This is a genomic window from Thermophilibacter sp. ET337 (genome assembly GCF_024733715.1).
Classification (GTDB): Bacteria; Actinomycetota; Coriobacteriia; order Coriobacteriales; family Atopobiaceae; genus Thermophilibacter.
In genome coordinates, this window is record NZ_JANRHO010000003.1 from 1 (window position 1) to 107,996 (window position 107,996).

Below are 107,996 nucleotides of genomic sequence, written 5' to 3' on the forward strand. Positions count from 1 at the left end.
CGGACGCCAGCGCGAGGAACTCTCTTCTTGTGCAGCCCATCGATCCTCCTTGCGAGCGGGCGCGGCGCATCTGTTCGCCGCCCGCGCCTCGTGGGATTGCTCAACGCAGCTAGTATTGTACGCGTACGCATACGCGCGCGGCGTTTCTCGCGCGGTAACCATCAATTGCCGACAGGGCTCGAAGGGACGGCCGCCATGCTCAGGTTTGGGCGCAGAGACGACGGGACGAGGCGGGAGCCGCCGCAGCCGCTGCCCGAGGACGCGCGCCGGCTGCGGCTGCGCTTCGTCGGGCAGGTGCAGGGCGTCGGCTTTCGCTGGACCTCGATGAGCGTGGCGCGCGGGCTCGGCCTCACCGGCTGGGTGAGAAACGAGTGCGACGGCTCGGTCAGCGCGGAGATCCAGGGCAGCGCGACCCACGTGGGAGCGTTCTTCTCGGGCATGCTCGAGGCGTATCGCCGCCACCCCATCAGCTACACCGTGGACCAGCGCGAGGACATCCCCCTGGTGGAGGGCGAGCGCGACTTCGAGGTGCGCTACTAGCGAGAAGGGCGACACGGGGGCGACGAGGCGCAGGCGGCCTTAGCGGAGCTTAGCGGAGAAAAACGTGCAGATAGCAAAGCAGGCCGGAGACACATGGCCTCCGACCTGCGAAAGTTCTGGTGGCGGGGAAGGGAGTCGAACCCCTGACACGGGGATTTTCAGTCCCCTGCTCTACCAACTGAGCTACCCAGCCATTTGGTGCGGGAATTACTATACCAAACTCGCCGTCGCTGTCAAAGACTTTTTTCTGGGAAGAGGAGGCGCGCGACCCTGCGCTGCCGAGGGGCCGTCACGTCCCGCTCGGAGATGTCGGCCGCGGGCCCGTCATCGTGAGCTGGCAGCCGCAGACATCGATTGCGTCGCCGTACGGGACCACGACGCGGCGGTCGATGGGGCGGCTGCGATACGTCGCCCGGACGGAGGAGCCGAGGTCACTCACCTCCATCCCGTCCGACGTGGGCACAAGGCGCAGGTGCCGGTCGGAGACGGGAGGCGCGCGGAGGATGACGTCGCACGACGCGCTCCCGCCAACGACCGCTCCCCCATCGCCCACCGGCGTCCACACCTCGAGCGCAGAGCCCCGCACGACGACGCCGACCTCATCTGCATGGCGCAGCGCCAAGGAGCGCTCCATCACCGACGGGAGCGGCACCTCCCTCGCGGCGCCCCGCGAGAAGTCGTAGAGGCACCCGTAGCAGACGTCCATGTCCGCGTAGAGCTCCGAGTCGCACCGTGGGCATCGCTTGACCTCGTATCTTCCCGAACCGTTACCCATGATCCCCCCTTCTAGAGAGTCCCGACGCCGTCCGCGCTGATCGAGCAGGCCCACAGATGCTCGCCCTCCTCGAGCCAGCCCCCTTCGCGGGCCGGCCTCTCCACGACGCACTGGGCGCGCGGGTGAGACGCGCCCCGCCCCGGCGAAAGTCCCCTCTTGACGAGAAGCACCTCCCCACGCTCCCCAATAAAGGCGACGTCAAGGGGGTATCGCATCCCAAAGGTGTGTATGGAGGAACACAGGGTCAGAAGCACCGCGGGGGCGTCCTCGTCCGTGCCGAGAAGACCCCTCAGCCTGTCTCTCCAGGCGGAGAGCACCTTGACCTCGAGAACCTCCCCCGGGCGCTCGTCAGAGCGCAGACGCGCCGCCACCATCTAGACCACCACCCCGGGCCGATAGCGGTCCACCACGAGCTGTCGCTCGTGGCGCAGGGCGAGCGGTGCGGCGTAGGTGATTCCCGGCATCCTGAGAAGGCGTGGCCACGGACGATAGGTGAGCGTGCAGGTATAGCGCGTGAGCAGGGGCGATATGACAAACGTCGTCCCCTCCCCGCCGCCCTCCACCGCGCTCGCGCTCACCTCGACCTCACAGGTTTCTTCCCGACCCAGCGCCTCGGAGAGGGCGGACTCCACCTCGTCGACATCCGCGACCTGGGTCTGCTCGCCTGCCGGAGCCACGCCGTGGGAGATGACCGCGTCGAGCGCGGCCTGGTCGAACGCGGCGCACGCCTCGATGAACCACATCAGGTTGAGCACGATGAGGGCGACCACGATGACCACGGGCGTCATCACCGCGAGCTCTACGGTCATCTGGCCCTCCTCCCCTCGCCGCGGGCGGGCGACGCGCGCGCTCATGCCGCTCCCCCGAGCTTCGAGAGGTCGATGGTGAGGGGGATGCCGATGCCCGTCCCCGGGATCGGGAGCTCGGCGACGGTGAACTCCTCCGTGCCCACCTCGTCGGCAAGCCATAGCCCCACCGACTGCGCGAAGTCGGTCGCCGAGCCCGAGTCCGGAAGCGTCGCCACGAGCTCGCGGACGGAGGAGACCTGGTCGAAGCCTCCCTGGTCGAGCACCTTCTGGGAGTTCACAAGGACGGGCTTTCGCAGCCGCAGGTCAACGGGCTCGAGGCCGGCGTCGCTCATGACCTGCTTGAGACGCCCCTTCAGCCAGGCGCCGACCGTCCCCCCGAGCACCCCGTCGAGGTTGTCGAGAAACTCGCCGCCCTTCTCGGCCACGCTCCCGTACGCCGAGCCGTACCCCAGAAGCAGGCTTCCCCAGAGGTCCATCACGCCATCCAGGGCCCCGCCAAGGGCGGAGTCGCTCGCCGAGATGGCGTCAAAGAAGCGCGAGAGCACGTTGTTCTCGGCAGTGGAAGGGTCCGGGGCGAGGACGGCTGCGGAGACGGCCGCCCCCTCGGGGAGCTCTGCGGACGAGAGGAACGCGGCGGTGAGCTCGGTCGGGACCACCCTCGAGGCATCGCGGGCGACGACGGCGACGCAGCCCCAGGCGCCCGGCGGGCACAGGGAGGGTCGCGCGACGCTCAACTGGTCGAGGGCCGTCGAGAAGGCCCCCTCGCCCTCCTCGGCTAGTCCCTTCAGGCGCTGCTCCAAGGCAACCTCCTCGTTTCTCGCGCGCTCGTGGTCCTCGGACGCCTCGACGATGATCCTCCAGTAGTACTCAAACCCGTTGTCGATGGGCGTCGAGGCGGCAGCGACCCTTCCGAGATCGCCGACGTCCATCCGGCACTCGTCGCAGCGGGCAACCGAGCCCGCGTCGACCTCGGCGACCGAGGCCAGCCCCGCGGAGGCCCCCGTTGCCCCGGGGCACAGCAGCGAGGAGTGCAGGGTCCTCCCGCCCTCCTCGGTCGTGCACGGCCAGCGAACGTCGGTGTAGAGGGTGGTCGAGCGGGTCTGGTCGGCATTTCTCGGCAGGCTCGGAAGGTCGATGGAGACGCTGCCGTCCGGAAGCTCCTGATACGACCCGCCCCTCACCTGCTCGAGCGCATACTCGTAGAAGGCCTCGCGACAGGCGGAGTCGGTGATCTCCTCGGCGGTCGAGCCTCCGACCTGCGCGGACGCCACGCGCGCCGCATAGTAGTTTCGGGCGCGGGCGAGCGGCGCGCCGAACGTCCACCCGGCAGACGTCGGGTAGCGGGGGTTGAGCGATCCCCCCAAGCCGGCGAGCGTGGACGCCCGCTCCCACAGACAGTACGGCGACGACCCGCAGTCGGCCTCCCAGCCGCGATCGAGCGCCTCCTGCGCCTGGTGGCGCGCCCGCTCCATCTCGTCCGAGACCTCGCCCATCTCGACCGAAAGCTCGGCGAGGCGCTCGTCGTCGACCTCCTTGCGCAGCCCGGAGAAGTCCGACCTGGACTCGGACGGAAACGGAAGCGCGCATCCCGCGTAGGACATCCCGCCCACGGAGTTGGCCTCGACGCAGCTCGCCGAGTTCGCGACGATCAGCAGCGGCAGCGTCGCCTCGAGGCGCTCGATTCCGTCCGCGGCGCTCCGCGCGAACTCCCCGCGCGCGTCGAGGATGCGGCTCCCCGCCTGAACGATCTGCGCCCCCGTGGCGGAAAGCCCCGGGACGCACGAGACGACCAGGCCCGCGCCCAGCACCACGACTCCCGTGAGCCCCAGGCTCAGGACGCACGCGTCGATCGCCTGGGTCACGGTCGAGAAGGCCGCGACCGCGTTCTGTCCCGCCATGGCGCAGGCGTCGGCCACGCGCTGGACCTCGGAGGAGCGCCCCGCCACCCACGTCGCCCCCGCGGAGGCGAAGACGAGCGACAGGCTCAGAACCAGGGCGACCGCGACGCCCACCGTCGTGAAGCCGTCCTCGTCGTCCCTGAACAGCGAGAGCACGGGCGCGCCCGCGACGCGCTCAGCCCCAGACCCCAATCCACTCCGCATAGTCTCCCCCAATCCAGTCCGCCCGCACCTCGCGAGTCACCTCTGCCTCCAGCTCGACCACGCCGCCCGCCGAGGTCCCCAGCGCCAGCACGACCGCGCCGAACAGCGGGAGCGGCCGCACGGAGCCCCCGACGGACGCCGTCACCCTCCCGTCGTCCCCCGGGCCCTCGACCTCGACCTCCCAGGCGCCCGGGCCTCCCTCGTGAAACACGGGCACGTTGGGGACGGCGGCAAGACGCCGAAGCGCGTAGGAGCGCAGGTCCCCCTCCGTCCCGAGCGACGTGGCGGCGAGACGAGTCAGCTCGGCTGCCGTCGACGCCATGACGGAGCGCGTGTACAGCACGCACGCCGGCTGCACGAGCAGCGCCAGCAGCGTCAGCACGACGGGCACGAGCAGGGCGGCCTCGACGCTCGCCTGGCCGCTCCCTCCCCGCGCCATGAGGCGCGTCAATACTCCAGGACGTCCTTGAGCAGCGACGTCATGCCGCCACCCGAGCTGTGGGACGCCGCGTCGACGGAAAGCTCGAGGAGCCTGCCGTCCCTCGCGGCGTGCCACAGCAGCGCGAGCGCCCCGACCATCGCGACAAAGGCCACGAGCAGCAGGAGGTACTCGAGCGTCGACTGCCCCGCGTCCCCCGCCGCGCCAGGCCTTCGTGGCCAAGCGATCAGAGCTCGACGTCGTCGACGTCCATGCGCCATGACGTGACCTCGCTTCCACCGCCGTCCCCCTCTCGTATGACACACAGCTCGACCCATCCTGCCCCCTGAATCACGCAGGCCCACGTCTTTCCGGACAAGTCGAGGTAGCCCGCCTGCGCGACGATGCAGTCGCCGCGCAGGCGAAACCCCTCGAGGACCTTCTCGCCCTCCTCGACGAGCGAAAGCTCGCTCTCGCGCCGCGTCTGCCGTGCGCCGTCGAGCAGGTCGAGGGCGACCTCAGAAGCCTCGTCCTCGCCCAGGGCGTCCAGGGACCCCTCCACGACCTCCTCGAGTTCGCGCGAGGTCTCTCGCCGCCCTCCCGCCCACAGCGCCGCCAGCGAGAGGGCCGCGCAGAGCACGAGAAGGACGGCGGCCGCGACGCCGCGGCCTCGCCCTACAGCGAGTTGATGCCGCTCGCGATGGCGTCCCACAGCTCCGCCACCTTGTCCCTGAACAGCAGGATGGCCGCGATGGCGATGACCACCAATACGCACGTGAGTGAGGGATAGCTAATCAACCGACAACAAAAAAGGGGCACCCCGAAGGGTGCCCCTGTGAATGACCGCGCTCGGCGGAAAGGAGATGAAAGCTCCGGGCGCGGAGCATCACCTAGAGAAGGTTGGCCAGCATGGCAGCGGCCTCGGCTCGGCTGCACGCCGAGTTGGGTAGCAGCCTGCCGTCGCTGCCGCCGATGACGCCCTGCTCGACTGCCCAGGCCATGGCGTCCTTGGCCCAGTCGGGAACCTCGGCCCAGTCCGGGTAGCCGGTCGGCTCGCCAGCGGGCGCGGGGTTGCCGCGCCAGTTGTGCAGCATGGTCGCGAACTCGCAGCGCGTTGCGGAGTCGTTCGGCCTGAAGTTCTCCTGCTCGGCAACGACGCCGTTGTCCACGGCCCAGCAGACCGCCGTGTAGTAGTAGGGCTCGGGCGCTACGTCCTTGAAAGGCTCAAGGTAGTCGGTGAGGTCGGCCCTCGCGGCGTTGGCGATGGTGCACACAGCCTGCCCTCGGGTGAGCGCGTCCGACGGACCGAAATGGCTCTCGTCGTATCCGCCCATGTAACCCTGCAGGACGCACTCCTCGACGGGCTTGATGTACCAGGCATCGGGGTCGAGGTCGCAGAAACGCTTGAGCGCGTCGGGCAGCGGGGTCGCGGGCTTCTCAGGCTCTGCGGGCTCGGTGCTGATGGCTCCGGTCATCACGTCGTACCAATACTGGGCGCGGGTGATGTAGGCGTCCTTCTGGCTGCCGTAGATCTGACCGGGGCAGCTCGTCGCGCTGAAGTATTTGTGCGGGAAGACGTTGACGAGCCACTGCGGACGGCCGAGGCCGTAGTACTTGCAGAGCGCGGCAACGAGATGCGCGCCGGTGTCGAGGCAGGTCTCCGTGATTGTGCCGTCGGCCATGTTGGCATGCTCGATTCCGAGGCTGCGCTGGTTCTGGTCGAATACGCCGCAGTGCCATGCGGTGTCGCGGTCCCAGACGAGCTGGCCCACTCGGCCGCTGGACTCAACCTGATAGTGCGCGGACGCCGCCCTGTCCTGCCACACGCTGTAGCAGCCCTCGCACGTTAGGTTGCCCGCATTGTAATGAACGACGATCTTATCGATGGACTTGCCTCCGCGACCCTCGCTGTAGTGCTTGTTGAGGATAAGGTTGACGTCTGCCTCGATGTTCTCGAAGTTCATTACTCCTCACCGTCCTTGTACGGCTTCTCGTAGCCGAGCGCGCGGATGGAATCGCCCACGCCCTCGGTGGTGGGATCGGTCACGACGCCCAGGATGACGAGCACCGCGAAGACGGCATTGACAACATCGAGCAGGCGGTTGCCAAGCTCGCCGAGGTCGATGGTGATGCCGAAGACTGCGGCCACCACCTGCACGAGCAGGAGCGCCGCCGGGATGAGGGTGAGCCAGAACTGCTTGTTCTTGATTCGTACCTGCCAGTTGATCATTGTTCGTCCTTCCTACTTGACGATTGCGTGATGGATTTCAGTGACGAGCCGGTTGGTGTCCTCCACCGTCTCGCCCATCTTTGCGGAGCCGCTGCGGCTGCCCTCAAGGAGCGCGTTGCTGCGCTCCTGCGTCGCACGCATGGCGTCGATGGACGTCTTCAGGCCCTCCATGGTCACGGCGTTCCTGCCGTCGATTTCGGCGCGCTCCTTGTTCATCTGAGCCTGCCGCTCCGATTCGGCGGCCTTGCGCTCCTCGCGCTTCTTCTCAAGCTCGATCTGCGCCTCTGCCTTCATCCGCTCGATGGACTGCTGCGCTTCGAGGTTCTTGCGCCACGTCGGCAGGATGAAGGCGCACAGCACGGCAACGACAGCGATTCCGACGCCCACGATGAAGAGCGCGAAGGGACCGTAAGGCTCCACCGCCTCCACAAAGGCCGCTCCGGTCTGGTCCATTAGGCGGCCTCCTCAGCAAGCTCCCAGTTGCCGGGAACCACGTCGTGGCTGTACGCGTTGTCGTTGACAAGCGAGCGGTAAATCGGGCCGTTCTCGTCCGGGTAGTGGCGCAGGTCTCCGGCGTCGGGAGCGTCGAACTCGCCCCTGGGCTGCGCCCAGACGATGATGCCGTCTGCGGCGAGCTTGATCTGGTAGAAGAGCGCGTCGAGGCCCGCCGAGCCGGGAGTCCACTGGGCCTGCGTGGTGATGTCCTGAGAGACGCGCCAGTAGGTGCCGTCCGTGTACTTGAAGACCTCGCCCTTCTTGTAGTCGTGGCCCTCCGGGACGTACTCGCCCGCGTACTTGAGCACAGGGGCGATGGCGCTGTCCTTTACGGTCGGCGCGATCATCGGCAGGGCGAGCGAGACGAAGCTCGCGATGGCGGGCTCGGTGCCTCCCTGCTGGGCAATTCCCTTGGCCTCGTCGGCGGTCTGCTTGGCCTCCGTCGCGGCGGCACCTGCCGCCTCGGCGGCCTGCGTCACCTCGCCAATCTTGGCCACGACCTGAGTGATGGTCTGCGCGACGTCGCCCGTGGCTGCGGCGCACCGCAGCGTGACCCGCTTGGTCTGGGCGTCCACGCTCGCGCACGTCTTGATAAAGTTCACGTACCGCTCGGCGAGGTCGCCGTCGTCGGTGGTTACGTCGATGGTGAGAGTGTCCATCGACAGCGCCTCGTCTGCCGTGCAGTCGAGCACGAGCATGAGCGCACCGTCGCCATCGACCCAGGTGTCGAGGCACGTGATGCCGTTCGCCTTCATGGCTTGGCCTCCTATTCAGTTGTGTTTTGGCTTGCTATGAGAACGTCTCGTCCACCAGCCAGGTGAGGTCTTCGTCTCCGCGATTCAGGTAGCCCTCCATGGCCGCGCGCACCGGCTCAAGGTCGATTCCCCTCTCGGGGCACCGCTCGGCGAGGGCCCTCACGTTCTTGGCGTGCTTCGCGCTGCGCCGCGACTGCTGCTTGCGCACGACCATGCGCACCGAACCGTCAGGCTGCTTCTCGTAGCGCATCTTGCAGAAGATGAACGGGTGCTCGATGCGGTTGATGTGCGTCTTGCGCGGGTTCGGCACGAGCCGCAGGCGCTTGGCCATGCGGCCGAACTCCTCCCTTGCCGCAATGGCGGCGTCACGGTCCTCGCAGAGCGCCACGCCGTCATCCATGTAGCGGTGGTAGCCCACGACGCCGGGAAGCGACTCCATGGCGCGGTCTATGGGCGTCGGGTAGGCACCCGCCAAGAGCTGCGACACGTGACTGCCAAGCTCAAGCCCTCCCTGCCATCCGGTCATGACGGCGATGAGCCAGCGCATGCGGTCATCGTCGGTGAGCTTGGCCACGAGCGCGTTGAGCAGCCTGCGGTCGATGCTGGCGAAGTAATCATGGAAGTCGAACTGGAAGACCCAGCCATCGACGGGACAACGCTCCGCGTGCTGCCTCACCCTGTCGTGGGCGTAGGCGAGGCCGCGCCCTACGATGCAGGCGCTGCTGTCCTCGGAGATGTAATCCTCCACGCGCTCGTAAAGGTAGTTGTCGCACAAGCACCGCTGCGCCACTCGGTCGCGGAAGTCCACGGGCAGGATGTCGCGCTGCTTGCCCCGCTCCATGATGGTGAACCGCCTCGGCTCCACCGGTCGGTACGTCCCGCTCATCAGCTCGTCGTGGAGCTGCTTGCACTGGGTCAGCGTGCGGTTCGTGAAGCCCTGCGGCTGCCGCTTCCATGTCACGTTCTTGTAGCAGATCTTGGCGGCGTCCATCAGGTTGAACAGGGAGAAGCAGGCGGCGTAGATGTCTTGGTTTTTATCCACGGTGCGGATGGGAAGCGCCCTCCTTCTATCTTTTAACAAAGCAGTCTTCGCCCTCTCGGGTTACTAGGTCAGGATTGCCGTCTGTCAAAAGACGGAATCAGGGGCAAACCCCGTTGGCGTTCGAGGCGTTGTTGTTGTTCAGGCTGCCGTCGGTGTTCACGTTGCGGAAGTTCGTGGACGAGTTGACGGAGCGCAGCCACCAGTTCGTGGCGGAACCACAACCCCCAGAACGGGCTTCAGCATCAGGACGCTCCCCCGCCAGCCTGCTTCTCCCGCATGGCATTGTACATCCGCTCGAACTCGGCGGCCCTTGCGGCCTCCTCCTTCGGCTGGACGACCTCCTTGTATTTCGCAGTGTCGTTCTTCTTCACGCCGCCGATGAGCGCCCGCTCGTTCGCGATCATCTCCGCGAACTCGGCGAAGACGTTCTCGTTCGGTGCCTTGGGGAGGGACTTCAGGGCACGCTGGACGTCGGCGTTCTGCACGTCGTGCACGCTCAGGCCGACCTCGGCAAGTTTCGCGTCAAGGCGTCGCAGCTCCTCGTCGTGAAGCTGCTGCGTCACCTCCCGCAGTATGTCGAGGTAGCTCTCCACGTGCTGCAGGTGTGCCTGCGCCTCGTTCAGGTGCGCGCGCCTCTGCTCGTACCCGGCGCGGTCGTTCACGTACATCTGGTTGGCGGCGTTCACGTGGAACACCACCTCCTGAGCGTGCTCGAACAGCGGGTTTCCGAGCTTGAAGGCGTACCTCTTGGGCAGCCCGTTGCTATAGCGGAACACCTTCGCCGCGAGCTTCCTTGCCGTGGCGATGTACTCCATCGTTGAGGTTTTTCGTTCGCTTTTCGGTACAGACATAGTTCACCTTGCCCCCCCCCCCCCAAGCCCAAGTATGGGCTTGGGGTACAGATTACTAGATGCAGAAGCAGGGGCAAACCCCGCCGGCGTTCGAGGCGTTGTGGCTGTACAGGCTGCCGTCGGTGCTCACGTCGCGGAAGTACGCGGACGAGAGGACGGAGCGCAGCCACCAGTACGCGGCGGAACCACCGTTCTTGCGAATGCGGTTGCTGTTGCTCGTGAAGATGCTGAACTTGGCACCCTCGGCGTTACCGCTCTCAAGGCCGACCTCTGTCCAGGACGGAATCCAGAGCTTGTCGCTTGTGGTGGCCGCACCATAGCCGCTCGTGTTCTTGTTCGACACGGACTTGATGACCGAGCGCAGCTCCGCAGGGAAGTTGTTGAGCATGGTCCCGTTGAGCCAGGAACGCATCTCGCAGCTCTCCCATCCGCCGGACGTCGTGTTGCTCGCGTTCATGCGGTGGGTTCCAACAAGGTCGTTACATACGAACAGGAAGCCAGCGCCCTTCATGTTGATGTCCGAGAGGGTGAAGCTGTGCGTGCCGTTCCCGGTGATGGCAACGCTGATCTTCTTGTTCTTGTAGGACGAGAACATCGTCGGGTGCTCCTTCGCGAGGGAGCCGAGCCTTCCGATGGTGAAGTAGCTCTCGGAAGAGAACGTGGACGCGTACTTCGTCGCGCAGTCCTGGGCAAAGGTGTCGTTACCCTTGAACAGGTTGAACAGGCCGTCGTTCTCAAGAATGCCGTCATTGCCGAAGAAGGACACGAGCGTCGTCACCGCGTTGGGCGTGTCCATGATGATGCCCATCGCCGTGCTGTTCCCCAAGAGGCTGTCCTTCGCGTCCTCGTCGTTGAGGATGAGCAGGAGCAGCTTCTCGGAGTTCGCCACCGTGCTCATCGCCGACGTGGAGTTCAGCACCGCCGTGAGCGCGGTCGTGTTCGCGATGAGGTCTGCGAGCGAGTTGATGCTCGTCGCACTGGTCTCCGCGAGCGTGCAGAGGCACTTCGCGAGCCACTTGTCGGACGCGGCGATTGCCGGGGCCGTGGACGAGCCCGCGATGATGGCGGCCACCGTGGTCTTGTTCGACACGATGTTCTCGATCGTGTCCTCGAAGACGAGGGGCAGCCAGTTCTCGATGGCGAGGTCCGTATAGCGCCCGTCGAGCAGGATGCCTCGCAGCTCCTCGCTGTTGGCGTCCGGCACCGCCGGGTCATGCCCGAGGATGAGGCACAGGGCACCCGCGTTCGAGCACAGCGCCTGCGCCTGCTCGGGCGTCCCCATGATCTCGCGAAGCCGGTGGACGCCCTTGCGGTAGTTGCCCTTCAGCAGGTACGCCCAGTTGATGAAGTCTGTTGTCGTTCCGGGTAGGCTCATTTATCCCCTCCAAACTCGATTGCCACGCACATGATTCGCGCGGAGTCTCCGGACGCGGAGCCCCCGCCGCTCAGCGAGCCGCCGGTGACGAGCGCGACCTGCTGCATGTTGCTGGCGCTCGTGGCCTTCGCCGTGTGCACCCAGTACTGCGCCGTGGTCAGGTTGAGCGCCGCCGAGGCGTTCTTGACGAGGCGGTACTGGAACTTGGTCGCGGTCACCTGCTGGACCTGAACCTCGTACTCGCCCTCCGCCGAGCAGATGACCTGCGGCGTTCCCTCGAAGGCGTCTGGGAACGTGAATGTGTTCCAGCCGCTCCCGGCGTTGGTGAAGCTGTATGTGCGGATGGTCAGGTCTTCCAGCTCGCCCGTGGAGCTGCCACCGCCGATGATCATGCCGACGAGCTTGTCCGGCGTGATGGTCTCGTCGGCGATGTTGTCTCCGGTCACCTCTCCTTCGAGCAGGTGACGGGCCGCCTTGATGAGCCCGATGAGATGCTGCACGCCTGTGTCGGTCAGTACCTTCGTGACGTCGATCTCCTCCGACGTCGGTGTCGTTGCGTTGGTTTCGTCGGGCAAGGCTGCCACCTCCTTACTCCTGGAACATTGCGTCGATCTCCTCGGTGGTCATGGCCACAGCCTCCTCAAGGTTGTCGAGCTTGGTCTTGTCAGCACTGCTCATGAGGCCGTTCTGGCTCTGCGTCGCCGGGGAGTAGGTGGTGTTGGTGTCCTGGCCGGGGATTCCGAGCGCGGTGATGTCGCCCTTGGTGACCTCCGTGGCGGCGGTCACGTGGCCCTGCGCGTCGGTGGCCACCTTGTAGAGACCGGCGGACTTGGCACCGGCTGCGGACGCAGGGTGCGTGTAGTTGTTCGCGCCGGTCGCGATGCCGTCGAGCTTCTGCTTGTCGCTCGCGCTCATGAAGCCGGATGCACTGTCGGTCGCGGCGTTGTGCGAGTGCGTGGACGGCGCGAAGGTGGACGGCTTGCCGGTGATGTCGTCCCACGCGACGGAAGCCTGAAGCATCCCGCCGAGGGCCTGCCATTCGGTGCCGTCCCACGCGTACTCGCCGCTGTCGGCGCTTACGTGCCACACGTCTCCGATCTTGTTGCCGGAGGACGGGAGCGCGGATACGTTCTCCTTCACGCCCTTCCAGGTGAGAACGCTCGCAATCGCCGTGTTGATGGCGGACTGCAGCTCGCTCTTCTTGGCGAACGTTGCGTCGTTCTGCGCGTCCTGCTTCGTCTTGAAGTACTCAAGGTTCTCGGGTGAAACGAACGGGATTGCCATGATCTTCCTCTCTGCTAGTCGAACATCGCGTCTATCTGTGACTGAGTCATGGCAACGTATTCGTCATCACCTGGCTCAGGAGTCACCCCCCCCCCCCACCACGTGTCAAGCTCCTGGTTCGTGATGGGGATGATCTTCTGGTCGATATAGGCCCCGAAAAGAGGCTCAAGGGTTCCGGAAACGGCGTCCTCGACGGCCTTGGCGGCGTCGTTCGCGCGCTGGGTCGCGGCCTCGGCGTCGGCCACGGCCGCATCTACCTTCTCGTCGCGCTCCTCCTCGTTGTCGAGGAAGGTGTCGTGGCACCACTGAAGCATCTCCTCGATTCGGCTGGCGTAAGCCTCGGCGATGCCGTCTCCGTCGGTCTGGGCGTTCGGCAGGATGACGATGGCGAAAGCCTGCGTCGTGGCGTGTGTGGTAGCCGTCACCGTCTCGCCGTCCATGAAGGCGAAGTAGGCAACGGAGCACGTACCGACCTCCTGCGCCGCCTGCGGGATTACCTCGTAGGTAACGACGTTCCCGCTCACCTGCGTGCACTTGTCCTCAAGCAGCGCGCCCTTCGGGTGCCGCATGGTGAAGTAGGGCGTCACGTCGGAGAGGTCGGCCTCCTCGCCGTGGTCGTAGATGTGGGCCTCGATTACCGTGGCCTTCTTCTCGCCCTGGCGGATGAAGACGACCTGCTGCTCCTCCGGCTCTTTGGCCAGGTCTAGATAGAGCTTGGTGTGCTGCACTTCCATTCGGCCGCCTCCTCTGCGTGCATCTCGATTTCCTGCGTTGTGATGACGGACCCGCCGCATGAAAGCTCGACGTATGCCGCCAGGAGCCTTCCGGGCACGGGGACGGCTGGCATGGTCCACGAGACCTCGCTGCCGTCCACCGTGCAGGCCGCCTCGCCGTGGCCGCCGCGCCACATCGCGCGGAAGGTCGCGGTCATGCCGGTGAGGTCTGCCGGGACGCCCTGGTCAACGATCTCTGCGCTCATTGCCACGCCGGACTCGCCGGAGCGGATGTAGACGGGACCGACGTCCGGCATTGACTTGTCGATGTCTAGGATCATTCGGCCACCACCAGCTCCTTCCCGTCGAGGTAGATCTTTCCGTCCACGACGGAAAGCACGGAGCCGCCGATTGACAGGGCTCCGGTCGTGAGCATCTGGTCGATGCTCGTGACCTTCTGCTCGGCCTCCTGCGCGGCCTGGGCGGCGTTGTTCGCCGCTATCTGCGCCTGCGTAAGCGCGGGCGTGACCGACGTGACCTGCGAGTAGATGCGCGTGAGCACGTCTGGCAGCAGCGATACGATGGTGCCGAACGTGGCGCTCTTGGTGTCGCCGGTCAGAACGTCGCGCTTCATCTCGCCGACGCGCGCCTCAAGGCGCAGCTCGGGGATGAACTCGCGGTCGATGGCCTGGATGACGTCACCCAGCTCGACGCCTCGGAGCTGCAGCGCCATTGCGTCGCTGACCTTGTACTGGACCGATGGAGCGGAGTGCTGCGCCATGTAGGCCCGCGTCGCGTCCTCAAGCTCGTCGGCGTCCTCGATGTTGGCGTCCTCGTACATGCCCACGCTGTGCTTGATGCCGCCGTTTCCGTCCGGCTGGCCCCAACGCTGCTTCTGCTCGTCGGTGCCCTCCACGAAGCACCAGAGGCGGTCCTTCACGCCGTCTGTCTCCGTGTCGAGCGTCTTTCCGTAGCCATAGCAGGCCGTGATGACGTCATCCTTCAGCACGCTCTTCTCGACGCCGCCGATGTCGCGGCCGTACTCGAAGCGCGCCCCTCGGGACTCGCCGCGCTGGTGCACGAGGCTGATTGCCCGCTTGGTGACGCCGCCGTGGGAGACGGTTATCTCGGGCCGGATCTCGCAGCCCCACGTCCCTGCGATCTCAAGCAGCGCCTTGTAGGTGTCCGTCTGGGACAGCGCGAGGTCGTGGCGGCCGAAGTCCTCGACCGTGCCGACCTCCCACGTGGTCTGCTCAAGGATGTGCGTCAGCGCCTCCTCGGCGGTGACGTTGGTCATGACGAATAGCCTGATGTGGTCGTAGCGCAGCCATTGGTGAACGCCCTCGCACTTGTAGCTCATCGTCTGCGAGCCCTCGTGCTCCTGGTCCTGCTCGTTGACCACGTGCTCGTGCCATGTCTCGTCGCGCCACAGGATGTGATCTCCCTTTGACAGCGCGACCGGGACGGTGATGTCCAGCTCGTCCGTGCTGTTGATCTCCTGCGAAAGCGTCGCCTCCGCGATGCCGGTGAGGTCTTGCTGGTAGCGCCCCCAGCGGTCGAAGACCATGAAGCGAAGCCGTCTCATAGCCACATCTCCCGCCACTCTACCTCGAACGGGTAGTCGCACTGCAGCGTGTGCACGCCAGGTGACCACTCGGCGTAATCGTCAAGGGCGTCGAGCATCACAGTGTCATCCCCGACCGTGCAGGCGTGCTGCAGGTTGTCGATGACAACGGGCTCGGTGACCGTCTCGTCCCCGAGCACCCTCATGGTCGCGCCGTCGTTCATGACGGTGAGGTTCGCCGTACCCGCCGTCACCTTGATGATCGGTGCCGTCGGGTAGGAGCCGCCGACGTTGACGCGCAGCGCGGACGTGCCGCCCTGGCTGGAACGACGTCTGACGGCTCCGTACCCGCGAGGGTCGGCGCAGTAGAAGTTGAGCGTGCCGGTTCCGTTCCAGGCGATGCGCTCTAGCTCCGTGGAGCCTTCGAGCACCGCGAGGTTGTACATGTCCGGCGCGTCTGGGAGGACGAGCTTGCACGGGGAGCGGCGGAGCAGGCGGCGCTGCAGCAGCCGCCTCGCCCGCTCGAAGCCCTCGCGCGTGCCAACCTCCTCGAAAGGGCGGTAGAGGCGCACATCGACCTCGATCTCTGCGGCCTCAAGCCGCACGCCGCCGAGGCGCGCCCCGTCGCCCGAAAGGTCATCGGACTTGACGTCCACGTCCGGCATGACGGGGCGGTGGATTCCGTCGATGCGCAGGATGTGGCCGAAGTCGTATCCGTCGTAGATCATTCCGCTCATGCGAGTCCCACCGCCCTCATCTTCCGTTCCTGGTTCCTGTTCATGTCCTTCTGCAGCGCGTCGAGGTCTCGGTCGTCGCGCACGTAGACGTTCCACGTGTCTCCGCCGTAGCTGTAGTAGCCGCCGCCCTCCGCGTACTCGCCCGCCCTCGTAGTGCCGAGGCCGTAGCTGTACCCGCCCGCAGGTGCGAGCGAAAGCGCGCTGGCGGCGTCTATCGCGCCGCTCGTGACGTCCTCCATGGCCTCTGCGGCCATGTAGCCCGTCTTCTCGATGCCGACCGCGAGACCGGCCGACATCATTGCGCCCACCTGGTCGCGCATGACCTTGGAGGGCGATGCCACCGCAGCCTCTGCGCGTGCCGCAGCGATTGCCGCGCGCACGACCGCAGCGGCGGCAGCGGCGATTTCGTTGATCTTGCTCTGGATGCCAGCCGCGATGCCCATGGCGAGCTGCTGGCCCGTGCCATAGAAGGCGTCGTAGAAGCTGGCCGCCGTCGCGTTGCCCTGCTCGGACACGGTTGCCACGCTGTCGGTGACTAGCGCCTGGTTGCTGAGCAGTCCCTGCCCCATGTTGGCCACGACGCCCTGCATGGCGGTAGCGGTCTGCTCAAGTACCTCGTCAGACGCGAAGGCGTTGGTCAGGGCCTGCCCGATGGACGTTGCGAAGGTCTCCGCCTGGTCGCCCTCGGCCACCATGGCCATGCTGTCCGTGAGCAGGCCGCCCATGGACTCGGCAAGCTGCTCCTTGCCCGCCTCGATTCCGGCGATGAGGCTGTTCACCACATCGTCACCGGGGCTGAGCGCCTGGAACTGCTCGATTGCCGACTGCTGGCCCTCGATGAGCGCGTCGTTGTAGAGCTGGATGTACTCGCCGATCTCATCCGAGGACTTCTCGGCCATGTCGGCGATTACCTGGCCCCACTGGTCGAAGCCGCCCTCGTAGACCGCCTTGCGAAAAGCCTCCGTGTCGATTCCCTCGGGAATCTTGTTGAAGACCTCAACGAGGTTGTCTGCGTAAGCCTGGGACTCGGCCATGTTGAGCCGGAGGTTCTGCTCCCACTCGTCCAGGCCGGTCTTGCCGTAGGCGGTCATCTGGTCGAAGCCGTTTGCGACGGTGCTGGTGAAGTCCTGCATGCCGCTAACGAAGTCCTCCATGGTGACGTCCATGCCTCGCAGGGAGCTTGCGAAGCTCTCCACGGACACGCCCGCCATCTGGAAGGCGTTGCTCAGGCCGCTGTCGCTGTAGATGGCCTCCTTGACGTCGAGGCAGGTCTCTCGGAAGTCGAGCAGCCAGTCCTTCGGGTCGGTCATATCGAAGCACTGCAGGCTGTTGATGTAGAGCGACCGCTGGTTAAGCTCCTGCTCCCTCTCCGCTCTGGCGAGGTCATCGAAGCTGTCCACCATGGCCTGAACCTGCTCGTCGGTCATGTCGGCCATCTGGGCGAGGGCGTCCTTGTAGTCGTCCCCGCCCTCCATGACGCGCTCCACGAAGTTCTTGGAGTAGCGCACGCCGGTCTTGTTGAAGAGCTTGCCCAGCGTGTCGGACCACGAGGTCGCGGCGTCCATGTCCGTGATGAGGTCGTCCTTCATCTTGTACAGGGACTGCCAGTGCTCCATGTCGCCCACGGAAGCCGTGAGCTTGTCCTGCATGGCGATGAACTCGTTCGCCTCGGAAAGCCACTCGTCGTAGCTCTCCTTCTCGGTGTCGCTGAGGTCGCCCTTGGCGATCTTCTTCTCCCAGTCTGCGCGCTCCTCGGCGATCTCCTGAATCTTGTCCTTGTAGCTGTCGAGGTTGTAGCCTGCGGCCTCAAGAACCTTCATGGAGTCGTAGACCTCGCCCGTCTCGGGCTTGGCGTAGCCGAGCGCCTTGATGTTTGGCATCAGCGCGCCCCAGATGACGTCCCCAAGCTCCGAAGAGACCTGCTGAAGCTCGTGGCTCCGCTCGCGGTATCCGGCGATCATCTTGTCGATGTACGCCTGCATCTCTGCGTCGGCGTCCTCCATGGCACCGGTGGCGGCGTCGCCCATGGAGCCCGCCGCGTCCGCCACGAGGCTCGTGCCGCTGGAAAGTCCGTCGCTGTAGCTGACGGCGGCGTGGTAGCCGTACTCCCATGCGGTGTCGGACACGTGCTGGCCGACCTCTCGGACGGCCTTGACGGGGGCGTCCGCCCCGTCCTCGATGCCCTCGGCGAAGCCCTCCATAAGCGCCTCGCCCGAGTACGTGGTGTAGCCTCGGCCGGACAGAGGGCCCTTCTTCGCGGGCGAGAAGGGGAAGTACGCGCGGATCTGCGACATCCCTGCGGAGACAGCCGCGACGGCCTGGGACATGCCCTGCTGGATGCCGCGCACGAAGCCCTGCATCATCGCGAGGCCGGAACTGTAGAGCGCGCCCGAAAGGCCGCTCAGGATGGATACGATCTGGCTGCGCAGCGTCGCGAAGAGCGCGACCGCCTGCGCGATGCCCTGCTGGATGGCGATGATGAACATCTGCATCGCGAGCACGGACTGCTGGCTCATCTCGCGTGTGAAGATGGCCATGGAGGACTGCACCACTGCCACCAGTGCGGCGAACTGCGCCGTGGTCATGGTCGTGAACATCGTCACCGAGGCGGTGGCGAGGGTCATGGCCGCCACGACCGCCGTGGATGCCGCCGTGAATCCCGTGGCCATGGCGGTCGCGGACACGACCGCCGCCGCGAACGAGACGGCGAGCGCGGCTGCGGCAGCCGCTGCCGTGGTGAACCCGGACGCCGCCTGTGCCGATGCCGACGCCGCCGCGATCAGCGACGGGGCTGCGGACGCCAGGGACGGCGCTGCGGATGCGGCGGCCATGGCCAGGGCGGTGAGCCCAGCGGCCGCCATCGGTGCGGCGGACGCCACCACAGTGATGCCGGTGCCGAGGAGCACCGTGCCTGCGGCTGCTGCCGTGACGCCGGTTGCGGCCGTCGATGCCGCAGTCGCGTAGGCGACGAGCGCCGGTGTGCCAGCGAGCAGGCCGACCGTTGCCGCAGCCGCTGCTGCGGCGAACGCCGCGATTCCTGCCGCCGCCGTGGGGGCGGACTCCGCGATGGTCGGGAGCGCCGCGCCCATTGCCGTGATGCCAGCGGCGGCGATCACGACGCCGGTTGCGAGCAGGATGACCGCAGCGGCGAGCACCGTCATGCCCGCACCGAGCAGCGTCACGCCTGCTGCCGCCACGGTGACCGCAGCGCCGAAGGCGATGATTCCTGCGGACGCCACGAGGACGCCAGCGCCGAGCACCGCGACGCCAGCACCTGCCACAAGAGCGCCAGCGCCGAGGAGCGCCATGCCTGCGGCGAGCGCGGTCATGGCCGCACCTGCGGACGCGCCTCCCGCCGTGATGGTCGGGAGCGTAGCGCCGAGCATGGCCACGCCAGCGGCGGCGATCATGATTGCCGCGCCGAAGAGCGTGACCGCTGCGGCCGCGACGGTGATTGCCGCCGCCGCAGCCACGACGCCGACGGACGCGGCCGTCATGCCCACGCCGAAGACGGTTGCCGCAGCACCTGCGGCCAGGAGGCCGGGAGACGCCACGAGCGCCGCCGCTCCGAGCGCGGCGAGACCGACCGCTGCCGTGGTGCCGAGCGATGCGATGATGGGTAGCTGCGCGCTCATGAGCGCCATGCCAGCGGCCGCGAGCGTGATGCCCGCGCCGATGACCACGACAGCCGCGCCGAGCACGAGGGCTGCTGCGCCAGCCGCCAGGAGACCGGCGGAAAGCACCAGCACCGCCGCGCCAGCCGCGATGGCACCGGGCGCGAAGGCGAGCATGCCCGCCCCGAGCGCCGCGATTCCGACCGCTGCGGACGCGCCGTAAGTGGCGATCATGGGGAGCTGCGTGGAAAGCAGCGTGATGCCAGCCGTGGCCAGCAGGATGCCAGCACCGACCATGAGCACCGCAGCGCCGAACGCCGCGATGCCGACAGCGCCAGCCGTGAGCGCGGGGCCCACGACGGAGGCACCCGCCGCGAGGCCGACGATTGCCGCCACGAGCGCGACCATGGCGACGGCGGCCATGGGGCCAGCCGCCGCGATCTGGATTGCGGCCTGGGCGAGCACGTACAGCCCCGCCGAGGCCGCGAGGACTCCCACGCCGACGAGCGCGATTGCGGCTCCGAGCGCGAGAATCTGCGGCGCGCTCATGCTCGCAGCGCCGCCGACCTGCCCGAGCGCGGTGGTGGCGGGGGCAGCGGCCGAGCCGATGCCGCCGAGCGCGGACTGGAAGGACGTGACGAATCCGACGATGCCCTGCACCACGCGGAAGCCGAGGAACGCCGCCACGAGCCCCGCTACGATTGGCGCGACCTCGGAGGCGTTATCCTTCAGCCACGCGCAGGCGTCGCCAATTCCCTCGACAATGGGCCTCGCCGCCTCAAGGGCGGCCTTCAGGGCGTCAGCCGCAGCGACTGCGGGGTCGGTGCCCTCGGGGATGCCGAGCAGCGAGCCGACTATGCCGCCCACAGCGCCGCCCACGTCGCTCGCTGCCTGAGCGAGCGTCCCGAAGATCTCGGATGCGGTCTGCACCGCGCCGTTGTCCTGAATCTGCCCGACGAAGGTCTGCACGGCACCTGCAGCGGCGTTGAAGCCGTCCGTAATGCCGGTCTTTATCGTGTTGATAACGCCGACGATGTTCTCGACGCCGACTCCCTCGATGATGGACGCGACGCCCTTGGTGACGGCGTTCGATGCGTTGGCCATCGCCGTGCTGATACCGGCTACGCCGTCCTCCGCCTGCTGCTGGAAGCTCGCGAAGCCCTCGCCACCAACGGTGTCCAGCTCGACAAGCTTGTTGAGGAACTGGTCCATCGTGATGTCGCCGTTCTTCATGGCCTCGTAGAGATCCTGCTGTCCGGCGGTCGCGCCGAGCAGGGACTTGGCCATCTGGTCCATCTGACCGGGCATGGCCGTGCAGATGGAGCGCCATTCCTCAAGCTCGAACTTGCCCTTGCTCACGGACTGGCTGAACTGCTCAAGCGCAGCGTTCTGTACCTCGATGGGCGCTCCGCCCGCGAGAACCGCGTCATTGAAGGCGAGCATGATGTCCGTGGCCTTGCCGACGTCCTGAACGGACGGGACGAGGCGCTGGACGCCGCTCGTCATGCTGTCGAGGGTCGTGGGCAGCCCGCTCAGACGGTCGCTCATCTTCTGGATGGCGGCCGAGGCGTCCTCGGAGCTGTATCCGAGGTTGGACATGACCTTCGGGAAGTTGCGCATGGTGTCCACGCGCGAGACGGCCTTGTCAACGGACGCGCTCACGACCTCGACTGCCTTGCCGAAGCCCTGGGCGAGTACGTTGCCGACGGCGATTGAGATGGCCGAGCACTTCGACTTGAAGCTGTCCAGGGCGCTCTCGCTGCCCTTGATGCCCTTGTCGAAATTGGAGCCGTCAAAGGTGGCCTTGGCTGAGAGTGTGTAGTCGGCCATCCCAACCACCTCCTGCTATTCAGTTGTTATTCGGTTGTCATCCGCTGCCGCTTCCCGTACTTGCTGGCAAACGCCTGCTTGAGCAGGTCGAACTCGCTCTTTGTGACGGGAGGCGCGGAGTGCTCGGGCTGCACCTTCTTCCACAGCTCAAGCAGCTTGCGGCCCTTCTTGCGAAGGACGTTGGCCACGGCCACCTCGGTCGCGTGCTGCATGATCTCGGAGTCGCGCACGGTGCGCGTCTCAAGCTCCTTGCGGACGAAGGAAAGCTGCACGGGCGTCAGCGAGCCGTACTGCTCGGGCGTCCATCCCAAGCGGGCCGCGAAGTACGCGTAGTCGATCTCTCGGCGGAACATCCCCGCCGCGTGCTCCCTCTCTGGGGAAAGCTGACCCGCCTTGAAGTACTCGTAGCGGGTCAGCTCCCGGAGGGCCTTTACGCGCTCTGGGTCTTGAAGAAAAAACCGCAGTCGCGGGTCAGCGCCTCGGTGACGGCGGTGAAGACGTCGAGGTAGCCGTTCTCCTCGATGAGCTTCTGACCCATCTCGCGGCCCTGCTGCGGCGAGACGTAGTTGCCGCCCTCGTGCTTGATGCCGTAGGCCACGAGGTCGCGCAGCTCGCCGAGCGAGAAAGAGCCGCCGTTCTGGGCGAAGGACGCCATGATGGGGCGGTGGCTCTGCTCGTACATGTCGATGCGGGCGAAGATGAACTTGATCTCGTACTTCTTGCCCTCAACCTCGAAAGTCCTGGTGTCTGCCATTGATGGTCTCCTTTCCATCGGTTAACTGACTTGGCGTGCGGGACTAGCCCTCCGAGTCGGTGGTCGTGATGGTGATGGTCGCGGCCGTGATCTCGGTGTCCTCGGCGGCCTCGCGCATCCAGCACGGGCCGGAACCGGTGAACTCGGCGCTGTAGGTGGTGTTGTCGTCGTTGGGTGCCTCAAGCTCGTCGGAGGTGATGATGGCGAGGCCCTTGCGGATGGGGATGTACTTGACGCCGTTGTCGATGGTCTGGCGCTCGTACATGCCGACGCACACATAGGTGCCGTCCTTGAGCGCCTTGATGATGGTCTTGCGGCCCTCGTCGTCGGCCATCCACAGGCCGTCGGTGCTGGCGCTCCAAGACTTGACGCCAGCGGTCACGACCTGCCAATCACCGGAACCGTCCTTGGTGGCGGTCTCGCTGTTCTCGGCCTCGACGGTCCACGTCAGGCCCTGCTGGCCAGCGAGGGCGAGCAGTTTGGTGCAGGTGGCGTCGAGGACGGCGAGGACGATCTTCTTGCCGTGCACGGCCTGGGCGGTCTGCGCGTCGAAGTCGCAGCCGGTGGTCAGGGTGCCGGAAACCTGGGGTTCAGCCATTGCCTTGTCCCTTCTATTCAGTTGTTCGGTTGGATTGCTACTTGCAAAGGAGGCCGTAGCAGACCTCGATGCGATAGCTGAGGATTGCGTGGCCCTCGCCCGACGGGTCGCGGGTCACGACGCGCAGCCCCATGAAGTCCTGCGTGTTGAGCAGGAAGGGCTTGGGCAGCTCAAGCTCGCTCTCCATGGCCTCCTCGACCTGCTTGACGAGGCGGTACACGGGAGCAGTGGAGAAAGGCTCCACGGGCTCTGAGATGCAGTGGATGAGGACGTTGAACACGTCGAGGCACATGGTCTTGGTGCGCGCGTCCTCTGTGGTCTCGATCTCCGCGCTGAAGAGCGGAGAGGGCTTGTCCTCCGGGAAGTCGTAGCAGGTGATGCCGGTGTGCTCCGTTATGTGGTCGATGAGGCACCCCAGCATCTCCCCGATGCTCATGCGTCGAATCATGTGCCAGCCCTCCTAAGCTCGCGCTTGAGCGCGCTGTGGAGCTTCGGCCCCTGCGCCGCAACGTTCGCGGCCAGGTAGTGCTGGCCTGGGACGTAGGACGCCTTGAGGCGCTTGCCGAGCTTCGGCACGAACTGGCCGACGTTCTGGCGGTGGCCGTATTCGACGTGCGGCGCGTACTCCTTGGTGTAGCCCACCTCGGATTCGCCTCCGTCTGGCGTGAAGCCAAGGGAGGCAACCAGCTCGCCGGAATCGACGGGCGTGCCGCCGCGCTTGCCACGGTTGTAGATCTGGCGCATGTTGTCCTGGACAACCTTGTCGAAGTCGGCCTGCGACAGCCTGCGCAGGGCGGCGGCGAGCTGCCTATCGCCCTGCAACGTAATCGTCCCAGCCATCCTTCGTGCACCTCCTCACGTTCACCGCGACCGTCGGTGCCTCGTGGGTCACGCTCTCGACGGAATAGAGGACGCCGCGAACCTTGATGGCCGCGACGCCCTCTAGAGGCTCCGGTTTCGATTTGGTCAGGAATGTGCGCTCGACCATGTTGAAGCGGTTGCCCTCGGTCTCGTCCAGGACTGGCATCCAGGGCGGCGTGCGCACCAGGATGTGGTTGCCCGTCTCCACTAGCTTGAAGACGGGGTTCCTCGTCTCGTCCGTGCCGGTCTGCTCCCGCTTGTAGGTGAGCGCGCGGTACCAGCGCATGGGCACCACCTCATCGGAAGAAGCGGATGCCGCTGCGCCCTCGGTTCATCGTCCGCTTCAGCGACGCAAGCTCCTCGTCGTACTCGCCGAGGATGTCATCGATGAAGCTGTTCGACACTGACCCGCCCTCCGCTGCCGATTCGGAGGTGCTTCCCTCGAAGCCCCGCAGGCGCAGCGCCTTCACGGCCGCATCGACCACGATGGAGCCGACCATGGCTGGCAGCTCGTCTGCGGTTTCCATGCGGATCGTGATTCGGTCGATGACCGTGCGCAGCATCTCCTCGATGGCGGCGTCGCTCGGAAGCTCCTCGCCGTCGAGGTAGCGCGTCTTGACGCGGGCGCTGAGCGCGCCGACGTCCATTAGCCCTCGCTGTCGTCGGCAGTGGTGACGGTCGCGATGACGTGGCCGTACGGGTTGGGCAGGACGGGGACGAAGAGGCCGCTCGCCTTGGTCCAGGTGGCCACAGGGTCGGGCGTGTCCCACGTGGTGACGGTCACGAACTGGCTCTGGCGCTTGCTGTCGAACGCGCCGCCCTGCTCGCGCTCCTCGGGCGTGACGCCCCAGAGGCCGGTGCCGAGAGTGCCGTCAGCGCCGGTGGCGGTGACCACGAAAGCCTCGTCGGGGAAGAAGTTGCGCTGCTCGACGTAGGGCTCGCCCTTCTCGTTGGTCTTCAGCACGCCGTACTTGTCGGTGTCGGTCACGATGGTGATGCCGAACTGGTCGAAGAAGAGGGCGTTGATCTGGGCCATGGTGGGCAGGATGCCGACGCCGCTTGTGCCGAAGATGGCCTTCTGGATGGTCTGGTTTGCCTTGATCTTCTGGACGATGGCCTTGGAGGTGATGGCGATGTTGGGCGTGGAGCCGTTCTTCTCAGCGGTGTCCACCCAGCCGTTGACGTCGCCCAGGACGTCGGCGGTGGCGTCGCTCCAATCGCCGGAGACGCGGTTCTCGTCGGGGACGTCGTAATCGACCACGAAGTCGAGGCCGTTCTCCTGGATGACCGCCTTGCCCTTGGCGATGGCATCGACCTTGGCCATCTCGGCGCGGGTCACGACCATCTCAGCCATGCGGGCGATGTCATCGAAGACGTAGTTGCGCGTGGAGTCCATGTCCATCGCCATGCCCTGGGTGAGCTTCGCAACGTTCTCGGTGAGGTTGATCTTCTCCTTGATCAGAAGCTCCTCGACGCTGACGCGCTCGAAGGGCACGCGGGACGCGATGTGCGCCTCGGTGTCGTAGGCGTGGACCATGGCCACCTGCGGCAGGTTGCCGTTGGCGCACAGGCGCGTGTACTCCTGCTTGATGTACTGGGTCTTGCGGTCGGGGAAATAGCGGCTGCCGGTGTAGTTGCGGGCGACCGCGAAGTTCTGGCTAAAGTCCAGAAGCTCCTTCTCGGTGATGAGGCCGGAGAGGGTGTTAGGCATTTTGCTCGCTCCTTTCTGTTAGACGAGGTGGAGGCCCTGCTTGGCGAAGGTCTCCTTCTGCGCAAGCGCCTCACTGGAAACGCGGTCGGCGCGGACGCGTCCGGCGACGACCACGGCCACGGGGTAGGCCGCGTCTGCGGTCATGTCGTAGTCCTCAAGGACGACGCCCTCGACCGGAGCCGTGCTCTTTGCGTAGTAGGTGACGTCGGGCTGGGGGCTGCTGTCCTCGGAGAGGGTGTACTCCCCGTCGGCAAGCTCGTACCAGCCCTTGGCGCTGGGGTTCTCGCTGCCGGGTTCCGCGACGGGCGTGTAGACGTCGCCGCCGCCGAAGAGCGTGCCCGCCTTGATGATGCCGTCGGTGTCGGCCATATCTGCGGTGGCCTGCTTCGTCTTGGTGACGAGGCCGACCTCGCTCTCAAGGATGTTCAGGCTCTCGCCGAACTGCTCGGAAGTGTAGAAAGGCATTATTCCTTCCCTCCGTTCTGGTTGGCTGTCTTTGTCTGGCTGTACTTCTGTGCGAATGCGGCACCGAAGCTGACCTCGTTGGGCTTCGGGTCGGCCTTGGGGATCTCGCGCTTGAGCTGACGCTGAACCGCCTCGTTGACCGCCTTGGGCCACAGCTCCTTGAGCTGGTCGATGGCCGCGCCGGTCTTGTCGGCGTCCGCGCTCACGAACATCGCGAGCAGGTCATCGCCGAGGTTGATGTCGGCGGCCGCAAGCTCGCGGCGCGCGATTGCGGTCTGCTGCGTGAGGTCGCGCTCCTGCTCAAGCGCCTCCTTCTCGGCGCGGAGCTTCTGGGCCTCGTACTTGGCGCGCTGAAGCTCGGTCATGTTCTCAAGCTTCTGGGCCTCGGTCTGCTTGCCAGCGGCCTCGTCCTCGATCTGCTTGCGAATCTCGCGCTCCATCTTTGCGCGCTCGCGTGCGAGGCGCTTCTGGATGATCTCGTCAAGGTCGTCATCCGTGTACTTGGCCTCGCCGGTCGCGGCGTCTCCGCCCTCGCCGGTAGTGCCTTCGCCCTCGCCGCCGTCACCAGCGAGTTCGGTTCCCTGCGGGTCGATGCCCGTGGGCTCGACGTCGTTGGGGTCGATTCCGAGCTGTGCCTTGGTCATCGGTGTCTCCTTCGCTTCCATAGGGTTTTTCGTGGCCCATGCCTGCACGAGCCGTAGCTTTTTACGTGGTCCACGCCTGCACGCTCCGTGGCTTTTAACGTCGTCAACGCTCGGACGGCATGAAAAAGGCCCCTTGCCGGGGCCGTCTCATTGCTTGGATATGCGCTTCTTCTTCCACTTGAAGTGCCGCTCGATGAGGTAGAGCGATATGTCCTGCACGACGTAGGCAAGCAGCTCCTCGCCGGGGCTCTCCTCGCCGAAGCTCTTCAGGTAGTGGCGCGCCACGTGCACCGCCTCATGGGCGAGCAGCGACGCGTCTACTGCGGCGTCGTAGTCTGTGCACGGGGTCATCCACACGAGGTAGATGGTCTCCTCGCTGCCGGGGACGCGGAGGAACGAGGTCGTGGCCTGCCTGCCGACGAGGCTCTTCCAGTCCTCCTCGTATTCCCTGCCCTCAAGCCTGCGAATGACCTTGCGCGCCTTCTTCTCGGAGTGCACGAGCCTTATCTCAAGCTCGGGAAGCGCGCCGCCGCCTATGACGTCGAACTTCATGCAATCACGTCCTCAAGGGTCAGAACTTCGCCCTCGTGCGTGATGATGGCCTCAAGCTGCTCCTCGTCAATCATGGCCGAGAAGCGGAACTCCTCCTTGCCGTTGTGCTCCACGATGATCGTGGGCACCTTGGTCACGGGGATGAGCGCGTTCGCCTGGGCGAAGCGCGCGTCGTAGCGCGCGTGCACCTCGATTGCGTCAGGGTAGCTCTCGATGAGCGGGTCGATGACTCGCTCCTTGTAGTCCCGGCAAGGCTGGCAGTTCGCGTTGCCGAGGTATACGAGATGTCGCAACTGGCACCTCCTTTCGGCATGAAAAAGGCCCCTTGCGGGGCCTGACTTGGTTATTCGTCCTCTTCCGTCGGATAGAGGCTGTCGAGAACTGCGAACGCTTCGTCCGGAGTTGACATCCTTGCGTCATCGCCGGATACGAGAATCACGAGCGGCGGTCCGGTGCACACGAACTCTCCGGGCGGGATGTCGGCGATTGTCGGCTCGTACACGTCGAACCCATTCCACTCTCCGGCATGCTCGCATCCGTCGTAGCCCTGCGACCTTGCGTACCTCTCGACCTCTCGCAGCGTCATCTCTCCACCCCCCTCATGATCTTGTTCGCGGTGTCGATGTCAATCTCCATATTATCGACCCGCAGCGCCTTCGGTGCACATGAGTATTTTCTCCCATGCCACGTCTCAGTATACTTCAGGCGCTCAAGATACTCTAGCAGGGCGTTTCTGGTCTCCGTGGTCTTCCTGCCTCGGACAGACCGTTCTCCGTAGATGAGCTTGCGACGCTCGATCTCCTCTGCGGTGTAGACCTTCGTCACGATGTCCTCGCCGCGATACGACCGGTCGCATTGGGGGTCGTACATCACGAGGGTTCCCGAGCTGTCCTTGGATATGCACACGATGTGGCCTATCCTGCTCCGGCCCTTCCAGTTGAACCGGATCTCGTATCGGTTTCCCTTCTCTATGACCTTCTCAAGCCACTTGTAGCACTGCTTCGCCGTCTTGACGGACGTGTCCTGCATGAACTCTGGGCGCTCTCCGGTCTCGGGGTTCTTCCATGCGATTCTCGCGTCGCGCGCAAGCTCGTCCATGCCGCCGTACCGGGACCGGACCTCGACGTCGTAGCCCCTGCGCCGCGCCTCGTACGTAACGACGCACGACTGGCAGTTCGTCTGCCACTCCCTTCCTTCCAGGAAGTGCGGATTCACCCTTCCGCTGTCCGCGTCATCGTGGCTCATCGGCGCTCCCGGATTGATTCCGGCTATCTCGGGCATGGACCTTCCGCGCTCGACCTTCGCGCTCTCCGGCGGCGTCGAGCCGTGACGCGAGGCGTACTCGGCCTCCCATTCCTCGTAGTCGGGAACCTCGATGGTGTAGCCACAGCGGCACCACGGGTGCATGGGCGGGAAGTTCACACCGGGCTCGCGCTCATCGAAGCGCGCCGGGTGCGCAAGCTGCTCGCGCTCAAGCGCCTTGCAGACCTCGCACGCCCTTGCGTCGGCGCACGCCAGCGCGTAGTACTCGTACTCGCTCTGGTGCACCTGCGCCTGCGCCTCGTTGGTGAGGAACGTGCCCTCGGTGAAGACGAGGCGGCGGATGTCGCGCTCGGACACTCCCTCGAACCGCTCCTTGAGCGCCTTGACTGTCTTCTCGTAGGAGTCGCCGCGCGCGACCATCTGCGCGAAGTCATCGTTAAGGTAGGCGGCAAGCTTCTCACGGTTGTTCCAGATCTTCTCGCTGTAGCTCTCGCCCTTGGACCATCGGCGTCCGACAGTCGCGGATACGAGCTGCGAGTCGATGCTGTAGAACTCCTTGCCGAAGCCCATCTCCTCGGCGGCCAGGTTGGCCGACCGCTGGGCGAGCTTCTTGAAGTGCTCGTCAAGCTCCTCCTGCTCGATGGCCCCGATCTCAAGCTGCTGCATGCGGATGGCGGTCTGGATGCCCTCAAGCCGGTTCAGCTTGTAGATAGACTCGCGCACCGGCATGAGGTCGGCGTACTGCGGGTACTTCTCCGCGAAGTCTTCCATGCGCTCCATGAGCAGCTTGCGGTCGGTGTCGGACAGGTCGTGCAGGAGGTCTCGGTAGCGGATGACGTTCTGCTCGCCGTACTGCTGGTAGTAGGCCGCTATCTCGCGCTCAAGCTGCCGCGCCTGCCTGTCGTAGACCTTGGCGAGGCGCTTGTTAAGGCGATCCTCGTCGGCCTCCATCTGCGCAAGCAGCTCCTTGCGGCGGCCTGCCCAGTAGTCGGCGTCCCTAGTCATCGGCCCCCGCGAGGATGGCGTCGATCAGCTCGGCCTTGGTGCTGCCCTTGGCCACGTGGATGCCGCTCTGCTCGGCGAGGTCGTAGAGCTGGGGGTTGGTCATCTTCTTCAGCGCGGCACGCTCGTCATCGTCGGCGGCGAGCTTCTCGGCCTCCTTCGGCTCCTCGACGGGCTTGCCCTCGTCGGCGGCCACGGCGCGTGCGCCTTCCGTCACGGTGAGGAAGCGGGCGTCGGCGTAGCCGTCGGCGAACTTCACCCAGCCGTGCTCGACGACCTCTGCGTCATAGTCGCCCGCCGAGATCTGGCGCACGACCTTCGCGCCGGGGACCGGCTCCTTGCGGACGTTGAGCTTCATGCCCTCCTTGTCAGGGCTGTACGTTGCCTTCATCTGTCTCCTCCGTTTCCGTCGTGGCCTGCTCGGGCAGGCGGTTGGTCGGGAAGCCCTCCACCACGGAGGACTGAACCCGCTGCTCCTTCTCATCTGCCATGCGCTCGATCTCCTTCTTGGGCTCGTCAACGCACGACAGCAGCCCGAGCAGCGTCTCCTGGGAGACGATGCCGGACAGTGACTGGACGACGCTCGCCTCGGCCTCGACGTCCTGCGGCATGTTGCGGTGCATCGTGATCTCCACCGCCTGCCAGTCATCGCCCTCGAAGGGCTTGTCGGGGTAGTTGGCGAGCAGGCGCAGGCGCTCCTGGATGCCGAGCACGAACTTGCGCTCCTTGTTACGGGCGAGGTTGTTCATCGGCATCATGCGCATCTTGAGCGCCGTGCCCGATGCCGTTGAGAAGGATTCGTCCGTGATGTCGGGCACCATGGAAAGCTTGAAGATGAGGTTTTCCAGGCGAGTGACGAGGTTTTCCTGCGCGGTGTCCGCGTCGGGCTTCTGCAGGAAGTAGACCTTCGGAGCGCCGCCGCCCTCGCCCGAGTCCCACAGGTTGATGAGCTTGTACTCGCGGAGGTCTGCCTTCCAGTCCTCATCGAGCTTCGTGCCCTCGACCACCATGTAGGCGTCGCTGAAGTACTCGACGTCGTTGGCCTTCTCGGAAAGCACGCGGTTGTAAGCCTCGATGAGGTTCAGAACGCCCTCATAGAGTCCGCGCCGCTCTCCGTTCTGCACGAACTGCACTGCGGGCACGTCCCCGAAGTAGTGGTCCTCCGCCTCGCCGATTTCGAGCGTGCCGCTGGCGCTGTCGAAGTGGTAGACCTTCGTGGCGTCCGAGAAGCTGCCGACGATGCGGCTCTCCTCGTCGTAGGCGTAGCGCACGAAGTAGATCTTGCGGTGAAGCACGGAGTCATCGAAGACCATGAACGACGTGAGCGGGCTCACCGCGACGCTTCGCGGCCTGCCCTCGTCATCCTGGTAGAACATCTCGTATGAGACCCCGAACTTGCTGCACATCTTGCTCAGCTCGGCGTCGGTGTCCTCCTGGTGGTTCCGCGCCATGTAGTCGGCGAGGTAGGCGTCCTTCGCGTCCTCCTCGTGCCTCACGTCCACGGGGACGCCGATGAAGTAGCCCTCGAAGGTCTCGGTGATGTCGTATGCCATGTCGGCCGCGAGGCGGTTGTCCGGCTTGTACGGCTCCTTCTTGGGACGCCCGAAGATCTCGTAGTGCGTCTCGTACGCCTCGCCGAGGTACCGCAGGCGCGGCAGGTGGTTCTCGCGATGGGCGTCGATTAGGCGCTGCAGGAGCGTAGCGTCCATCACCGTCCCGGCAGGGAGCGTGAAGTCGTCGCTTACGGGCTCCTGGCCGAGCTGGTCGTAGTAGAAGCTGTGGAACTCGTGGGTCATGTCACACCCCCTCCTTGAATCCCCTGATCTGCGGGCGCTGGCCGTACGCCCTTATCGCCGATGCCAGCGAGTCGGGCATGTCGTCGTGCTCCGCGTTCTCGTTGTAGTCGAGCACCTGGTTCACCGCCTCCGCGTCGAGCGGGTACGCATCGCAGTCGAGCAGGCGCAGGCCCGCCCACTCGGCGCGCAGGTAGGTGCTCACCTTGATGAACTTGTTCTGGTTCTCCGTGTAGCCACGGCACGGGTGGCCCATGCGGATGATTCGCTTGCGCAGGTAGCCCTTGTCGGCGTTCTTCTCGCAGAAGATCGTGCCGATGCGAAGCTCCTTGCACAGGCGCAGTATCTCGGGCAGGCAGTCATCGACGTGCCTCTCGGGCCACAGCCTGATGTAGGCGCGCCAGCCGTCCGGCGTCTTTGCGAGCGCCGTGAAGGCCGTGCCGTCCTTGCCGCCGTAGGCGGCGTCGATGTGGCCGATGCCGTCGTGCAGCTCGCGCGGGTCTCCGAAGTAGCGCGGCTCCTTGAACATTGCCTCCTCGTCGGCGATGTGCTTGAGCTTGTAGTTCGCGGCGAAGAGCGACACGCTCATGCTGCGCTCTATCTTGGCCAGCTCGTCGCGGTCGATGAGGCCCGTGCTGTAGCAGTCGTACTTGACGATGTTCGGCATGAGCGAGAAGGCATCGTCCTTGTGCCAGGGCGTGCCCGTGTTGAAGATGCGGCCGCCTCTGTTCTTGATGTTCTGCAGCTCCTGGTAGATGAGCTTGATTCTGTTGCGCTCGGCCGCGCTCACGCGGTCCTTGATGTTGATGATGTCGTCGGTGAAAACCCGGTCGGCGTGCTTGCCCGTGAGCGAGCCGCCGCAGCCGAGGCCGAGGAGCTGCGCCGCGCCGGAGACGCCAAGAACGAGGTTCGTGCTCACCTCGGTCGTGGTGTCCTTGGTGAGCGCGAGGTCGATGCCGTAGAGCGTCTGGCACATCGAGCGGAAGTAGGCGCTCTTGAGCACGTTGGACGTTGCGGCAAGCACCTCCGCGACGTCCGTGTCCGTCTTGCGCATGAAGATCGTGCGCTGCTCCGGGAACAGCAGGATGATGAGCGCCAGCGAGATAGCGATGCACGTGGTCTTGTAGGAGCCACGGTGCGCCTGCAGCGTCTCGTCATCGTCGCCGAAGACCATGGCTCGAATCCACGCGTCGTGCAACTCGGTCAGCTTGTCGTAGCCGAGCCTTCTAGCAATCTCTGTCGGGTGGAGGTAGATGAGGTCGATGAGGTCTTGGCGCTCATCGGCCATCTGCCTTCTCCTTGGCGGACGCGATCATCTGCTGGATGTCGCTGGCCGCAGCGGCCACCTCGCCGGACACCTCCACCTTGTCGGCGGGCTTCTCGCCTGCTGTGTCGCGCAGGAAGGTAAGCGCCACGACGTCGCCCTCGACGGCCTTCCTGGCCACGGCGAGCACCGCCTTCTGGCCAACGGTTAGGTTAGCCTCCAGCGTCTCGTCCATGGACAGCGCCTCGATGTCGGCGAGCTTTCCCTTACCCGCTGGCATGTCGAGCACGATTCGAGCCATCTCTCGCATGGCCTTGCGCTCCCTGCGCTTGGCAGCGGAAGCCTTGCCCGCCTTTCGCGCGCTCTCTCGTCGTTGCTTCGCCGTTCGGTCGCGCGTCGGCTTGATCAGGTTCTGCTCGTTCGCCACGTCGCTCACCTCCCCCTGTCCATCGGGCTGCCGTGGTTCTCGAAGCACCAGCGGAGGCCGCGCATGCGGCGCTCCTCGGCCACGAGCGCGGCGTTACCGCGCTTTGCCGTGCTGCGCTTCGGCTTGATGCCGAGGGCCTTGCAGAAGGCGCGGCCCACGACTGTGTGAGAGTGGGCGAGCGCGCTTGCCCTGATGTAGTCGAGCGTTACCATGCGCTCACCCCCTGAGTTGTCTAGATCGGCGCGGCGGGACTCGAACCCGCGACACTGCGGCTCTACCGACTGAGCTACGCGCCGGAATGGTCGGGACTGCGGGAGTCGAACCCGCACGGCTGTCGCCACCTGCTTCTGAGGCAGGCGCGTCTGCCAGTTCCGCCAAGTCCCGAATGGCTCGCACGCTTGGTCTCGAACCAAGAACCTCGCGGTTAACGGCCGCGCGCTCTACCGATTGAGCTACATGCGAATATGGCTCCCCCTCGTGGAATCGAACCACGGTCGCCGGAACCAGACTCCGGAGTTCTACCTCTGAACTAAGGGGAAGTGGCAGGCCATGAAGGTGTCGAGCCTCCGTCTGCGGTTTTGGAGACCGCCGCTCTGCCGTTGAGCTAATGGCCTGTGTGGCGGATGGGGAGGGATTCGCACCCCCAAGTGCTTTCGCACAGCCGGTTTTCGAGACCGGTGCCTTTGCTGCTCGGCCACCCATCCGGGGAGGCACCTGCGGGACTCGAACCCGCGACCTTCGGATTAGGAATCCGACGCTCTATCCGCTGAGCTACGATGCCTTCTGGCGGAGGATGCAGGATTTGCACCTGCGGGACGCGTTTGCGCCCTACGGGTTAGCAACCCGCCGCATTCGTCTGCTCTGCCAATCCTCCGTTGCGCCGCCATTGAAGGGCGGGGTTGCGTGTCTCCCGCCCGCGCATGACAGCTTGCGCAGTATCGAGCGCCTTCCCACGAGGCGCATGAAAAATGGCCACCGCGCGTTCGACGCGCAGCGGCCAAGTTCCACCGATATGAAAAAAGGACTTGCGGTGCCCTGCTGCCCCTCAAATCCCTCGTTTACACCATATCAGGAAAGTTTTTACCTTTTGTTACCTTGCGAGGTTCACACATCTTCCACACTTGAAGACGGGCCGTCCTCTCCGATGACGAGCGCCGATTCCGGCATGTCCTGGATGGGCACGAGCGCGAGTCCGTAGCCGCACACGCCCGCCATCTTGGCCATGGTGTCGCAGCGGGGGCTGCTACCTCTCGTTATGCCGTTGCTGACGTAGCTGTCGGGCTTTCCGAGGGCGCGCCCGATCTTGTACATCGGAACGCCAACCCTGTTCCCCGCCTCTTTCAGCGCCTCGTATGCCTCCATGCGACCTCCTTGCTCTCCGCCGCAGTATACACCTTATTGCGTTGCTTGCAGTTGTGTGCAATCCGTGTGCATGTCTACACCTAATTGTGTGTACACCTAATTGTGTGTAATCTGAGGTCATCAGCTTGGCGGCTAATAAGGAGGACACAATGAAGAACACCAGCTCGCATGTGCTTGACGAGGCTCAGGCGCTCCCCGTGTGGGAGTTCATGGCCGACGCAACGCCCGAGAAAATCGGGTACGTCATGGCCTGCTACATCGACAGCCTCATCCAGAAGGGCATGACCGCTGGCGATGCGGCATTCGAGGCCATGAACGTCACGATGGAGGCCATCGCGTCCGCCGCATCCGACGTTACCGGCGAAAGCCCGCTGAGGGCTGGCGCGCTGGCCATCCCCGACACGACCGGGGAGGTCCAGTACGACTTCGAGTACTGCTACAACGAGGACGGAGCTTGGCACACCGTGCTGTTCGAGGATCTTGACGATGCGCGCGACTTCGCCACGGCGGCGCTCTCGCGCAACGAGTCGAACGAGCGGTTCATGAGCTACGCGCGCAGAATCGTCCAGGTGGACACCTGCGACTTCTACGACCACTCGATTCCCCCGACGAAAGTCAGAGTCATCCAGAACCACGAGGACTTGTAGACGAGAGGGGCGGCAACCAGCCGCCCCTCTTCTTGCGTCAGCAGATCTCCCTGATGCTGCCGTCCGGCTCACCCTTCCTGAGCTTGCACACGTCGCAGTGCGTGCAATCGACCTGCACCATCACGCCGAGCCTCGTTCCGTCGAAGGTCGGCGAGATCTCGTTCACGGCGTAATCGAGGTCGAAGTTCCTGCAGTGCTCCGGGCAGCCGTCGAGCGACGTCTGAAGCATGACTTTCACCGCTACTCCTCCTCCCTGCTCAGCAGGATGAACGTAAGGTCGAGGCCCTTCTTCAGGTACTCGTAGACCGTCTTCTTGGCGCAATCCTCGTCGGCCGCCGCCTCCTTGGCGGAAAGTCCCTCGATGTACACCTTGCGCAGCGCCTTGCCCGCCTGCGGGTCGATGCGCTGCACCGCGCTCACGTAGCCCTCGACCTCCTTGAACTGCTCGCTGTAGCCGTCCGCAAGCTCGCCGATCTCATCGATGGCCGAGTCCATGCGCAGCATGGCGTTGAGCATCTTGTCGTGCTGCTCGCCCGAAAAGCTCATCGCGCCGATGCTCGCCGAGATGGACGTGCGCGCGGACTCCGCCCGCTCAAGGCACTCGATGGACGAGTCCATCCTGTCGGCCACCATGTGGAAGCTGCTCAGGAACCTATGCGCGATCTTCTGCTCGCGCGACAGCTTCAGCCTCACGGAACCACCTCCCGTCGAAAACGTATCCGCCGCCCACGTACGGCAGCTCCTTGCCAAGCTCCTCGAAAGCCGATACCGGCATGGACTTCCTTCCTGAATCGGCCTTGAAGCCGAGCCACTTTCTGATGGGCAGGAGGAACATCCGGTGCGCCCTTCGATACGTCTCCTTGTCGTAGAACTCCACCGCGAGCATCCCGTGACAACGCTCGCCTATGGCATCGAAGTCCGCCAGCGCCGCCTCCTGGTGCGGCTTGACGTTGCCGTAGTCGAGGCGTGGGCGGTTCGCCGCCTTGCACTCCACGAGATAGGAGTCCTCGCCGGTGACCACGAGGAAATCTGCGTCAGTCTCCTCGCCTATCATGTGTCCGCCGACGAAGCGCACGCTGTCAGGAATGCGGAGCACGTAGGCGTGCGGCTCCATGCACTCGCGGAACTTCTGCTCGAACCGCTTTCCCGCCTTGATTCCGCCGCTCATTTCTCCTCCTCCCATGGCCACTTGCCGGTGATTGCGCGGCTCAGGTAGTTGCACGCCTTGGCAAGGTCTTTCAGCGTCGATTCGTGCGGCTTGTCGCCCGCCCTGTCGAAGTACTTCAGGGCGGTCACTGCGGAGAACGCTCTGCACGGGTCGATTCCATGCTGAATGAGACCCTTCATCACGATCTCCTGCTTGTCGATGGTGTGCTTGCCCTTGTAGTGCTCAGGAGTCACGACGCCACCCCCTAACCCTGTCCTCTACGTAGATGCCGACGCCGAGGATCACGCACAGCGACAGGAGCGCCGGAAGGTAGATCGGGGCGAGCACGACGAACAGCGCGGACTTGACCCGCTCGGAAGCCCTACTCATCGGCACCAGCCTCCGCCTCGCGCAGCGGCTCGCCATCGACGTCCAGGAGCGGGCAGATGCCCTCCGGCGTGCGCAGGTATTCAGCACCCGTCTGGTGGTCAACGACCACGGTCACAGCCTCGAAGTTCGTCTTGTGCTCGGAGAATCTGTCCTGTCCGGTGGAAAGCTGATAGAACTCTGCGGACTTCGGCCACGTGCTGTACTTGGTCGTAGCGAAGTGGCTTCCTCCGTTCCACATCAGGCTGATGACCGCAAACGCTAGTTCAACGACGAGAACGCCTATTCCGAGTTTGATGCCGTCACGAACGCTCATTGGTCCACCCCCAAGCACTCGCAAGGTCGCGCGGCCCAGGGTCGGCACCGTCTTCCGGGTCAATCAGGTCGGCGAGGCGATTTGCAAGCGCCTTGACGCCGAACCACGGGTCTTTCTTGCCGCCAACGGCCTCACACAGAAGCTCGTACCATGCGGCGGTGCTCTCTGGGTGCTCCATCCTATCGACTCTCGACGACACCTCTAGGCTGCGCAGCCTCTCAACCGCCTCGCGCCTCTCGTCGTCGGTGGGCATCTACCTCACCCCCGTCGAGCCGTAGCCATCGGCTCCGCGCTCGCTGTCCGAAAGCTCGGCGCGCTCCACGACCTCGCAATGCTCGTAGGGCATGATGACGAGCTGGCAAACCCTGTCACCGGGCGCGACCTCGAAAGGCTTGTCCGTGGTGTTCCACAGCGGGCAAAGCACCTCGCCCCTGAATCCGCTGTCGATGACGCCGACGGCGTTGCGCATGGTGATGCCCCTGCTTCCGAGACCGCTACGCGGGAACTCAAGGCCGACGTAGCCCTCGGGGATCTCCACGCGCAGGCCGGTCCTCACCATGGCGCTCTTGCCTGCGGGGATCAGGTAGCCCTCCACGGCGCGGAGGTCGAGGCCAGCGTCGCCCTCGTGCGCGTACTCCGGAACGTACCCGGCGTCCTCGGTCATGCTCACGTTCAGAATCGTCATTGCTGTCTCCTATCCGTTAATCCACTCGTCAACCGTCTTGTGCGGGATTCCAAGCTGCTCGCAGATGCCGCGCTCGCATCGCGCGCCCTTGGACGTGAAGACTCCGGGAAGCTCCGCAACGCCCTCGTAGCGCGGCTCTCCCTTCCACAGCGAAAGCAGCTCGCGGATGCTCATGCGCATGGCCTGCCGCCAGGGCGTGCCTGCGGGGATCTTCTCGTGCGGTATGGTCGCCTTGTGACCCGCCGCCTTGAGCCTGTCCCGCGCCTCCTCGAAGGCGTCAACGTTGTCGTTCTCGTGGCCCGATACCGGGCCGATGATGTAGAGCCTCAAAGCCCTCTCCTTCCAATAAAGTTCGGGCATGCCTGCCTGTAGCAGCCAGTCGTTGCTCCGGTAGCGCCGCACTTGCCGCGCGGCTCCGGCTCGTACCCGTTCCAGATCTCGGAGCACTCGCGCTCGTACTCGAAGTCCCTGTCCCAGCGCCCGCACTCGAAGCAGTAGTGGCGGAACTGGTCGAACCTCGGCCTCTTGATGCGCCTCACCTCATGGCCTCCTTGTAGAGACGCCTCGCCTCGGCGGCGCTCACGCGCATCGCCCTGGCTATCTCTCCGTAGGTGCACCCCGACTTCTCGCGCATGCGCCAGACGTGGTGGGCGAGCTGTTCCCTCGTGTAGGTGCGCTCCGCGCCGCCGGTCTCTTTCTTCCTGGCCATGTCCGATGCCATGTAGCACTCATCGAAGAAGATGCAGCCCTTGCATTCGCTGATGTCCCACTCGGCTCCGAAGCACTGGGGCATGCCCTCGTATCCGCTCATCTCACGCCTCGTCCGACGCGTAGAGCGCGCGGTACCGCCGGTTGCCGACAATCTGGTCGATGGTCGTGTCCTTGCGGCTTGCCGCGTAGCCGAGGCAGATTCCCTCGTCTTTCGCTATCTGGCGGAGCTGCTTGACGGTCAGCTTTTGCAGGTCTGCGCGCATGGCGTCCCATCTGTCCTCGCTCACTGCTTCGCCCTCCTCTCAGCCTTCGAGATGGCGGAGCGCACCCTGGCGAGTTCCCTGGCAGCTTCCGCCGTCTCCCTGTCTGACCACCCGGCTCCCTCCCAGTTCATCCGCATAAGCTCCTCGTCCGTGACAAGCAGCAGGTTCTCTGGGTCGAAGTTGCGCCTGTTGCCGTCGCAGAAGATGACCTTGCACCCCTCGGGCACGGGCATGCCGTGGTGCTGCTCCCAGACGAGCCTCTGCTTGAGAACCCACTGGTCGTTATGCTTCTCGCGTCGGCACTGCGCGACGTGGACCTCGACGTAGCCGTCCACGGTCACGCGCTCCTCGCCGACCTCCCGCGTGTTGTGCGGGATGTTGCCCTTCTTGAAGCGCGTCGCCCTCGTGCGTTCGATGGCCTCCGCGCTCATCCACTCGCTCTGCGGGCGGCCCTTGGTCTCGGACTTGCGTCCCTTCTGGAAGCGTCCGCCGTGGGTGCCTGACTTGATGCCGAACCGTGTCTTGAAGTTGGCTATCTGTCCCTCTGTCAGCTCGATTCCGAACCTTGCAAGGAACTCGGCGCGGATCTCCGGCTCGGTGTGGCCGGGGATGAAGGAGCGCATGAACTCAAACATATCGGGTCGCTTCCGCCACTCGATGACCGTGGTTGTAGGAAGCGCGACCATCAGGCATCGCCCCCGCTGAACATCCTCGGTAGGCGGGCGTTGGCGTCCATGGCCTCGTCCTTCATCTTGAAAGCCTTGAGCGCGACGTTAGCGTTCGCGATGACCTGCGCGGAGACGTTGGCCACGGCCTTCGCGCGGTCGATCTCGTCCCTCAGCTCGTCGCCCTTGAGGTTCTTGTCGCTGAGCCTTTCGAGCTGGGCGAGCAGGTGAGTGTTCAGGTCGCTGCAGACTCCCTTCCCCATCACAGATTCCCCTCGCTGACGCGCCTCTGCAGGCTCTTGACCCTCTCGGCAATGTCCGGGCCGTCGGCGTCCAGCTCCATGACCGCGATCTTCAGGTCGGTGAGCTGCCGCCTGTCCTCTTGGGCACCGAGCGCGACGCGCAGCGCGTCGGCGATGGCCTCGTTCCGCTCCCACGACCTCTGCGAAGAGGGCTTGCCGATGTCCTGGTACTCGTAGGCCCACTTGGCGGCAAGCTCGTCGTAGTGGTCGATGAGCTTCTTGATCTTGTCCGTCAGGAGCGCCATCACTCATCACCCCCGTAGACGCGGCACTCGGTCACGTGCGTCTTGCGGTAGTCGCTCATGAGCAGCGCGAGAACGGCCTCGCTGCTCGTCATGTCAACCTCGTCGCTGTGCTCCGTGCAGAGACCGTTGCTGAGAGGGCAGACGTTGCAGTTCTCGTAGCCGAAGCACGCAACGCCGACATGGGTGCCTGTGCACGCCCGCTCACGCTCAGCAAGCGTCTCGGCGGCGCGCTCGGGCGTCCCGAAGAGCGCCTGCCAGACGGTCTCCGCAGGCTTGGCGTCATCGTCGTTCTCCCAGTCCCCGATGCCGCTCATCGCGTCCCACAGCTCGGGGGCAGCCTCGTTGATGAAGCTCGCTGCCTCGGTCGGCGTCATGCCGTAGCGGTCCTTCAGGAGGTCGTAGATACCCCATCCGCACGTGACGATCTTGTCGGCCAGGGCGTTGAGCGCCGTGGTGATTCCTGCCTTTATGACGTTCACTTCTCGTCCTTTCCGTTGAGGTCGCGCTCGACCTGGTTGATGAACTCCCGCGCCTCGCGGTCATCGAGCACCTTGATTGCGCGCTCCATGTAGTCGGCCCTATTGACGAACTCGGCGATGAGCATGGTGGCCTTGAGGTTGTTCTGCGGTCCCGGCTTGAACGTCGAGAAGAATGCGACGAACTTCTTCATGCACCCAAGCGCGGTGAGCGCGAGGTCTCGGTAGCTGACCTGCTCGTTCACAGCACGTCTCCGTTCCTGTCGATGTAGGGCATCACGTCGCGCGCGGCACCGAGATGTGCGCTTGCCGCCACGAAGTCGGGCTCGGGGACGCTCATGTCCCTCATCGCCTCGTCAAGCATCTTTCGGGTCTCCTCGATGCGGATGCGAACGACCCTTGCGACGTCCTTCTCGCTCGTCCTCTGCAGCTCGCTCATTTCGTCTCCCTTCCGGCCAGAGCAACCTGCTCGGCCAGTCTCTCGGTCTCCTCGATGCACTCCTCGTCGGTGCGGATGGGAACCATGCCAACCATGTCGCCCGCGTGGGCCATGTCGAATCCGACCCACCGCGAATCGTCTGAAAGCTCGTGAAGCTTCCCCAGGAACGTCACGCCTCCGTGGACGTTGATTAGCTCGTCAAGCTCTGATTCCTTCAGGAAGTGCCACGGGTGCTCTTCCGGCAGCATCACGTAGCCGCACGGACACCCGAACGCGCCGTGGCGCAGCGCGCAGCGCATGCCCATGAACCACCACTCACGCACGATCATCAGAGCCTCCCCTCTCGTTCCAGGCTTCCGCAGCCTGCTCGATGAACTTGGTGTCGCGGTCTCGCGTGTTCTGCGAGAAGCATTTGGTCGCGAGCCCGCACTTACGGCACGTCACGTAGGCGATGATTCCGTCTCGCGAATAGCTCTGGATGTTCACCACCATGCGTGCCTCGCCCTTGCAGATCGGGCATCCCTTGAGGTCGTAGTGCATCTAGACCGCCGCCTTCTTGGCAATGGCAATGGCGCGGCGGATGAACTCGTCCTTTTCGATGCCGTTCATGCGGTCATCGCCGTCGGCGACGCCCATGTCGAACCACAGCCGCTCCCAGCTATCGGGAAGCTTCGCAACGAGACGCTTGGCGGGAAGGAGTCGTGTGTCGCATTTGCTCTTGCAGAGAACTGCATCGGTGTCGTGGTCAATCCGCACGACCGTGACCCTCAAGTCGTAGTAGTCGGGATAGAAGACCTCGCACCCCTCAACGATGCGGAATCCGTCCCGCGTATAGACGGGCTTCTCGTGGACGAACCTCGACGCGGGCCCATAGATGCTCCCACCGTTGCGGCCTACGACTATGCTGTCGCCCTTGACCTCGGTGACAACGCCCTTTCCACCGTCTCCGAGGTTCCAAACCGTGTCGCCGACCTTGGTCTTTGTGCCGTCCGCATCGAGCGCCCACGGACGCCTCACCGCCTCGCCGTAGCGGTAGCGGCGCAGGCCCTTGCGGTGCGAAGAGTTGAAGTAGAAGCCCTTCTTGGTGAAGCAGATGCGCGTTACGCACCTGCAGTCCTCGGTTGCGTCTCCCAGGGCGACGGCCTTGCCGTCCTCGAACATGGGCCAGCTCATGCCCTCGGGGACGGTGCGCTCGCGGATTCCGCGCTGGAACTCGTTGACCTCGTTCTTAGTGATCTCCATTGCTACTCCTCGTACGGGCGCTTTACCTCGCGCCCGCTGTTGTCGATGTACCAAACCCAAGCCGGTGCCCCCGTGTACGGGTCGTGCCGGTAGTTGTAGTGCCAGAACTTGACCTCCATTGCCTCGCGCAGGGGAATCCACCTGGCGGCCCAGCACCTGTCCCACAGCGTGTGGTAGTCGATGCTCGGGTCGAACATCCCCATGAGGGCCGGAGGGCAGGCAGAAAGCCTCGGTGCCGCGTGCCTTCCGTAGAAGTGCTCAAGCTCCCTGGCTCGGTCGAACGCCTCGGCCCTGCCGAACGTCGCGTAGCACTGCTCGACCAATGGCCTGACGCGCCCCTCGTCGCATCCGCGCTCTTCGGTGAGCCATGCGATGCAGCCTTCGAGCGGGCTCTTCTCGACCTCACGCTCCTCCGGAAACAGGTCGAGCACCATCTGGCCATGAAGCACCTTGCCCATCCGGCTACCTCCAAGGCTCGAAGGTCGTTCCGGTGTTGCGGTCGTGGATGACCCACCTGCCGTAGGCGAAGAGTCCGGGGTCGTGCGGCTCGTACGTCTTGAGCAGGTCGCCGCTCCACCACGCCTCCTGGTAGTCGAGGAACCAGACCCACTCGGGCTGGTACCTCGCGCCGCCGTGGAAGAGGTTGTGGCATCCCGTCGTGCCGCTGCCGCACAGGGCGAAGAGCGCGGGCCTCAGCTCCCACTCGCCCTGCGGAGTGCGCAGCGTGAACAGGCCCTTTGAGACCGGCGGCACGTGGTGGACGTTCGTGGCCATCCGGCGGCACACGGCGCACGTCGCGCCATCGTCCATGCGGTGCGTCCTGACGCCCTTCCCTGCGTAGTGCGCGTGAAGGTGAGGCTTGCCGTAAAGCTCGGCAACCTGCAGCGAGAGGCCGCAGAGCTGGCCGCTGTCGGGGACGAAGCTCATTGCAGCCTCCTATCCCCGCCGTCGGTGGCCACCGTCTCGCAAATCCCGGCGAGGCGCGACCCGATGGCCTTGGCGGTCGATTCGTCGCACGCCGCCATGCGCGCCGCCAGCTCGCTGACGCGAAAGTTGCTCGTGATGACCGTGGGCAGCATCGCGCCGTCGCGGGCGTTGACGATCGAGTAGAGCCGGGAGACCGTCCACGCCGTCTGCTGCTCCTTGCCGAGGTCATCGAGGATGAGGAACGGCACCTTGGAGTACTTGGCCAGCACGTCGCTCTCGGCGAGGGGCGTGCCGTAGGTGCTCTGGACCTCGATGAGCAGGTCAACGGCGTTGACCATGCGGACGCGCTTGCCGTGGTAGACGAGGCGGCGAGCGATGGCGCTGGCGAGCGTGGTCTTGAGCGTGCCGTTGTCTCCCCACACGTAGAGCGACTGGCCGCCCTCGACCTTGGCCGCGAGATCCTTGGCCATGGGGTGCGAAGCCTTGTGGTAGCGCCTGGGCACGCCCGCCTGCTCAAGCTTGCGGTAGAAGGCATCCTGCTCGGCCTTGCGCTCGCGCTCGGCCTCGGCGGCCGCCTCCTTCTCGCGGGCCTTGACCGCCTCGGCACAGTCGCACTCGGCGTATCCGACGAACATCTTGCGCTTGGCCCCGTCCTTGGAGAACGGCATGTCGATGTAGCGGGCCTCAAGCTCCTTCCCGCAGAACTCGCAGGTCTTAGCGGTCGTACTGGGCATATGAACCTCCTCCCATGGGTTTGCAGTCGTTACGGCACCAGTTGCGCACTGTGGCCTTCCAGTCCTTCATCGGCGTCCTGCCAACGCGCCAGCCGTTTGCCGTGTAGTGGTCGATGAATCGCTCGGCGGAGAACCCGGAGAGGTCGAGCCTCTGCTTCGCGCAGTACTCGGAGGCGTAGGCGGCCACCTCTTCGAGGGCGGGGGCGCGGAATCGCGCCCGCTTCTCCCCTGCTTCCTCCTTCCTGATTCCTCTTCCTAATTCCTCTTCCTCTTCGCTTGGCGCTTTGCTTGCCGCGTCGCTTGCGCCGTTGCTTCCTGTTTTGCTTGCCGTTTTGCTTGCCTGTTTGCTTGGCGCTTTGCTTCCGCCGTTGCTTCCAGCTACGATTCGCGCCCTGCTCTTGGCGAGCACCGGCATGACGGACGTGATGACAGCCTCCTGGGCGTCGGTGCGCGGCTCCGGCTCGTCCCCGGTCGCCAGGTAGCGCACGATCATCCCAATGAGCTCGTCGCCCTCGCGCCGGTTGCGGAGCCTGAGCGGCCCCTCGATGAGTGAGTCGAGCACCTGCATGAGCAGTCCTTCCATCTGGGCCGCCCTAGAAGGGGATGTCCTCGTCGTACATGTCGGCAGCGGGCGGCTGCTGCATGGGCTGCTGGGGCATCTGAGGGGCGGGCTGCTGCACCACGGGCGCGGGCTGCGCGGGCATGGCCTGCGGCTGCTGAACGGGCTGCTGGTACGCCTGAGCGGGCTGCTGGTAGCCCTGCTGCGGGTAGGCTGGCTGCTGCGGGTAGGTCGGCTGCTGGTAAGCCTGCTGCGGCTGCTGCATGGGCTGCTGGTAGCCCTGCTGCTGGTTGCTGTGGAAGTTGACCTCGGATGCCGCGACCTCGATCTTGGAGCGGTTCTTGCCCGTCTCCTTGTCCTGCCACGAGCTGTAGGCGAGGCGGCCGTGGACAACGACGAAGGTTCCCTTGGTCATGTACTGGGCGATGCCCTGGGCGCGATTGCCGAACATCACGCAGTCGATGTAATCGGGGCGGTCCTCCCATTCGCCCGTCTGCTGGTTCTTGACGGAGCGGTTGCAGGCCACGCCGAAGCTGAGAACCGGCGTGCCGCTCTGGGTCATGCGAAGCTCGGCGTTGCGGGTGAGGTTTCCGCTGATGACAGCCGTGTTGACGTTACTCGCCATATCCTGTTCCTCCTGAGTTCCAAATCCTCTGAATCTCTGCGTCTACCATGCGGAGGCGCAGCTTGTGCACGTTGATTGCCTCCTGCGAGGTCTTGTAGAGGGCTTCCGCCGCGTCGCGCGCCTGCTTCAGGTCGGCGATGTGCTCCATGCCACGGCAGATGTCGCTCGTGACCGTCACTGGCGTCCCCTTGCGTCGCTCGGCCATGATCTCGACCCGCAGGGCCTTGCGGTACTCGGCCTCGTGCTCGGCGTACTGGAAGCCGCTCTTCCGGCACTCCTCCAAGTCCTCCTCAAGAAGGGCCTCAAGCTCGTCGCGCTTGGCGTAGAGGTCTTGGAGCGTGCCGACCATTACTGGACCACCCTGAACGTGCGGCAGCCGCAGGAGCAGGAGCACTGCTCCATCTGCTCGCGGTTCTGGAACTGCCACTGGGTGCCGCAGGCGGTGCAGGCGGCGATGAACGGGCCGCTCTGCGGGACGCTGTTGTCGTAGCCGTCGCTGTCCTTGGTGTCATCGATGGAGAAGAGGTTGCCCAGGGCGCGCTTCCCCGCGTAGCTCGACGCGGTTCCGGTGATCTGGCTCTCGTCCATGCCCTTCTTGTCCTCCGGCTCGCGCGCCCAGCCGGTTGCCGACACCTTGTCTCCGGTCTCGACGTCGGTGAGGCTGGCGGTGGTCTTCACGTAGACCCAGCCGTCATCGACCTTCACGATGTCATCGTCGCAGGTGAGCAGCAGGCCCTTCTGGTAGCAGAGCGGCTTGGCGGCCTCAAGGATGTCCTCCTTGCTGCGGTACTTGTACTTGCCGAAGGCGTTGTACTGGCCCTTCTCGACCTTCAGCGTCTGCTGGATCTCAAGAAGGCTTTCGAGGATTGCGTTAGCCATTGATTGCCCCCATTCCGTAGGTGCGCTGGCAGACCTCGGCGAGGGTGCCGCGCTTGAAGACGCCGGTCACGCCGACGAGGCCGCAGAGCTTGCCGACCGCCTGCATCTGCTCGGTGGTGGCGGAGTCGATGACCATGACGCACGGCACCGGAGCGTTCGCGGGCGTGGCCTTGGCGAGGCGCACGGCCTCAAGCACCTTCGACTGCAGGGCGGGCTCGAAGCTCTCAAGCTCGTTCGCAATCTGCCAGCCCATGCTCGGCTCGACCGTGACCTGGGCAGGTTGCGGCACGGGGATGGGGGTGGGCTGCACGGGAACGGGCGCGGCGACGGGCTGCGGGGCGCTGACGGCCTCTGCGGGCTGGTAGTCGCAGGGCTGCGGCTCGTCCTCCTGCTGGTAGGACGAAAGCTCGCTCTTCATGGCGTCGAGGCGCTTCTTGTCCTCCGCCAGCTTGTGCGCCCACGCGATGGCCTCGCCGAGGTCGAGCGACTGGAAGAAGCGAAGCTCGGCCTGCTCGCCGAAGTCGCCGAGATCCTGCGCCTTGAGCGCGTCCCAGTCCTTCGCGACCTTGCGGCAGCGGTCCTCAAGCTCCTTCTTGCAGTTCTCCACGTGCGGAGACTTGTTCAGCCACTTGGGGTCCGCGATGGCCTCGTAGGGAACGACGTCCGCGAGAAGCCCAGCGACCTCCTGGTAGTGCTCGCGCAGCGCGTTCTCCTTCTCGCGCTTGCGGGCCTCGTCGGCCTCCTTCTCGACCGCCTGGATTCGCGCGACGGCGCTCTTGATCTTGTCGCGGATGGCGTTGCTGCGGCCCTCGAAGGCGTTGAGCGGGCGCAGGTACTCGTTCTTCACGGCCTTTCGGCGCTCGTCAATCTGCTTGGCCAAGCCGTTCAGGTACTTGCGCGCATCGGCGCAGGCCCTGACGTCCTCGGCGCTGTCCGCCGACGGCTGCCAGCCCTCGTAGTCCTTGAGGATGGAATCGACGTGCGCCTCAAGGGCGTCGAAGTTGGCGCTGATCTGGCCGGGAAGCGTGTGGACGGAGAGGTCTTGCTCGTCCTCCTCGATGACCTCCGCATCGACCTCAAGCGGCTCCTCCTTCTCAAGGAGGGCGATGATGTCGGCCTTCTTCATGCCCTTGTAGACGTTGATCCCGCGCACCTTGGCCTCGGCCGTGAGCTGCGCGACGGTCATGCTCTTGTAGTCCATTAGCTCACCTCGATGTTCGGCTCGATCTCGGGCAGGTAGCTCACCGGCAGCAGGCCGTAGCAGTCGATGTCCGAGTCCCTGAATCTGATTGGGTCTTCCATGAGCGATGGGTCGTGGAGCACCAGATAGCGGCTGATTCCCGCCCACCACGTGTTGTTGAAGGTGTAGGGCTCGTCGCCGACCTCGATGCTCTGGTCAACGCAGAACGCCGCCACGCGGTCGCGCACGCGGCCCCTGCCGCCGGTGCGCTGCATCTCCTTGACAAAGCCGTAGATCTTGCGGAAGGCGGCCTCGTTGGCCTCCATCCAGCGGTGCACCTTCGTGGCCATCTCGCGGCCGCTCTCGATGTGCGCCGCGCTCATGGTGCGCTCCGTCGCGTACGGGCTTCTTATGGCCTTCATATGCCCGCCGCCTGCATCGCCGTCTCGACGGCCCCGTCCATGGTCGGGATGACCCAGAGCCAAAGCACGAGGAGGAAGATGAACGCCGAGATTGTGATTCCCAGGAACAGGCCCGCCTGGAAGTCGGTGCTCAGCTTCCGCCGCGCGTTATAATGCCTAGCAGGCACAGCGTGCCTGTACTGCGGGGTCTGCGCGGTCTTCTGGCGACCAACCATTTCGGGCCGCGCGACCCTCTTTTCGTTCGTGTGCATCCAGCACCATCCTTTCGATTCCCAGATCCCCGAGCCGTATCGGCTCTGCGGCAATGATTTCCACGTCGGTATTTCCGAGGTGAAGTAGCCGCGTGCCCGCCTCGAAGACAACTGGGTTAGAACTCGCATTCGTGGTCCTCATCCGTGAACTCCCCATCGGCGAGGCAGTACCCCTTTCCGCACCCGCACGGGCATTCCGTCCAGTCGTCGCAGTCTCGGCATTTGACGATTCGCGGAGGGTCGGGGTCAACCCAGTCCTTGTCATGCAGTCCGAAGCTCACCGTTCTCCTCCTTGTCGCTTTCGAGCAGGTAGTCGAGGGTCGCGAAAGGGAAGAACTTTGCCCTGATGGACTTCCCTTCATCGATGGTCATGGGAACCTTCTCGTTGAGCTTCAGATTCACGTTCTTGCTCGTCATGCCAAGCAGGTCTGCGACGTCCTGCTGCGTTACTCCTTCCCTCGTCATCTCCGCCTTCATGTTCTTGAGACTCATTGCTCACCTCCTACGGTATTCGCGACGGCAGAATTACCGTCTGCGGTAACTTGGTTGAAGATATACCGTGTGCGGTAATCTGTCAACACCACATTGGCAAGAATTACCATTCGGGGTAAAATCCGCATTAACCGGTTACTAGATTTAGGAGTGATCATGGAATCGTTGGAGGAGGCGATCCGTCGCCTTATCAAAGAGAACTACGGTGGGGTTCCCAATTTCGCCAAGCAGATAGGCGAGGCACCGACATCCATCTATGGCGCTCTGAGCCGTGGGATGGCAAATACCAGGACCGAGCTTACCGACAAGATCTACCGCGAGCTGAACATCGACTGGGAGACGGTCAAGCTCGATGACTACCACGGTCTGAAGCTGAAGAGCGAAACGAAGAGGGAGGCTTGGGTCAGCGTCCCCCTCTACGGGTCAATCGCCGCAGGAACGCCAATCGAGATGATGTCCGTTGAGAACACCTTCGTAGTCCCAGGCGAGCTGAGGAACAGGTATCCGGAGTCCTTCCTTTTGAAGGTTGTCGGCGAGTCTATGAACCGCGCGCTGCCAAACGGCTGCTATGCCCTCATCAACCCGACGAAGGAGACGGTTGACGGCAGAGCGTACGCTGTCTGCGTCAACGGCTACGATGCCACTATTAAGCGCGTGCGCACCCTGGCCAACGGTATCGAGCTGTACCCGGACAGCACCGACCCGACAATCAAGTCCATGGTCTTCGACTACGCCGACCCCAACTCCGAGACCGTCACGGTCATCGGCGAGGTCGTTTGGTACGTCGTTCCGTTCGACTACGAGATCTAGGAGGCTGCCGTGAAGCCCATCTCGTGGCACATAGGAAGAGCTCTCGGAAAGGTTCTCGGCGGGAAATCCGGGGGCTTCGAGCGACAGGAGCAGAAGGGCGGAGCGTCCGTCGAATGGCACAAGGTGGATACCATGCCGAAGGCCAGTGGACGCGCCGACTTCGGCGAGATCTGCGGAATCAATCTGACTGACTGCCCGTACTACATCGCGGGTGACCGGAAGATTCCAATGATCACCGGAAGCCTGCTCGCCAGGGTCATGGTCGATTGCGTCGCCCTGTCCTCGGTCGTTGAGGAGGCGCGGAGGGTCGAGCCGTGTATCCCCGCGAAGCTGGACGTGTGGTTCGATGACGTGAGATATGCGACCGCCGAGATTGCCAGCAAGACGAGGACCGGCAAGACGCCGAAGTACCCTCTCACCGTGAACCTCGACGTCTCGTCACCGAGATACGAGCCAGTTGACTACGCGGCGTGGATTCAGGCTTGCGTTGACGCCGGTGGCGAGCTTCAAAGGCCCGAGCAGGGAGACGATTCTCTGGTGGCCCACATCAAGTACCTTCCTGACGGAACGGTGGGATCTGCCGACGTCTATATGTGGAGCGGCGGTAGCGGGTACCACGTGGCGGCGGGAGGAGACGGCGAGCAACTGTTCCTCACGATGGTCGAGAGGAAGCTCCCGGAGGACAGCAACTTCATAGTGACCTACAGCGTCATACCGGGCGGGGTCGGCGGCGTCACCAAGAGCGAGCGCAGCGACAAGCTCGCCGGTCTCGGCATAGACGTCAGCCAGTTCACCGTCTCAAAGGTTTCTGACGACGCGGCATGGGTGATAGGGTCTTTCCTCCCAGAAATCGGAGTGGACCTTCTGAGCGCGAAAATCGACCTCGACTTCTCGAACCCGACGAAGAGCGGGAAGGCTCCGAAGAACGTTGCGGTGGCGACGTTCACAGCAAAACCGAAGAAGGGCGCTCCACTGTCCGGCTCTGTGAGAATCGACATCAAGTACCTGAAGGACGGCTCGATGAACATGGCCGACGTCGAGTTCGAGCGGAAGGGAATCACGCTCATCTTGGCCATAAGGAAGGCGGCGTCAGACTACGTGGTCACGTGGGTCTGCATGGAGACCGACGACATGCGGGGCGACCTGTTCTCCTCGCAGACGGAGGGCGTTGACGCGATGGAGGCGATAGCAACCGCGCTGAAGCGAATGAGATAAGAAGAAGGCCCCGCTCGAAAGCTTGGCGGCAGGTGAGCGGGGCCGGGGTCGTATTGGGCTTCATCGAAGCCCGCTACAGAGGTGATTCTACCATGGCAGGGTACTATCTGATGTACCTGCGCAAGTCTCGCGCAGACGCCGAGAAGGAACGTTACGGCAAGTACGAGACGCTTGCCGTGCACGAGGAGCAGCTTACGAAGCTCGCCCGCATGGAGCGCCTGCGGGTGGCCGAGGTGTACCGCGAGCTGGTGAGCGGCGAGACGATAGAGGCGCGCACAGAGTTCAAGAAGGTCATGGACCGCATATCAGACCCTGACTGCGAGGGCGTCATCGTCCACGCCATCGACCGACTGGGGCGCGGAGATCCGGTCGAGTACGGCTGGATACTTTCGAGCTTCCGATTCACGCACACGCTCATCGTCACGCCGGGGCGCACCTACGACCCGGATAACGCGAGCGACCTGCAGCAGCTCAAGCTGCAGATGTTCGTGTCGAACATCGAGTTCGACCACATCAGGGAGCGCCTTGTGAACGGCTCCTACGCGTCTGCCGATCGGGGCAACTACATCGGCAGCAAGCCACCATACGGTTACGACAAGGTTCCCGGAAAGTCCGCCATCGTGCCGAACGAGCGCGAGGCGGCCGTCGTGCGCACGATCTACTCGATGGCCGCGTCCGGCGAGAACAAGGGTGCGATAGCACGAAGCCTGACGGACTCGGGGATAGCGACGCGCCACGGCAAGGTGTGGTGCTCGTCGCGTGTCGGGACGATAATCTCCAACCCCGTGTACAAGGGCTACGTCCGCTACGGCTACCGCCGCCAGCGCGTGGTGAGCCGCGAGGGCATGAGGTTCGTGAAGCAGACCAAGGTGAGCGCCGATGGGGACTACATTCTCAAGAAGGGCGTCCACGAGCCGCTTGTGTCCGAGGAGGTCTGGCAGCGCGCCCAGCGCGCCTTCGAGGCATCGCCCGTCAAGCGTGACATGACCATGAAGAACCCGCTGTCCGGACTCATCGTGTGCGGCAAGTGCGGTCGCGCGCTCGTCCGCCAGGTGGTCACGAACAAGTACGGCAGCCGATACGAGCGCCTGCACCACGCCTACAACTCGGAGTGCCGGTGCAGGAGCGCAGACCTCGGCGACCTCGTGGAGAAGCTGAGCGAGGCACTTGCCCAGGCGGCAGAGGACATCGAGACCGGCGTGAAGAGCTGCGGCACCGACCCGCATGAGATCGAGGCGCTTGAGCGCGCCATGGCCGAGGAGGACCGCAAGCTCGACAAGCTGCTTGAGCTTTACTACGCCGAGGCCATCACGGTCGCGGAGTTCAAGCGGAGGCGCGACGAGTCCTCCGAGCTGTCCAGGAGGCTGCGCGAGCGGCACGACGAGCTTGCCGCCCGCGCCGTTGACCCCATGGAGATCGTCACGACCACGCGCGAGGCCATCCGCCTGCTCGCGAGCGATGACGTCAGCGCGGAGGCGAAGAACGACTTCCTGCGCCGCATCATCGAGCGCATAGACTACTGGCGCGAGGACAGGCGCGGAGGCCGCATCAGGCTGGTAGTTCATATGCGCGGCATGGGCTCTCCGCCTCCTCCCACACCGTCATGAGGTCGCGCTCCACTGCGCCGAGGACGTAGACCGCGAGCATGACGTCGCGCGCGTAGACCTCCGCGCAGTGCTCCTCTAGGATTTCGCGCACGTTCTGAACTGCGCAAACGGTTGATGCCAGAGTATCGGTGTTCATTCGCTATCCCTCACTCACCAGCACGCCGACGAGGATCGCGTACTCGGTCGTCCCCTGGCCCCTCCTGTCCGCGAGGACCTCCCTCGCCCTGGCCCTCCCCATCGTCACGATCTCAGCCATGCGTCTCTCCTCTCTTCCCACGGTCTCATGCGACCTCCTAACCAACCACCAGCGCCGAGCCCAGAAGCGGGCCCAGAATCGCCAGAAACATCGCCGGGACGATGAGCGTCCCCAGAGGGACGAGCATCTTGACCGGCACCTTCTCGATCTGCTCCTCGACCCTAGAGCGCTGCTCCTCGCGAACGGCATGGGCCTGCCGCTCGAGAGCGCCGGCGAGCGGGGCGCCAAACGAGAGCGCCTCGGCGACGACCGACGCAAAGCGCCGCAGCGCGCCGATCCCCAGCTCGTCCGCGAGGCGAGCGAGCGCGTCCTCTCGCGTCCTCGCCCCGATGCGCCAGCTGAGCATCGCCTCCCCAAAGGCCTCCGAGAGCGCGTTTTTGTACTGCTCGCAGTACAGCTCGAGGGACGAGTCAAAGGAGAGCCCCGCCGAAAGCCCCAGCGTCACGATGTCGAGAAGAACCGGCAGCTCAGAGAGGCACGCCTCCCTGCGCTGCGATCGTGCCTCCGCCTCGCGAGCCCTGCGCACGACGGGAAGGTCCAGCGCCAGGTCCGCGAGCCGGGAGATCCGCGTCATCCCGAGCGACTCCCGACGCAGGTGCAGCGGACCTCCGAGCGCGAGATAGCACGACAGCGCCGTCAGCGCCGCGACGCAAAGCGTCAGCGCAAGTCCCTCGGGCCCCATCACATCACCCCCCGAATGAGCCTTCTGATCAGCAGCAGTGCCGCTCCGTCAAGCACCATGGCCAGAAGGACGCACCCGGCGCCTGAGGGCGTGAACAGGCCCTGCTGGAAGTCGGGGGACACGAGGGAGAGCACCCCGACCATCACCACCGGAAGCAGGCACACGATCCTGACCGAGAGCCTGACCTGCGCCGTCTTGACCACGAGCATGCGCTCGAACTCCCCTTGGCGCTCGGCGAGGCGCGCGGAGCGAAGCAGCAGGTCCCTCAGGGGACTTCCCGTCCGATGCGAGATGACGAGCGCAGCCGCGAGCAGGCGCGCGCCGGGGACGTCGAGCTCCTCCGCAAGGCTCGCGACGGCCTCCTCCGTCGCCACTCCGCACCTCAGACGCAAGGACATGCGCGCGAACACGCCCGAGGCGGGCCCACGCTCGTGCGACCCCACGTAATCCACCGCCTGGGAGAGCGTCTGCCCCGACCCCATGGCAACGGCGAGCGTCCGATAGATCCCCGGCATCTCGGCGAGCACCTCCCGACGCATGCGCTGCCGGCGCGCGGCATCCCGGGCAACCACGAGCGCGCACAGGGCGCAGGCGACGACGGGAAACGCCAGCGGCGTGAGAAACAGCACGGATGACGCCGCGGAGGCCAGCCCAATGCCCATGAGAAGGGCGGCGAGGGCCTCCGCCCCACCCAGGCCAAGCGAGGCGAGAAACCCCTGCGCCTGAGCCTCGCGCGCCATGCGGCGGCCAAGCTCCGTCCCGAGCAGCGCCGCGACGGGCCTCGTCCCCGCCACTCGACGGACGACGCGAGACGCCCGGCGCGAGACGAGAAACGCCAAGCGGCCCCCTGAGCGCAGGACGTCACCCGTCCCGGTGGCCAGCAGCACGGAGAGCCCGGCGAAGGCAGCCAGGCCAACGCTCATCGGAAGCAGGACCTCCATCGCCGCACCTCCCCCTCCTCCAGCACGCCGTCCAAGACCGCCGAGGCGACGAACCCCGGCTCGTGGCCCATCGACCACGTACCCTCCGACGCGTCGAACGTGACGCACTCGTCGAGCACCGCCTCCCCTCCCACGCCACGGGAGACCTCGGAGAGCGACGTCACCACGCGCCGGCCGCCCGCGAGACGCCTCGTCACCACGACGAGGTCGATCGCCGTCGCGATCTGCTCCTCGATGAGATCCGTGGGCAGGTCCATGCCAAAGCGCGCCATGAGGATGAGCCGCAGGACCGCCTCCTCCGCGCTGCCCGCGTGCAGGGTCGTCAGCGACCCGTCATGCCCCGTGTTGAGCGCGTTGAGCATGTCGATGCACTCCCCGCCGCGCACCTCGCCGACCACGATCCGGTCCGGGCGCATCCTCAGGGCGTTCTTCACGAGGTCCCTGATCGTGACCTCGCCTGAGCCCTCGATCGAGGTCCCGCGCGCCTCGAGGCGCACGACGTTGGGATGGGCGTCAAAGCGCAGCTCCGCTGAGTCCTCGATCGTGACGATCCGCTCGCCGAGGGGAATCTCGCACGAGAGGGCGTTGAGCAGGGTCGTCTTTCCGGACCCCGTGCCTCCCGCGACCGCAATCGAGCGCCGGGCGCGAACCGCCCAGGAGAGCAGCGTCGCGAACCAGCGGGGAATGGACCCGAGCTCGACGAGCCGCTCGAGGGACCAGGCTCGCGCCGAGAACTTCCGTATCGTGACCGCCGGCCCGTCGATGGCGATGGGCGCCGCCACGGCGTTCACACGGTCGCCGTTGGCGAGACGTGCGCTCACGAGCGGGCTCGACCTGTCGAGACGCCGCCCAAGCGGGGCGAGGATGCGGTCCATGACGATCATGATCTGCTCGGGGGAGTCAAAGACCGTCTCGGCGGGGTGCAGCTCTCCCCCGCGCTCGTAGAAGAGCGCCTTGCACCCGTTGATCATCACCTCGGTAATCTCCTCGTCCTCCAACAGCCGCTGGATGGGGCCGAGGCCGCACACCTCGTCAAGAACCTGCGAGACGAGCGTCGAGCGCTCGTTGGGGAGCAGCCCCTCGAATCCCTGGGTGTTGAGGATGGTCTCGAGGGCAACCGCAAGCTCGTCGCGAACCTGGCCGGAGCGCTCGCTCGAGAGCATCCCGGCGATCACGGAGAGCCCCACGCGCTCGACCAGCGCCGCCTTGAGCCGCTCCCGCGTTTCCCTCAGGTCGGCGGGTCCCCGCTCCTCGGGGCCTCGCTGCGCCTCGATCTCCCGGACCCGCTCGAGAACAGACATCTACCTCGCCTCCCTTCGCAATCCAAACAGCCCCCGATGCCATCGGGGCTCGCCTCCGGCCGCCCTTCTCGCCCCCTCCGCGTCCGGGAGTCGCCCGAGCTCCGCGAGCATCTGCGCGAGCGCCGACGCCACCGAGTCGGAAAACGGCGAGCCCGACTCCGCCAGGTCGATCGCCCGGCCGGACGCGAGAAGGTCCTCGGTCTCGAGCCCGCCCTCAAAGGTGCGGAACACCCGTGCGGTCTCGAGCCCCACCTCCGCTCGCCCGGTCGAGAGGTCCGCGTGCTCGCGCGGGTTCGCCCGATTCTCGATCCGGACGATCCTGGTGCGCGCGACGCCGAGGCGCACCGCCAGCCCGCTCGTCCTCGCCAGCGCCGCCGTTGCCCCCGGCCCGCCGTCCGAGACGATCACGAGACGGTCTGCGAGCTGCGCCGCCTGGGCCACGGCATCGGTGAAGGTCGGAGAGGTGTCCACGAGCAGGAGGTCGCACGAGGTCGCAAGCGCCGAGAGAAGCTCCCCCGCCCTCGCCGCAGCGAGCTCGGACGTCTCTGGTCGGTCGCAGGGGCCCACGACGCTCAGGCCGGGATGCGCAGTGACCCTCATGCCCTCTGCCACCTCGGGCGAGATCGAGCCGACCGCGGAAAGCCGAGAGAGGTTGCTGCCCCCGGAAAGACCGAAGCAGGAAAAGAGGTTCCCGCAGGCGAGATCGAGATCGACGGCGCAGACGTCCAGCCCCCACAGCGCCGCGTGGGCCGCGGCCGTCGCCACGATCGACGTCTTCCCGACGCCCCCGCGCCCCGAGCACATGACCACCAGCGGGGCGCGCGGCCCCGCCACATCGATGGCCACGGGACGGGGCGGGGGCGCAGGGACGACCGGGCTGACCGGGCGACCCCCATCGCCGGTCCCGATTGCCGCGTCAAGGTCGATGACGAGGTCGATGCCCGCCCGCGCGGCGCGGGAGCGCAGGGAGCCCGTGACGCCCCGCTCCGCCAGGGCAACGGTCCGCGCGCCCCCGTCGCTCACGATGGCGGCCGCGAGATTCACGGGAGAGACGCCGTCTGCCGACGGGCCCACGAGGGCGCAGAGCTCACCCGGCACCGCCTCGGCGATCGCCCCGCGCAGCGCATCGGCCGACCCCACGAGCTCGAGAGACGCCCCCGGGTCGACGCCGAGCAGCGCGACGCGCAGGGCGGCGCGGTCGCGCTCCGCGCACAAGGCCACCCACTCGCTCATGAGCTCCCCTCCTCATCCGTCGTCTCCTCGGGCATGACCGACGTGGGCGCGATGCCCGAGCCCTCCGCGAGCCCCTCCGCATCATCTGCGGGAAGGGCGAGCCGCAGGCTTCCGTCCGCGCTCGACGAGAGGACGCTCGCCACCGCCTCGGGCGTCACCGCCACCGTGACGCTGCCCTGAGACCCGATCCCCGTCTGCTCTCCCAGCGCGCGCAGCACCACCAGATCAGCGCTCACCAGTCCCACGCCCGTGTCGCTCACCCGATAGGCGACGAGCGTCGTTCCCTCCGTCGCGGACGGGGGAAGCCCCAGGCTCTCGGTGACCGGAAGGGACAGCGCGACGCGGCCGGACGGGACCTCGATGGCGTCCTCGTCGTCGCGGAAGTTGAGGTCCGTAAGAGGCGCGCCCGCGGCGGCGGGAATCGTCACCTCGGCACCCATGACCTCGTCAAGGCCAACCACCGCCCCCTCGGGCGCAAGGTCGGCGAGCCAGTCGCGCTCCGTGACGTTTCTGCCGTCCACGACCTCGCCCGCCTCGAGCCCCTCGGGGGCAACCACGAGGCTCACGACCTCGCCGCCGTAGCGCTCGAGGGCCTCGGCCCTCACGCGGTCGGCCTCCTCCTGGACGTGCTGGCCGTACAGCGCGCAGAGCATCATGGCGAGAACCGCGCACGAACCTGAGATCGCCAACCTGAAGCGACGCGTCATCGAACAGACCCCCTTCCTCGCGCCTGCGCCGCAAGCGCGGTGCGTGAGGGGATTCTCCGCCCACCGGAGCCGGGGGACGGCAAGCTCGCGAGAAACCTCGACACGACGCCGACGGGGAGCTGACCGCACGCTGACATAACGGCCGTTCGGGCCGCTCAGCAACTTGACATAAGTGAATGAGCGTGAAACATTCGACGTTTCACGCTGAGGAGAACCTGTGAATCCGCAGGTAATCCGATTCTATATTTTATATGACCACATCAGGGTCGAGAGAAAGGGCGCTTTCGCGCATCTCCGCCGCCAAAGAGACGTAGCACTCGAGCCGACGGGACGAGAAGCGCCCCTCCCGCTCGCCGGCGCGCACGCCGCATCCCGGCTCATGCGTGTGGGTGCAGTCCCTGAAGCGGCACTCGCGCGCCGCCTCGGCAATCTCCGGGAAGACCTTCGCGAGGCCGCGCTCGTGGCCGACGATCGGAAGGCTCCGAAGCCCCGGCTCGTCGACGATGACCCCGCCTCCCGGCAGCGAGACCATGCGCCGGGCCACCGTCGTGTGCCGGCCGGCGTCATCGCTCGCCCGCACCGCGCCCGTCTCGAGCACGTCGCGTCCGAGAAGGGCGTTGAGCAGCGTGGACTTGCCCGCCCCCGACTCGCCCAGCACGATCGCCACCGTCCCACGCGGCACGAGCTCCCTCACGGCGTCCGTGCCCCAGGGCACGTCGAGCCGGGCCGCGCAGACGCCCACCCGACGAGCCTGCGCCCCGTCCGCCGTCGAGGAGGTGAGCGCGATCCCGCATCCCTCCCCCAGGACGTCGCGCACCGCCGCCACGTCCTTCTCGAGCGTCTCGTCCGAGGCGCGGTCGGCCTTGGTGAGCACCACCGCGACGTCCGACCCGCAGTCGCGCGCGATGACCGCCGAGCGGGCGATGCGGTCGCACGACACCGGTCGCTCGCCGAGCTGCTGGACCACGAGCACAAGGCCGACGTTGGCCGCGAGCGTCTGACGCTCTCCGCGGGCGCCCCCGCGCCAGCGGGCGATGTCGCTCTCGCGCGGGAGGATCTCCTCGATGAGGCCCATGTCGTGCCCGTGAGGCCTGCGGGCGCACACCCAGTCGCCCACCGCCGCGCGGGAGTCCGCGCGGCCGCACAGGCCGTCCTTGGTGAGCCGCGTCGAGAACTCCGCCCGGAAGGTGGCGTCCGCCGCGAGCACGGCGGGATAGCCGCGGTCGAGGCGCACGACGCAGCCCATGACCAGCTCGTCCTTATCGGCACCTGCCTCGACCGCCCGCTCGCAGGCCCCGACATACGCCACGCGCTGGCCCTCGCTCGACGAGAGCTCGTCAAAGGAGGGCAGCTCCGTCAGCGTGGAGAGCGCAGGAAGGCTCCCCTGAGTCCCGTCGGCGCTCCGCACGCGCCTTTTCTTGGATGATCGCTTGGCCACGACACCCTTTCCGTTGCGTCTTTTGTCTCCGCAAGTATAGCCGTGGTGCATGGCCGCATCGGGGATTGTTGCCAGTGCGTCACGCTCCGGCGCAGGCGGTCGCCGCCCGTCATACTCAGGCATGTCACGTCGCCGCAGGAACGGAGCCCCCATGATCGGCACCATCGGACTTTTGCTCGCCGTCGTCGCAATCGTGCTGCTCGTCTGGCGCGGCTGGCACATGGCCATCGTCTCGGTTGCGGCGTCGCTGATCGTCATCCTCGCGAACGGCATAGATCCGCTCGAGAGCATCAACGTGAGCTATCTGGGCGACATGTCCGCCTTCGTGGGCAGCTGGTTTCTCCTCTTTGCCCTGGGCTCTATCTTTGGGCGCATCATGGGGGACTCCGGGGCCTCGGCGGGCATAGCGGCAAGCATGCTGCGCCTCGTGGGCGAGCGCCACGCGCTGCTCGTCATCATGGTCACGGGCCTCGTGCTCTCCTATGGCGGCATCAGCGCCTTCATCATCGCGTTTTCGGTCTACCCCATCGCGGCCGAGCTCTTCGAGCGCGCGGACATCCCCAAGAAGCTTATCGTCGCCGCGATCATGGTCTGTCCCGCCACGCTCGGCATGGTCATGATGCCGGGCATCCCCTCCACGCAAAACCTCATCCCCGCGAGCTTCCTCGGAACCGACGCCTACGCCGGGGCGCTTCTCGGCGTCATCTGCTCCGCGGTGATGTTCGCCGCGTCCTACGCCTACCTGCAGTGGGAGATCGGGCGCTGTCGGGCGCGCGGGGAGCACTTCGCGCCGAGCCCCGGGGAGACGCTCTCCCGCCCGGACGACGCCGACACCCCGCCGACCTGGGCGTGCTTTGCCCCCATCGTCCTTCTCGTCATCTTGGTGTTTGCTCTGCAGACCGCCGGCATGGGAGCCACGGACGCGGTGGTCGTCTCGATGACGGCGGCGGTCCTTGCCGCGTGTGCGCTCTTCCGCCGGCGCGTCCCCGGCATGAGGCGCGCCGTCGGGGAGGCGTGCGCGAGCGGCCTGGGGTCGCTCGTCTCCGTGGCGGCCATCATGGGCTTTGGTGGGGTGGTCGTGGACTCCCCCGCCTACCAGGGCATCGTCGCGGCGCTCATGTCCACGAGCCTGAGCCCGCTGTGGCAGGGCTTCATCACGATCTTTGCCATCGCCGGCATCACGGGCTCGGCCATCGGGGCGCTCAACATCTACCTTGGCAGCATGGCGCAGACGCTGCTAGCGACCGGGCTCGACCCCGCGATGATGCACCGCGTCCTCTGCATGGCATCCGTGGGCCCCGCCACGCTTCTGCCCCACACCTCGGCCATGGTCGCCGCCAACCAGGCCGCCCACACCGAGGTGAGGGACACGTACCGCTACGTGCTGGTCTCCTGCGCGTTGCTGCCGATCGCCGTGTCGCTTCTGGGCATGGCCCTCGGCCTCGTTGGCGTGGTGTAGGGCGGCTCTCCGTTCTTGTCCTCCCCAGAGGACAAGAACGGAGAGCCGCCTCAACCCCTAACGTGCAGCTTCACCGCGCCGTGCGACACGGGCACGCCAAAGAGGGCCCGCTCGAGCCCAACGCCGCACCGCGTGGCCTTGAGCAGCCGCTGATACAGCTCGGCGACCTGCTCCGCCGGGGCCGGGCCTCCCGGCTGGCGGGGGATCTCGTCCTCGAAGAGCGCCACGGCCCCCATGAGCTCCGCGTGGTCTGACATCTGGTCTAGCTTGATGGTGTTTATCGTCCAGTCCATGTGCTCGAGCGCCTCCTTGCGGCGCAGGTCCTTCTCGGGATCGAGGTGAAACTCGAGGCTGTCATACTCCGCCCCGCGCCGCACGGCCGGCCAGGCGATGTCGATCGAGCAGCTCCTCGTGCCCGTCACCGCCGCCGCGGCGTCGTCGAGCGGAACCACGTAGTTGAGCTCCGGCCGCACGAAGGCGAGCCCCCGGTGGCGCCCGGGCAAAAAGAGCTCTCCCGTCAGCACCGTCTCCATCGGGGAGCGCGCGGCGTCGCACACCCAGCGCAGCGCCTCGCGCGCCCGGCTGAGCCCGTAGAGCCCCGAGAGCGCGTCCACGACCTCACCGATCTTCTCGACGGACGTGAGCGGCGGACGCTCGTAGTAACCTGAGACCATCTCGGAGAAGTGGGAGTAGCGCCCGCACAGCTCACAGCCAAGGACGACGGCACCCACCAGCGAGAAGCCCCGCGCCATCTGCACGAAGCAAAGCTCCGGACCGGCCGCATAGACGTCCGGCGCGAGCTCCAGCAGCAGCCCCTCCGGCATGACCGGCAGTCCAACGTTATGCGTTTCGAAGGCCTCGGACTGGATGGCGCGCACTCCCTTGGCGGCAAGAACGTGGACCGGAACGCGACGAATGCCAAACTCACTCAGGTCGAGACGACGAAGCTCCCGGGAGTCTGTCGAGATGAGTCCCATGTCCAGAGCCTCGCTTACGCGAGGATAGGCCCTCACCTGCGGCGGAACGGCACGCAAGAGCTCCAGGGCGGAGTTGTGAGAGATGACTACCGGCATACGACCCCCTTCGCTCGCAAGCGATGGGGGTCGCCGTGCCAGACACTCTACCACAGCCCGATCATGAGACATTGAGTCGACCTTAGGCCGAAGACGGAAAGAATTACCTACTTCAAAACCAGTAGGTAACGGGCCCATAATCGGAGAAGAACCCCTTTTGAATGCAGTTACCTACTGGTTTTGAAGTAGGCAACCGATCAGCCCAGAACAGCCGCGCCGAGAAGGGCATCGAGCCGCGAAAAAACGGGGGCGGGGCCAAAGCCCCGTCCCCGTGGACGCACGTATGTCGAGAAGGACCGCTAGTCCTGGTTCTTCTCGATGGAGCGCATGACGGCCTTGTAGACCTCCATGATCGGGATGATCAGGAAGGCCAGGCCGAGGGCGGCGGCGAGCGCCTCCATCGGCAGCTCCATGAAGCCGAACATCTCGGCCAGGAACGGGACCTCGACCACGATGACAGTGAGGATGAGGGCCAGGATCGCGGCGCCCCACAGCCACTTGTTCTGCTTCTTCATGGAGAACAGCGACGCGCGGCGGCTGCGCATGTTGAAGCAATGGAAGATCTCGACCATCGAGAGGGTGATGAACGCCATGGTGACGCCCTCCTCGTCGGCGGTGCCCGCGATCATGTCGGCGATGTTGATGTAGCCCATGTCGAGGTAGACGCCCACGAAGAACGAGGCCAGGACCAGGATGGTGATGACGATGCCCTGGAAGAGGATGTCGACGCCCATGCCGCCCGCGAAGACGCCGTCAGAGGCCTTGCGCGGCTTGCGCTTCATGATGTCGCCCTCGGCCTCCTCCATGCCGAGCGCCAGCGCCGGGAAGCAGTCCGTGATGAGGTTGATCCAGAGCAGCTGGACCGGCTGGAAGATCGTGAAGCCCACGAGCGTGGCCACAAAGACCGAGAGCACCTCGGCGATGTTGGCGGAGAGCAGGAACTGGATGACCTTGCGGATGTTGTCGTAGATCCTGCGGCCCTCCTCCACCGCGTTGATGATGGTGGCGAAGTTGTCGTCGGCAAGGACCATGTCGGCCACGTTCTTGGTGACGTCGGTGCCGGTGATGCCCATGCCCACGCCGATGTCGGCGCGCTTGATGGACGGGGCGTCGTTCACGCCGTCGCCGGTCATGGCCACGATCTTGTCGCGGCTCTTCCAGGCGTCGACGATGCGGGCCTTGTGCTCGGGCTGGACGCGGGCGTAGACGCTGTACTCGGTGACCTTCTCCTTGAAGTCCTCGTCGGAGATCTTGTCGAGCTGGGCGCCCGTGATGGCCTCGGAGGCATCCTTGCAGATGCCGAGGTTCTTGGCGATGGCCACGGCGGTGTCGATGTGGTCGCCGGTGATCATGACCGGGCGGATGCCGGCCTCCTTGGCCTCGGCGATGGCCGGGGCGACCTCAGGACGCTCGGGGTCGATCATGCCGGAGAGGCCTACGAAGACGAGGTCGTGCTCGAGCGCCTCGGGGCTGCAGTCGGCGGGCAGCGCCTTGTGCATGCGCACGGCGGAGGCGAGCACGCGCAGCGCCTGGTTGGCCATGTCCTTGTTGGCGGTCATGATCTTCTCGCGGCGGGCGTCGGTCAGGGTCTCGACGGTGCCGTCGGCGTTCATGACCTGGGTGCAGCGGCCGAGCACCACGTCGGGGCCGCCCTTGGTGTACTGCTCGAAGGTGCCCTCGGGGGTCTTCACCACGACGGACATCATCTTGCGGCCGGAGTCAAACGGGGCCTCGCCCACGCGCTCGTAGCGATCGGCGTTGCCGCTCTCGTAGAAGCCGAGCTTGGCGGCATCGTTGACCAGGGCGCACTCGGTGGGCTCGCCCACGGCCTCGCCCTTCTCGGCGTCCCACTTGGCGTCGGAGCACAGGGCCATGGCGCGCACGTGCAGCTCGTCGGGACCCTCGACCTCGTGCTTGGTGACGGTCATCTTGTTCTGCGTGAGGGTGCCCGTCTTGTCCGAGCAGATGATCTGGGTGCAGCCGAGCGTCTCGACGGCGGTCATCTTGCGGATGATGGCCTGGCGCTTGGACATCTTGGTGACGCCCATGGAGAGCACGATCGTGACCACGGCCACGAGGCCCTCGGGGATGGCGGCGACGGCGAGCGACACGGCGACCATGAAGGTGTCGAGGATCATCTCGGGGTTGGAGCCGAGCTCGCCGCCGTGGCGGATGAGGTCGACGGCGAAGATGATCACGCAGATCGCGAGCACCAGCTTGGTGAGGATGCCGGAGAGCTCGTTGAGCTTGACCTGGAGCGGCGTGAGCTCCTTCTTGGCGGTGGTGAGGGCGTCGGCGATCTTGCCCATCTCGGTCTTCATGCCGGTTGCGGCGACGACGGCGCGGCCGCGGCCGTAGACCACGGTGGAGCCCATGTAGCACATGTTCTTGCGGTCGCCCAGGGGCACGTCGTCAGTGCCGGCGTCGAGCGTGATCGGCTCGACGTGCTTCTCCACGGGCACGGACTCGCCGGTGAGGGCGGCCTCCTCGATCTTCATCGAGGCGCTCTCCAGGACGCGGCAGTCCGCGGGCACGGAGTCGCCGGCCTCGAGAAGGACGATGTCGCCGGGCACGAGGTCGGCGGAGGGCAGGTGGGTCAGCTTGCCGTCGCGGATGACCTTGGACTGGGCCGCGCTCATCTGCTGCAGGGCCTCGAGGGCCTGCTCGGACTTTGCCTCCTGGACCACGCCGAGCACGGAGTTGATGATGACGACGGCCATGATGATGATGACGTCGGCCCACTCGGACTCGCCCTGGATGGTGCCGGTGATCGCCGAGATGGCGGCCGCCACGATGAGCATGATGACCATCGGGTCGGCCATCTGCTCGAAGAAGCGCTTCCAGAGCGGGGTCTTCTCCTCCTTCTCGAGCTCGTTGGGCCCGTATTGGGCCAGGCGAGAAGAAGCCTCGCCCGAGCTGAGACCGCTCTCCTCGTCAGAGGACAGCTCGCTCAGCACCTCGTCGGTAGGTACCAAGTACTCCTTCATTCAGTTCCCCTCCTGGGAAATAGGCGCCCGGCAGATTGATGCCCGATCATAATTCCCCAGGAAGGGGCAAGGGCCCATCAAGGCTGCCATGCCGGACGCATGGATAAAAACACGAGGGCTATTCTACCCGACGCTGGGCTTACATTTCATTGTCCCTTTGACCAGTTGAGCGGTTTTGGTGAACGTCTATCGATGTCGCCGCGACCATGCGACGTCGCCGACCTCGCCGCGCCCGTCTCGGCGTACCCTGAGACCGATTTCAAAATCAAGCTGGAATCGGCGGGCGATCACTTACGCCACCCTTGCGTGCGCTAAACTTGGGGCCGATAGACTATCGCCGCGCGTGCGCCTTACGCACACAGAAGGGACTTCTTACGATGAACATTCTTTTCTACGGAACCGCCAGCTACGACAGGGCTTCGTTCACCAAGGAGCTGACCGACTACCCCGAGATCAAGATCGACTTCACCGAGACCAACCTCACGCCCATGACCGCCGCCCTCGCCCGCGGCTACGATGCGGTCTGCGCCTTCGTCAACGCCGACTGCGGCGCCATGACGCTCGAGATCCTTGCCGGGTTTGGCGTGAAGCTGCTGCTCATGCGCTGCGCCGGCTTCGACGCCGTCAACGTGGCCGTGGCCAAGGACCTGGGCATCAAGGTCACGCGCGTCCCCGCCTACTCCCCCGAGGCCATCGCCGAGCACGCCATGGCCCTCGCGCTGGCGGCCAACCGCCGCATCTGCAAGGGCTACATCCGCGTCCGCGAGAACGACTTCTCGCTCGACGGCCTAGTGGGCAACACCCTGCACGGCAAGACCGCCGGCATCATCGGCACCGGCCGCATCGGCGCCGCCCTCTGCCGCATCTGCAAGGGCTTTGGCATGAAGGTCCTGGGCTCGGACCTCTATCCCAACCAGGGGCTCGTGGACGAGGGCGTCGTCGACGAGTACGTGGACTACGACGAGCTCTACCGCCGCTCCGACCTCATCTCGCTGCACGCCTTCCTCAACGACGAGAGCCGTCACATGATCAACGACGAGTCCATCGCCAAGATGAAGGACGGCGTGATCTTTGTGAACACCGGCCGCGGCGGGCTCGTGGACACGCAGGCCCTCATCCGCGGCATCCTCTCCGGCAAGATCGGCGCCGCGGGCATCGACGTCTACGACGAGGAGGGCCCCAACGTCTACCAGAACCGCGCCGGCCAGGTCATCGACTCCATCACCGCGCGCCTCTGCTCCTTCCCCAACGTCGTCATGACGAGCCACCAGGCCTTCTTCACCCACGAGGCCCTCGGTGAGATCGCCCGCGTCACCCTCGACAACGCCAAGGCCTTCGCCAACGGCACTGACTTTGTTGACCGCAGCGTCGTCTGCTAACACGGCAGCGACGCGGTAAGAATCGCCTCTCGAAGAAAGGGCACAGATGGCATTCAACAAGAAGAAGACCAAGATCGTCTGCACGATGGGTCCCGCCGTCGAGGACGAGGAGGTGCTGCGTCAGCTCATCCTGCACGGCATGAACGTCGCGCGCTTCAACTTCTCCCATGGTAGCCACGAGTACCACCGCAAGAACATCGAGCGGGTCCGCGCCCTCTCCCGCGAGCTCGCCATCCCCGTTGCCATCATGCTCGACACCAAGGGCCCCGAGGTCCGCACCGGGCTTCTCGAGGGCGGCAAGAAGGTCACCCTCGAGACCGGCGGCACCTGCGTCATCACCACCGACGACGACGTCGTGGGCACCGCCGAGCGCTTCTCGCTCGACTACAAGAACCTCCCGAACGAGGTCGAGGAGGGCACGGTCATCCTCATCGACGACGGCCTCATCGGCCTCGAGGTCGTGAGCGTCGAGGGCAACGACATCACCTGCAAGATCAACAACGGCGGCGAGCTCGGCGAGCGCAAGGGCGTCAACTTCCCCAACCTCAACATCAACCTCCCCTCCGTCACGCCGCAGGACCGCGCGGACATCATGTTTGGCTGCGAGCTCGGCATCGACGCCATCGCCGCCTCCTTCATCCGCGACGGCGAGGCCGTTCAGGAGATCCGCAAGATCTGCATCGAGATGGGCACCCCCAACGTCCTCATCTTCCCCAAGATCGAGAGCGCCCTGGGCGTCAAGAACTTCGACGAGATCCTGCACGCGGCCGACGGCTGCATGGTCGCCCGCGGCGACCTCGGCGTCGAGGTTCCCGCCGCGCAGGTCCCGCACATCCAGAAGACCATCATCCGCAAGTGCAACGAGCACTACAAGCCCGTCATCACCGCCACGCAGATGCTCGACTCCATGCAGCGCAACCCGCGCCCCACGCGCGCCGAGATCACCGACGTCGCCAACGCCGTCTACGACGGCACCGACTGCGTCATGCTCTCCGGCGAGACCGCTGCCGGCAAGTACCCGATCGAGGCCGTCAAGACCATGTCCGACATCTGCAAGGAGACCGAGAAGTACCTGCCCGAGCGCAAGGAGTACCACGAGCGCGGCGGCATGCGCAACGTGAGCGGCGCGACCGGCTTCGCGGCGCTCGAGATGGCCGACCGCGTGGGCGCCAAGTGCATCCTCGCCCCCACCAACTCCGGCCGCTCCGCGCGCCTCATCTCGACCTTCCGCCCGCGGGTGCCGCTGTTCGCCACCTCCCCCAACGAGCAGACCATCCGTCGCACCTGCTTCTACTGGGGCGTCTACGCGTACCGCACCACCGAGCAGGGGTCACTCTCCAGCACGCTCTACAACGCGCTGACCACCGCCAAGCTCAACAACCTCGTCGACACCGGCGACATCGTGGTCATCACCGCCGGCGACCCGCAGACCTCGCCGCGCATGGGCGACTACACCACCTCCACCAACATGGCGATGGTAGCCCAGGTGCAGTAGGCGGGCCATTTCTCCCGCAACGGCTGAGGCCCCGGGAAGTTCCCTCCAGGCGTGCTCTTCGAGAAACGCCTTTCGGGAACTTCCCGGGGCCTCTTGCTGTCGACGAGTCCCTTACCGCAGGGTTTGGTTGGGACGCCCCCTACCGCTCGCAGCGCCAGTAGTAGGCAGAGTAGGGCTTGAGCTCGGAGCCGCCGCCGAAGTCGTGCTCCTCGCCGGTGATGAGGTCGACCGCGCGGCCGCATTGGGCGTCGAAGTGCACCGTCGCCGGCTCGCCGCTCGCGTTGATTGCCACGATCACGCGCTCGTAGGTCCCGTGCTCGCCGCCTGCGTAGGTACGCTGGAACACCAGCTGCTGGGGCTGGCACTGGAGCTGCGCGTAGTCGCCCCAGACAAGGGCCGTCGAGTCCTCGCGGGCGCGCGCAATCGCCGCGACCCAGTCAGTGAGCGCGCCCCACTCGGGCGCGTCGAGCGCCGGTCGTAGCTCGTGGTCGCCGGGAAGCTGCTCGCCCTCGATCCCCCACTCGGAGCCGTAGTAGACGGCCGGCACGCCGCTCATCGCAAAGAGCAGGCCGTAGAGCGGGACCAGCTGGTTCTTGTCGGTGAGCTTGGTGGCGATGCGCGGCACGTCGTGGTTGTCCACGAAGTCGAGCATGTGGCGGCCGGTGTAGAGGTCCCACGGCTGGCTGCCGCTCTGGCGCTCCAGCGCGTAGGCGATCTCGTGCATGTTGGCGGCGTTCATCGACGACCAGAGGCCCTTGTAGGCCTCGTAGTTGGTGACCGAGTCGCAGAGGTCGTCGCCCATCCACTGGTTGTAGTCGCCGAACATGGTCTCGCCCACCAGCGGGAACTTCTCGCCGCGCTCGCTGCCGATCTGGTTGGCGAGGTTGCGCAGGAAGCGCAGGAACCCCTGGTCAAGGCAGTAGGCCACGTCCAGGCGCAGGCCGTCGATATCAAACTCGCGCACCCAGCCGCGGATGACGTCCGCCAGGTAGTCGTTGAGCTCGCCGTTCCAGTGGTTGAGCTTCACGAGGTTCTGGGCACCCTCCCAGCAGCTGTAGGAGAGACCGTCGTTGAAGCAGTTGTTGCCGTTGAAGTCGATCTCGAACCAGCCGGCATAGGGGCTCTCGCCGCGGCGGGCGAGCACGTCCTGGAACGCCCAGAAGCCGCGCCCCACGTGGTTGAACACGCCGTCCAGCAGAACCTTGATGCCGGCATCGTGACAGGCGTCCACCACGCGGCGCAGGTCCTCGCCCGTGCCCAGGCGGCAGTCGACCTTGGTGTAGTCGCGCGTGTCATAGCCGTGCGCATCGGACTCGAAGACGGGGTTGAGCAGCAGGCACGTGACGCCGAGCCGGGCCATGTGGTCGATCCAGCCGTTGTCAATAAGCTGCAGGATGCGGTGCTCGAGAACGCCGTCGTTCTCATGCGGGGCGCCGGTGAGGCCCAGCGGATACACCTGATAGACAAAGGACGGCTCGTACCAGCTCATGCGGGAGCTCCTCTCAAAGACAGTGGACCTCCAACATTCTAGCCGCCTCCCGCTCGCCTATTTTTGCGGTGGGTCAGCGGCAGACGGCCGCGTGGCAGGGTATGTACACCGCCTCTTACGGGTATGTACACCCGCCGGTTTTGGGTTGGTTGCAAACGCGCAGGTAGATAAGCTGGCGAGAAGAACGGGCGGCTCGGAGGGGTGTACATACCCTCAGGCGGGGGTGCACACACCCTCGCGCTGCGGCCGCGAAGGACGCGCGACAGGAAAAGGGCGGCCCCAGCGGGACCGCCCTCGGGAAAGGGGACGCCGGAAGCGAGCGTCAGCGCTCGTAGACGGTGCGGCCGCCCACGATCGTGCGGACCACGTCGTAGGCATCGTCCATGAGCACGAGGTCGGCGCGGGCGCCCACGGCAATACGGCCGCGGTCGGCCCAGCCGAAGAGGCGCGCGGGGTTCTCGGAAAGCGGCTTGGCGGCCAGCTCAACCGGAGCCCCCGTGAACTTCATGAAGTTGCGCAGCGCGGTGGCCTGCGTGAGCGTGGAGCCGGCGCGCACGCCCGTGGTGGCGAGCTTGGCGTCGCCGTCCTCCACCACGACGTCGTTGACGCCGAGCTTGTAGTTGCCGTCGGGCAGGCCCGCGGCCATGATGGAGTCCGTGATGCCCAAGATCTTGTCCCAGCCCTTGACTTTGACGTAGAGGCGCACCGTGCCCGGGACGAGGTGACGGCCGTCGCAGATCGTCTCCGCGTAGAGGTCGCTCTCGAGCGCCACGCCAAAGATCGCGGGCTCGTGCTGGTGGAAGAGGCGCATCGCGTTGCCCACGTGCGTGGCGGACTTGGCGCCCGCGTTCACGCACGCCCAGGAGAGGTCGTAGCCAGCGCCGCTGTGGCCGATGGCGGAGGTGATGCCCAGGGCCTCGAGCTGCGGGATGAGCTCGGGCACGCCGGGGACCTCAGGCGCGAGCGTGGTATAGAGGATGTGCCCGCCCGCGGCCTCCTGGTACCGGCGGAACAGGTCGACCGAGGCCTCGTGCATGAGCAGGTGCTCGGGCATGGCGCCCTTGTACTCGCTCGAGAGGCACGGCCCCTCCAGGTGGATGCCGAGAAGCGCGGCGCCGTCGTAGGGGCCGCCCTCGATGACCTGGCGCGCCTGCTCGATGCACCAGAGCGTCTGCTCCGGCGTGTCCGTGAGGATGGAGCAGAGCCAGCCCGTGGTGCCCTGGGAGGCGAAGAAGCGACCGATGGTGCGCAGGCCCTCGACGTCGGCGGCGTTCACGTCGAAGCCGGCGGCGCCGTGGGTGTGCACGTCGATGAAGCCGGGCAGGGCGAGAAGCCCGCTCGCGTCGATGACCGGCAGGCCCTTCTCGTTGTCATAGGCCGAGGAGAGGCCCGTGACGACGCCGTCCTCGACGGTGACGTTCAGGCGCGCGAGCTCGCCCTTGGACAGGACGCGCGCACCCGTGATGTAGCAGCTGGAAAGCATGGGGCGCCTCCCTAGTAGGCCTGCTGGCGGGCGACGTCGTTGACGTAAATCTTGGCGTCGGGATGGCTCTGGAGCAGCGTCGCCGGGAAGGCGGCGGTGGGCTCGCCGTAGGCCGCGCGGCGCACGACGCCGCGGTGCCAGTCGCGGAAGACGCCGAGGCGCACCTTGCGGGCGCCCAGGATCTCGCGCATGCCGATGGTCACGCAGCGGTGCGGCATGTCCTCGAGGGCGCCGCCGAGGTCGCCCACGCAGTTGGTGGCACGGGTCTCGGGGTGGATGTCGAGGGTGCGGGTCTCGAGCGCGGCGAACTCCTCGCAGGTGAGCTCGGGCTGCGGCTCGTTGAAGGCGAGGTGCCCCGTGATGCCGATGCCGCCGAAGGCGATGTCCACGCCGCCGAGCTCGTCGATCACGCGACCGATGTGGCCAAGATCGTGCGGGTCGGGGAAGACGCGCTGCTCCTCGGGCATCACGAGCTCGGGGTCGATCTTGTCGTAGACGTTTTTGGCCATGAAGCCGCGGAAGGAGAGCGGGTCGTCGGCGCTGATCCACTCGTCGTTGTCGTCCAGATACTCGTCCATGTTGATGAACCAGCAGTCCTTGAGGGAGATGCGCTGGTCGTTGACCATCTTCACGAAGTAGGGATAGTGGCCGACGGGGCCCACCGGGCAGATGAACACGGTCTTCTCGCCACGGGCGTTGTGCTCGCGGATGGTGCTCACCATCTCAAGGGCGAGGTCGAAGAAGACCTCGGCGGAGTCACCGGCGCAGACGAGCGGCACGCGGGCGCCCTGGCCCAGGTCCTCGGCCGAGATGTGATAGTACTCCATGCTTGCTCCTTGTCTCGCATAAGAGAGGCGGCCTCCCCGCGCGGATGGGGAGGGTCACCCTGCTGCGGAGAGGCCGTCTTTTCGGGGGCGTCGAGCGCCCTCAGAAAACTGCTGTGCGCGCGAGCGCTACTTGAGGGTCGTCTCGTAGAGCTCGTCGGACTCGGTGATGACGTCGGTCAGGACGTAGTCCTCGACGGGCACCTCGGCCTCGATCTGGCCGCCGTCCAGGAAGACCTTCTGCTGGGCCTCGTAGTAGCCGACGATCGTGTCGGTGTTGCCGATGGCGTCGACGGCGCCCTGCCAGTCGCCCTCGCCCGTGGACTGAAGGAGCGTGTCCTCGGGAACGCCGAGCTCGGAGGCAAGCAGCTTGGCCACGGCGTCGATGTTCTCGGCGCGATAGACCTTGCCCTTGTCCAGAGCGGCGCCAAAGCGCACGAGGACGTCGTGGTTGGCCTCGGCGTACTCGGGCAGGACGACGTAGGAGCCGGGGAAGGCGACCTCGTCGGAGTAGTCGGTGTTGGTGCCGAGGACGAGGTAGTCGTCGCCGAGCTGCTGCTCGAGGGTGACGGTGTTGGGCGACCAGGTGGCGGCGGCGTCGATCTGGCCGGCGATGAGGGCCGTCGTCATGCCGGAGACGTCCATCTCAACGGTGTTGATGTCGTCGACGGTGAGGCCGGCGTCCTGGAGGACGTACTGGAGGATGATCTCGGAGGAGGTGCCGGAGGCGACGCCCACCGTCTTGCCGGCGAGGTCGGCGCCGGTCTCGATGCCGTGGGACTTGTTGGCGACGACGCAGTCGGCCTGGGAGAGCTGGTCGAAGGCGAAGATCTTGGCCTGGCCCTGGATGCACAGGGAGTGCGCGCCGTGGCCGATCTGGGAGATGTCCACGGAGCCGGACTGCATGGCCGTGATCTCGGCGGGGCCGGCCTGGAACTGCTCGGTCTCGACGGTGATGCCGACCTCCTCGAAGTAGCCCTGGTCGATGGCCGAGAAGAGCGTGGCGGCGGAGCCCAGGTTGGGCATGAAGGCCACGTGGACGGTGACGGGCTCGTACTCGGTGCCGGCCGGCTCCTCGTCGGCGGTGTCGTCGGCGGTGTCGTCAGTCTCGGGCTCCTGGGTGCCGTTGTCGCAGCCGGCGAGCATCATGCCGGAGCCCACGACGCCGGCGGCGCCGGCGACCTTGAGGAAGGAGCGGCGGCTGAGCTGGTTCATGTCGATCTTCTTCATATCGTTTCCTTTCTCGTGGAGGCGAGTTCTTCTCGCTTCCCTCCCATTTCGGGGACTGGGCCCCGCGTAAAGCCAAAACGAGGTCGGACCTACTTGCGGACGGAGAGGTACTCCTGGTAGACCTGGCTCCAGATGTGGTTCTTGAGCTCGAGGAAACGCGGGCTCATCTTGGTCTCCTGCGTGCGGGGATACGGGATGTCGATGTCCACGATCTCCTTCACGCGGCCCGGGCGCGCATACATGATGATGACGCGCTGGGCGAGGATGATGGCCTCCTCGACGTCGTGGGTGATGAAGAAGCAGGTCTTCTGCTCCTTCTCCCAGGTCTCGAGCAGCTCGGACTGGAGCTGGGTGCGCGTCTGGGCGTCAAGGGCGCCGAACGGCTCGTCCATGAGAAGGACCTTGGGGTTGACCGCGTAGGCGCGGGCGATGGCCACGCGCTGCTTCATGCCGCCCGAGAGCTCCTTGGGGTAGGACTGCACGAAGTCCTGCAGCTCGACGAGCTTGATGTACTTGAGCGCGATCTCCTCGGCCTCCTTGTCGGACTTGCCCTGGAGCTTGAGGCCAAACTTGACGTTCTCGAGGACCGTGAGCCACGGGAAGAGGGCGTACTGCTGGAAGACGATGCCGCGGTCGGGGCCGGGGCCGGTGACCTCCTGGCCGTCAACGAGGACGCGACCCTCCGTGGGCTCCTCGAGGCCGCCGATGATGTTCAGGAGCGTGGACTTGCCGCAGCCGGACGGCCCGACGACGCACACGAACTCGTTCTCGTGGATGTCGAAGTTGGCGCCGTTGAGGGCGACCACCTCGCCCTTGCGGGTGTTGAACTTCTTGACCACGTTCTCGATGTGGACCTTTACTGCTGAATCGTTTCCTGCCATCCCGTGAACCTCCTCTCAAGGAATCGGACGATCTTCTCGAAGCAGATGCCGATGATGCCGAGCATGATGATGCCGAGCAGCACGACGTCCATCTGGTAGTAGCCGCTCGCCTGCTGGATCATCATGCCGATGCCCTTGTCGCCACCGACGATCTCGGAGGCCATGAGCGTGGTGAGCGAGGTGGAGAGGCCCAGGCGCGCCGCGACGAGGATGAAGGGCGTCGAGGCGGGGATGGTGACCTTGAAGAAGATGTCCTTCTGGGTGGCGCCGAGCACGCGCGCCGCCTTGATGAGCGTGACGTCCACGCCCTTGACGCCCTGATAGATGGTGATGACCATGACCAGGAACGCCGCGATGAAGATGACCGTGATCTTGGAGGTCTGACCGATGCCGAGGGCGGCGATGATCAGGAAGACGTAGGCCAGCGGAGGGATGTTGCGGATGAACTGGATCCAGGGCTCGACGACGTGACGGAACGGGTCGTACCACGCCATCAGGAAGGCGACCGGGATCGACACCACGAAGGCGATGCCGAAGCCCGTGAGAACACGGGATACGGAGGCCCAGACGTGCTCCCAGAGCAGGCCGCTCTGAGCGCGCTCGATGAAGGCGTTGAGGACCTTCTCGGGTGACGCGAAGACCGCCGGCCACGTGCCGGAGGCGGCGAGCCACAGGGCTATCGCCAGCGCCAGGGAGATCAGTGCCCAAGCCCAGCTTGGCACCTTACTCCAGATGGGTACTTTCTTCTCTTTCAATGACGGCCTCCTTCTCTTTATCCCGCCGTGCCCCTCCCCGAAAGGACGCTTGGAGGCGCGACGAGTGCATCCGACGAACGCGTGCGACGTACAAGGATCAGACCAAAGAGCGCGTGGTCGAGAAGAACGAGCTGACTATCCCACTCAACCGTTTCTCCACTCAAACGATTAAGTTACTGACATGTAACCACAGCCCTTGGGGATTTCATAGAGTAAAGTTTCGGTAAGGGCCGCTGGGGGCCGATTTGATACCGTTCAGCACTTGTTAACCAGTTGAACTCGATAAACGGTCGATTTTGACCCGTGAGCGCGATTCTCCAAGTTCTTCTCAATATGTGGCCTGTGTCATGGTAAACAGGTACTATCTCACTTAATCGAAAAAGTGAGTCTAGGAGGATAGGAGGCGGAAATGCGGAAACGGACCACGCTCAAGGATGTGGCGCAGGAAGCCGGGGTCACCGCCGCGACCGTCTCCTACGTCATCAACAACACGCCCGGCCAGTCCATCCGGCCGGAGACGCGCCGACGGGTGCTCCAGGCGGTGCGGCGGCTCAACTACATGCCCAACGCGCACGCCCGCACGCTTAGAAACCGCACCGTCCCCTGCGTGGGCGTGGTCCTGCGCAGAAACCTCTCGGTCCCGCGCTTCAGCCAGATGGCCTTTGGCATACAGACGCGCCTCGAGGAGGAGGGCTACAACGTCTTGCTCCTCGGCAACCGGGCCGACGCCCTCGGGCACGCGGACTATGCGAGCGCCTACCTCGCCGGGCGCGTGGGCGGCATCATCTTCATCGGCATCGAGAACGAGGGGCCCGACCCCGAGAGCCTCAAGATTCTCTCCGACGAGTCGGCGCCGCTCGTGGTCTTTGACTGCCAGCAGCAGGCGGACACCTACAGCACCGTGGACCTCGACTACCGCGGCGGGGCGCGCCTGATCACCTCGCGCATCCTGGAGCGCGGCTGCCGACGCGTCCTCTACCTGAGACCACAGGTCGACACTGCCCAGGAGCGCCTTCGCGAGCAGGGCGTTCGCGACATCTGCGAGGCGTCCGGCGCCGAGCTGCTCGTACGCGAGGCACCCATCGACCTGCACAACATCGACGTCTGGGACGAGCGCTACACCGTTGGCAGCACCGAGGACGGGATCAAGCTGAGCGAGGAGCTCATCGAGACGGCTCGCGACCTGCTCACGGAGGCCGAGGACGGTGACGCGATCATCACGAGCTGGGCAACGTGGACGCACTTCTTCCGCAAGATCGCCCCGGAGCGCAACCTCATCTACGCGGAGCTCGCCAACAACGGCGAGAACTGGCTCGCCGCCAACTTCTACACGCGCCTGCCCAACTACGAGACCGGCATCGCCTGTGCCGAGGAGGTCCTCTCGCTCATGCGCGGGGGCGCCCCCTCGGCGCGCATCATCAAGCTCACCAACGTCATCGAGCCCAAGCTCGAGCCCCGCCGGCACTAAGCGGGCGGGGCTCGGCCCCGTCTGTCGGACATCGCAAGGCACGACCGAACGACCAAGGAACGCAAGGGAAAGCGCCCGGGAGGCCGGGCCACGAACAAGGAGATGGTCACATGGCACTCGTACCGCTCAAGCCCGTCCTGGACGCCGCGCGCAAGGGGGGCTACGCCCAGGGCGCGTTCAACGTCAACGCCGTCTGCCAGGCCAAGGCAGTCATCGAGGTCCACGAGATGCTGAGGAGCGCCGCCATCCTGCAGGGCGCAGACCTCGCCAACGCCTTCATGGGCGGGCGCGCCGACTTTGCCAACGGCACGGTCGAGGACAAGATCGTGGGCGCCAAGAACATCGGCGACGCCGTGAAGAAGTACGGCGAGAAGAGCCCCATCCCGGTGGTCCTGCACCTCGACCACGGCCGCGACATGGAGAGCGTCAAGGCGGCCATCGCCGGCGGCTACACCTCCGTCATGATCGACGGCTCGTCGCTGCCGCTCGAGGAGAACATGGAGCTCACGCGCGAGGTCGTCAAGTACGCCCACCCGCGCGGCGTCTCCGTCGAGGGCGAGCTCGGCGTGCTGGCCGGCGTGGAGGACCACGTCTTCGCCGCGTCGAGCACCTACACCAACCCGCTCACGGCCGTCGAGTTCGTGCGCAACACCAAGGTCGACGCCCTCGCCATCAGCTACGGCACCATGCACGGCCCCTCCAAGGGCAAAGACGTCAAGCTCCGCCGCGAGATCCCCATCGCCATCCGCGAGTGCCTCTCCCACGAGGGGCTCGACTGCGCTCTCGTGAGCCACGGCTCCTCCACCGTGCCGGGCTACATCGTGCGCGAGATCAACGCCCTCGGCGGCAACATCCAAAACGCCTACGGCATCAGCCTCTCCGAGCTCAAGGCCGCCATCCCCGCCGGCATCAACAAGATCAACGTCGACACCGACATCCGCCTCGCCGTCACCCGCAACATGCGCGAGCTCTTCGCCACGCGCCCGGAGCTCCAGGAGAGCCCGTCGATCGGCGGCGTCTGGCAGCTGCTCAAGGAGCACCCCGAGAACCCCGACCCGCGCGCGTTCCTCCCGCCCGTGTACGACACCGTCATGTACGGCGTGGTCGCCGATGACGACCGCGCGGCGCTCGTCGCCGCCATCGAGGCCGGCGTGAAGGAGGCCGTGGCCACCCTCATCGTCGAGTTTGGCAGCTACGGTCACTACCCCGACGTCGAGCTCGCCACGCTCGACGAGATGGCCGAGCGCTACGAGAAGGCGGGGATCTAGCCATGGAGGCAGACGGCCTGCTCGTCGTCCACGGCGGCGGCCCGACCGCCGTCATCAACGCCTCGCTCTACGGCGCCGTCGACGAGGCCCTGAACACGCCTGGCGTGGGACGGGTCCTCGGCGCCCTGGGCGGCGTGGGCGGCATCACCGACGGCAACCTCGTCGACTTTGGCCAGGTGTCGCGCGACAAACTCGACCTGCTGCCCTTCTCGCCCTCCTCGGCCATCGGCACGAGCAGAAAGCCCCTCGAGGACGAGGACTACCGCGAGCTCGCGCACGCGCTCGACCGCCAGGGCATCCGGTGGCTTCTGTGCACCGGCGGCAACGGCACGATGGACACCTGCGGCAAGATCTGGCGCGCCTGCCACGAGGGGGGCGTGCCCATCGACGTCGTGGGCATCCCCAAGACCATGGACAACGACATCGCCGTGACCGACCATGCCCCCGGCTTCGCGAGCGCGGCGCGCTACATGGCGGCCACCACCTCGGCCATCTGCTGCGACGTGCGCGGCCTGCCCATCCACATCGTCATCGTCGAGGCCATGGGCCGAAACGCCGGCTGGGTGAGCGCCTCGAGCTGCTTCGCGGACGAGTCCGGCACCGGCGGCCCCGATCTCATCTACCTTCCCGAGCGCGCGTTCGACGAGCGCGCCTTCCTCGACGACGCCCAGCGTCTGATCGACGAGAAGGGCTCGGGCGTCGTTGTGGTGAGCGAAGGTCTGCACGCCGCTGACGGAACGCCGGTGGCGCCTCCCCTCATGACCGTGGGGCGCGCCACCTACTTTGGCGACGTCTCGGCACACCTCGCCAAGCTCGTCATCTCCGAGCTCGGCTACAAGGCGCGCTCTGAGAAGCCCGGCCTCATCGGCCGCGCGTCGATCGCCTGGCAGAGCCCCGTGGACCGCGAGGAGGCCATCGGCTGCGGCCGCGAGGCGACCCGCGCCGTGCTCGAGGGCGACTCCGGCAAGATGGTGGGCATCGAGCGCCTCTCGAACGAGCCCTACGAGTCCCGTCTCATCCGCATCCCCATCGAGCAGGTCATGCTCGATGAGCGCACCATGCCGGACGAGTACATCAACGAGCGCGGCAACGGCGTGACCGATGCCTTCCGCAGATGGTGCCGGCCGCTTCTGGGGCCGGAGCTGCCGCGCTTCGCGAGCTTCGTGTGACGCGAGGGAGCGCCGCGACCGCCAGACCATCAGATTGGAGCCTTCATGAAGCACATCTTCCTCAACCTCAAGCGCTTTGACATCACGCCCGAGCTCGGCGGCGTCAACCGCCTCGCCGAGCCCGCCCGCTGGGGCGAGACCGTCGCCTCCTCCATCAAGGACGTGGCGAAGAAGTACGGCGAGGTCGCGGAGTTCGCCGCGTTTCTCCCCGAGGCGCACCTCGTGGGCGCCTGCGCCGGCGCCGAGGGCAGCCCGCTCGGGATCGGCTGCCAGGGCGTGCACGTGGCAGACACCGCCCCCGGCGGCAACTTCGGCGCCTTCACCACGCTGCGCACCGGCAACTCCGTCGCCCAGCTCGGCTGCACGTGGGCCCTCGTCGGCCACTGCGAGGAGCGCATGAACCTCCGCGCCATCCTCGGTGAGGTCGGGGCCGCCCCGGCCGACGTCGAGGCGGCCGTGAGCCGCATCCTCTCCCGCGAGGTCCGCGCCGCGCAGGCGGCCGGCCTCAAGGTCCTCTTCTGCATGGGCGAGCGCGAGGAGGAGGTCGACGACTGGGAGGCCGTCCTCACCGCCCAGGTGACCCAGGGCCTCGAGGGGGCCGACCTCTCCGGCGTCCGCATCGCCTACGAGCCCGTCTGGAGCATCGGCCCCGGCAAGACCCCTGCCGACGCCCCCTACATCACCAAAGTCGCGCGTCTCATCAAGAGCGTCGTGCCCGGCGTCGACGTGGTCTACGGCGGCGGCCTCAAGGCCGACAACGCCGAGATGCTCGCCGGCATCCCCGAGATCGACGGCGGTCTTATCGCCCTCACGCGCTTCACCGGCGAGATCGGCTTCTACCCGGAGGAGTACGCCCAGATCGTCGACCTGTACCTGAACGCGTAGAACGCACCGCGTCGCACAACGAGAAAGGAAACGTCATGCATCTTGATTTCGAGTGGGGCACCGGCATGATGGGCGCCGAGCTCCCCGACACCACCGACGTCTTTGTCACCGGCGAGACCGTCAAGGACCCCGAGTGCCTGCCGCAGGACTGGGACAGCCTCTACAACGCCACGCTCGAGAGCATCCGCAACCCCATCGGCATGGAGCCGCTCGCCGACCTCGCCCACCCCGGCGCTAAGGTCGTCATCGTCATCCCCGACATCGTGAAGGGCGGCACGCAGCCCACCTCGCACCGCAAGGTCGCCATCCGCGCCTGCCTCGACGAGCTCTTCGCCAACGGCGTCTCCCACGACGACGTGCTGCTGCTCTTCTCCAACGGCCTGCACCCCCGCACCTCCACCGCCGAGGCCAAGCTCATCCTGGGAGAGGACCTCTACAACGAGTTCGAGGGCACCGGCCAGATCACAAGCCACGACTCCGAGGACTACGACCATCTCGTCGACCTCGGCTTCACGCCGCAGGGCGACCACGTGATCATGAACAAGTACGTCTATGACGCCGACATCGCCATCCTCATCGGCCACACGCAGGGCAACCCCTACGGCGGCTACTCGGGAGGCTACAAGCACTGCGCGACCGGCATCACCCACTGGCGCTCGATCAGCGCCCACCACGTGCCGCGCGTCATGAGCCGACCGGACTTCGTCCCCGTCTCCACCTCCTCCCTGATGCGCGACAAGTTCGACCAGCAGGGCATGTTCATGGAAGAGAAGATGGGCAAGAAGTTCTTCTGCTGCGACGCGGTGCTCGACACCTGGAGCCGCCAGATCGCGATCTTCTCGGGCTATGCCGCCGAGATGCAGCCCGTCTCCTGGGCGCTCGCCGACAAGCGCACCTACGTGCACTGGGCCGAGAAGAAGTACGACATCGTGGTCATGGGCATGCCCACCAACTTCCACTACGGCGACGGCATGGGCACCAACCCCATCCAGATGATGCAGGCCGTCTCCGCCCAGGTCATCCGCCACAAGCGCATCCTCTCCGACCACTGCGTCTTTGTCATCGCCAGCTACTGCAACGGCTGGTTCCACGACGAGCGCTGGCCGTACCTGCGCGAGCAGTGGGAGCTCTGGCAGTCCGACAAGATGAACACCCTCGACGAGATGATCAAGTACGGCGAGTACTTCGCCACCAACGAGGAGTACATCCGCAAGTACCGCTTTGCCAACGCCTTCCACCCGTTCCACGGCTTCAGCATGATGACCTGCGGCAACCTTGCCGAGAAGTACCTCAGTGCCACCTACATCGTGGGCGCGCAGAAGCCCGGCATCGCCCGCACCATGGGCCTCAAGACCCGCCCGACCTTCGAGGAGGCCATCGCGGACGCCACGCGCAAGTACACCGACGGCAACCCCAACATCCTCGCGCTGCCGCACGCCTACAACCGCGCCGTGCCGCACCTGTGCATGAAGGACCCGTCCCAGAACAGCCACTTCCGCGACGACGCCCCCGCGCACCCCTGCGGCTGCTAGCGTCCTGAGATGCTGGGGCTCAACGAGACATACCTGGGTGCCCGGGTGACCTCCGAGGAGGTCGCCCGGGCCTCGGCCGCGTGCGCCGAGGTGCTCGCGCGCTGCCAGGCCGGTGAGGAGCGTCACGCGGACTCCCTCGGCTGGCTCCACGTGGACGACTGGGCCTCCGACGAGAAGATCGCGCAGATCGAAGCCCTCGCGGCACGCCTGCGCGAGCGTGCGGACACCTTCGTCCTCATCGGCGTGGGCGGCTCCAACAACGCCGCCCGGGCCGCGCTCGCCGCCCTCGGCGCGCGCGACGGCTCGATTGACGGCACTCATCGCGTCGTCTATGCCGGCAACACGCTCTCGGCCTTCGAGCTGCGGCGCGTCCTCGAGGACCTGGAGGGCCATGAGGTCGTCATCGACTGCGTGGCCAAGAACTTCGAGACACTCGAGCCCGGGTCGTCCTTCCGGCTGCTGCGCCAGTGGCTCGTCTCGCGATACGGCGAGAAGGACGCAGCGTCGCGCATCGTCTGCTGCGGCACGCCGGGATCGCACCTCGAGGACCTCTGTCGCGAGCACGGCTACGCGTTCACGACCTTCCCCGAGCCCGTGGGCGGCCGCTACACCGCGCTCACCGAGGTGCACCTGCTGCCGCTGGCCTTTGCCGGCGTGAACGTCCGCGCCTTGGTGGCCGGAGGGCGCGCCGAGGAGGCGCTGCTGCGCGATGCTGCGGCAGACCCCGCGGACAACCCCGCCTGGCGCTACGCGCTTGCGCGACGCCTTGCCTGGGACACAGGGCTGCGCGTCGAGCTCCTGAGCTTCTTCGAGCCGCGCTTCCGCTGGTTCTCCAAGTGGTACGAGCAGCTCTTTGGCGAGAGCGAGGGCAAGGATGGGCGCGGCCTGTTCCCGGCCTCGGCCGAGTACTCCGAGGAGCTTCACAGTCTGGGGCAGTACGTCCAGGACGGAACGACGCAGATCATGGAGACCTTCCTCGACGTGCTCGAGCCCGGAGACGAGGACTCGCTCGTCCTCGGCGGGCAGGACATCGACGACCGCTTTGGCTACCTCGACGGCGCCGACTTCTGGGACGTCAACAAGGCGAGCTTCTCCGCCTCGCGCGCGGCGCACGCCCAGACGCTGCCCTGCCCCACCATCGAGCTCGACCGCCTCGACGAGGAACACCTGGGTCGCCTGTTCTACTTCTTCATGTTCTCGTGCTATCTCTCCGCCGAGCTCCTCGGCGTGAACCCCTTTGACCAGCCCGGCGTCGAGGCGTACAAGCGCCTCATGTTCCAGACGCTCGGCAGGTAGCGGGACCTTCGGCAGTCCCCCCCTCCCTGGCCGGCCAGATTCCTACCCCCGAGTCTGGCCGGCCTCCGCTGATTTGACAATCGCGTCAGGTTATATTGTCAAGTTGTCAATCGCGTCAGGTTATATTGTCAAGCTTGGCCGTCCCTCTGCCGATAGGGACAGGCGTGCTGATTGGGGACGGGTTATTTCGTGCAGACCGTTTGGGACAGGTTTCCCATGAACCCTGTCCCAAACGGTCTGCACGAAATAACCCGTCCCCAATCAGCAGGGACTGTCCCCAATTAACAGAGGGCCTTGAGGCCGGAGACGATGGTGTCGTGCGCCTCCTTGCGCGCGGTCTCGAAGAACTCCGCGGAGAGCAGCTGGTAGATGGGCTCTCCCGTCACGTGCTCGGCACGGTTCTGCTCCACGATGTCGCGAGCGACCTCCACCGCGGCGAGCACGTCCTTCTCGGCGATCGAGTACATGGGGAAGTCGACACACTGAGCGACCAGCGCGTCGTCGACGTGCGGGACCATCGAGATGTCGAGGGTGCGCCCAAAGAGGGCGAAGTCCGCCTGCTTGCCCACGCGCGCCCGCTCCCCCGGCTTCACGCCAACGGAGGCCAGATAGGCCCGGGTGTGCGCGTTGTAGACGTGGTCAGCGACGAGGTGTGCCCACGCGCCGCGCACAAGATCGCTCACGTGATCTTGGCGCTCCACGTAGAAGCGCCAGAAGTCATCGTAGCGCGGCAGGGGGATGTGCTCGCGCAGCGCGAGGTGCGTGAGCTTGTAGTCGATCCGAAAGCTGGGGCTGGGCACCATGTAGCCCACGTAGACGTCCGGCACGAAGTTGCCAAAGAGAAAGGCGTTGACGTCGGCCACGCCCAAGGCATCGGCCCCCTCTTCGCGAAGAAGCCGCTCGACGTGCGCGATATGTATGTTCCAGCTTGGCATGGGAGTATCCTAACACGACAGATGCGGCCGGGCACCCGAGGGCGCCCGGCCGCGACTTGGCTCCATGGCCCAAAGCTCCGGCAAAGGCTAGGAACGGACCTCGCCGCCGGTGGACTTGCAGACCTTGGTCACGAGCTTCTCGTGGGCCTTCTCGACCTCCTCGGAGGTGAGGGTGCGGTCGGCCGCGCGATACGTGAGCGAGAAGGCCATGGACTTCTTGCCCGGGCCCACGCGCTTCTCGTCACGATAGACGTCAAAGAGGCGCACGTCGGAGAGGAGCTTGCCTCCGGCGGAGGTGATGCGCTGCATGAGGGTCTCGCAGGTCACGGACTCGTCGACCACGATGGCCAGGTCCACGTCCACGCCGGGAAGCGTGGGGATGTCCTGGTAGGGGCGCTGGTCCACGGCGAGGCGAAGCAGCGCCTCCTGGGAAAGCTCGAAGGCAACGACCGGCATCTCGATGCCCATGGCCGCAAGACCGCGCGGGTGGACGTTGCCGACCCAGCCCACGATCTGTCCGCCACCGGCCACGACCTCGGCGGCGCGGCCGGGCTGCAGCCAGGGGTACTTCTCGGCGTCGGCGACCTTGAAGCGCACCTTGCTCACGCGCAGGGCGTCGAGGAGCTCCTCGACCACGCCCTTGGCGTCGAAGAAGTCATAGTCGGCGAAGCGCTGGTTCCAGGCGTCGTCGGCACGCTTGCCCGCCATCACGCCGCAGACGTAGCTCGGCTCGTCCGGCAGGCTCTTGTGCTCGTGGCCAAAGAAGACGCGGCCGATCTCGTAGAGCGCCACGTTGGAGACGCCGTGATCGAGGTTGTAGGCCACCGAGCGCAGCAGGCCCGGAAGCATGTCGCGGCGCATCTCGGACTGCTCGGCCACGAGGGGGCGGATGATCTTCACGGGCACGCCGCGGCCGGTCTCGGGGATGCCCAGGCGAGAGAGGTCGTCAGGTGCGGCGAAGCAGTACGTGGAGGTCTCGGAGAGGCCACAGGCGCGCAGGACCTGGCCGATCTTGCGGACGCGACGCTGCTCGGGGGTGAGGCCGCCGGCGTGGTTTCTGGCGGAGGGGATGGTGGGCTCGATGTCGCCCTCGCCCCAGAGGCGCACGACCTCCTCGATGAGGTCGACCTCACGGGTGAGGTCGGGACGGTTGGTGGGCGCGGTCACGGCGAGCGCGTCATCGCCGGACGCCTCCACCGCGCAGCCCAGGCGACGCAGGCGGGAGACCATGAAGTCCTCGGGGATGTCCGCCCCGCCGATCAGGCGCGCACGGCTCGGGCGCAGCGTGATCTGGGCGGGGGCGTCGTCGGCCTCGCCCGGATAGACGTCGACGATGCCGGGGCAGACCTCGGCGCCGCAGCACTCCTCGAAGAGGGCCGCCGCGATCTGGGCGACGTTGGCGCAGTTGGAGCCATCGACCTTGCGCTCGTAGCGGATGGAGGCCTCGCTCATGAGGTCGAGGTTGCGGGAGGTGCGAGAGGTGTGCCCGGCCGAGAAGTTCGCGCTCTCGAGAAGGACGTCGGTGGTGGCCTCGGTGATCTCGGAGTCGAGGCCGCCCATGACGCCGGCGAGGGCGATCGGGGTCACGCCGTCGTCGGTGATCAGGCACATGTCGGGCGTGAGGGCGCGCTCCTGGCCGTCAAGCGTCACGAGCTTCTCGCCGTCGCGCGCGGCGCGCACGACGATGTGGCGGCGGCCGTCACGCTCGGTAAGCGTCCCCAGGTCAAAGGCGTGAAGCGGCTGGCCGGTGAGGTACATCACGTAGTTGGTCACGTCCACGACGTTGTTGATCGAGCGTCCGCCCGCGGCGGCGACGCGCTGCGCGAGCCACTCCGGCGAGGGGCCAATCTTGACGTTGCGGACCACGCGCGCGGTGTAGCGCGGGCAGAGTTCGGGGTCGTCAATCGTCACGTCGACGAGCTCGGCGGCGTCCGGACCCTGCTCGGCCTTGACGGCGGGCAGCTCGATGTGGGTGTCCTCGTCGAGCATCGCGGCGACCTCGACGGCCATGCCGGTCATGGAGAGGCAGTCGGGGCGGTTGGGCGTGATCTCGCAGTCGATCACGGTATCGGACATGCCGAGGTAGTCGGTGAAGTCCATGCCCACCGGCGCGTCCTCGGGAAGGATCATGATGCCCTCATGGTCGTCGCCCAGACCGAGCTCGCGGGCCGAGCAGTTCATGCCGCAGGACTCGACGCCGCGCAGCTTGCTCTTCTTGATCTTGAAGTCACCGGGCAGCACCGCGCCGATCATGGCGCACACGATGTGGTCGCCCTCGTTGAAGTTCTGGGCGCCGCAGACGATCTGCAGCGGGACGGGGTTGCCGTTCTCGTCCACGTTCTTGTCGCCCACCGAGACCTGGCAGAGCCACATGTGATCGGAGTCGGGGTGGGGCTTCTTGCTCACGACCTGGGCCGTGACCACGTGATCGAGGTTGGCGCCGACCTTCTCCACGGCCTCGACCTCGGTGCCGGTGCGGGTGAACTCGGCCACGAGCTCGGCGGGGTCCGCCGGCACGTCGACCATGCTCTTGAGCCACTCATATGAGACGCGCATTTCTCTTCTCCTTTTCGCGCGATCAGTACAAATCTACCGAGAAGTACCTTGGGTTCCGGATTGGAATAACCTCCCAAGTCCGGCCTGAGGGTTTCACTGGTGCCCGAGATTGGCGCGAAAGCCGAGGCCGCACGCCTGACGTGCGGCGGCCGAAGGCTTGAGCGCCAAGATCGGGCGCCAGGGGAAGCCTCAGAACTGCGAGAGGAAGCGCATGTCGCCGGTCATGAGCATGCGCAGGTCGGGCAGGTCGTAGCGCAGGCATGCGATGCGCTCGACGCCCATGCCAAAGGCAAATCCGGTGTACTTCTCGGAGTCGATGCCGCAGTACTCGAGGACGTTGGGGTCGACCATGCCGGCGCCCAGGATCTCGAGCCAGCCGGTGCCCTTGCAGAAGCGGCAGCCCCTGCCGCCGCAGACGCCGCAGGAGACGTCGACCTCGCAGGAGGGCTCGGTGAAGGGGAAGAAGTGCGGGCGATAGCGCGTAGCGCGGTCCTCGCCAAAGACCTGACGCAGGAAGTAGTCCATGGTGCCCTTGAAGTCGCCGAAGGTGATGCCCTCATCGACGACGAGACCCTCGATCTGGGTGAACTGCGGCAGGTGGTTGGCGTCGGCCGTGTCGGGGCGGAAGACCGTGCCCGGGCAGATCATGTAGATGGGCGGCTTCTGACGCTCCATCACGTGCACCTGGACGCCGGAGGTCTGGGTGCGCAGGAGCACGTCCGACTCGCCCTGGACGTTGGTCTCCTCGGCGTGCAGCATGGTGCCCGGCGCATTGTCCACCACGTAGAAGGTGTCCTTGGCCGAACGGCTGGGGTGGTCCTCGGGGGCGTTGAGCGCGGTGAAGTTATACCAGGTGCTCTCCACGTAGGGGCCGTCCTCGACGGTGTAGCCCAGACCGCAGAAGATGTCCTCGACCTCCTCGCGGATCTGGGAGATGAGGTGCTGGGTGCCGTGGGAGAGGCGACGGCCCGGCAGCGTGACGTCACAGGCATCAGCCGCCATCTTGCGCTCCATGAGCTCGCGGCCGAGCTCCTCCCTTCGGGCCTTGAGCGCGGCCTCGACGTTGCCGCGCACGGTGTTGGCGAGCTGGCCCATCGCGGGGCGCTCCTCCGGGGCGACCTTGCCCATCGAGCGCATGATCTGCGTGAGGGAGCCCTTCTTGCCCAGCACGCTCACGCGCAGGGCCTCGAGGGCCTCCATGCTCTCGGCGGCGGCGAGGCCCTCCGCCACCTGTGCCTCAATCGCCTTGAGGTCGTCGGACATCGACATAGCTTCTCGTCCCTTCTCTACTAAAAAACCGCCCTTACGGCAGCCGTGCTGCTGCCCAAGGACGGAATGATCCGCGGTACCACCTCGGTTGGCGCGCGGGTTTTCTCTCCCGAGCGCCCTCTCGTTTGCGCCCCGTGCCGTGGGGCTCCCGGCTTCCCTACTGACGATGAGAAGGGGCCGTCCCCTCTCGTCATGTTCAGGTCGCGGCTGGTGGAGTGAACTCCGGGCCTCTGCCTTGGAGGGGGCTCTCAGCCGGTGACCCCCATCTCTTGTCCGCTGGCAACGCGACGCCCAGACCTCTCCGTCATCGCCTAGCGTCACATGGTAGCACACATCTCTGCGCGCAGCGCGTCGAGCCAGGCGATGTAGGTGTTGGGATAGTGGTTCGCGAGCAGGTGGACGACGTCGATCTGGACGACCGCCCCGGCCAGCTCGACGAGTCCCGCGGGCGAGACGAGCTCGTCGAAGCTCTCCGCGCGCTCGCCGATGCTCTCCGCGAAGCGCTCCACCACCGCGCGGTCGCCCGCCTCCGCGGGGCTCTCGGTCCCCATGGACGCGAGGTAGGACTGCCCCATCGCCCCCTCGAGCTCCGAGAAGGACGCGTCGCCCTCGCCGGGCAGCCACACGTCGCGACCGTAGCGCTCGTAGCCCCAGCTTGCCAGCGGCAGCTCCGGCACAAGGTCTGACGGATTGAGCACGTTGAAGATGTTGTCGTAGGCCGCCTCGCGCGCGTCATCCGACGAGGTGCAGTTGGGCGTCGCAAAGGTATAGGCTCGAACGTCTTTTGCCGTGGCGAGAGCGCCCACCGTGTCAGCGTAGCTCGCGAGCAGGTTGGCCACCGCGCCGCCCCGGCTGTGACCGCAGAAGAGATAGGTGCGCTCGACGCCCGGGTCGCTCTTGGCCGCGCGCTCCTCGAGGTCCGCCACGATCTCCTCTGCGGCGAGCGTGAACCCCAGGTGGTCGGGGTCGCCCTCGGCGCTCTCGATCTTGATGTTGGAGAGCCACTCGGATCCGTAGGAGCCACGCACCACGACCATGCAGAGCTGCTTCTCGGCGCCCGTCTCGGACGAGCGGACGCGCTTGGTCGCCAGGGTGTAGGCCACCACGTCCGTGCCGTCGAGCATGCCCAGCACCTCGTCGAGCACCTCGCTGCGGTAGCGGTAGGAGGCCGTGCACACCTCGTCGAAGCCCAGCTCCGCAAAGGCTTGCTCGGCGTAGGCGGGCGCGGTCGAACCCTGCTGATAGTAGGAGCTCTCGGCGTTGGCGACGGCCGAGAGCACGGCACAGGTGTGCGCGAGCTCGGGATTGTAGGCGGTGGCGTCCTGGAAGAACCAGTCATCGTCCCAGGCAACCTCGGAGCTCACGCGGTGCCCCTCGGCCGAGAAGAGCGCGGCGTACTCGATCCGCGTCGTGAAGGCTCCCGTGCGGCGCTGGGCCTCGACGGCAGGCGCCGTGACGGCGTTGACGCCCGTGACGCGCTCGAGCCGGCGCGCGTGCAGCACGGCGGCGCCCGCAAGCGTGGCGCTGTCAAGCAGGGCAACGGTCACGAGCAGCACCAGCAGCAGGCTGCGCCTCCTGCGCCCTCTTGATCTGGGTCTGTCGACGCGTGGCCGCATGGTCACCTCCGTCCGGGCCTTATAGCGATGATACCCGGGCAGCGGGCGTCGCCGGACGAGACGAGCCAACGTGACGAAAGCGTTAGGCAGGCGGAAGGGCGGTCCTTCTCGCCCGTGCCGCTACGCCAGCGCGAACTTCCAGATGTTATACGCGTTGATGAGGATGATCAGCACCATGAGACCCATGAAGAGCTTGTCCACGGTCTTGTCGTCGATCTTGGCGTTGACCTTGCGGCCCACGATGCCGCCCAGGATGCCGCAGACCACCATCGCGGCGAGCAGCAGCAGGTCCACGCCCACGTAGCCCCCGGTGACGATGGAGCTCGCAGTACTCGTGGCCTGCGAGAACAAGATGATGTAGAGCGAACTCGAGGCCGCACGCTTGGTGGCCATGGTGAAGAAGTAGAAGAGCACCACGAGGTTGATCGGGCCGCCGCCGATGCCGAGGAACGACGAGCACACGCCCAGCGCAAAGCCGATAGCCAGGCACGCCGCGGCGGACGTAACGTTAAGGGTGGGGATCTTCTCCTTGTAGATGGTATAGACGAGCGTCCCCAGCGTGATGAGCAGAAGGAGCCCCGCCTGGACCGCGCCGGCGGTGTTGGGGTTGGGGAAGAGCCCTGCCACGATGGAGAAGAGCTCCTTGCCGGCAAGGCCGCCCACCGCGGCGCCGATCGCAAGCGGGGTGTCGGTCTTGGGGTCGATCGTGGAGGTGCCCGAGAGCTTGGCCTTGAGGACGGAGTAGAGCGTCATCGAGAGGACCGTGCAGCCCGAGAGGAAGTTGATCGTGGCCACGTCCGCCACGCCCGTGGCGTCGAGCACCGGCTTGATGATGATGCCGCCGCCGATGCCGCAGATGGCGCCCACCGTGCAGGCAAAGAAGCTGACGAGAAGAACGAGCACTTGCATGGTTGACGACCTTTCTTCCTCATGGGTCACTGGCCCTGCGCGGGGGCAGTGACGGCTGCCCGGACGGCCTGTAGCGGCGGACGGCCCCGGTTGTCGTCCTCCCTAGAGGATAGCAACCGGGGCCCGCGAGCGACAAGAACGCGCGATCGCCGCCTAGTACTCAGCCAGGCGCTCCTTGAACTGGTCGAGCAGGCGCTGGTTGAACTCCGGGCCGCCGTCCACGTTGGCGCTCATAAAGAGCGGCGGCTGCACGCCGCGCTCGAGCAGGATGTCGAGCGACTCCATGACGGCGCAGTCCAGCAGCAGGCAGCCCGTATAGAGCGAGGTGCCGCCCACCTTGGTGGGGATGCCCTCGATCGAAAGCGCCGCGTCGCCGAAGGAGGACTTGTTGTCCAGGACCACGTCGGCGCACTGATAGAGGAGCTTGCCGGACTTGGCGCGCGAGGTGCCCGCACGCGAGACCTCGAGCGCCGTCACGGCGATGACGGGCACGCCCGCCTCCTGCGCGTGCTGGGCGAGCTCGATGGGCAGCGGGTTGCGACCGGAGTTGGAGATCACCACGAGGCAGTCCTCGGGACGCAGGTCGAGCTTGAGCCAGAACTGGTCGCCCACGCCGTCGATCATCTCGTAGATGCCCCAGGCAGGCTCGCGGACCACCTTGGTCTGGATGTAGCCGCCCGCGCGCCCGCAGATCTCGAGCGCGTTGGCGTGGCTGTGTCCGGAGCCGAAGGCGCGGATGATGCCGCCGCGCTCGATGGTGTTGGCAAAGATGGTCGCGGCCTGGTGCAGGGCCTCCTCCTGACCGTCGAGGACGGTGTCAAGACGCCGCAGGACCTCGGCTTTGAAGCGCGCCGCGGAATCGCCCATCGTCACCCTCCCCTACTTGACCTCGACGCCGTCCACAAAGGTGGCGGCGAGGGTCATGTCGGCGTTGAAGATCGTGAGGTCGGCGTCACGGCCGGGCTTGATGAAGCCAAAGCGCTCCTCAATGTGAGCGGAACGGGCGGCAACCTCGGAGGCCATGCGGATGGCCTGCTCGGCGGTCACGATCTGCCAATCCACCATGTTCTTGACGCCCTCGGCGAGCGTGAGCACCGAGCCCGCGATCGAGCCCGTGGTCCCGTCCTCGTTGAGGAGGTAGCACAGGCCGCCCTTCATGACCACGGGCAGGCCGCCGGACATATACTCGCCCTCGGGCATGCCGCCACAGCCCAGGCAATCGGTGATCAGGACCGTGTGGTCCCAGCCCTTGGCGTCGACGAGCGCCTTGACGGCGCCGGGGACGACGTGACGGCCGTCGCAGATGATCTCGGCATAGGTGCCGTTGGTGGTCATCGCGGCGCCCACGACGCCCGGGTCGCGGTGATGCAGGCCGCGCTGGCCGTTGTAGGTGTGCACGAAGCAGCTTGCGCCGGCGTTGACAGCGGCGAGGGCCTCGTCGTAGGTGGCGTCGGAGTGGCCGATGGAGGTAACGACGTCGCGCTCGTCGAGGGCGGCGCAGTACTCGCACGCGCCGTCCTTCTCGGCGGCAAGCGCGCTCTTCACGATGCGGCCGCCGGCCTTCTCCTGCCACAGGTCAAAGGTCTCGACGCTCGGGTCGATGAGGTAGACCGGGTTCTGGGCGCCCACGTGCTTCATCGTGAAGAAGGGGCCCTCGAGGTAGATGCCGCCGATGCGCGCGCCCACGAAGTCCTCGCCACGGGACTCGTCGGCCTCGGCGATGGCGGCGCAGGAGTCGGCGATCTGGTCGACGGACTCGGTGAAGGTCGTGGGCAGCCAGCAGGTGGTGCCGCGACGGGCGAGCTCGACGCTCGAGGCGTTGATTCCGGCGGCCTCGCGGTCGGTGGTGGCGTGGTTATAGAAGCCGTGGATGTGCGTGTCCACGAGGCCCGGGCCCACGATGCAGCCCGTGAAGTCACGAATCTCGCAGTCGGGGGCGTCGGCGGACCACATACCGAACTTCCCGTCGGTCACGGTGAGGTAGCCGCCCCGCATCGTGGTTCCCGGAAGCACGAAGCGGTCGGCCTTGATGGCAAAGGTGTCCATGTCTGCTCCTTACGACAATTGTTTGCGGAGACGCCCGCCCGCAGGGTCATGCAGGCGGGCGCCGAATGTGCCTATGACGAGCTCGGAGAGCCTGTGCGACCTTACGCCTCGAACTCGTGGATCGTGACGCCCTTGACGACGCGGTTGACGGTGCCGGTGGGGCTCGGCGTGTCGGGGGTGTTGCCCACGCGCACGGAGTTGAGCAGCGAGACCGTCTGCGCGACCATCACGAACGGCAGCGCGAGGTAGGCCTCGGGCAGCGCGTCGTAGCCGTCGAAGGTGAACGACTCGCCCTCGAAGGCCGGCGCCACGTCCTGCTGGACGGCGATGGTCTTCTGCGCGATCTGGTCGCCGTTGATCTCGTTCAGGATGTCGAGGTCATACTGGCGGGTGTAGGCGTCGTTGTTCATGAAGACAAAGACGAGGGTCTTGTCGTCCACGAAGGACTTGGGCCCGTGACGGTAGCCCATCGAGCTGTCCCAGGAGGTGGCCACGAGGCCGTGGGCAAGCTCGAGGATCTTGAGCTGGCTCTCCTGGGCGAGGCCCACGAAGGAGCCGGAGCCCAGGTAGGTCACGCGGTTGAAGTCGCCGGCGAGGAAGGCCGCGACCTCGCCCTCGCGCGCGACGACGGCCTCGCCCATCTTGGCGGCCTGCTCGACCCAGGCGCGCTTCTGCTCGAGGGAGGCCGCGTCAAAGACGAGCGTGGTGAGCAGCGTCATGCAGCTGTAGGAGCCGGTCATGGCAAAGCCCTTGTCGTTGGCGCGCGGGATGAGCAGCGTCAGGGCGTCGGGGTCGTCCGCAGACTCGACGGCGAGCTTGCCCTCCGGGGCGCAGGTGATGTTGAGGAACTTGACGTTTCTCACGAACTTCTTGGCCACCTGCACGGCGGCGAGGGACTCGGGGCTGTTGCCGGAGCGCGCGAAGGAGACGAGCAGCGTGGGCTCGTCCGGGTTCAGGAAGTCGCGCGGCGCGGAGACGATGTCGGTCGTGGCGACGGGCTTGAAGTCATAGAGCGAGACGTCGCCGGCGTGACGCAGGTACGGGCCCACGGTGTCGCCCACGTAGTCGGAGGTGCCGGCGCCGGTGAAGACGACGGAGAGACGCCCCTCGCCCATGGCGCGGGCGCTGGCGAGAAACGCCTCGATGGCGTCGAGGTTGTCCTCGTAGATCTTGAGGGTGTCGACCCAGAGCTCGGGCTGCTGGGCGATCTCTGCCGTGGTGATGTCGGCGCCCAGGGCCTTAAGCTCCTTCACGCTCTTCTCAAACATTGGCGGTTCCTTTCTGTTGATGATACGAAGGGATGATACGAAGGGACTGTCCCTTCGTATCATTACATGCGCTGGTGCAGGACCTTGTACTTGAACTGGTCCGCGCGCGCGACAGACAACGTGTACTCGATGATCTCGTTGGCGATGTTGTAGGTGGTGCGGGCGAGCTCGAGCACGGGGGCGTTCTCGGGGATGTCGAGCAGGTGCGCCTCGGCGGGACGCGCCACGCTCGCAAAGAACTCCTCCTCGGCCACGCGGATCTTCTCGTGATAGACGTTCTCGATGATCTCGTAGAGCGGCATGGAGTCGAGCAGCGGCCGCTTGAGGGTCAGGAACCTGCGCACGGGCAGGAAGCTGCGCTCCACCATCATGGGGATGCCGTCCGCCGAGCGCAGCCTCTTGAGCTTGAAGAGGCGGTCGCCCAGGCGCACGCCCATGTGCTGCGCGAGGTTCTTGTCGGCGTCGATCTCGGAGAACTCCAGGATCGTGGTATGGGGCTCGCGCCCCATCGCGCGCATCTGGTCGGTGAAGCTGTAGGACTGCATGAGGTTGGTGACCTGCGCGGACTGGTCCGCGACAAAGGTCCCGCGCCCGTGCTTGCGCACGACCATGCCCAGGCGCTCGAGCTCCTGCAGGGCCAGGCGGACCGTGGTGCGCGAGAGACCGTAGCGCTCGGAGAGCTCCCGCTCGGAGGGCATGAGGTCCCCCGGCCGGTACTCCTGCTCGATCTTCTCGGTGAGGATATCAACCAGCTGGTCATACAGCGGCTGCTTGCTCGCGCGCGCCACAGCGCCTCCCTTCCGCGTCCCGTTCCGCCGGCACCTGCCGCGGGGCCGCCGCTACCTACTCGTCCTCGTCGTCATCGTCCGCGCCGGCGGAGAGCTCCATGTGGCAGACGCCCTCCTTGCCGACCTCCACGGCCTCGGCCACGAGGTCCGCGATCGCGGAGTCCGGGGTGCGCGCCATCACGATGTCGATCAGCATGGGGAGGTTGGTGCCGGCGACCACCTGGATGTTGTCCTGCTCGGCGGTGATCATCATGGACTGGTTGAACGGGGTGCCGCCCATGAGGTCGCAGAAGATGAGGACGCCGTCGGTCTTCTCGCGCAGGTCCTTGACCGCAGCACGGAGGGTGTCGCCGTAGGTACCGGCCTCCTCCTCGACAAACGGGACGATCTCAAAGGCCTCCTGCGGGCCCGCGATCATGTCGAGCGCGCTCTTGAGGCCGGTCGAGAAGTGCCCGTGCCCGGTAAGGATGAATCCGATCATTGTGTCCTCCTTCGTGTCGAGGGCGGGGTGCCCTTGAACTCCTTATACGTACGGCAACGCGGCCTATGCGACCGCCTGCTGGTTCGTGTTCGTCTTGGTGAGCTCCTCGAAGCGGCGCTTGTACTGCTTCGCGTGCGTCTTGTCGCCCTTGTTGGCGTACTGCTTCCACAGCAGGAAGCAGAGCTTGCCCTGGAGGGCCGGGTTCTTCTCCTTCTTGAGCATCTGCTCCATCTGGTCGATGTAGCCGAACTTCTTTGAGAAGACGATGTCGTAGGTGAGCTGGCAGTCGGCAACGACGGCCTGGTCGGCCGCCTTGCTTGCCCTGAGCTGGGCGAGAAGCTCCTTGCAGCGGTCCTTGTTGCCCAGCTGGGTGAAGTAGTTGAACGCGACGGCGAGGGTCTGGGCCTGGCGCTTGGCCGAGTTTCTCATGCGGACGAGAAGCTCGATCATGCGGATGGCCATCTCCTCGTCGTCCATGGCCTGGTAGCACAGGAAGCGCAGGTAGTACTGGCGGTAGGTGGTCAGCGTCACGCGCGCGGGGGTGCTGTCGAGCGACTCGATGGCCTCCTTGTAGTGGCCCGTCTCGAAGAAGCCCTCGTACTTGGCCTCGTAGTAGCGACGGAAGCCCTCCTTGAACAGGAAGTAGGCGACGACGAGGATGATGAATGCGATGACGCCAGGATGCACGAAATTGCCTTTCTAGAGAGAACGGGCGCGCATCTCGGGAGATAGGGCGGGAACCCAGAGGTCCCGAGCCGTGAGATGCGCGCCCGCTCGAACCGAGCATTCGAGGCCCGCGGCGCCCGGAGGACCGGGCACCGCGGGGCCAGGAGAAGCCTTAGCCCTTCGCGACGAGGTTGAGGGCGCCAAAGACGATGCCGATGACCAGGACGATGAAGATCGCCTTGGTGGAGGTCATGCCCTTGCGGCCGAGCAGCCAGTACACGAAGCCGACGAGCGCGGCGGGAACGAGCTTGGGGCAGATGTTGTTCAGGATGTCCTGAACGTTCAGCGGAACGCCACCGATGTTCGGGTTGATCGTGAGGACGATGCCCACGTTGGTGGAGACAAGCGCGCCGACCATGAAGACGCCCATGACGGTGGCGGCGTCGGTGATCGCGTTGAGCTTGTCAGACATGGTGGTGACGAGCTTCATGCCCTGATCGTAAGCGATGTAGGTCTGCTTGCAGCGGAACCAGTCGACCACGACGCAGGAGGCAATCCAGATGAAGATGCCGAGCGGGTTGCCCTCCATGGCCATGTTGGCGGCCAGGGCGCCGAAGATCGTCGGAAGCAGCGAGCCAAAGATGGAGTCGCCGATGGAGGCGAGCGGGCCCATCAGGCCGGTCTTGAGGGAGGCGACGGTCTCGAGACCCTCGGTGCCCTCGGTCTCCTCGATGGCGAGGTCGATGCCCGTGATGATCGTGTTGAGGAAGTTGGAGGTGTTGAAGAACGGCGAGCACTGGGTGCGGCAGGCGGTCTTCAGGGCCTCGGTGTTGTCCCCATAGATCTTGCGGAGCTGCGGAAGGATGATCCACAGGTATCCGGAGTGCTGCATACGCTCGTAGTTCCAGCCAGCCTGGAAGCCAACGAGGTTGCGAATGTTGATCTGGCGAAGGTCAGCCTTAGTGAGCTTGTAGCCAGTGGTCTGTCCGACATTAGAGCTCATCGTCGTCATCTCCCTCCGCACCAGCAGAGACAGCCGCGACGGCGCCGGTCTGGTGCTGCTGGTAGTAGATGTAGGCAAGAGCGAAGCCGATGAGAGCAACGGTCAGCATCGACAGACCCTTGAAGCTGCCACCGTTGATGGCGGTCTCGGTAGCACCAGCGACCGTGGCGACGTCGCCGCCGATGGTCTGGATGCTCGAGAAGGCGGTGCCGAGGAGGGCAGCGATCACGAAGCCAAGGATGAGGTAGGCAACGTGCTTCTTGACGGGCAGGTAGCGAAGCAGGATGGCGAAGCCGACGGCCGGCAGCATGCCACCAGCGACGGTGAGGCCGGTGCCGAGCCAGGCGAGGTCGCCGTTGAGGGCGCCGGTGATGGCGTCAACCAGACCCTGGCCGAAGGCGAGGGCGAGGAAGACCGGGATCATACGGGAGAGGCACCAAGAGACAGCACCCATCCAGTAGTGAACGTTGTAGGCGCCCCAGTTCATCTTCTCGACGTCAGCGTCGCAGGCGTGACCCCAGAAGGTGTTGGCCATACGACCGAGGATGTCGGTGTAGACGAGGATCGCGGCCACGGGCACGCCGAGGGCGGCGAGGGCCTGCTCCGGGTCCATGCCGGAGCTCACGGCGAAGGCCGTGGCGATCAGGGTGCCGGAGTTGGCGTCGATGCGGGAAGCGCCGCCGAAAGTGCCAACACCGAGGATGGTGAGCTGCATGCTACCACCGATGAAAAGACCAGTTGCCATGTCGCCCATCACGAGGCCCGTGAAGAAGCCAGAGAACACGGCGGAGCCGGCGCTGGAGTACCAGTGCAGCTCGTCCATGATCTGGAAGCCCGCGTAGAGCGTGAGCAGAAGAATCTGCCACCACTGAATCATGGTTCTTTTCCTCCTTCTAACAACTCGAACGTTTCGTACGTTTCACGCTATATCGCTGCGGTGCATCTCCCCTCACCGCGTAGCGCCTTGCTGGGCCGGAGCCTAGGGCTTGAAGGTCTCCGGGCTGTTCTGCGGGGTGAGCTGGATGACCATGGGAACGCCCATGGCGGCGAGCTCGTTCAGGGCGTCGACGTCGTCCTGGCCGCAGTTGATGTTGCGGTTGTAGGTCTTGACGATGTTCATCGAGGTGATGTTGCCGAGGATGATCTCGTCGAACTTCACGCCGGCCTTGGCGAGCTTGACGTAGACCTCGGGCTTCTTGACGACGATGAACAGACGCTGGGCGTCATACTTGCCGGCGAGGATGTTGGCCGCGGCCTTCTCGACGGGCAGGACGGAGAGCTTGCAGGTGGCCGGGGTGGCCATGCGCAGGACCTGCTTCTGGGTGGCATCCTCGGCCACCTGGTCATCGACGACCATGAAGCGGCTGACCTGGCGGGCGTTGGCCCAGAGGTTGCCGACCTGGCCGTGGATGAGGCGGAAGTCAACACGTGCTCCAACGATCATGCTACTCAACTCCTTCTTTCTCGAGATGGTTGATGAGGGGCGTCGAACGTAGGGAGATGGCGTCGCTCACGTGACCCTCGGTCTCAAACAGCACGAGCTCGTTGACGCCGGCGCGCGTGATGCCGTGAGGGACATAGAGGGTGGCGATGGGACCGATCTCCCAGTACCTGCCCACGTTGACCCCGTTGACAAACGCGACGCCCTTACCAAAGCCCGTAGTGTCTATATAGGTGTCTGCCGGCTCGTCGAGCGTGAACTCGAAGCGCGAGAAGGACGGCGTCCCCTCGGCCCAGCCGGCGGTGTAGTCAATCCCAGAGACGTCCTCGAGCGGCAGGCGGAAGGCCTCCCAATTGAGGACGAAGTGCAGGTCGACGCAGACGCCCGTGCGGATGCCCTTGCGCTGGGTGTCCGCCAGGAACTTGTGGCCGTAGTTCACGCGGCCCATGTTCTCCACGAGGACGTCAAGCTGGTTCTTCTCGGCAGGAAGGGCGTAGCGGATGTCCTCGCCGATGTGCTCCTGGTACTGGGTGGCCACGAGCTCGCCGTTGACGTAGACCTGCGCGCGGTCGCGGCCGTCCACCACGCGGATGCGCTCGGGCTCGGTCGTGTCGCGCTCGATCTGCGTGCGGTAGAGGACGTAGCCGTAGGACTGGCCCATGTCCTCCATCGTCTGCGGGTAGAGCGAGCGGACGGGCTCGGGGTCGAGGCAGCCGAGGTTCTCGAAGAGACCGGTGCGCGCCTTGAGCTCGATCTTCTCGGCCGGGACGTTTACCGCGGACTTGATCAGCGGCTCTGCGGTCCAGTTGTCCGGGAAGAGGTCGCGCACGACGTCGCGCAGCTTGTACCACTTCTCGGTGGGGTTGCCCTCCTCGTTCAGAGGGGCGTCGTAGTCGTAGGAGGTGACCTGGTGAAGGTCGTGGGTGTGGCGGGCGGAGCAGCCGTTCATGAAGCCAAAGTTGGTGCCGCCGTGGAACATGTACAGGTTGATGGACCCGCCGAGCTCCAGAAGCTCGCGCACGGAGTCAGCCAGGTCCTGGGCGTCGCGCGTGATGACGTTCTCGCCCCAGCGGTTGAACCAGCCGTCCCAGAACTCCATGCACATAAGCGGCCAACTCTTGCCGTGCTCCTCGTGGAAGGCCTTGAGGTTGGCAAAGTTCTCGGCCGCGCGAGAGCCAAAGTTGCCGGTGACGAAGACGTCGTCGTCGATGAGCGTGCCTGCGCGCAGGCATCCGCGCCACGGACCGTCGGAGGTGCACAGGGGGACGTCTACCCCGCGGTCGAGCATGAGGTCGCGGATGCCGCGCAGGTACTCCTTGTCCTCGCAGTAGGAGCCGTACTCGTTCTCCACCTGCATCATGAGGATGTTGCCACCGCGCGTAACCTGACGCTCGACCAAAATGGGCATGAGCGCGTCATAGTAGGCAGCGACGCGGGCGAGGAACTTGGGGTCGCGCGAGCGCGGACGCAGGGCGCGGTCTGCGAGCAGCCAGGCGGGCAGGCCTCCCCACTCCCACTCGGCGCAGATGAACGGCGACGGGCGGACGATGATCCACAGGCCCAGCTCGGTCGCCTCGTCGAGGAAGCGGGCCAGGTCGCAGATGCCCTCGAAGTCGAACTCGCCGGGACGCGGCTCGTGGAGGTTCCACGGCACGTAGGTCTCGACGGTGTTGAAGCCCATCGCCTTGAGGTTGTAGAGGGAGTGGCGCCAGCCCGACGGGTGAACGCGGAAGTAGTGAATCGAGCCAGAGAGAATCGTGAAGGGCTTGCCGTCGAGCAGGAACTGGTCCTTGATCTCGAAAGTGTGCATCTCACTCCTCACGTCCGGACCGCTGGTTAATCGTTAAAGCGTCGTTTCGCGCGTCATCGATCGCTGGTCGCGCATGGTAGCCACTATACACGTTCTCGACATGTTTGTCGTGAAATTATGAAGAGACGTGTGAACGGTCGGTTTTGTCCCGTGAGTGGAGTTTTCTGTTTTCGCAGGTCAGAAGTGGTATTAGTCACCACTTTTCGAATAAACACCAGCTAGTTGATAGAAAGAACTGGTAGTAACAACTGTATCAGTAATACCAGTGGTACTTATTTCGGCAGACCACTCGTCTCGCCCCCGGACGGCGCCGTGCGCCACGCCCGCCCAGAAAGATATGATGGGACAGACGCCTCCGGGGTATCTGTCAGATGGGACAGACACCTCCGGGATATCTGTCACATACCGCTGGCAAAGGAGCCGCCATGATCTCCACCGTCACGCTCAACACCTCCATCGACAAGGCCTACCAGCTTGCTTGCCCGCTCGTGGACGGCACGGTGATGCGCGTGCAGACCTGCATCGACAACGCCGGCGGCAAAGGGCTGAACGCCGCCCGCGCGGTCGCGACCTGCGGCGAGAAGATCGTGGCCACGGGATTTGTGGGCGGCAACAACGGCCGGCTTCTCTGCGAGCTTCTGGACGCCGACGGCATCGAGCACGACTTCGTGCACGTGGCGGCCGAGACGCGCTGCTGCGTGAACGTGCTCGAGCCAAACAGCCGCTCGACGGAGTTCCTGGAGCCCGGCCGCGCCGTGAGCGCGAACGAGGTGTCTGCCGTGCGCACGAAGGTCGCCGAGGTGGCGGCACGCGCCGACGTGGTGACCTTCAACGGCTCCGTGCCGGCGGGCTGCAGCGACGACATCTACCGCGAGCTGGTGGAGGTCGTGCGCGCGGCGGGCAAGCCGGCGATCCTGGACACCTCGGGCAAGCTGCTCGTGGGCAGCCTGGCCGCCCGTCCCGCGATGATCAAGCCCAACACCGACGAGATCCAGGCGATCCTGGGCCGCAAGCCGGAGTCCATCGACGAGATCTACGCCGCAGCGCGCGAGGTGCACGAGACCTACGGCATCGAGAAGGTCGTGGTGTCGCTGGGCGGCAACGGATCGGTCATGGCCTGCTCCGAGGGCGTCTTCCGCGGGCGCGCGCCGCGGATCGAGGTGGTCAACCCCGTGGGCTCGGGCGACACGATGGTCGGCGCCTTCGCCGTCGCCATGGCGCGCGGCATGGCAGTTGAGGACCAGCTCGCGTTTGCGATGGCCTGCGCGAGCGCCAACTGCCTCACGCCCTCGACCGGCCACTTCGACATGGCCGTGGCCGACGAGCTGCGCACCGACACGAGCGTCGAGAAGGTCGCGTAGCCTCCGAACCTGGCGGCGCCCCGGCCCTCCCCTGTGCCCAGACAGTCCTCGCCGCAAAGAGCGCGGCTGCGGAACTGCGCCAGAGGAAGGCCGGGGCGCCTTCTGCAACAGGGTATGTACACCACGCCTTGAGGGTATGTACACCTTTCCGAGCCGCGCGTTCTTCTCGACAGTTTGTCTACCTGCGGAAACGCTGATAGTCCGAACTCGGACGATGTACATACCCGGTATGCGTGGCGTACATACCCTCGATGGCGGCGGGGATGATGAGTGATGGGCAGCGGCTACGGGGCCGGACGCAGTTCAAGGCGGGCCGAGAAGGACGGGCGCTCGCCGGCCGTGACGTCCACCGTGAGCGACCCGCCCATCGACTCCGCGAGCGCGCGGGCGACCGCGAGACCAAGGCCGGTGCCGCCGGAGTTGCGCGCGGGGTCTCCTTGGTAGAAGCGCTCCGTGAGGCGCGCGGGGTCGAGCCGGGCGGCGTCGGCGGGCGCAACGGGGTTCTCGACCGTGAGCGTCGTGCCCTCGACGCGCACGCACGGCGCGCCCGAGCCGTGGACGAGGGCGTTCTCCAGCAGGTTGGCGATCACACGCGCGAGGCCGTCGGGCGCAGCGAGCACGGGCGCGGTCTCGCCGAGCCGCACGTCGGGCTCCCAGCCGCGCACCGCGAAGACCCCATAGCGGACGGCGAGCGCATCCGCCGCGGCATCAGCGAGGTCGCAGGCGACGAGCTCCGGCTCCCAGGACGGGTCCGCGGCACGGGCGTACGTGAAGAGGTCGTCCACGAGCACGCGCATGGCGGCGAGGCGCTTCTCGGCACCTTCGAGGTAGCGGGCTGCGCGCTCGGGATCCTCCGCACGCTGGGCGAGCTGCAGGTAGCCCTGCGCCCCGGCGAGCGGGGTGCGGATGTCGTGGGAGAGCGCCGCGAGCTGCTCGCGGAAGCGCTCGTCGGCGGCGCGGCGCTCGAGGTCGCGCGCGAGGTCTGCGTCCAGGTGGCAGTCGACCGCGCAGGCGAGCTCGGCGACGGCGGGGTCCGCGGACTCCAGGCGCGCGCGGGGCGCGGGCGAGACGGCGGCGCGATCGAGCAGCTCCGCCAGCCGCGCGAGGTCGCGGTCGCGGGCCCGGCGTGACGAAAAGGGGCTGTCCCTCTTCATCACAGGCTCACACGGGACATGAGCCTGTGGGAGATGACCCAGAACGCCGCGATGCAGACGACGCACGTCACGACAGGACCCAGGTCAAGCGTCGCGTTCATGCTGAGCAGCGCCGCCGGCTGAAGCGGCATCAGCAGCTGGGCCAGGTCGTAGGCGAGCTCCTGGGAAAACGGGATCGCCACCGCCATGGGCACGAGAAGCGCCAAGTTGAGCAGGCCACCTGCGAGCATGATCGAGATGAGCAGCGTCGTCCCAAAGCCGCGCGAGCGCCGGGAGAGCCACAGGAGCAGCAGGCCAAAGGCGGCGTACGTCCATCCCACGAGCATGCTGGCGAGCACGCGCAACACAAGCTCGCCCAGCGGCATCCCCTCGAGCTGTGCGCCGGGCGCGAGCAGCAGGATGAGCCCCAGTAGAACCGTCCAAGCCGTGAGCACCATCGAGAGCATGAGCACAAGAATCATCCGCGTAGCCACGTAGTCGGCCCTTCCTCGCTCTGTGGCAATCGAGGCCCGCAGCCCGTTCGACGACAGGTCATGAACCGTGATGCCGGTCACAGCGAAGCACGTGCCAAAGATGGCTCCCGAATTGACAAGCGAGAGGAGCGACGACTCAAACGATATGACCAGATGCATGTCGGCATTCTGCGGGGTGAGCAAGGTCGTGAGGAGAGTCGCAAGGGCCCGCAGTGCCGGCAGCGCGAAGGCGCCCTTCACGTAGGCGTCGCGCGAGGCGAGGTAGAGCGCGGCGCGAAGCTGGTTTCTCAGGTTGGTCATGATGCTCACCTGCCCTTCCCGGCCGCGCGCGAGGTCTCACGGCCGTCGATGATGCGCACGAGCTCCGCCTCCACGTCCGGCGCGGAGACCGTGAGCTCCGTCACGGCGATGCCCGCGGCCAGGAGCACCTGAGCCAGCACCGTGCGGTCCGGCTCGCCGCCGCCCGGCGCCGTCACGCGCAGGGCGCCGTCCGGCAGCACGCGCACCGTGAGGCCCGGCAGCTCCTCGGCGAGCACGGCCACCGTGCGCTCCGGGGCGTCGACGCGCAGCGTGAGGTAGGTGGCGCAGGCGTCGGCGAGCTCGTCGGAGGTGAGCTGGCGCACGAGGGCGCCATCGCGCATGATGCCGTAGTGCGTGCACATGCGCTCGAGGTGCGTCAGGATGTGCGAGCTGATGACGATCGTCACGCCGCGCTCGCGGTTGAGGCGGATTAGAAGGTCGCGCAGCTCGGAAGCCCCCGTGGGGTCGATGCCGTTGAGCGGCTCGTCGAGCAGCAGCACCTCGGGCGAGCCGAGCAGCGCGAGGGCCACGCCGAGGCGCTGGCGCTGGCCCGCGGAGAGGTCATCCACGTAGGAACCGCGCGGCCAGAGCGCACGGCGCTTGCCGTCGCCGCCCGTTCGCTCGTCCAGGCCCACGGCCGCAAGCACTTCTCGGCACGCCTTCTGTGGGTCGGGCAGGCCGAGCACCAGGGCGCGGTTCATAAGGTTCTCGAAGGCATCGAGCCGGCCGTAGACCGCGGGCGCCTCTATGAGCACGCCGACGCGCGGGTCGGACTCGCACGGACGCAGCTGCCTGTCAAGGACGCTCACGGTGCCCGCGTCCTGTCGCATGAAGCCCGCGACGAGCTTGAGCAGGGTGGACTTGCCCGCGCCGTTCTTGCCCACGATTCCAAAGACGGAGCCGGCAGGCACGGCGAGGCTCACGTCGCACACCGCGCGCACGCGGCCGCGCGAGAAGGACTTGGAGAGGCTGCTCGTCTCGATGGCGTTCATGGTGTCCCCCTTCCCTTGCTGCTTTCAGCCTACCCGGAAGGTGTCGGCAAACGCTCCAGAGACCTACAAGACTTTGACAAGATGCGCGCGTGGCAACGGGAAAGCGCGCCAACCCTACAGGCTCTTCGGAAGGTTCCCGTAGACCCCCTGTCTATGTCCCACGCGCACGACCTCAATAAGCAGCCTGTCCTCATGGATGCTGGCAAGTATGCGATATGACCCCACGCGATAGCGCCAACCCGACTCCGTTCCCTGGATCTGCTTTGATCCGGGAATGGCCTTGGGGTTATCGCAGCCCACGAGGTTTGTCTCAACCCACCTGACAACCATCGAGCGCTGCTTCTTTTCAATGGAAAGCAGCTCCTTGGCAGCTCGTCTCGTCCACTCGACCTCGTAGCTCACTCAGCATCGGCGGCCATCCTCATGACCTCCTCCATGCTGTAGCGGATACCGTCATCTGAACGAATCGCCTCGTCATAGGCAAGCTTGTCCGCAGCCTCCTCGACCTTCTCGAGGGCCGCCTCCCTCACCACATCGGAAAACGTGCTCCCCACGAAGTCGGCGTATGCCTGAATCCAAGACTTCTCCTCAGGCGCAAAACGAATCGCCGTCGCCCCCATTGCCATGGTCTGCCCCTTTCGTACTACGCTGTAGTACGAATAGTATACCCACTTACTGGCTAGAAGTCGTCTCGAGCTTGAAGCCGATGCCCCAGACGGTCTGGAGGTAGGCGTCGGTGCCGGACGCGCGAAGCTTGGCGCGCAGGTTGCTCACGTGCGTGGCGATGGTGCGCTCCTCAGTGAGGGCCTCCTCGCCCGCAACCAGCTCAAAGAGGGCGCGCTTGGTGAAGACGCGCCCGGGCTCGGCCATCATGGCGGCGAGGATGTCAAACTCGGTGCGCGTGAGGCGCAGCGGAGCGCCGTCCACGGCAAACGTGCGGGCGGCGGAGTCGAGCTCCCAGCGGCCAAAGCGCGCTACGACGCCCGCGCGCTCTTCTCGCCCGCGGCCGCGCAGCTGCACCTCCACGCGCGCGAGCAGCTCGTCGAGGTCGAAGGGCTTGACGAGGTAGTCGCTCGCGCCCAGGCGAAGGAGCGCCACGCGGTCCGTCACGGCGGACTTCGCCGAGGTCACGATTACGGGAGCGGCAACGCCGGCAGCGCGAAGGCGCCCGATGAGCTCCTCGCCGGGGACACCGGGCAGCATGAGGTCCAAGATCACGAGGTCGAAGGGCAGGTTCTTCTCGGCGGCGCGCTCTGCCGCAAGCAGGGCCTCCGTGCCGGAGAAGGCCGGCACGCACGCGTAGCCCTCGTCCCCGAGAAAGGTGCAGACCACCTCGGAGAGCGCGGCGTCGTCCTCGACCACGAGGACGTGGGGGCTGTTGGCGAGCGTATTCATGGAGCCAGTATAGCCCCGACCCCGCCGTGAGGGTATGTGCACCGCCCGCTCAGGATATGTACACTTTCCGGCCCGCCAGCACTTCTCGCCCGCGTCTCTGACCTGCGGCTTTGCGAGAAGAACCTCAAAGTCGACTGTACATACCCGGTATGCGCACTGTACATACCCTCAGGGACGGGCGCCCCTCAGCGCGTAAACGGCCACTCTCCCGCCGCGAGCGCCTCGATTGAGGCGGCCACCGCGTCGTCCTCGCAGGCACCGATGTGCCAGCGCGCCGCCTCGGCAGCCTCCGGCGCGGCGCCCGCCACCGCCACGGAGTTCTTCACGGCGGCGAACATCGGCAGGTCGTTGTCCGCGTCACCGAAGACCACGACGTCGTCGAGGCCCACGCCCAGACGCTCGGCCAGCCACGCCACCGCGGTGCCCTTGTTCCAGCCGCGCGGCATGATGTTGGAGTACGTGGGCATGGCCCGGTCCACGTCAAACGCCGCGACCTCGGCACCCAGCCGTGCGACGAGCTCGGCCATGGCCGCCTCGCCCGCGCCGGTGAAGACGTTGGCCTTCACCACGGGAAAGTCCGGCAGCTCACGTGTCACGCGGCAGCGCTCGGCATAGGCCGGGAAGTGCGCTGCCAGCACCTCGAGCTCGCCCTCCACCAGAAGCGGGGTCGCGTCGTCAAAGCAGACCAGCCCGGCGCCCGGCGTGGCGGCGACGATGGCGCGCAGCTGCTCGAGGGCGTCGAACGCGAGCGACTGCTCCATGACCTTCTCGCCGCCCAGGTAGACCTGCATGCCGTTGGTCGCGAGCGCCGTGGAGCAGCAGGCCGCGTCCCCGCCAAAGAAGTCCGGGATCCACGAGTAGCCGCGTCCGCTCGCGGCGCCCACCCAGAGGCCGGCGTCGATCGCCGCGTGGAAGGCGGCGACGGTGCGCTCCGAGACCTGGCGCCGACCGCGCGGCAGGATGGTCCCGTCAATGTCGGTGAGGATGAGCTTCACGGCCACGTTCTTCTCCCTTCGCCTTGCGCCCCGCGCATGGGGCGCACTCAGTATATGACGCGGCAGCCCAGCTCGGCCGCGTCCGCGCCCACCACGCCCTCCGGGTCCGCGTCCATGATCACGGCCTCGACGCGCTCGAGCGTCCCAAACCACAGGAGGCCGGCAGCGCCGACCTTGCTCTGGTCCATGAGGACGAACGTCCGAGAGGCGCAGCCCAGGTACGCGCGCTTGAGCTCGGCCATGTCCTGGTTGTTGGTCATGAGGCCGCGACCGGGCACGTAGGACGTTGGCGTGACGAAGGCCTTGTCCGGGTGGAGCATCTCGAGCGTGCGCATGGCGAGCGGGCCCGCGGTGTAGCGGTGCCCCTTGCGCAGGCTGCCTCCGAGCATGATGACGTCGAGGGAGGGCGCGGAGCGGTCGACGTAGTCGGCGATCGTGAAGTCGTCGGTCACGATGGTCACCCCCGTCCGTCCCGAGATGGCACGGACAAGCTCGAGCGCCGTGGTGCCCGAGTCCACGAGCACCGCGTCCCCGTCCTCCACGAAGGGAGCCGCCAGCCGCGCGATGGCCTGCTTGGCCTCCACGTTCACGTTCACGCGCCGGTCCTGCACCGAGACCGTGAGCGTCTTGGAGAGCGAGACGGCGCCGCCGTGCGTGCGGCGCAGCTTGCCGTCGCGCTCGAGGGCGTCGAGGTCGGCGCGCGCCGTCACGCGGGACACGCCAAAGACCTCCGCGAGCTGCTTGACCTGCACGGACGTCGCGCGGTCGAGCATGGAGAGAATCGCCGCGCGCCGCTCCTCTGATGACATTGCCATGCTCGCCCGCCCTTCTCGACGCTGTTCTCGCCCGCCGGCTACGCGCCCGCCGGCTGCGTTTGTGTGCGAATTGTGTTTCCTTTTCTTGCCTTACCGGCAATCTATCACATTGTTTTTGCTTTCGTTTTGGAAAGCGCATCGGGCGGCGGCGGAGCTTGGCCGCCCAGCGGAGGGCGAGAAGAACGCCAGCGCTGCCTTTGCTTTCCCTTCCCCGCGCCGCTCGGCGGACGCGCCGGGCCTCGCACGCGCGCGGGCCGCCTACAATGGCGGTATCAGCCGCTCCGAGGAAGGGAGTTTTGATGCTCGTCACCACGAAGGAAATGCTGCTCGACGCCCAGGCCGGCCACTACGCCGTCGGCGCGTTCAACGTCGAGAGCCTCGAGTTCGTCATGGCCGTCGTGAAGGCCGCCGAGGAGCTGCGCTCCCCCGTCATCATGCAGACCACGCCCGGCACCGTGAAGTACGCCAACCTCGACTACTTTGCCGCCATGTGCCGCGTCGCCGCCGAGCAGGCGAGCGTGCCCGTGGCCATCCACCTCGACCACGGCGACGGCTTCGACCGCGCGGTCCAGGCCATGAAGGCCGGCTACACCTCCGTCATGATCGACGGCTCCCACGACACCTTCGAGGACAACATCGCCCTCACCTCCTCCGTGACCAAGGTCGCCAAGCCGCTGGGCATCCCCGTCGAGGCCGAGCTCGGCAAGGTCGGCGGCAAGGAGGACGACGGCCCGGCCGTCGAGGGCGAGAGCCCCTACACCGACCCCGAGGAGGCCCGCGAGTTCGTCGAGCGCACCGGCTGCACGTCGCTCGCCATCGGCGTGGGCACCGCGCACGGCGTCTACACCGAGACCCCGCACATCGAGCAGAGCGTCGTGAAGGCCATCCGCTCCGTCGTGGACGTGCCGCTCGTGCTCCACGGCACCTCCGGCGTGCCCGACGACCAGGTCGCCGAGGCCATCAAGAACGGCATCTGCAAGGTCAACTACGCCACCGAGCTGCGCCAGGCCTTCATGCGCGGCTTCATGGGCTACATGGCCGAGAACCCCGGCGCCTTTGACCCCAAGAAGCCCAACAAGCCCGGCATGCAGGAGATCACCGACCTCGTCAAGGTCCGCATGACCAACCTCGGCTCCGTCAACAGGGCATAAGACAGGCACCGCCCCGACCACGCAGCTTTGGCCCCGGTTGCCGTCCCCGTGCGGGCGCAGCAACCGGGGCCTTCCTGTGTTTGTAGGGCCCACGGAGCCCGTCCTCGTACTCCCGTGAGGACAAGGACGTCGAGCGAGAAGAACCTGCCCGCGTCACATAAAACGGGCCCCGACGCGCGCGGCGCGGGTCCGTTGACATTTTAACCTGACGACATTGTCATGACGACATTGTCAAAACGCTACGCCTCGGCGAGGCCGGAGTTGACGAGCTCGGCGATCTTCTCGGCATCGTCGAACGCCTGGACGTTCGCGCGGAAGCCGTCGTCCATGAGCAGGGCGGCCACCTTGGAGAGCAGCCGCAGATGCGTGGTGCCGGCCTCGGCGGCGGGCGTCAGGATGGAGATGGCGCAGGTGACGGGCGCATTGTCCATGGAGGGCCACTCGATGCCCTCGGAGAACTTGACGACGATCATGCCCGCCGCCTTGATGGCGTCGCTCTTGGCGTGGGGGATGGCGAAGCCGCCCGTCATGCCCGTGGTGCCCTCGACCTCGCGGGCCTTGTACGCCCCGTAGACGCCCTCGGCGTCATCGGAGAGGCCCAGCTCGACGGCCTTGGCGGCCAGCAGCCTGAGCGCCTCGTCGACGGAAGCGGCGCTCTGGCCGAGAACAACGTTGGATGCGGGAACGAACTCGCTCATCTCTACCCCCTGCCCGGCGGCGTTCGCCGCCCTTGCCTATTCGTAACAGATTCATGGTAGCACCGCGCGGGGAGGACGAGGCCATCGGCGTCATCCTCCCCGCGCGGGCACATTCGGGGCTCACGTGAGCGCGTCGGCGGCGAAGGCGCGGGACAGCCCGGACTATCCCCTGGCCTCGCGACGCAGGCGCAGGGCCTCGTAGGCGCAGCCGTACATGGCCGCCTGGTTTCCGAGGCTCGCCGCCTCGATGCGTGCCTCCTTGCACGGCTTGAGCGCGTACTCCGCGAACTTCTTGCGCAGCTCGGGGGCGAAGGTGGCAAAGGCACCCGCCACGCCGCCGCCGATGAGGTACATCTCGGGGTCCACGATGCAGGAGATCTGCGACATGGCCAGGGCCAGATAGTCGCACATCTTGTCCACGGCGAGCTGGGCGCACTCGTCGCCGCCCGCGAGCGCGCGGAAGACGGAGAGCGTGTCGGTGGCGTGCTCCACGTGCACCGGCGTCACGCCGCGACGCTCGCACTCCTCGAGGTAGAGGCGCACGATGCCCTGCGCCGAGGCGTACTGCTCGAGGCAGCCGCGCCGGCCGCAGCCGCACGTGCGCGTCTCGTCGCGGTTGAGCGTGATGTGGCCGATCTCGCCGCCCGCGCCAAAGGAGCCGGCGATGAGCCTGCCGCCCACGACCACGCCGGCGCCGACGCCCGTGCCCAGCGCGATGAGCACGTAGCTGGAGACGCCCTGCGCCACGCCGGCCCACATCTCGCCGAGCGCCGCCGCATTGGCGTCGTTGACGAAGGCGATGCTCGCGTTGGGGAACTCCGCGGAGAGCGCGCCGACAAAGCCCTCGGGGTCGAGCTTGATGTTGGCGAGAAGACCCACGGTGCCGTCATCGGCCACGGGACCGGGGATGTCCAGGCCGCAGGCGATGACGTCGGCGGCGGTGGCGTCGTGGGCGGCGAGGATCTTGCCCAGGCCCTCGGTCACGGTGGCGTACGCCACGGCGTCCACGAGCGCGGGCGTCGGGATCTTGCGCTCCTCGAGCAGCTCTCCCTCGGGCGTGAACAGTCCCGCCTTGATGCTCGTCCCGCCGACGTCGATGCCCAGCACCATATCCATGTCTTGTTCCTCCCTTGCCGTGCGGGGACTCCCGCGGCCAAACGTATCCCCGATGATAGCCACCCGCAGAAGCTCTGTGACCATCTTCTGCGCGGACGGGTCCGGGCGTCGGCGGACGGGTACACTGAGGGTGCGTCACCCTCACGCACGTCACCTAGAGCAGCGAGGAGCACCCATGGCAGAGACGAACCCCACCACGCAGCCCACAGCCGACCCCAAGACGCAGCCCGCCGCAGATGCCGTCGCGCAGGGGGTCACGATCCCCTCGACCAACCGCGGCGAGATCAACGCCGCGCTCTCCAACCCCCGCGCAGACATGGAGGCGCTCGATGCCCTCGAGCGCACGCTCTTCTCGCTGCGCTACGCCATGGGCGAGATCGGCGGGCTCGGCCCCGTGATCGATCCGCCCAAGGCCACCGCCCAGCGCGGCGAGGCCATGGCACAGCTGCAGGAGCTGTCCGTGCGCGCGCT

At 66.0% G+C, this 107,996-nt stretch carries 130 protein-coding genes and 9 tRNA genes (1 of these 139 running past the window's edge); 17 read left to right on the top strand and 122 right to left on the bottom strand.

Annotation, left to right across the window (positions count from 1 at the left end; translation table 11 throughout):
* Positions 1-195 precede the first annotated feature (195 nt).
* Positions 196-540, top strand: coding sequence for an acylphosphatase (locus tag NW198_RS03365; protein WP_258340012.1), 345 nt, complete (start codon positions 196-198; stop codon positions 538-540).
* Between the two features lie 117 nt (positions 541-657).
* Here the strand turns inward: NW198_RS03365 and NW198_RS03370 are convergent.
* From NW198_RS03370 to NW198_RS03615, 51 genes are all read right to left on the bottom strand, one after another.
* Positions 658-733 (bottom strand) — tRNA-Phe (locus tag NW198_RS03370).
* A 96-nt stretch (positions 734-829) separates the two neighbouring features.
* A complete protein-coding gene (locus NW198_RS03375) occupies positions 830-1,315 on the bottom strand; it encodes an FHA domain-containing protein (RefSeq protein ID WP_258340014.1) in 486 nt (161 codons plus the stop codon).
* 11 nt (positions 1,316-1,326) lie between these two features.
* On the bottom strand, positions 1,327-1,689 hold the full coding sequence (locus tag NW198_RS03380) for a DUF192 domain-containing protein (protein ID WP_258340015.1): 363 nt from the start codon (positions 1,687-1,689) through the stop codon (positions 1,327-1,329).
* The gene (locus NW198_RS03385) at positions 1,690-2,124 is read right to left on the bottom strand and encodes a hypothetical protein (protein WP_258340016.1); all 435 of its coding nucleotides are present in this window, start codon (positions 2,122-2,124) and stop codon (positions 1,690-1,692) included.
* A gap of 41 nt (positions 2,125-2,165) precedes the next feature.
* The gene (locus NW198_RS03390) at positions 2,166-4,214 is read right to left on the bottom strand and encodes a hypothetical protein (protein WP_258340017.1); all 2,049 of its coding nucleotides are present in this window, start codon (positions 4,212-4,214) and stop codon (positions 2,166-2,168) included.
* A complete protein-coding gene (locus tag NW198_RS03395) occupies positions 4,198-4,665 on the bottom strand; it encodes a TadE/TadG family type IV pilus assembly protein (RefSeq protein ID WP_087314982.1) in 468 nt (155 codons plus the stop codon). Before NW198_RS03395 ends, NW198_RS03390 begins: the two co-directional genes overlap by 17 nt.
* An 8-nt stretch (positions 4,666-4,673) precedes the next feature.
* Positions 4,674-4,925: a hypothetical protein gene (locus tag NW198_RS03400; protein WP_239386678.1), complete on the bottom strand. Its 252-nt coding sequence runs from the start codon at positions 4,923-4,925 to the stop codon at positions 4,674-4,676.
* Positions 4,892-5,356, bottom strand: a complete 465-nt coding sequence (locus NW198_RS03405; RefSeq protein WP_143786127.1) for a hypothetical protein — start codon at positions 5,354-5,356, stop codon at positions 4,892-4,894. The genes NW198_RS03400 and NW198_RS03405 overlap by 34 nt, the downstream gene beginning before the upstream one ends.
* 178 nt (positions 5,357-5,534) lie before the next feature.
* Entirely contained in the window at positions 5,535-6,608 is a 1,074-nt protein-coding gene (locus tag NW198_RS03410) for an S-layer homology domain-containing protein (RefSeq protein ID WP_258340018.1), read from the bottom strand.
* Positions 6,608-6,874: a phage holin gene (locus NW198_RS03415; RefSeq protein ID WP_258340019.1), complete on the bottom strand. Its 267-nt coding sequence runs from the start codon at positions 6,872-6,874 to the stop codon at positions 6,608-6,610. Before NW198_RS03415 ends, NW198_RS03410 begins: the two co-directional genes overlap by 1 nt.
* A gap of 12 nt (positions 6,875-6,886) precedes the next feature.
* Positions 6,887-7,327, bottom strand: a complete 441-nt coding sequence (locus NW198_RS03420) for a hypothetical protein (RefSeq protein ID WP_258340020.1) — start codon at positions 7,325-7,327, stop codon at positions 6,887-6,889.
* On the bottom strand, positions 7,327-8,124 hold the full coding sequence (locus NW198_RS03425; protein WP_258340021.1) for a hypothetical protein: 798 nt from the start codon (positions 8,122-8,124) through the stop codon (positions 7,327-7,329). Before NW198_RS03425 ends, NW198_RS03420 begins: the two co-directional genes overlap by 1 nt.
* Positions 8,125-8,158: 34 nt before the next feature.
* Complete coding sequence (locus NW198_RS03430; protein ID WP_258340022.1) at positions 8,159-9,205, bottom strand: RNA-directed DNA polymerase; 1,047 nt, start codon at positions 9,203-9,205, stop codon at positions 8,159-8,161.
* Between the two features lie 58 nt (positions 9,206-9,263).
* On the bottom strand, positions 9,264-9,449 hold the full coding sequence (locus NW198_RS09660; RefSeq protein WP_375378026.1) for a DUF6273 domain-containing protein: 186 nt from the start codon (positions 9,447-9,449) through the stop codon (positions 9,264-9,266).
* A complete protein-coding gene (locus tag NW198_RS03435; RefSeq protein ID WP_258340023.1) occupies positions 9,409-9,981 on the bottom strand; it encodes a hypothetical protein in 573 nt (190 codons plus the stop codon). Before NW198_RS03435 ends, NW198_RS09660 begins: the two co-directional genes overlap by 41 nt.
* Before the next feature lie 91 nt (positions 9,982-10,072).
* Positions 10,073-11,392 carry a DUF6273 domain-containing protein gene (locus NW198_RS03440; RefSeq protein WP_258340024.1) on the bottom strand — a complete coding sequence of 440 codons (1,320 nt, stop codon included), beginning with the start codon at positions 11,390-11,392 and terminating at the stop codon, positions 10,073-10,075.
* On the bottom strand, positions 11,389-11,967 hold the full coding sequence (locus NW198_RS03445) for an H-type lectin domain-containing protein (protein ID WP_258340025.1): 579 nt from the start codon (positions 11,965-11,967) through the stop codon (positions 11,389-11,391). Before NW198_RS03445 ends, NW198_RS03440 begins: the two co-directional genes overlap by 4 nt.
* Before the next feature lie 13 nt (positions 11,968-11,980).
* Positions 11,981-12,676, bottom strand: coding sequence for a hypothetical protein (locus NW198_RS03450; RefSeq protein ID WP_258340026.1), 696 nt, complete (start codon positions 12,674-12,676; stop codon positions 11,981-11,983).
* 14 nt (positions 12,677-12,690) lie between these two features.
* Positions 12,691-13,410 (bottom strand): BppU family phage baseplate upper protein, encoded by a 720-nt coding sequence (locus NW198_RS03455; protein ID WP_258340027.1) that lies wholly within the window; start codon positions 13,408-13,410, stop codon positions 12,691-12,693.
* On the bottom strand, positions 13,380-13,730 hold the full coding sequence (locus NW198_RS03460; RefSeq protein ID WP_258340028.1) for a phage baseplate upper protein: 351 nt from the start codon (positions 13,728-13,730) through the stop codon (positions 13,380-13,382). Before NW198_RS03460 ends, NW198_RS03455 begins: the two co-directional genes overlap by 31 nt.
* Complete coding sequence (locus NW198_RS03465; RefSeq protein ID WP_258340029.1) at positions 13,727-14,974, bottom strand: phage tail protein; 1,248 nt, start codon at positions 14,972-14,974, stop codon at positions 13,727-13,729. Before NW198_RS03465 ends, NW198_RS03460 begins: the two co-directional genes overlap by 4 nt.
* Positions 14,971-15,690 carry a distal tail protein Dit gene (locus tag NW198_RS03470; protein WP_083526930.1) on the bottom strand — a complete coding sequence of 240 codons (720 nt, stop codon included), beginning with the start codon at positions 15,688-15,690 and terminating at the stop codon, positions 14,971-14,973. The genes NW198_RS03465 and NW198_RS03470 overlap by 4 nt, the downstream gene beginning before the upstream one ends.
* On the bottom strand, positions 15,687-21,134 hold the full coding sequence (locus NW198_RS03475; protein ID WP_258340030.1) for a tape measure protein: 5,448 nt from the start codon (positions 21,132-21,134) through the stop codon (positions 15,687-15,689). The genes NW198_RS03470 and NW198_RS03475 overlap by 4 nt, the downstream gene beginning before the upstream one ends.
* Before the next feature lie 26 nt (positions 21,135-21,160).
* Positions 21,161-21,487: a hypothetical protein gene (locus NW198_RS03480; RefSeq protein WP_258340031.1), complete on the bottom strand. Its 327-nt coding sequence runs from the start codon at positions 21,485-21,487 to the stop codon at positions 21,161-21,163.
* 77 nt (positions 21,488-21,564) lie between these two features.
* The gene (locus NW198_RS03485) at positions 21,565-21,888 is read right to left on the bottom strand and encodes a hypothetical protein (protein WP_072372678.1); all 324 of its coding nucleotides are present in this window, start codon (positions 21,886-21,888) and stop codon (positions 21,565-21,567) included.
* Between the two features lie 43 nt (positions 21,889-21,931).
* The gene (locus NW198_RS03490) at positions 21,932-22,486 is read right to left on the bottom strand and encodes a phage major tail protein, TP901-1 family (RefSeq protein WP_258340032.1); all 555 of its coding nucleotides are present in this window, start codon (positions 22,484-22,486) and stop codon (positions 21,932-21,934) included.
* 37 nt (positions 22,487-22,523) lie between these two features.
* Positions 22,524-22,934, bottom strand: a complete 411-nt coding sequence (locus NW198_RS03495) for a DUF5072 domain-containing protein (RefSeq protein ID WP_258340033.1) — start codon at positions 22,932-22,934, stop codon at positions 22,524-22,526.
* Positions 22,931-23,326, bottom strand: coding sequence for an HK97 gp10 family phage protein (locus NW198_RS03500; RefSeq protein WP_072372687.1), 396 nt, complete (start codon positions 23,324-23,326; stop codon positions 22,931-22,933). The genes NW198_RS03495 and NW198_RS03500 overlap by 4 nt, the downstream gene beginning before the upstream one ends.
* Positions 23,295-23,633, bottom strand: coding sequence for a hypothetical protein (locus tag NW198_RS03505; RefSeq protein WP_258340034.1), 339 nt, complete (start codon positions 23,631-23,633; stop codon positions 23,295-23,297). The genes NW198_RS03500 and NW198_RS03505 overlap by 32 nt, the downstream gene beginning before the upstream one ends.
* Positions 23,634-23,643: 10 nt before the next feature.
* Positions 23,644-23,994 carry a hypothetical protein gene (locus NW198_RS03510; protein ID WP_072372694.1) on the bottom strand — a complete coding sequence of 117 codons (351 nt, stop codon included), beginning with the start codon at positions 23,992-23,994 and terminating at the stop codon, positions 23,644-23,646.
* Positions 23,994-25,058 carry a major capsid protein gene (locus tag NW198_RS03515; RefSeq protein ID WP_072372697.1) on the bottom strand — a complete coding sequence of 355 codons (1,065 nt, stop codon included), beginning with the start codon at positions 25,056-25,058 and terminating at the stop codon, positions 23,994-23,996. The genes NW198_RS03510 and NW198_RS03515 overlap by 1 nt, the downstream gene beginning before the upstream one ends.
* A gap of 18 nt (positions 25,059-25,076) precedes the next feature.
* On the bottom strand, positions 25,077-25,523 hold the full coding sequence (locus NW198_RS03520; protein WP_258340035.1) for a hypothetical protein: 447 nt from the start codon (positions 25,521-25,523) through the stop codon (positions 25,077-25,079).
* Positions 25,523-26,167: a DUF4355 domain-containing protein gene (locus tag NW198_RS03525; protein ID WP_258340036.1), complete on the bottom strand. Its 645-nt coding sequence runs from the start codon at positions 26,165-26,167 to the stop codon at positions 25,523-25,525. Before NW198_RS03525 ends, NW198_RS03520 begins: the two co-directional genes overlap by 1 nt.
* Before the next feature lie 147 nt (positions 26,168-26,314).
* Positions 26,315-26,719, bottom strand: coding sequence for a hypothetical protein (locus NW198_RS03530; RefSeq protein WP_258340037.1), 405 nt, complete (start codon positions 26,717-26,719; stop codon positions 26,315-26,317).
* Positions 26,716-27,012, bottom strand: coding sequence for a thioredoxin family protein (locus NW198_RS03535; protein WP_072372711.1), 297 nt, complete (start codon positions 27,010-27,012; stop codon positions 26,716-26,718). The genes NW198_RS03530 and NW198_RS03535 overlap by 4 nt, the downstream gene beginning before the upstream one ends.
* Positions 27,013-27,062: 50 nt before the next feature.
* Positions 27,063-27,305 (bottom strand): hypothetical protein, encoded by a 243-nt coding sequence (locus tag NW198_RS03540; protein WP_072372713.1) that lies wholly within the window; start codon positions 27,303-27,305, stop codon positions 27,063-27,065.
* Entirely contained in the window at positions 27,302-28,987 is a 1,686-nt protein-coding gene (locus NW198_RS03545) for a minor capsid protein (protein WP_258340038.1), read from the bottom strand. The genes NW198_RS03540 and NW198_RS03545 overlap by 4 nt, the downstream gene beginning before the upstream one ends.
* Positions 28,980-29,375, bottom strand: a complete 396-nt coding sequence (locus NW198_RS03550) for a Rho termination factor N-terminal domain-containing protein (protein WP_258340039.1) — start codon at positions 29,373-29,375, stop codon at positions 28,980-28,982. The genes NW198_RS03545 and NW198_RS03550 overlap by 8 nt, the downstream gene beginning before the upstream one ends.
* A complete protein-coding gene (locus NW198_RS03555) occupies positions 29,353-30,780 on the bottom strand; it encodes a phage portal protein (protein ID WP_258340040.1) in 1,428 nt (475 codons plus the stop codon). Before NW198_RS03555 ends, NW198_RS03550 begins: the two co-directional genes overlap by 23 nt.
* A 1-nt stretch (position 30,781) precedes the next feature.
* Positions 30,782-32,065 carry a hypothetical protein gene (locus NW198_RS03560; RefSeq protein ID WP_072372721.1) on the bottom strand — a complete coding sequence of 428 codons (1,284 nt, stop codon included), beginning with the start codon at positions 32,063-32,065 and terminating at the stop codon, positions 30,782-30,784.
* The gene (locus NW198_RS03565) at positions 32,055-32,468 is read right to left on the bottom strand and encodes a hypothetical protein (RefSeq protein WP_072372724.1); all 414 of its coding nucleotides are present in this window, start codon (positions 32,466-32,468) and stop codon (positions 32,055-32,057) included. The genes NW198_RS03560 and NW198_RS03565 overlap by 11 nt, the downstream gene beginning before the upstream one ends.
* Positions 32,469-32,473: 5 nt before the next feature.
* Positions 32,474-32,680 carry a hypothetical protein gene (locus NW198_RS03570; protein WP_072372727.1) on the bottom strand — a complete coding sequence of 69 codons (207 nt, stop codon included), beginning with the start codon at positions 32,678-32,680 and terminating at the stop codon, positions 32,474-32,476.
* Positions 32,681-32,705: 25 nt separating this feature from the next.
* Positions 32,706-32,764: transfer RNA gene (locus NW198_RS03575), tRNA-OTHER, on the bottom strand.
* A gap of 3 nt (positions 32,765-32,767) precedes the next feature.
* Positions 32,768-32,852: transfer RNA gene (locus NW198_RS03580), tRNA-Leu, on the bottom strand.
* A 2-nt stretch (positions 32,853-32,854) separates the two neighbouring features.
* Positions 32,855-32,930: transfer RNA gene (locus NW198_RS03585), tRNA-Asn, on the bottom strand.
* A 3-nt stretch (positions 32,931-32,933) separates the two neighbouring features.
* Positions 32,934-33,007 (bottom strand) — tRNA-Gln (locus tag NW198_RS03590).
* 1 nt (position 33,008) lies between these two features.
* Positions 33,009-33,082, bottom strand: a tRNA-Trp gene (locus NW198_RS03595).
* Between the two features lie 3 nt (positions 33,083-33,085).
* Positions 33,086-33,172 (bottom strand) — tRNA-Ser (locus NW198_RS03600).
* A gap of 4 nt (positions 33,173-33,176) precedes the next feature.
* Positions 33,177-33,249, bottom strand: a tRNA-Arg gene (locus tag NW198_RS03605).
* Between the two features lie 3 nt (positions 33,250-33,252).
* Positions 33,253-33,342 (bottom strand) — tRNA-Ser (locus NW198_RS03610).
* Positions 33,343-33,572: 230 nt separating this feature from the next.
* Complete coding sequence (locus tag NW198_RS03615) at positions 33,573-33,830, bottom strand: hypothetical protein (protein ID WP_072372730.1); 258 nt, start codon at positions 33,828-33,830, stop codon at positions 33,573-33,575.
* Between the two features lie 149 nt (positions 33,831-33,979).
* On the opposite strand from NW198_RS03615, the gene NW198_RS03620 reads away from it, so the two are divergent.
* A complete protein-coding gene (locus tag NW198_RS03620) occupies positions 33,980-34,477 on the top strand; it encodes a hypothetical protein (RefSeq protein WP_258340041.1) in 498 nt (165 codons plus the stop codon).
* A 37-nt stretch (positions 34,478-34,514) separates the two neighbouring features.
* Here NW198_RS03620 and NW198_RS03625 read toward each other — a convergent pair whose 3' ends face one another.
* From NW198_RS03625 to NW198_RS03780, 32 genes are all read right to left on the bottom strand, one after another.
* The gene (locus NW198_RS03625; RefSeq protein ID WP_258340042.1) at positions 34,515-34,715 is read right to left on the bottom strand and encodes a hypothetical protein; all 201 of its coding nucleotides are present in this window, start codon (positions 34,713-34,715) and stop codon (positions 34,515-34,517) included.
* A 2-nt stretch (positions 34,716-34,717) separates the two neighbouring features.
* Positions 34,718-35,170: a hypothetical protein gene (locus NW198_RS03630; RefSeq protein ID WP_072372739.1), complete on the bottom strand. Its 453-nt coding sequence runs from the start codon at positions 35,168-35,170 to the stop codon at positions 34,718-34,720.
* On the bottom strand, positions 35,130-35,645 hold the full coding sequence (locus tag NW198_RS03635; protein WP_258340043.1) for a hypothetical protein: 516 nt from the start codon (positions 35,643-35,645) through the stop codon (positions 35,130-35,132). Before NW198_RS03635 ends, NW198_RS03630 begins: the two co-directional genes overlap by 41 nt.
* Entirely contained in the window at positions 35,642-35,878 is a 237-nt protein-coding gene (locus NW198_RS03640; RefSeq protein WP_072372747.1) for a DUF3310 domain-containing protein, read from the bottom strand. The genes NW198_RS03635 and NW198_RS03640 overlap by 4 nt, the downstream gene beginning before the upstream one ends.
* Positions 35,868-36,014, bottom strand: coding sequence for a hypothetical protein (locus NW198_RS03645; protein ID WP_258340044.1), 147 nt, complete (start codon positions 36,012-36,014; stop codon positions 35,868-35,870). The genes NW198_RS03640 and NW198_RS03645 overlap by 11 nt, the downstream gene beginning before the upstream one ends.
* The gene (locus NW198_RS03650; RefSeq protein ID WP_258340045.1) at positions 36,007-36,327 is read right to left on the bottom strand and encodes a DUF6440 family protein; all 321 of its coding nucleotides are present in this window, start codon (positions 36,325-36,327) and stop codon (positions 36,007-36,009) included. The genes NW198_RS03645 and NW198_RS03650 overlap by 8 nt, the downstream gene beginning before the upstream one ends.
* Entirely contained in the window at positions 36,314-36,580 is a 267-nt protein-coding gene (locus NW198_RS03655) for a hypothetical protein (RefSeq protein WP_258340046.1), read from the bottom strand. Before NW198_RS03655 ends, NW198_RS03650 begins: the two co-directional genes overlap by 14 nt.
* Entirely contained in the window at positions 36,581-37,012 is a 432-nt protein-coding gene (gene dut, locus NW198_RS03660; RefSeq protein ID WP_258340047.1) for a dUTP diphosphatase, read from the bottom strand.
* Positions 37,013-37,021: 9 nt separating this feature from the next.
* The gene (locus tag NW198_RS03665) at positions 37,022-37,342 is read right to left on the bottom strand and encodes a DUF4406 domain-containing protein (RefSeq protein WP_258340048.1); all 321 of its coding nucleotides are present in this window, start codon (positions 37,340-37,342) and stop codon (positions 37,022-37,024) included.
* Entirely contained in the window at positions 37,339-37,551 is a 213-nt protein-coding gene (locus tag NW198_RS03670) for a hypothetical protein (RefSeq protein WP_258340049.1), read from the bottom strand. The genes NW198_RS03665 and NW198_RS03670 overlap by 4 nt, the downstream gene beginning before the upstream one ends.
* The gene (locus tag NW198_RS03675; RefSeq protein WP_258340050.1) at positions 37,548-37,823 is read right to left on the bottom strand and encodes a hypothetical protein; all 276 of its coding nucleotides are present in this window, start codon (positions 37,821-37,823) and stop codon (positions 37,548-37,550) included. The genes NW198_RS03670 and NW198_RS03675 overlap by 4 nt, the downstream gene beginning before the upstream one ends.
* Position 37,824: 1 nt before the next feature.
* Positions 37,825-38,010, bottom strand: a complete 186-nt coding sequence (locus tag NW198_RS03680; RefSeq protein ID WP_072372769.1) for a Rho termination factor N-terminal domain-containing protein — start codon at positions 38,008-38,010, stop codon at positions 37,825-37,827.
* Positions 38,007-38,672: an HNH endonuclease signature motif containing protein gene (locus NW198_RS03685; protein WP_083526935.1), complete on the bottom strand. Its 666-nt coding sequence runs from the start codon at positions 38,670-38,672 to the stop codon at positions 38,007-38,009. Before NW198_RS03685 ends, NW198_RS03680 begins: the two co-directional genes overlap by 4 nt.
* The gene (locus NW198_RS03690; protein ID WP_072372775.1) at positions 38,672-38,914 is read right to left on the bottom strand and encodes a hypothetical protein; all 243 of its coding nucleotides are present in this window, start codon (positions 38,912-38,914) and stop codon (positions 38,672-38,674) included. Before NW198_RS03690 ends, NW198_RS03685 begins: the two co-directional genes overlap by 1 nt.
* Positions 38,914-39,198, bottom strand: coding sequence for a hypothetical protein (locus tag NW198_RS03695; RefSeq protein ID WP_258340051.1), 285 nt, complete (start codon positions 39,196-39,198; stop codon positions 38,914-38,916). Before NW198_RS03695 ends, NW198_RS03690 begins: the two co-directional genes overlap by 1 nt.
* Positions 39,198-39,677: a hypothetical protein gene (locus NW198_RS03700; protein ID WP_258340052.1), complete on the bottom strand. Its 480-nt coding sequence runs from the start codon at positions 39,675-39,677 to the stop codon at positions 39,198-39,200. Before NW198_RS03700 ends, NW198_RS03695 begins: the two co-directional genes overlap by 1 nt.
* A complete protein-coding gene (locus tag NW198_RS03705; RefSeq protein ID WP_258340053.1) occupies positions 39,674-39,919 on the bottom strand; it encodes a hypothetical protein in 246 nt (81 codons plus the stop codon). Before NW198_RS03705 ends, NW198_RS03700 begins: the two co-directional genes overlap by 4 nt.
* Positions 39,916-40,113, bottom strand: a complete 198-nt coding sequence (locus NW198_RS03710) for a hypothetical protein (RefSeq protein WP_258340054.1) — start codon at positions 40,111-40,113, stop codon at positions 39,916-39,918. The genes NW198_RS03705 and NW198_RS03710 overlap by 4 nt, the downstream gene beginning before the upstream one ends.
* The gene (locus tag NW198_RS03715; protein ID WP_258340055.1) at positions 40,110-40,442 is read right to left on the bottom strand and encodes a hypothetical protein; all 333 of its coding nucleotides are present in this window, start codon (positions 40,440-40,442) and stop codon (positions 40,110-40,112) included. Before NW198_RS03715 ends, NW198_RS03710 begins: the two co-directional genes overlap by 4 nt.
* On the bottom strand, positions 40,429-40,653 hold the full coding sequence (locus NW198_RS03720) for a Lar family restriction alleviation protein (RefSeq protein WP_072372798.1): 225 nt from the start codon (positions 40,651-40,653) through the stop codon (positions 40,429-40,431). Before NW198_RS03720 ends, NW198_RS03715 begins: the two co-directional genes overlap by 14 nt.
* On the bottom strand, positions 40,654-41,355 hold the full coding sequence (locus NW198_RS03725; RefSeq protein ID WP_258340056.1) for a hypothetical protein: 702 nt from the start codon (positions 41,353-41,355) through the stop codon (positions 40,654-40,656). It abuts the gene before it with no gap.
* Positions 41,356-41,357: 2 nt separating this feature from the next.
* Positions 41,358-41,813 (bottom strand): hypothetical protein, encoded by a 456-nt coding sequence (locus NW198_RS03730; protein ID WP_258340057.1) that lies wholly within the window; start codon positions 41,811-41,813, stop codon positions 41,358-41,360.
* A 4-nt stretch (positions 41,814-41,817) separates the two neighbouring features.
* Positions 41,818-42,282, bottom strand: coding sequence for a hypothetical protein (locus NW198_RS03735; RefSeq protein WP_072372810.1), 465 nt, complete (start codon positions 42,280-42,282; stop codon positions 41,818-41,820).
* Positions 42,279-43,016, bottom strand: a complete 738-nt coding sequence (locus tag NW198_RS03740; RefSeq protein ID WP_258340058.1) for an ATP-binding protein — start codon at positions 43,014-43,016, stop codon at positions 42,279-42,281. Before NW198_RS03740 ends, NW198_RS03735 begins: the two co-directional genes overlap by 4 nt.
* Positions 42,997-43,584 carry a hypothetical protein gene (locus NW198_RS03745; protein ID WP_072372817.1) on the bottom strand — a complete coding sequence of 196 codons (588 nt, stop codon included), beginning with the start codon at positions 43,582-43,584 and terminating at the stop codon, positions 42,997-42,999. The genes NW198_RS03740 and NW198_RS03745 overlap by 20 nt, the downstream gene beginning before the upstream one ends.
* 25 nt (positions 43,585-43,609) lie before the next feature.
* Positions 43,610-44,200, bottom strand: a complete 591-nt coding sequence (locus NW198_RS03750; RefSeq protein ID WP_072372820.1) for a single-stranded DNA-binding protein — start codon at positions 44,198-44,200, stop codon at positions 43,610-43,612.
* Positions 44,190-44,549, bottom strand: coding sequence for a hypothetical protein (locus tag NW198_RS03755; RefSeq protein ID WP_072372823.1), 360 nt, complete (start codon positions 44,547-44,549; stop codon positions 44,190-44,192). Before NW198_RS03755 ends, NW198_RS03750 begins: the two co-directional genes overlap by 11 nt.
* A complete protein-coding gene (locus tag NW198_RS03760; protein ID WP_072372826.1) occupies positions 44,549-45,079 on the bottom strand; it encodes an ERF family protein in 531 nt (176 codons plus the stop codon). Before NW198_RS03760 ends, NW198_RS03755 begins: the two co-directional genes overlap by 1 nt.
* A complete protein-coding gene (locus tag NW198_RS03765) occupies positions 45,072-46,280 on the bottom strand; it encodes a DUF1351 domain-containing protein (protein WP_258340059.1) in 1,209 nt (402 codons plus the stop codon). Before NW198_RS03765 ends, NW198_RS03760 begins: the two co-directional genes overlap by 8 nt.
* Positions 46,280-46,642: a hypothetical protein gene (locus NW198_RS03770; protein ID WP_258340061.1), complete on the bottom strand. Its 363-nt coding sequence runs from the start codon at positions 46,640-46,642 to the stop codon at positions 46,280-46,282. Before NW198_RS03770 ends, NW198_RS03765 begins: the two co-directional genes overlap by 1 nt.
* Positions 46,643-46,677: 35 nt before the next feature.
* Positions 46,678-46,932, bottom strand: a complete 255-nt coding sequence (locus NW198_RS03775; RefSeq protein WP_258340062.1) for a hypothetical protein — start codon at positions 46,930-46,932, stop codon at positions 46,678-46,680.
* 261 nt (positions 46,933-47,193) lie between these two features.
* Positions 47,194-47,424, bottom strand: coding sequence for a hypothetical protein (locus tag NW198_RS03780; RefSeq protein ID WP_258340063.1), 231 nt, complete (start codon positions 47,422-47,424; stop codon positions 47,194-47,196).
* Positions 47,425-47,580: 156 nt separating this feature from the next.
* Here NW198_RS03780 and NW198_RS03785 point away from each other — a divergent pair, with 156 nt between their 5' ends.
* The 3 genes from NW198_RS03785 to NW198_RS03795 all read left to right on the top strand — a co-directional run bounded on the left by NW198_RS03785 (position 47,581) and on the right by NW198_RS03795 (position 51,056).
* On the top strand, positions 47,581-48,234 hold the full coding sequence (locus NW198_RS03785; protein ID WP_258340064.1) for a LexA family transcriptional regulator: 654 nt from the start codon (positions 47,581-47,583) through the stop codon (positions 48,232-48,234).
* A gap of 9 nt (positions 48,235-48,243) precedes the next feature.
* Positions 48,244-49,449 carry a hypothetical protein gene (locus NW198_RS03790; protein WP_258340065.1) on the top strand — a complete coding sequence of 402 codons (1,206 nt, stop codon included), beginning with the start codon at positions 48,244-48,246 and terminating at the stop codon, positions 49,447-49,449.
* Positions 49,450-49,541: 92 nt separating this feature from the next.
* The gene (locus NW198_RS03795; protein WP_258340066.1) at positions 49,542-51,056 is read left to right on the top strand and encodes a recombinase family protein; all 1,515 of its coding nucleotides are present in this window, start codon (positions 49,542-49,544) and stop codon (positions 51,054-51,056) included.
* Positions 51,057-51,349: 293 nt separating this feature from the next.
* Here the strand turns inward: NW198_RS03795 and NW198_RS03800 are convergent, their stop codons facing one another.
* From NW198_RS03800 to NW198_RS03825, 6 genes are all read right to left on the bottom strand, one after another.
* Entirely contained in the window at positions 51,350-51,994 is a 645-nt protein-coding gene (locus NW198_RS03800) for a type II secretion system F family protein (protein WP_258340067.1), read from the bottom strand.
* Complete coding sequence (locus NW198_RS03805) at positions 51,994-52,935, bottom strand: type II secretion system F family protein (protein ID WP_258340068.1); 942 nt, start codon at positions 52,933-52,935, stop codon at positions 51,994-51,996. Before NW198_RS03805 ends, NW198_RS03800 begins: the two co-directional genes overlap by 1 nt.
* Positions 52,914-54,236: a CpaF family protein gene (locus tag NW198_RS03810; protein ID WP_258340069.1), complete on the bottom strand. Its 1,323-nt coding sequence runs from the start codon at positions 54,234-54,236 to the stop codon at positions 52,914-52,916. The genes NW198_RS03805 and NW198_RS03810 overlap by 22 nt, the downstream gene beginning before the upstream one ends.
* On the bottom strand, positions 54,237-55,469 hold the full coding sequence (locus tag NW198_RS03815; protein WP_258340070.1) for a hypothetical protein: 1,233 nt from the start codon (positions 55,467-55,469) through the stop codon (positions 54,237-54,239).
* On the bottom strand, positions 55,466-56,176 hold the full coding sequence (locus NW198_RS03820) for an SAF domain-containing protein (RefSeq protein ID WP_258340071.1): 711 nt from the start codon (positions 56,174-56,176) through the stop codon (positions 55,466-55,468). Before NW198_RS03820 ends, NW198_RS03815 begins: the two co-directional genes overlap by 4 nt.
* A gap of 247 nt (positions 56,177-56,423) precedes the next feature.
* Positions 56,424-57,584, bottom strand: coding sequence for a ribosome small subunit-dependent GTPase A (locus NW198_RS03825; RefSeq protein ID WP_258340072.1), 1,161 nt, complete (start codon positions 57,582-57,584; stop codon positions 56,424-56,426).
* A 181-nt stretch (positions 57,585-57,765) separates the two neighbouring features.
* Between NW198_RS03825 and NW198_RS03830 the strand changes: the two genes are divergently transcribed.
* Complete coding sequence (locus NW198_RS03830) at positions 57,766-59,073, top strand: GntP family permease (RefSeq protein ID WP_258340073.1); 1,308 nt, start codon at positions 57,766-57,768, stop codon at positions 59,071-59,073.
* 50 nt (positions 59,074-59,123) lie between these two features.
* Here the strand turns inward: NW198_RS03830 and NW198_RS03835 are convergent, their stop codons facing one another.
* Together NW198_RS03835 and NW198_RS03840 are read right to left on the bottom strand one after the other, a co-directional pair.
* Entirely contained in the window at positions 59,124-60,146 is a 1,023-nt protein-coding gene (locus tag NW198_RS03835) for a hypothetical protein (protein ID WP_258340074.1), read from the bottom strand.
* 299 nt (positions 60,147-60,445) lie between these two features.
* Positions 60,446-63,133, bottom strand: coding sequence for a cation-translocating P-type ATPase (locus tag NW198_RS03840; RefSeq protein ID WP_258340075.1), 2,688 nt, complete (start codon positions 63,131-63,133; stop codon positions 60,446-60,448).
* A 377-nt stretch (positions 63,134-63,510) separates the two neighbouring features.
* On the opposite strand from NW198_RS03840, the gene NW198_RS03845 reads away from it, so the two are divergent.
* Both NW198_RS03845 and pyk read left to right on the top strand, forming a co-directional pair.
* Positions 63,511-64,512, top strand: coding sequence for a 2-hydroxyacid dehydrogenase (locus NW198_RS03845; RefSeq protein WP_258340076.1), 1,002 nt, complete (start codon positions 63,511-63,513; stop codon positions 64,510-64,512).
* A 46-nt stretch (positions 64,513-64,558) separates the two neighbouring features.
* On the top strand, positions 64,559-66,007 hold the full coding sequence (gene pyk, locus NW198_RS03850; RefSeq protein WP_087314691.1) for a pyruvate kinase: 1,449 nt from the start codon (positions 64,559-64,561) through the stop codon (positions 66,005-66,007).
* A gap of 139 nt (positions 66,008-66,146) precedes the next feature.
* Here pyk and NW198_RS03855 read toward each other — a convergent pair whose 3' ends face one another.
* From NW198_RS03855 to NW198_RS03880, 6 genes are all read right to left on the bottom strand, one after another.
* Positions 66,147-67,496: an alpha-amylase family glycosyl hydrolase gene (locus NW198_RS03855; RefSeq protein WP_087314693.1), complete on the bottom strand. Its 1,350-nt coding sequence runs from the start codon at positions 67,494-67,496 to the stop codon at positions 66,147-66,149.
* A 322-nt stretch (positions 67,497-67,818) separates the two neighbouring features.
* On the bottom strand, positions 67,819-68,979 hold the full coding sequence (nagA, locus tag NW198_RS03860; RefSeq protein ID WP_087314695.1) for an N-acetylglucosamine-6-phosphate deacetylase: 1,161 nt from the start codon (positions 68,977-68,979) through the stop codon (positions 67,819-67,821).
* 11 nt (positions 68,980-68,990) lie between these two features.
* Positions 68,991-69,806, bottom strand: coding sequence for a glucosamine-6-phosphate isomerase (locus tag NW198_RS03865; RefSeq protein WP_258340077.1), 816 nt, complete (start codon positions 69,804-69,806; stop codon positions 68,991-68,993).
* A gap of 126 nt (positions 69,807-69,932) precedes the next feature.
* Entirely contained in the window at positions 69,933-71,033 is a 1,101-nt protein-coding gene (locus NW198_RS03870) for a substrate-binding domain-containing protein (RefSeq protein ID WP_087314699.1), read from the bottom strand.
* A gap of 89 nt (positions 71,034-71,122) precedes the next feature.
* A complete protein-coding gene (locus tag NW198_RS03875) occupies positions 71,123-71,914 on the bottom strand; it encodes an ABC transporter ATP-binding protein (RefSeq protein ID WP_087314701.1) in 792 nt (263 codons plus the stop codon).
* Positions 71,890-72,669 carry an ABC transporter permease gene (locus NW198_RS03880; protein ID WP_087314703.1) on the bottom strand — a complete coding sequence of 260 codons (780 nt, stop codon included), beginning with the start codon at positions 72,667-72,669 and terminating at the stop codon, positions 71,890-71,892. Before NW198_RS03880 ends, NW198_RS03875 begins: the two co-directional genes overlap by 25 nt.
* Before the next feature lie 409 nt (positions 72,670-73,078).
* On the opposite strand from NW198_RS03880, the gene NW198_RS03885 reads away from it, so the two are divergent.
* The 6 genes from NW198_RS03885 to NW198_RS03910 all read left to right on the top strand — a co-directional run bounded on the left by NW198_RS03885 (position 73,079) and on the right by NW198_RS03910 (position 80,287).
* Positions 73,079-74,137: a LacI family DNA-binding transcriptional regulator gene (locus tag NW198_RS03885; RefSeq protein WP_087314705.1), complete on the top strand. Its 1,059-nt coding sequence runs from the start codon at positions 73,079-73,081 to the stop codon at positions 74,135-74,137.
* Between the two features lie 110 nt (positions 74,138-74,247).
* A complete protein-coding gene (locus tag NW198_RS03890; protein WP_087314707.1) occupies positions 74,248-75,405 on the top strand; it encodes a class II fructose-bisphosphate aldolase in 1,158 nt (385 codons plus the stop codon).
* A 2-nt stretch (positions 75,406-75,407) separates the two neighbouring features.
* A complete protein-coding gene (locus tag NW198_RS03895; RefSeq protein ID WP_258340078.1) occupies positions 75,408-76,574 on the top strand; it encodes a diphosphate--fructose-6-phosphate 1-phosphotransferase in 1,167 nt (388 codons plus the stop codon).
* Positions 76,575-76,619: 45 nt separating this feature from the next.
* Positions 76,620-77,459 (top strand): triose-phosphate isomerase family protein, encoded by an 840-nt coding sequence (locus NW198_RS03900; RefSeq protein WP_258340079.1) that lies wholly within the window; start codon positions 76,620-76,622, stop codon positions 77,457-77,459.
* Between the two features lie 35 nt (positions 77,460-77,494).
* Entirely contained in the window at positions 77,495-78,991 is a 1,497-nt protein-coding gene (locus NW198_RS03905; RefSeq protein WP_087314713.1) for a lactate racemase domain-containing protein, read from the top strand.
* Positions 78,992-79,000: 9 nt separating this feature from the next.
* A complete protein-coding gene (locus NW198_RS03910) occupies positions 79,001-80,287 on the top strand; it encodes a hypothetical protein (protein WP_258340080.1) in 1,287 nt (428 codons plus the stop codon).
* 281 nt (positions 80,288-80,568) lie between these two features.
* Here NW198_RS03910 and NW198_RS03915 read toward each other — a convergent pair whose 3' ends face one another.
* The 15 genes from NW198_RS03915 to NW198_RS03985 all read right to left on the bottom strand — a co-directional run bounded on the left by NW198_RS03915 (position 80,569) and on the right by NW198_RS03985 (position 97,075).
* Positions 80,569-81,222: a hypothetical protein gene (locus NW198_RS03915; RefSeq protein ID WP_258340081.1), complete on the bottom strand. Its 654-nt coding sequence runs from the start codon at positions 81,220-81,222 to the stop codon at positions 80,569-80,571.
* A gap of 87 nt (positions 81,223-81,309) precedes the next feature.
* The gene (pheT, locus tag NW198_RS03920; protein WP_258340082.1) at positions 81,310-83,778 is read right to left on the bottom strand and encodes a phenylalanine--tRNA ligase subunit beta; all 2,469 of its coding nucleotides are present in this window, start codon (positions 83,776-83,778) and stop codon (positions 81,310-81,312) included.
* A 189-nt stretch (positions 83,779-83,967) separates the two neighbouring features.
* The gene (pheS, locus tag NW198_RS03925) at positions 83,968-85,047 is read right to left on the bottom strand and encodes a phenylalanine--tRNA ligase subunit alpha (protein ID WP_309147701.1); all 1,080 of its coding nucleotides are present in this window, start codon (positions 85,045-85,047) and stop codon (positions 83,968-83,970) included.
* A 317-nt stretch (positions 85,048-85,364) separates the two neighbouring features.
* On the bottom strand, positions 85,365-86,663 hold the full coding sequence (locus NW198_RS03930) for a hypothetical protein (RefSeq protein WP_258340083.1): 1,299 nt from the start codon (positions 86,661-86,663) through the stop codon (positions 85,365-85,367).
* A 120-nt stretch (positions 86,664-86,783) separates the two neighbouring features.
* Positions 86,784-87,572: a sulfite exporter TauE/SafE family protein gene (locus tag NW198_RS03935; RefSeq protein ID WP_258340084.1), complete on the bottom strand. Its 789-nt coding sequence runs from the start codon at positions 87,570-87,572 to the stop codon at positions 86,784-86,786.
* 153 nt (positions 87,573-87,725) lie between these two features.
* Positions 87,726-88,439: an SIS domain-containing protein gene (locus tag NW198_RS03940; protein WP_087314727.1), complete on the bottom strand. Its 714-nt coding sequence runs from the start codon at positions 88,437-88,439 to the stop codon at positions 87,726-87,728.
* Between the two features lie 12 nt (positions 88,440-88,451).
* The gene (nagA, locus tag NW198_RS03945) at positions 88,452-89,618 is read right to left on the bottom strand and encodes an N-acetylglucosamine-6-phosphate deacetylase (RefSeq protein ID WP_258340085.1); all 1,167 of its coding nucleotides are present in this window, start codon (positions 89,616-89,618) and stop codon (positions 88,452-88,454) included.
* 101 nt (positions 89,619-89,719) lie between these two features.
* Positions 89,720-90,886 (bottom strand): SIS domain-containing protein, encoded by a 1,167-nt coding sequence (locus tag NW198_RS03950; RefSeq protein ID WP_087314732.1) that lies wholly within the window; start codon positions 90,884-90,886, stop codon positions 89,720-89,722.
* 62 nt (positions 90,887-90,948) lie between these two features.
* Entirely contained in the window at positions 90,949-91,674 is a 726-nt protein-coding gene (locus NW198_RS03955) for a GntR family transcriptional regulator (RefSeq protein WP_258340087.1), read from the bottom strand.
* Positions 91,675-91,729: 55 nt separating this feature from the next.
* Complete coding sequence (locus NW198_RS03960) at positions 91,730-92,155, bottom strand: PTS sugar transporter subunit IIA (RefSeq protein WP_258340088.1); 426 nt, start codon at positions 92,153-92,155, stop codon at positions 91,730-91,732.
* A 63-nt stretch (positions 92,156-92,218) separates the two neighbouring features.
* Positions 92,219-92,842 (bottom strand): hypothetical protein, encoded by a 624-nt coding sequence (locus tag NW198_RS03965; protein WP_258340089.1) that lies wholly within the window; start codon positions 92,840-92,842, stop codon positions 92,219-92,221.
* Positions 92,843-92,993: 151 nt separating this feature from the next.
* Positions 92,994-93,833 carry a PTS system mannose/fructose/sorbose family transporter subunit IID gene (locus tag NW198_RS03970; protein ID WP_375378027.1) on the bottom strand — a complete coding sequence of 280 codons (840 nt, stop codon included), beginning with the start codon at positions 93,831-93,833 and terminating at the stop codon, positions 92,994-92,996.
* A complete protein-coding gene (locus tag NW198_RS03975; protein ID WP_258340091.1) occupies positions 93,814-94,701 on the bottom strand; it encodes a PTS sugar transporter subunit IIC in 888 nt (295 codons plus the stop codon). Before NW198_RS03975 ends, NW198_RS03970 begins: the two co-directional genes overlap by 20 nt.
* 102 nt (positions 94,702-94,803) lie before the next feature.
* A complete protein-coding gene (locus NW198_RS03980; protein WP_258340092.1) occupies positions 94,804-95,268 on the bottom strand; it encodes a PTS sugar transporter subunit IIB in 465 nt (154 codons plus the stop codon).
* A 1-nt stretch (position 95,269) separates the two neighbouring features.
* Positions 95,270-97,075, bottom strand: a complete 1,806-nt coding sequence (locus NW198_RS03985) for a beta-galactosidase (RefSeq protein ID WP_258340093.1) — start codon at positions 97,073-97,075, stop codon at positions 95,270-95,272.
* 425 nt (positions 97,076-97,500) lie between these two features.
* Here NW198_RS03985 and NW198_RS03990 point away from each other — a divergent pair, with 425 nt between their 5' ends.
* A complete protein-coding gene (locus NW198_RS03990; RefSeq protein WP_258340094.1) occupies positions 97,501-98,436 on the top strand; it encodes a 1-phosphofructokinase family hexose kinase in 936 nt (311 codons plus the stop codon).
* Positions 98,437-98,720: 284 nt separating this feature from the next.
* Here NW198_RS03990 and NW198_RS03995 read toward each other — a convergent pair whose 3' ends face one another.
* From NW198_RS03995 to NW198_RS04030, 8 genes are all read right to left on the bottom strand, one after another.
* On the bottom strand, positions 98,721-99,590 hold the full coding sequence (locus NW198_RS03995) for a sensor histidine kinase KdpD (RefSeq protein ID WP_258340095.1): 870 nt from the start codon (positions 99,588-99,590) through the stop codon (positions 98,721-98,723).
* Positions 99,590-100,363, bottom strand: coding sequence for a hypothetical protein (locus NW198_RS04000; RefSeq protein WP_258340096.1), 774 nt, complete (start codon positions 100,361-100,363; stop codon positions 99,590-99,592). Before NW198_RS04000 ends, NW198_RS03995 begins: the two co-directional genes overlap by 1 nt.
* Positions 100,364-100,368: 5 nt before the next feature.
* The gene (locus NW198_RS04005; RefSeq protein ID WP_258340097.1) at positions 100,369-101,355 is read right to left on the bottom strand and encodes an ABC transporter ATP-binding protein; all 987 of its coding nucleotides are present in this window, start codon (positions 101,353-101,355) and stop codon (positions 100,369-100,371) included.
* 114 nt (positions 101,356-101,469) lie between these two features.
* The gene (locus tag NW198_RS04010) at positions 101,470-101,757 is read right to left on the bottom strand and encodes a type II toxin-antitoxin system RelE/ParE family toxin (RefSeq protein WP_258340098.1); all 288 of its coding nucleotides are present in this window, start codon (positions 101,755-101,757) and stop codon (positions 101,470-101,472) included.
* Positions 101,754-101,981 (bottom strand): type II toxin-antitoxin system RelB family antitoxin, encoded by a 228-nt coding sequence (gene relB / locus NW198_RS04015; RefSeq protein ID WP_087314758.1) that lies wholly within the window; start codon positions 101,979-101,981, stop codon positions 101,754-101,756. Before relB ends, NW198_RS04010 begins: the two co-directional genes overlap by 4 nt.
* Positions 101,982-102,027: 46 nt before the next feature.
* Entirely contained in the window at positions 102,028-102,750 is a 723-nt protein-coding gene (locus tag NW198_RS04020; protein WP_258340099.1) for a response regulator transcription factor, read from the bottom strand.
* 185 nt (positions 102,751-102,935) lie between these two features.
* Positions 102,936-103,751, bottom strand: a complete 816-nt coding sequence (locus NW198_RS04025; RefSeq protein WP_258340100.1) for an HAD family hydrolase — start codon at positions 103,749-103,751, stop codon at positions 102,936-102,938.
* Positions 103,752-103,792: 41 nt separating this feature from the next.
* Complete coding sequence (locus NW198_RS04030) at positions 103,793-104,560, bottom strand: DeoR/GlpR family DNA-binding transcription regulator (protein ID WP_258340102.1); 768 nt, start codon at positions 104,558-104,560, stop codon at positions 103,793-103,795.
* Positions 104,561-104,859: 299 nt separating this feature from the next.
* On the opposite strand from NW198_RS04030, the gene NW198_RS04035 reads away from it, so the two are divergent.
* Entirely contained in the window at positions 104,860-105,711 is an 852-nt protein-coding gene (locus NW198_RS04035; RefSeq protein WP_087314766.1) for a class II fructose-bisphosphate aldolase, read from the top strand.
* Positions 105,712-105,950: 239 nt separating this feature from the next.
* Here the strand turns inward: NW198_RS04035 and NW198_RS04040 are convergent, their stop codons facing one another.
* Both NW198_RS04040 and NW198_RS04045 read right to left on the bottom strand, forming a co-directional pair.
* Positions 105,951-106,409, bottom strand: a complete 459-nt coding sequence (locus NW198_RS04040; protein ID WP_258340103.1) for a PTS sugar transporter subunit IIA — start codon at positions 106,407-106,409, stop codon at positions 105,951-105,953.
* A 162-nt stretch (positions 106,410-106,571) separates the two neighbouring features.
* On the bottom strand, positions 106,572-107,525 hold the full coding sequence (locus NW198_RS04045) for an ROK family protein (protein WP_258340104.1): 954 nt from the start codon (positions 107,523-107,525) through the stop codon (positions 106,572-106,574).
* Between the two features lie 175 nt (positions 107,526-107,700).
* Between NW198_RS04045 and NW198_RS04050 the strand changes: the two genes are divergently transcribed.
* Positions 107,701-107,996: the beginning of a carboxypeptidase M32 gene (locus NW198_RS04050; protein ID WP_258340105.1), read on the top strand. 1,333 nt of this gene lie beyond the right edge of the window; 296 of the gene's 1,629 nt are visible here — the first part of the coding sequence; its start codon is at positions 107,701-107,703; its stop codon lies off the right edge, out of view.

Coding starts and splice junctions, on each gene's coding strand:
- NW198_RS03765 (WP_258340059.1), bottom strand. CDS start 46,280: ATGGACTACAAGAGCATGACCGTCGCGCAGCTCACGGCCGAGGCCAAG.
- NW198_RS03650 (WP_258340045.1), bottom strand. CDS start 36,327: ATGAGCGTTCGTGACGGCATCAAACTCGGAATAGGCGTTCTCGTCGTT.
- NW198_RS03875 (WP_087314701.1), bottom strand. CDS start 71,914: ATGGCAGGAAACGATTCAGCAGTAAAGGTCCACATCGAGAACGTGGTC.
- NW198_RS03970 (WP_375378027.1), bottom strand. CDS start 93,833: ATGACGACGATGAGCTCTAATGTCGGACAGACCACTGGCTACAAGCTC.
- NW198_RS03750 (WP_072372820.1), bottom strand. CDS start 44,200: ATGGCGAGTAACGTCAACACGGCTGTCATCAGCGGAAACCTCACCCGC.
- NW198_RS03480 (WP_258340031.1), bottom strand. CDS start 21,487: ATGTTCCGCCGAGAGATCGACTACGCGTACTTCGCGGCCCGCTTGGGA.
- NW198_RS03435 (WP_258340023.1), bottom strand. CDS start 9,981: ATGGAGTACATCGCCACGGCAAGGAAGCTCGCGGCGAAGGTGTTCCGC.
- NW198_RS03985 (WP_258340093.1), bottom strand. CDS start 97,075: ATGCACACTTTCGAGATCAAGGACCAGTTCCTGCTCGACGGCAAGCCC.
- NW198_RS03835 (WP_258340074.1), bottom strand. CDS start 60,146: ATGCCGGTAGTCATCTCTCACAACTCCGCCCTGGAGCTCTTGCGTGCC.
- NW198_RS03620 (WP_258340041.1), top strand. CDS start 33,980: ATGAAGAACACCAGCTCGCATGTGCTTGACGAGGCTCAGGCGCTCCCC.
- NW198_RS03995 (WP_258340095.1), bottom strand. CDS start 99,590: ATGAAGAGGGACAGCCCCTTTTCGTCACGCCGGGCCCGCGACCGCGAC.
- pheT (WP_258340082.1), bottom strand. CDS start 83,778: ATGCGCGTCTCATATGAGTGGCTCAAGAGCATGGTCGACGTGCCGGCG.
- dut (WP_258340047.1), bottom strand. CDS start 37,012: ATGACGATTCTGAACGTGAGCATGACCGAGGACGCCGGGTACGTTCCG.
- NW198_RS03685 (WP_083526935.1), bottom strand. CDS start 38,672: ATGGTCGCGCTTCCTACAACCACGGTCATCGAGTGGCGGAAGCGACCC.
- NW198_RS03895 (WP_258340078.1), top strand. CDS start 75,408: ATGGAGGCAGACGGCCTGCTCGTCGTCCACGGCGGCGGCCCGACCGCC.
- NW198_RS03545 (WP_258340038.1), bottom strand. CDS start 28,987: ATGACTAGGGACGCCGACTACTGGGCAGGCCGCCGCAAGGAGCTGCTT.
- NW198_RS03555 (WP_258340040.1), bottom strand. CDS start 30,780: ATGACCCACGAGTTCCACAGCTTCTACTACGACCAGCTCGGCCAGGAG.
- NW198_RS03470 (WP_083526930.1), bottom strand. CDS start 15,690: ATGAGCGGAATGATCTACGACGGATACGACTTCGGCCACATCCTGCGC.
- NW198_RS03520 (WP_258340035.1), bottom strand. CDS start 25,523: ATGCCTTTCTACACTTCCGAGCAGTTCGGCGAGAGCCTGAACATCCTT.
- NW198_RS03930 (WP_258340083.1), bottom strand. CDS start 86,663: ATGCGGCCACGCGTCGACAGACCCAGATCAAGAGGGCGCAGGAGGCGC.
- NW198_RS03440 (WP_258340024.1), bottom strand. CDS start 11,392: ATGAGCCTACCCGGAACGACAACAGACTTCATCAACTGGGCGTACCTG.
- NW198_RS03465 (WP_258340029.1), bottom strand. CDS start 14,974: ATGAGACGGCTTCGCTTCATGGTCTTCGACCGCTGGGGGCGCTACCAG.
- NW198_RS03805 (WP_258340068.1), bottom strand. CDS start 52,935: ATGGAGGTCCTGCTTCCGATGAGCGTTGGCCTGGCTGCCTTCGCCGGG.
- NW198_RS03460 (WP_258340028.1), bottom strand. CDS start 13,730: ATGATCCTAGACATCGACAAGTCAATGCCGGACGTCGGTCCCGTCTAC.
- NW198_RS03820 (WP_258340071.1), bottom strand. CDS start 56,176: ATGACGCGTCGCTTCAGGTTGGCGATCTCAGGTTCGTGCGCGGTTCTC.
- NW198_RS03770 (WP_258340061.1), bottom strand. CDS start 46,642: ATGAGCGCGGCGCACATCGAGAGCGGCCGCGAGATGGCCACGAAGGTG.
- NW198_RS03795 (WP_258340066.1), top strand. CDS start 49,542: ATGGCAGGGTACTATCTGATGTACCTGCGCAAGTCTCGCGCAGACGCC.
- NW198_RS03830 (WP_258340073.1), top strand. CDS start 57,766: ATGATCGGCACCATCGGACTTTTGCTCGCCGTCGTCGCAATCGTGCTG.
- NW198_RS03500 (WP_072372687.1), bottom strand. CDS start 23,326: ATGGCTGGGACGATTACGTTGCAGGGCGATAGGCAGCTCGCCGCCGCC.
- NW198_RS03510 (WP_072372694.1), bottom strand. CDS start 23,994: ATGGACGTCGGCGCGCTCAGCGCCCGCGTCAAGACGCGCTACCTCGAC.
- NW198_RS03870 (WP_087314699.1), bottom strand. CDS start 71,033: ATGAAGAAGATCGACATGAACCAGCTCAGCCGCCGCTCCTTCCTCAAG.
- NW198_RS03935 (WP_258340084.1), bottom strand. CDS start 87,572: ATGCAAGTGCTCGTTCTTCTCGTCAGCTTCTTTGCCTGCACGGTGGGC.
- NW198_RS03990 (WP_258340094.1), top strand. CDS start 97,501: ATGATCTCCACCGTCACGCTCAACACCTCCATCGACAAGGCCTACCAG.
- NW198_RS03740 (WP_258340058.1), bottom strand. CDS start 43,016: ATGCCCAGTACGACCGCTAAGACCTGCGAGTTCTGCGGGAAGGAGCTT.
- NW198_RS03675 (WP_258340050.1), bottom strand. CDS start 37,823: ATGAGCGGATACGAGGGCATGCCCCAGTGCTTCGGAGCCGAGTGGGAC.
- NW198_RS03690 (WP_072372775.1), bottom strand. CDS start 38,914: ATGGGGAAGGGAGTCTGCAGCGACCTGAACACTCACCTGCTCGCCCAG.
- NW198_RS03775 (WP_258340062.1), bottom strand. CDS start 46,932: ATGCACACGAACGAAAAGAGGGTCGCGCGGCCCGAAATGGTTGGTCGC.
- NW198_RS03940 (WP_087314727.1), bottom strand. CDS start 88,439: ATGGGCGATTCCGCGGCGCGCTTCAAAGCCGAGGTCCTGCGGCGTCTT.
- NW198_RS03855 (WP_087314693.1), bottom strand. CDS start 67,496: ATGAGCTGGTACGAGCCGTCCTTTGTCTATCAGGTGTATCCGCTGGGC.
- NW198_RS03725 (WP_258340056.1), bottom strand. CDS start 41,355: ATGGAGATCACTAAGAACGAGGTCAACGAGTTCCAGCGCGGAATCCGC.
- NW198_RS03800 (WP_258340067.1), bottom strand. CDS start 51,994: ATGGGGCCCGAGGGACTTGCGCTGACGCTTTGCGTCGCGGCGCTGACG.
- NW198_RS03785 (WP_258340064.1), top strand. CDS start 47,581: ATGGAATCGTTGGAGGAGGCGATCCGTCGCCTTATCAAAGAGAACTAC.
- NW198_RS03980 (WP_258340092.1), bottom strand. CDS start 95,268: ATGATCGTTGGAGCACGTGTTGACTTCCGCCTCATCCACGGCCAGGTC.
- NW198_RS04005 (WP_258340097.1), bottom strand. CDS start 101,355: ATGAACGCCATCGAGACGAGCAGCCTCTCCAAGTCCTTCTCGCGCGGC.
- NW198_RS03400 (WP_239386678.1), bottom strand. CDS start 4,925: ATGGCGCATGGACGTCGACGACGTCGAGCTCTGATCGCTTGGCCACGA.
- NW198_RS03635 (WP_258340043.1), bottom strand. CDS start 35,645: ATGAGCGGCGGAATCAAGGCGGGAAAGCGGTTCGAGCAGAAGTTCCGC.
- NW198_RS03720 (WP_072372798.1), bottom strand. CDS start 40,653: ATGCACTACGACCTCAAGGGATGCCCGATCTGCAAGGGCGAGGCACGC.
- NW198_RS03900 (WP_258340079.1), top strand. CDS start 76,620: ATGAAGCACATCTTCCTCAACCTCAAGCGCTTTGACATCACGCCCGAG.
- NW198_RS03380 (WP_258340015.1), bottom strand. CDS start 1,689: ATGGTGGCGGCGCGTCTGCGCTCTGACGAGCGCCCGGGGGAGGTTCTC.
- NW198_RS03450 (WP_258340026.1), bottom strand. CDS start 12,676: ATGGCAATCCCGTTCGTTTCACCCGAGAACCTTGAGTACTTCAAGACG.
- NW198_RS03375 (WP_258340014.1), bottom strand. CDS start 1,315: ATGGGTAACGGTTCGGGAAGATACGAGGTCAAGCGATGCCCACGGTGC.
- nagA (WP_087314695.1), bottom strand. CDS start 68,979: ATGCTTTCCAGCTGCTACATCACGGGTGCGCGCGTCCTGTCCAAGGGC.
- NW198_RS03395 (WP_087314982.1), bottom strand. CDS start 4,665: ATGGCGCGGGGAGGGAGCGGCCAGGCGAGCGTCGAGGCCGCCCTGCTC.
- NW198_RS03475 (WP_258340030.1), bottom strand. CDS start 21,134: ATGGCCGACTACACACTCTCAGCCAAGGCCACCTTTGACGGCTCCAAT.
- NW198_RS03815 (WP_258340070.1), bottom strand. CDS start 55,469: ATGAGCGAGTGGGTGGCCTTGTGCGCGGAGCGCGACCGCGCCGCCCTG.
- NW198_RS03885 (WP_087314705.1), top strand. CDS start 73,079: ATGCGGAAACGGACCACGCTCAAGGATGTGGCGCAGGAAGCCGGGGTC.
- NW198_RS04000 (WP_258340096.1), bottom strand. CDS start 100,363: ATGACCAACCTGAGAAACCAGCTTCGCGCCGCGCTCTACCTCGCCTCG.
- NW198_RS03810 (WP_258340069.1), bottom strand. CDS start 54,236: ATGTCTGTTCTCGAGCGGGTCCGGGAGATCGAGGCGCAGCGAGGCCCC.
- NW198_RS03730 (WP_258340057.1), bottom strand. CDS start 41,813: ATGGGCAAGGTGCTTCATGGCCAGATGGTGCTCGACCTGTTTCCGGAG.
- NW198_RS03410 (WP_258340018.1), bottom strand. CDS start 6,608: ATGAACTTCGAGAACATCGAGGCAGACGTCAACCTTATCCTCAACAAG.
- NW198_RS04035 (WP_087314766.1), top strand. CDS start 104,860: ATGCTCGTCACCACGAAGGAAATGCTGCTCGACGCCCAGGCCGGCCAC.
- NW198_RS03845 (WP_258340076.1), top strand. CDS start 63,511: ATGAACATTCTTTTCTACGGAACCGCCAGCTACGACAGGGCTTCGTTC.
- NW198_RS03910 (WP_258340080.1), top strand. CDS start 79,001: ATGCTGGGGCTCAACGAGACATACCTGGGTGCCCGGGTGACCTCCGAG.
- NW198_RS03975 (WP_258340091.1), bottom strand. CDS start 94,701: ATGATTCAGTGGTGGCAGATTCTTCTGCTCACGCTCTACGCGGGCTTC.
- NW198_RS03490 (WP_258340032.1), bottom strand. CDS start 22,486: ATGGCTGAACCCCAGGTTTCCGGCACCCTGACCACCGGCTGCGACTTC.
- pyk (WP_087314691.1), top strand. CDS start 64,559: ATGGCATTCAACAAGAAGAAGACCAAGATCGTCTGCACGATGGGTCCC.
- NW198_RS03515 (WP_072372697.1), bottom strand. CDS start 25,058: ATGCCTAACACCCTCTCCGGCCTCATCACCGAGAAGGAGCTTCTGGAC.
- NW198_RS03890 (WP_087314707.1), top strand. CDS start 74,248: ATGGCACTCGTACCGCTCAAGCCCGTCCTGGACGCCGCGCGCAAGGGG.
- NW198_RS03715 (WP_258340055.1), bottom strand. CDS start 40,442: ATGATCGTGCGTGAGTGGTGGTTCATGGGCATGCGCTGCGCGCTGCGC.
- NW198_RS03755 (WP_072372823.1), bottom strand. CDS start 44,549: ATGGTCGGCACGCTCCAAGACCTCTACGCCAAGCGCGACGAGCTTGAG.
- NW198_RS03505 (WP_258340034.1), bottom strand. CDS start 23,633: ATGCGCTGGTACCGCGCGCTCACCTACAAGCGGGAGCAGACCGGCACG.
- NW198_RS04020 (WP_258340099.1), bottom strand. CDS start 102,750: ATGAATACGCTCGCCAACAGCCCCCACGTCCTCGTGGTCGAGGACGAC.
- NW198_RS03420 (WP_258340020.1), bottom strand. CDS start 7,327: ATGGACCAGACCGGAGCGGCCTTTGTGGAGGCGGTGGAGCCTTACGGT.
- NW198_RS03735 (WP_072372810.1), bottom strand. CDS start 42,282: ATGAGCTTCGTCCCCGACAGCGGCCAGCTCTGCGGCCTCTCGCTGCAG.
- NW198_RS04040 (WP_258340103.1), bottom strand. CDS start 106,409: ATGAGCGAGTTCGTTCCCGCATCCAACGTTGTTCTCGGCCAGAGCGCC.
- NW198_RS03525 (WP_258340036.1), bottom strand. CDS start 26,167: ATGACCAAGGCACAGCTCGGAATCGACCCCAACGACGTCGAGCCCACG.
- NW198_RS03695 (WP_258340051.1), bottom strand. CDS start 39,198: ATGGCGCTCCTGACGGACAAGATCAAGAAGCTCATCGACCACTACGAC.
- NW198_RS09660 (WP_375378026.1), bottom strand. CDS start 9,449: ATGCCATGCGGGAGAAGCAGGCTGGCGGGGGAGCGTCCTGATGCTGAA.
- NW198_RS03455 (WP_258340027.1), bottom strand. CDS start 13,410: ATGGAAGTGCAGCACACCAAGCTCTATCTAGACCTGGCCAAAGAGCCG.
- NW198_RS03530 (WP_258340037.1), bottom strand. CDS start 26,719: ATGAAGTTCGACGTCATAGGCGGCGGCGCGCTTCCCGAGCTTGAGATA.
- NW198_RS03425 (WP_258340021.1), bottom strand. CDS start 8,124: ATGAAGGCGAACGGCATCACGTGCCTCGACACCTGGGTCGATGGCGAC.
- NW198_RS03415 (WP_258340019.1), bottom strand. CDS start 6,874: ATGATCAACTGGCAGGTACGAATCAAGAACAAGCAGTTCTGGCTCACC.
- NW198_RS03915 (WP_258340081.1), bottom strand. CDS start 81,222: ATGCCAAGCTGGAACATACATATCGCGCACGTCGAGCGGCTTCTTCGC.
- NW198_RS03645 (WP_258340044.1), bottom strand. CDS start 36,014: ATGAGTAGGGCTTCCGAGCGGGTCAAGTCCGCGCTGTTCGTCGTGCTC.
- NW198_RS03570 (WP_072372727.1), bottom strand. CDS start 32,680: ATGGTAACGCTCGACTACATCAGGGCAAGCGCGCTCGCCCACTCTCAC.
- NW198_RS03760 (WP_072372826.1), bottom strand. CDS start 45,079: ATGGCTAACGCAATCCTCGAAAGCCTTCTTGAGATCCAGCAGACGCTG.
- NW198_RS03960 (WP_258340088.1), bottom strand. CDS start 92,155: ATGATCGGATTCATCCTTACCGGGCACGGGCACTTCTCGACCGGCCTC.
- NW198_RS03540 (WP_072372713.1), bottom strand. CDS start 27,305: ATGACGCTGCGAGAGGTCGAGAGGTACGCAAGGTCGCAGGGCTACGAC.
- NW198_RS04045 (WP_258340104.1), bottom strand. CDS start 107,525: ATGGATATGGTGCTGGGCATCGACGTCGGCGGGACGAGCATCAAGGCG.
- NW198_RS03615 (WP_072372730.1), bottom strand. CDS start 33,830: ATGGAGGCATACGAGGCGCTGAAAGAGGCGGGGAACAGGGTTGGCGTT.
- NW198_RS03840 (WP_258340075.1), bottom strand. CDS start 63,133: ATGAAGGAGTACTTGGTACCTACCGACGAGGTGCTGAGCGAGCTGTCC.
- NW198_RS03365 (WP_258340012.1), top strand. CDS start 196: ATGCTCAGGTTTGGGCGCAGAGACGACGGGACGAGGCGGGAGCCGCCG.
- NW198_RS03905 (WP_087314713.1), top strand. CDS start 77,495: ATGCATCTTGATTTCGAGTGGGGCACCGGCATGATGGGCGCCGAGCTC.
- NW198_RS04030 (WP_258340102.1), bottom strand. CDS start 104,560: ATGGCAATGTCATCAGAGGAGCGGCGCGCGGCGATTCTCTCCATGCTC.
- pheS (WP_309147701.1), bottom strand. CDS start 85,047: ATGTCGATGTCCGACGACCTCAAGGCGATTGAGGCACAGGTGGCGGAG.
- nagA (WP_258340085.1), bottom strand. CDS start 89,618: ATGGACACCTTTGCCATCAAGGCCGACCGCTTCGTGCTTCCGGGAACC.
- NW198_RS03710 (WP_258340054.1), bottom strand. CDS start 40,113: ATGAGCGAGCTGCAGAGGACGAGCGAGAAGGACGTCGCAAGGGTCGTT.
- NW198_RS03780 (WP_258340063.1), bottom strand. CDS start 47,424: ATGAGTCTCAAGAACATGAAGGCGGAGATGACGAGGGAAGGAGTAACG.
- NW198_RS03385 (WP_258340016.1), bottom strand. CDS start 2,124: ATGACCGTAGAGCTCGCGGTGATGACGCCCGTGGTCATCGTGGTCGCC.
- NW198_RS03495 (WP_258340033.1), bottom strand. CDS start 22,934: ATGATTCGACGCATGAGCATCGGGGAGATGCTGGGGTGCCTCATCGAC.
- NW198_RS03950 (WP_087314732.1), bottom strand. CDS start 90,886: ATGTTTGAGAAGAGCGTGAAGGAGCTTAAGGCCCTGGGCGCCGACATC.
- NW198_RS03655 (WP_258340046.1), bottom strand. CDS start 36,580: ATGCCCACCGACGACGAGAGGCGCGAGGCGGTTGAGAGGCTGCGCAGC.
- relB (WP_087314758.1), bottom strand. CDS start 101,981: ATGGCAATGGGGGCGACGGCGATTCGTTTTGCGCCTGAGGAGAAGTCT.
- NW198_RS03745 (WP_072372817.1), bottom strand. CDS start 43,584: ATGCAGGTGCTCGACTCACTCATCGAGGGGCCGCTCAGGCTCCGCAAC.
- NW198_RS03550 (WP_258340039.1), bottom strand. CDS start 29,375: ATGAAGGCAACGTACAGCCCTGACAAGGAGGGCATGAAGCTCAACGTC.
- NW198_RS03865 (WP_258340077.1), bottom strand. CDS start 69,806: ATGGAGTACTATCACATCTCGGCCGAGGACCTGGGCCAGGGCGCCCGC.
- NW198_RS03485 (WP_072372678.1), bottom strand. CDS start 21,888: ATGGCAGACACCAGGACTTTCGAGGTTGAGGGCAAGAAGTACGAGATC.
- NW198_RS03560 (WP_072372721.1), bottom strand. CDS start 32,065: ATGGCCGATGAGCGCCAAGACCTCATCGACCTCATCTACCTCCACCCG.